Below are 115,343 nucleotides of genomic sequence, written 5' to 3' on the forward strand. Positions count from 1 at the left end.
CCGAGGCGGCCCGGCGGGTGGCCGACGCCGGGCTGCGGGTGTCGTCGCTGTGCCGGGGCGGGTTCATCACCGCGTTCCCCGGATCCGAGCGCGACGCCGCCCTGGACGACAACCGGCGGGCCATCGACGAGGCCGCCGCACTGGGTGCGGACTGCCTGGTCATGGTGGTCGGCGGGCTGCCGGACGGCTCGCGCGACCTCGCCGGCGCCCGCGCCCGAGTGGCCGACGGCATCGGCGCGCTGGTCCCCGACGCCGAGGCGGCGGGCGTCCAGCTGGCACTGGAGCCCATGCACCCGCTGTACTGCGCCGACCGCGGCGTCCTGTCGACGCTCGACCAGGCGCTGGAGCTGGCCGCCCCCTTCGCCCCCTCCTCCGTCGGCGTCGTCGTCGACACCTTCCACGTCTGGTGGGACCCCGGCGTCGAGGCGGCGATCGCGCGGTCGGCGGGCCGCATCGCCAGCTTCCAGGTGTGCGACTGGATCACCCCCTTCCCCGCCGACGCGCTGCTGTCCCGCGGCATGATGGGCGACGGCCACATCGACTTCCGGTACTTCCGCCGGCTGGTCGAAGCCGCCGGCTACGACGGCCCCATCGAGGTCGAGATCTTCAACGCCGACCTCTGGGCCGCCGACCCCGACGAGGTGGTCGCACTCATGCGCAAACGCTACGAAGAGCACGTCCTCGGCTGACCCCGAACCGATTGGGATCCGGGCCCCCTCGCCTGGTAAGGTTCAGCGTCGGCCGGAACGTTCGGTTTGCCGATCCCGCATAGCTCAATTGGCAGAGCATCTGACTGTTAATCAGAGGGTTCCTGGTTCGAGTCCAGGTGCGGGAGCCAACACCCAAGGTCACAGGCCAGAGGGCTATTCGGCTCCACACAGCGACCCATGGTTTGCCCATGGTTCTCGCCTTCCGCCGCATCGCGGAACTTCACGTCCAGCGCCTCAGCGGCGGCCGGGGGTGGCGACGCGCCGGCCCCGGTAGCTTGTCCTGCGTCAGCGACACGCCAGCTTGCCCGATCCGGTCGGCCACCTGCCGAGCGGAGAACCCGGCGTCATCCATGACGGTCGCTGTCGTCTTGCGGTAGCGGTGCGACGTCAGCCACTCCAAAGCGGCCGGTCCCATGGCCACACGAATGTCTCGACTGGTGTTCGACGGATCGCGGAACCCACCCAGGCTGTTCGCGAAGACCGGGCGGTCGAGCTGCATACCCGGCACGAACCGACGCCTGAGCATCGCGACGGCCACGAGCGGCAGCGGCAGCGCCCGATCGAAGCAGTTCTTGATCCACTTACGGATGAGGCCCTGGCCTGTGACACGGACGATGGTGTGTATGACGTCGACCGTTCCCCGCTGTCAGGTCCACCTGGTCCCACAGGACCGCCAGCGCCTCCCCGATGCGGCATCCCGTCGACAGATGAACAACGTCAGGTCGGGAAGATCCTTCCGCACCGCCTGCTTGTCGGCCCGGAGGGCGGCGAACCAGTCGACCAGCTCCTCACTGATCGAACGCGGCGGCTTCTTGGGCGACTCGATTGCCTCGACCTCGCGGACCGGGTTCACCATCAGGGCGCCACGACGTACGGCCAACGCCAGCACCCCGGAGATGACGGACCGGCAGGTCTTGGCAGTGGGTGCCCCGGCGTCAGAAGCAACCTTGCTGATGACCTTGTCCACGAGCGGCGTCGTTGCCTCGCCGAGCGCGGGTAGCACGTGCCGGCGGCTCTGGGTCTGCGATGTGACCTACGTCGCCACCTGGTCCGGGCTCGCCTACGTCGCGTTCGTCACCGACGTCTACTCTCGCCGCATCGTGGGCTGGAACGTCGCAGCCACGCTGCGGGTCGGAGATCCTGCCCATGCAGGCCTTGGACATGGCCGCGTGGGGTGCCGGCGGCCGGCTCGACGGGCTGATCCATCACGCCGATCACGGGTCGAACTACACCGCGATGATCTACACGGATCGGATCGTCCAGCTCGGTGCCGTCGCGTCGACGGGGACCGTCCGGGGACAGCTTCGACAACGCGATGGCCGAGGCGGTCAACAACCCCTACGACACCGAGCTGATCCGCCGGCGCGGACCCTGGCAGACGATCGAAAAGGTCGAGCTCGCGACCCTCGAGTGGGTGTGGTGGTGGAACAACTCCCGCCTCCACAGCAAGCTCGACATGCACACCCCGATCGAGGTCGAGGACGCGTACTACGCCGACCCCGGATCAGCCCAGCTGGCACCCGCCAGACAAGGCCCCCGATAGGAACAGAAGCCAGGCCGATTCACTTTGGGGCTGGTGTACATACCTGCGTCTTTGGCCCGGCGTTCGAAGTCGACGACGGACCGCCGACCCGGCCTGCCAGAGCACTTCCTTCGGGGTGAGCCGGGGCATCGGCCGGGCCATCGCGGTCGGGCTCACCGGCGGCGCACTGGACGACGTGCTGCCGGACGACGTCGACATCCTCGTCAACATCGCGAGTCTGCTCTCCTTCGAGGGCGGCCTCGGCGTCTCGGCGTACGCGGCGAGCAAGCACGCCGTCGCCGGCGTCACCCGCGCGCTGTCCAACGAGTGGGCGCCGCGCGGCGTGCAGGTCAACGCCATCGCGCCGGGCTACATCGGCACCGACAACACCGCCCGGCTGCGCACCGACCCGGCCCGCGCCGCGAGCATCGGCGAGCGCATCCCGGCCGGCCGGTGGGGCCGCCCGGCCGACCTCGTGGGCGCCGCGGTCTTCCTGTCCTCCCGTGCCTCGGCCTACGTGACGGGGCACGTCCTGCTCGTGGACGGAGGCTGGAGCGCCCGTTAGCGACCCGTCGTCACCGCACTCCGAAGGGAACTGATCCGTACGCCGAGCATCACCGTCCAGCTGCTGAGCGGGCGCACCGTCGAGCACAAGCGCGCCTTCGCCGTCGCCGTCACCGAGGCCGCCGTCACCGAGCTCGGGGCCCGGCCCGGCGACGTCCGCATCGCCTTCGAGCACATCGAGCCCGACGACGTCGCCAACGGCGGCGTGCTGGCGTCGGACGACTCCAGCCGGTCAGCCGTCCTGTCCGGCCTCGGCCACGTCGCGGGAGGCTCGCTCGGCTGACAGGTGCGGCAGCACCAGCGGGGTGCCCACCACGGGATCGATGATGACCTCGGCTCGCACGCCGAACACGTCGCGAACCGTCTGCGGCGTGACGACCTCCTCGGGAGCACCGTGGGTGACCACGCTCCCGTCCCGCATCGCCACCAGATGGTGGGCGTAGCGGCTGGCCAGGTTGAGGTCGTGCAGCACGAGCACGATGGTGCGGCCGAGCCGGCGGTTGAGTGAGACGAGGAGGTCGAGGACGTCGAGCTGGTGCGCGAGGTCGAGGTGGGTCGTCGGCTCGTCGAGCAGCATGATGCCGGGGTCCTGGGCCAGCGCCAGGGCGATCCACACCCGCTGTCGCTGACCGCCGGAGAGCTGGTCGATCGGGGTCTCCGCGAGTCGCCCGACCCCGGTCGCCGCCATCGCGCCGGCCACCGCCTCGTCGTCGTCGGCGCTCCACTGCCGGAACCATCGCTGGTGCGGGTGGCGGCCGCGGCCGATCAGGTCGGCGACCGTGATGCCGTCGGGAGCGACGGGTTGCTGCGGCAGCAGGCCGAGTCGCCGGGCGAGGACGCGGGTGGGCACCGTGGCGAGGTCGGCGCCGTCGAGGTGGACCCGGCCGTGCTGGGGGTCGAGCAGCCGGGCGAGCCCGCGCAGCAGCGTCGACTTGCCGCAGCCGTTGGGCCCGACGATCGCGGTGATCCGTCCCGGCGGGAGTGCGATGGTGACCCGGTCGACGATCACCGACGAGGCGTAGCCGAGGCTGAGCTCCTCGGCCGCGAGCGCGACCGGCTGAGGGGACGCGTCGGTCATCCGGCGGCTCCGATCCGTTGGGCGCGGGCGAGGAGGTAGAGCAGGACCGGCGCGCCGAGGACGGCGGTCAGCACGCCGACCGGCAGCTCGGACGGCGCGAAGAGCAGCCGGCCGGCGAGGTCGGCGCCGACGACCAGGAGGGCGCCGGCCGCGGCGGACGGGGCGAGGCCGGCCTGCCGCTCGGCGAGGGCACGGCGGACGATCTGCGGCGCCACGAGGGCGACGAAGCCGATCGGGCCGGCGGCCGCGGTCGCCAGCGCGGCGAGGACCACCGCCGCCAGCAGCAGCACCACCTTGCGACCCTGGCCGGCGCCGGTGAGCGTGCGGGTGAGGTCGTCGCCGAGCTCCAGCAGCCGCAGGTGCCGCGCCCCGACGATCAGCACCGGGGTGGTGGCGATCAGGGCGACGGCGACGATCGTCACGTGCAGGCCGCCGCGGTTGGCCAGACTGCCGGTCAGCCACGCGGCGGCGCTCATCGCCCGGTTGAGGTCCGAGCGGGTGAGCAGGTAGGAGATCGCCGACGAGAGCATCGCGGCGACACCGACCCCCACCAGGACCAGCCGGAACCCGTGCAGGCCGCGCTTGTAGGCGATGAGCAGGATCAGCACGGCCGTGAGGACGGCGCCGGCCAGTGCGCCGACGACGACCTGCACGCCGCTGCCGCCCAGGACGAGCAGCACGACCAGCGCGCCCATCGCGGCGCCGGAGTTGATCCCGAGGACGTCGGGGCTCACCAGCGGGTTGGCGGCGATCCGCTGCAGGACGGCGCCGGACAGCGCGAAGGCCGCGCCGGCGCCGAGCCCGGTGAGCGCCCGGGGCAGGCGGTCGTCGAGCACGACGTCGCGTTCGATGAGCGTTCCTCCGCCGCCGAGGATGCCGATGACGTCGCCGGCCCGGATCGGGAACACCCCGAGGGTGAGCGAGACGACGGCCACCGCGACGGCGGCCCCGCCCGCGAGCGTCGTGAACAGCACGGAGGAGCGGCTCACCCGGACCGACACCGGCCCCCGTCCCGGGGTCAGCACGACGGTGTCGCGGGTCGGCCCGCGCCGCACCAGCGCCGTCATACTCCGGTTACCTTCCGGTTGCGGACGAGGTAGAGGAAGAACGGCGCGCCGGCGAGGGCGGTGATGATCCCGACCTGGAGCTGTTCGGGCCGGACGACCACGCGCCCGGCCGTGTCGGCGATCAGCAGCAGCGTCGGCGCCAGCACCGACGTCCAGGCCAGCACCCAGCGGTAGTCCGGTCCGGCGATCATCCGGGCGATGTGCGGCACCACCAGGCCGATGAATCCCAGCGGACCGGCGATGGCCGTGGCGCCTCCGGCGAGCAGGACGACGGCGAGGGCCGCGGCGGCGCGGGCGGCCCACAGCCGGGTGCCCAGGCCGCGGGCTAGGTCGTCGCCCAGCGCGAGCGCGTTGAGCGTCCGGGTCAAGCTGGCGGCCAGGACGATTCCGGCGGCGACGAACGGCGCCACCGCGATCAGCGACGCGCCGTCGGACCGCGTGAGCGACCCGACGACCCAGAAGCGGAAGTCGTCCATGGTGGCGGCGTCCTGGAGGGTGATCATCGATGTGAGGGCCCCCAGCAGCGCGGTGAAGGCTGCGCCGGCCAGGGCCAGCTTCACGGGGGTGGCGCCGCCCAGGCCGAGCGAGCCGAGGGTGTAGACGACGACGGCGGCGATGGCGGCGCCGGCGAACGCGAACCACACGTAGCCGGCGGCGGTCGTGATGCCGAAGCCGGTCATCGCCAGTACTACCGCCAGGGCCGCGCCGGAGTTGACGCCCAGCAGACCCGGGCCGGCCAGGGGGTTGCGGGTGACCCCCTGCATCACCGCGCCGGCGATGCCAAGTGCCGCCCCGGCCAGCAGCCCGGTGACGACCCGCGGGATGCGCAGGTGCCGGACGACTCGCTCCACGTCATTCTCCGGCGGTCCGCTGACGGCGGCGGCCACGTCGGCGACGGTGACCGAGAACGTCCCGATCAGCACCGAGCCGAGCGCGACGAGCACCAGGACCACCGCGGCCAGGAGGAGGCCGAGCCCGCGACTGCGCCCGCAGCTGAGCAGCGCGGACCGGGCACGGAGCGGCGCCGCGACGGCCGTCGCCACGCTCTACTCCGTTCCGGATCCGACCTGACCGGGCTCGACGAGGTCGGGGTGCAGCAGCGAGGCGAGCAGCTCGATGGCGTGCGCGGCGCGGACGCCGGCGGCCCGGTCAGCGAAGAGGAAGGGGTAGACGGCGTCGTCGCGCACTGCGGCGACCCCCGCGAGGGCCGGGTTCTCGACGATGGAGCGCACCTCCTCGGCGCCGTCCTCGCGGGTGTAGGAGGCGTCGCAGCACGTGCTGGTGAGGATGACGTCCGGGTCGCGGCGCATCAGCTCCTCCAGGTCGATCTCGACGTGCCGCCGCTCGGTGAGATCCTCGAAGGCGTTCACGCCACCGGCGTGCTCGATGATCTGGGTGCCGAAGTCGACGCCGCCGGCGACCCGGATGCCGCCGCCCTCGTCGAGGAGGACGATGGCGACGCTGGGTCGCGGCGCCCCGGCGACGGCGGTGCCGACGGCCTCGATGCGAGTCCGCTGATCGGCGATGATCTCCTCGGCGCGCTCCTCGACGCCGAAGAGGGTGCCGAAGTCGCGCAGGTCGTCGAAGATGGTGTCGACGCGGACGGTGGCCGGGTCGATCGCCTCGTCCGAGAGTCCGTCGGCGCTCGGGCACAGCGGGCTGAGGATCCACGACTGGATGCCGACCTCGGCGAGGCCGGCCCGAGTGCCGAAGCTGGTGTCGCCCGCTCCGTCCTCGGTGAAGACGTTGTTGTAGCCGGAGAGCACGAAGTCCGGTCCCGTGGCCAGCAGCGCCTCGCGGCTGGGCAGTCGCTCGACGTAGGCCGCGTGGTCCTGCGCCTCGGCGTAATCCGGAAGCACCTGTGCGTCGAGAAACGCGGTCTCCACCAGGCGGTCGCTGATGCCGAGCGCATGGGCGATCTCGATGGCCGGCTGGTAGGCGGCGTAGACGCGCTCCGGCGGGCCGTCGACGGTGACGTCGATGCCGCAGTTGCTCACGGTGGTGCCGCCCGCGGCCACATCCTCGGAGCTGTCGCCGGCCGCACAGCCGGCCAGCACGAGGACCACGACGGCCACGATGGACGCGGAAGGGAAGGGAGAGAAGGAGTGCACGACTCGGCACAGCCTTTCTGGGGGTACGCCGCCCCGTGCTCGAAAGGTACGAGTGGGGCGAGTATCTGGCTCACGGACGCTTCACGAAGCGCCGCTCACAGTGGCGGTACCGCGCCGGAGTCGCACCGGCTTCCTCGGATCCCATCGCAACGGACGAAGCGAATGTAGCAGGACCGAACGGATGCCCAGTGCGTCAGCGCCACGCGACGCGCAGCGCGGTCGTCGCGGCGAACGGGTCGAGGCCGCGATGCGTGACGAGGATGCCCTCGCCCTCGGGCGTGGCGGTGCGCACGGGTTCGCCGCCCGCGCCGGGCGGCAACACGACCCACGCGCGGCGCCGGCCCGCCGCGAAGGCCGCGCCGAGGGCGTCGAGGGCGAGGCGCTGGTGCCGGCGGAACGGTCGCGGATAGCCGACGCCCGCCCACGGCACCTCGACGCGCATCGGCACATCATGCCCGACGCCGGCCGCCGCCCGCCGTCACCGCGCGTGGCGGACCGCCCTCAGAACTCCATCTTGCGTGTCGCTTGGAGGGCTTCCTCGCGGGTGTTGACGCTGAGCTTGCGGTAGAGGTTGCGCAGGTGGGTCTTGACGGTGTTCGGCGACAGGAACAGCTGCTGGGAAATGTCGCGCACCGACGTCTTGGTGCGCAGGGCGAGCAGGATCTCCAGCTCGCGGCGGGTGAGCTGGGGCGAGCGCTGGTACCGGTAGAGCGTGCGGGCGTCGGGCGGGTCGTCGACGAGGGCGGCGAGGCGCTCGCGCAGGCCCGCGGCGCACTCGGCGACGGCGAGGCGATCGCCGAGTTTCGTGATGCCGCCGGCCGCGGCGCCGAGCGCCTCGTCGGCTCGCTCGTCGTTCTGCAGCAGGTGGTAGGCGTTGGCGCGGATCAGGTGCCAGGACGCCCGGGTCGGGAGGAACGGCGTGCGCACGCCGTCGGTGCCGAGCAGGTCGAGGGCGGCGCGCGGGTTGCCGGTCAGGTTGTGCAGGCGTGCCCGCGACATCAGCGTCCAGGGTGCGTCGCCGGCGATGTCGGGCTGGTCGAGCAGGTTCATGGCGCGGTCGACCAGGCCGAGCGCCTGGTAGGTGTCGGCGAGGTCGCTGACCAGCAGCGTGCGTGCCATCGACCCGGCCGGCGCGAGCTGCCGGAAGGTGAGCAGCGAACGCTCGACCAGCGCGGCGGCCTCTTGCGGTTCGCCCCAGTGCAGCTGCCAGAGCGCCTGGGCGTGCACGCCGAGCCACCAGAACTCGTCGGTCTTCGCCGCCTCGTCGAGGTGGTCCAGCGCGGCCGCGGCCTGCTCGCGGTCGTGCGCGCCGAGGGCGATCAGGGCCGGTGCGAAGGCGCCTCCGCACTCGTAGAGGAAGGCGAGCGTGCCCGGTTCCGACTGGCGCACCGGCACCTGCGGATCGACGAGCTCGGCGGCCGCCCGGAAGTCGCCGGCCAGGGCCAGGGTGGTGGCGAGGTAGTTGCGGGCGTGGCGTTCGGCCGGGTGCGGCTGCCAGTGCTGGCTCCAGCGCAGCGCGGAGCTGAACGCGGCGATGCCCCCGGCGAGGTCGCCGGTCATCAGCCTGGTCGCCCCGACGGGGAAGAACATGCAGGCCACGAAGTCGTCGAAGTCGACGTAGTCGGTCGAGGTCTCGATCGCCTGCTCGATCTGGTCGGCTACCCGGAGGGCCTCGTCGAACTGCCCCATGAAGCGCCGGTACTGCAGCTGCGCGATCAGCAGGGTGACGGCGTCGCGGGTCAGCACCGGATCCTGTTCGCCCACCCAGGCGGTGAACACCTCGAGCGGCTCGGTCTCGAAGACCGAGAAGCGCTTGTTGATGGCCCGCAGTCCCGCGCGGGCGTAGTACTGCCGCGGATACCGCCGGATCCACTCCTCCGGTGCCGCCTCGAGAGCATCCTGCAGCTCCGCCGGGCAGATCAGGGACATCCGGAAGAAGCTGTTGTCGCACAGCGTCGCGAAATCGTCCCACCGACCGTCCGCGACGATCTCGGCGAGATCTCGAGCACTCACGTCGTACCTCACGATCGCATCGATGGGTTGAGCCGACTGTATCCGGATCCGCCGGGCCGGGCGGCCGGTCCGGCGCCGGAGCGGGGTGAGCACGGGGTGAGTGCGACACCCCGGCTCGACGCCGTGGTCAATGAGGTATCAGCTCCGGGCGTCCAAGGCGCCGAAGTCAGCCGAACGGATGAATGAACTCACCCATTTCTCACCCTCATTCACCCCGGTTCTCAACCCAGAAACACCCTGGTCCGACCGGTGTGATTACGCCGCATTCCTGCGCCACGGAGGAGCGGGCTGTAAAGCTGGGCGCCGTCGCTTCGGGCCGGTCGGAAATGCACGCCGGCGCGTTTCGATGTGTTGCCGGGGGGCAATTTGTTCGGCTTTTCGTAGTGGGTGGGGAGGCACCATGTCCGCAGGACCGATCAAGTCAGATACTCGTGGAAGAGGCGGTGCGCGGCGGCCACGCGTACGCCGTGGCCTCGCGGCCGCGCTGGTGATGGTGACGTCGTCGGCCGGGATGGCGATCGCGACCACCGGAGTGGCCGATGCCGCGCCGGTGTACGAGATCACCGGACGCTGGATCGACCCTCCGGACGTAGTCGCTTCGGGTACTCCGGTGGTCGCCGAATGGCGGGTGAATGTCAATGACGACCAGGAGGCGCCTGGCAATGAGGACGTCGACAACGTCAATTTCTCGGTCACTCTGGAGCACGGTTTCTTCGACGCCGTCCCCGAGGCCTGCCTGACGAACGACGTCGACCCGGTGTCAGAGATCTCGGCGGATCGTCGCACGTTGCTGTGCAATCTCGGCACCCATCGTGAGGGCACCGCGGTCGTCGTCCAGACGGGCATCGAGGCCGACGGCGAAACCGGCGACGAGGTGAGCGCGATCGGCACCATCGACGGGCTCACCGCCGAGGTGCCACCGATCCCGATCGACAACCCCTTCAGGATGGACATCGCCTGGAGCTCGTCCACCGCAGGTGTCGCCTACGACGACGAGGGCGACTTCGTCGACCTGGACCTGGAATGGACCTTGTTCCTCGGGGCGGGGAGCGACCCGGGCCCTGACTCCGTCACGTACACCCTCACGACCAGCACCGGCACGGGGGCGGCGTTGGCGGTCGGCCCGAACGCCTGCTCCGCCTTCGCCGGCGGCGCCGCCGGAAACCCGGCTGGAGCGATCGGGCACCCGTGGTCCGACGACACCCATGCCGCCGAGCAGACCGCGCCGTTCGTCGACAGCTGCACCTTGACGCAGACCGGGCCGAACACGTTCGCCCTGACGTTGGCCGGGATCGACTACTCGCGGGTCCAGGTGCCGACCCAGGACTCGACCGGCCGGCCGTTGCCGACCGACACCCAGGCCGTGGCCAGCGGCTCGGTCTGGTTCCGGGTCGCCGGCGTGCAGAACGACAGCATCACCCTGACGTCGGACGCCCCGGTCTACACGTCACCGGCCGGCGAGACGTCCGAGGACGACCCGGCGAACAACGTGTCGAGCAAGACCTGGACCCGGGGCGGCTGGAGCAACGCGTACCGGCCGGACTATTCAGGGATCGAGGTGCCGTCCTGGTGGAGCAACCAGTTCAAGGTCTCGCCCGGAACGGTGGTCGACGCCACGACGGTCCACGGCCTCGGCACGGGCGACCATGCGCCGACCGACGTCATCAGCCAGTGCGTCATCCTCGACTCGGCCCACGTGACCTTCACCGACTACGACCTGTGGACGAGTTGGGGCGGCCCGTCGGTGGTCGGGGCGACCGTCGAGTACTACGTGGGCACCGAGGCGTCGGTGACGCCTGGCAGCGGCGGCTACGACCCGAACGGCTTCACCTGCGCCACCGATCCCGGTGGCTGGACGACGACCGAGCCGGCCGACCTCTCCACCGTGAAGGCGGTGCGGGCGACCTACCCGTTCGCCGCGGTCGCCGGGGCGGCCAACGTCCCGCTCCAGGTGCACTTCGTCGTGAACGACGACACGCCGATCGGCCAGGACGTCTGGGAGTTCGGTGAGCTGGCGATCAACGGCGACTGGTCCCGGCCGAGCCGGACCCTCGACCCGACCGACGGCAGCGGCCCGCGCACGCCGGGGATGCGCTACCCCTACATCGGCTCCGGCCGCGACGTCCTCTACGTCATCGGCGCCACCCCGGCGGTGACGAAGACCGCGGAGCAGAGCGTCGTCACGCCCGGCGTGCCGGTCGACTTCACGCTGACCTACTCGGCCAACGGGACCGGCGCGATTCCGCCGACGGTCGACGGCTACCAACTCGTGGACACGCTGCCTCCCGGCATGACGTACGTCGAGGGATCGGCGGATCCCGAGCCCGTGGTGGCGCCTGACGGCTCCGGCCGGTACGTGCTGACCTGGAACCTCGACGGCGTGGCCACCAACGTGGCGAACGAGCTCACCTACCAGGCCGTCGCCGACTCCTCGGTCGAACCGGGAACGCGGCTCACCAACACGGTCGAGGCGACGTACGGGGACATCAGCGTCGACGACGACGCGCAGGTGGCCGTCTCGACCGACGGCTACACGACGATCCTCAAGACCTCGGACGTCGAGTACATCCCGAACGTCAACGGCTACGGCGTCGGCTCGGGGTCGTGGACGGTGACGATCGAGTCGGCCGATCCCTACCCGCAGGCGTTCACCGACACCATCGACATCCTCCCGTACAACGGCGACCAGCGCGGGACGTCGTTCTCCGGCGCCTACACGCTGGACGACGTCGTGCTGCCCGACGGCGGGACGCTGTACTACACCGACGCCGACCCGGCGACCCTGATCGACGATCCCGCCGACGCGTCCAACGGCGCCGCCGGCGACCCGTCGGGCAACACCGCCGGCTGGACCACGACCCGGCCGGCGGCTCCGACCGCGATCCGGGTGATCGGGCCGGAGCTGGCCTCGGGCGGGACGTTCTCGTTCCAGGTGCCGATCACCACCGACGGCGCGGAGGCCGGGGACGTGTACGTCAACCGGGCGCAGGCGCGGGCCGAGCACACCGAGCTGGTGATGCGCACGTCGGCCCCGCTGTACGTCTCGGACTACGCGGTCGCGAAGACGTCGGACCCGGCTCCGGGTTCGACGGTGCAGCCCGGTGACACGATCACCTACACCATCACCGTCGCGCAGGAGGGCCCGGTGCCCGCCTCGGCGGCCTGGACGGACTCGCTCGAGGACGTGCTCGACGACGCCGTCTACAACGACGATGCGGCCGCCGACATCGGCGCCGTCACCTACGCCGACGGGGTGCTCTCCTGGGAGGGCGTGGTCCCGGTGGGCGAGGTCGCGACCATCACCTACTCGGTGACGGTGAAGGACGTCGCGGGCCTCGAGGCCGACGGCGACACCGTCGTCGACAACAGCGTCTGGTCCCCCGGCTGCCCCGACGCGGCCGAGGGCGAAGAGAACCCGTGCGAGCCGCCGCCGATCCGCGTCGGCTGGTACGAGTACTCCAAGACGGCCGACCCGGCGCCAGGCTCGACGGTGCTGGTCGGCGAGATCGTCACCTACACCGTCCTGATCGAGCAGCACGGTGAGGGCGCCGTGGCGGGCGCGTTCGTGGAGGACGACCTGACGGCCGTGCTCGACGACGCCACCTGGAACGACGACGCCGCCGCCACCTCGGGGACGGTGTCCTACACCGAGCCGACGCTGCGCTGGGACGGCGACCTGGCCGTCGGCGACGTGGTCACGCTGACCTACTCGGTGACCACGACCGCGGTCGGCGAGGGCGACGACCAGCTGCACAACGTCGTCACGTCGGTCTGCGAGCCGGACGACCCGGACTGTCATCCGGGCGTGTGCGTGCCGGCGCCGGACGAGAACCCGAACTGCGAGACCGACCACGTCAAGGGCGACTACGTCGTCACGAAGACGTCGGACCCGGCGACCGGCTCGGAGGTCGAGGTGGGCGACGTCATCACCTACACCGTGACGGTGACGCAGAACGGGGCCGGCGCCGTGGCAGAGGCCGGGTTCACCGACGACATGACCCAGGTGCTCGACGACGCCACGTACAACGACGACGCGGCCGCCTCGTCCGGCCCGGAGCCGACGTACGACGAGCCCACGCTGGCCTGGTCGGGCCCGCTCGCGGTCGGTGAGGTCGTGACCGTCACGTACTCGGTGACCGTCACCGCCGAGGGCGACCGGTTCCTGAAGAACGTCGTCATGACGCCGGACCCCGAGCAGTGCGTGCCCCTGGAGGGGCAGGACGAGGCCTGCACCACCGAGCATGTCAACGGCGAGTTCACCTACTCGAAGACGTCGGACCCGGAACCGGGCGCGACGGTCGAGGAGGGCGACGTCGTCACCTACACGGTCGTCATCTCACAGGTCGGCGCGGCGCCGGTCGAGGGCGCCACGGTCGACGACGACCTGTCGGCGGTGCTCGATGACGCGACGTGGAACGACGACGCGACGGCCTCGGCGGGCGAGGTGTCGTTCGCCGACCCGACGCTCACCTGGACCGGCGACCTCGCCGTCGGCGACGTCGTCACGCTCACCTACTCGGTGACCGTCGGGCCGCTCGGCGAGGGCGACGACCAGCTGAAGAACGTCGTCACCTCACCGCACCCCGACGGGGTCTGCGTGCCGGCCGCGGACGAGAACCCGGACTGCACGACGACGCACGTCATGGGCGACTACGTGGTCGCCAAGACGTCGGACCCCGAGTCGGGCGCGACGGTCGAGGAGGGCGACGTCGTCACCTACACGGTGACGGTGACACACACCTTCGGCGCGCCGGTCGGGGCGAGCTTCGAGGACGACCTGGCCGACGTGCTCGACGACGCGACCTGGAACGACGACCTCGAGGCGTCGGGCGGTGAGGCCGCGTTCGACGGGACCACGCTGACGTGGGCCGGCGACCTCGCGGCCGGCGACGTCGTGACGGTGACCTACTCGGTGACCGTCACCTCCGACGGCGACCAGCACCTGAGGAACGTCGTCACCACGCCGGACCCGGAGCACTGCGTGCCCGCGGAGGGGCAGGACAAGGCCTGCACCACGGAGCACTTCAGCAGCGGGTACACGTACTCCAAGACCTCGGACCCGGCCCCCGGCTCCGACGTCGAGGAGGGCGACGTCATCACTTACACCGTGTTGGTCGAGCAGGACGGCCCGGTGCCCGTGATCGGCGCGACGGTGACCGACGACCTCTCCGGCGTGTCTCCGTACGCGGACTGGAACGACGACGCCGCGGCCACGTCGGGTGAGGTGTCGCTGGACGGGACCCAGCTCACCTGGACCGGTGACCTCGCCGTCGGGCAGATCGTCACCATCACCTACTCGGTGACGGTCGGCGACGCGGAGAACGCCACGATCCGCAACGTCGTCACCAGCCTGGACGACGACGCCACCTGCGTGCCGGCGCCGGACGGGAACCCGGACTGCCGGACCGAGCACTACACGCCGGGTGCGCAGCCGCCGGCTCCCGAGGAGCCCGGTGAGCCGGGCGAGCCCGACCTGCCGGACACCGGCGCCGACTCGATGTCCGTGGCTCTGACGGCGGGCGCCGTGCTCCTGCTCGCCGGCGCGGGCTTCGGGCTGGTCGCCCGGCGGCGTCGCGGATCGGCCACTGAGGGCGGCTCGACCGGCTGAGGCCGGCCGGGTCACGGGGGCCGGAGCGGGGCCTCGTCCATCGGGACGAGGCCCCGCTCCAGGCGTCTTGTGGACCCGCACCCGTTCTCCGAGCCAGCCGCGCCGCTCGGCCTCACGCCCCGCCTGGAAGCGGCTGGTGACCCCATCCCCCTTCATGCCTCGATGTCCGGCCTCCACGTCGCGAATCAAGGGCGCTTCGCGTCACGACGTGATCGGCTTCGTCGACCCTCGACACGGCTCGATCGGCCTGGGGCGGCAATTGAGGGAAGGGGAAGGAGCAGCGGGCTCTACTGGCCGGGCCCGGGGTAGATGGTGCGCAGATCACCAATCACTGACTGCATCTCCGTGAGCGAGTCGTGCGCGGCCGACATTGCTTCGACGACGCGGTCGACGCGTCCGCGGTGGGTCGCCGCCGTGAGCGCCTGGCCATCCTGCGGGTACAACCGGCCGGACGAAACGCAGCTCCAGACCGGCGTCACGTTCGGCGAGCCGGGTCAGCCGTTCGATGATCTCGGCGTCGGTAGCGCCGGGCAGGTAGTGCTCCCGCACGTCCGCCAGCAGCACGGGTGTCCACATTGCCTGTTGCGCAATGTCCACGAGCTGCAACAGCTCGGCGGCGGCCTGGCGAGCCTCGCGCAGGTTGAAGCCGACCTTCGCGTACTGCTGGCTCTCGGGCGGCTTGACTTCCAGATCGATCTGGGGCGTGCCGTGCCAGTGGTGCGCGACGAGTTCACCGACCATCTCGTCAACGAACGGCATGCGGGCGATGATGTCGCTTCTCGGGGTCCGGTGGGTTCACCACGGGTCTCTCCCTGCTTGATTCAGGTTGGGATCAAGTCCCCGGCCCGGTGTTGGTAGCACTGGCCGGGGCGACTGGGGATGAGATCGAACGCCGAGTGCCGGCGAACCCCGGACCGGTCCCAGAACCCATGGTTTGGCCCATGGAAATGAAGCGACGGCGGCGCGAACCGACGAGAACCTTCGAGGAAGCCGGATCGGCATCGCCGCTGGCCAGAGCTCCGAAAACAAGACGCTGAGGACCAATGAGAGAGCCCTGCCGCCAATCAGAGGGCTCCTGGTTCGAGTCCAGGTGCGGGAGCCAACACCCAAGGTCACAGGCCAGGGGGCTATTCGGCTCCACACAGCAGCCCATGGTTTCGCCTTCCGCCGCATTGCGGAACTTCACGTCCAGCGCCTCAGCGGCGGCCGGGGGTGGCGGCGCGCCGGCCCTGATAGCTGTCCTGCGTCATCGACACGCAAGCTTGCCCGATCTGGTCGGCCACCTGCCCGAGCGGCGAACCCGGCATTCATCCATGACGGTTGCCGTCGTCTTTGCGGTAGTTGTGCGAGGTCAGCCACGAATACCGGTGAGTCGAGCTGAGCGCCCGGCATGAACCGACACCTGAGCATCGCGACGGCCACGAGCGGCAGCGGCAGCGGCAGTGCCCGATCGAAGCAGTTCTTGATCCACTTGCGGATGAGGCCCTGGCCAGTGACGCGGACGATGGTGTGTTCCCGTCCGACCTGCTCGGCATCCACACCACGACCGCCGTCGCCCGACCCTCGCCTCCCGCGACTGTCCGGTTCGCACACGATCGCCTGCCCCGGCGCAGCACCCGCAGTCATGGCCCTGAAGGTGCTGCTCTGGCGATATAAACAGCGCCGTACCCATCACCACCGCCGACACCGCGGCGCGTGCTGGAGATCAATCGTCATCAACCGGTGGCGAGACCATGGTGTCGCCACCGGTTGATGATCACGGACGACGATGGTTGAGCAGAAGCCGGTCAGCGCATGGGACTCATGATCCCTGGGTCGTCCGTTCGAGTCCCACCCGCCCTACCAGCGAAGACGGCCACTCCGTCGCGTGGGATGGCTGACGTCGCGTGCCACCGGGTTGAGGCACGGTTCCCGCTACCCCGCCTGCGGGGCGGGCGGCCGGGTGGTGCCAGGCGGTACGGCGCAGACGGTGCCGTCGGCGGGGAGGGTCCGGTCGATGAGCGCCGCGTCGACCGCGTCGTCGACGCACGGGCCACTGGTGCGGTACGAGGTGTGGCCCACGCCTTCGCGGGTCAGCAGGACGGCGTCCTCCAGACGCGCGGTCATGGCCTCGGCCCAGTGGTGCGGCGAGACGTTGTCCAGGCGGCCGCCGACCACCAGGATCGGCGGGGCGCCGGCGCCGGTGAGCTCCTGCGTGAACCGGTCCTCGTTCTCGGCGGGCCACAGCGCACAGTTGAGGGCACTGTAGGCGGCCCGGCTGCCCAGCCGCTCGCCGCGTGCGTCGATCTTCTTCGCCGCGGCACGATGCTCGGGCAGTCTGCCCAGCTCCGGCCAGTCGGCGCACCGGACGCCGGTATGCGGCTCCTGGAGGGTCGCGAACGGACCGCCGAACGGCGTGACCGTGACGTTCGAGACCATGACATGCAGGAACGTGCCGTCGCCCTGCTGCGCGCCGAGCAGCCCCGCCGCGAGCACGGGCCAGAGCACCCGGTTGCCGGCGGCGGCTCGCACGCCCTCGAGCGCCATCGCGCCGTCGAGCGCGCCGCCGGGCGTGAGCCCCTCGACCGGCGGGACCTGCAGCGGCTCCGCCTCCAGGGCGGCGATCAGGTCGTCGAACGCGGCCTCAGGGTCAGCGTCGCCGAACGCGCACACCTCCGCGCCCTCGGCGCGGCAGGTCTCGAACCAGGCGTCGAGCGTCTCCTCGTTGGACACCGCGACCTCGTCGAGGAGCCGCAGCGGGTCGTGCTGCCAGAGTTCGGTGTCGACCGGGGCGTCGATGACCATCTGGCGGACGCGGTCAGGGAACAGCGTGGCGTACATGGGCCCCACCACCGTGCCGTAGGAGGCGCCGTAGAAGGTGATCTGTTCCTCACCGAGCGCGGCGCGCACCTGGTCCAGGTCTCGCGCCACGTTGTCGGTGGACAGGCTCGCCAGGAACGCGGGGCTCTGGTGGTCCAGGCAGCCCTTCGTGAAGGTGCGGGCGTCGAGAAGCAGCCGGCCGAACGGCTTCCCGCCGGGGATGGTCGGGTCGCGGTCCTCGGCCGCCTGCTCGGCCCGCTGCTCGTCGGTGAGGCAGCGCACGGCGCCGGACTCACCGACACCGCGCGGGTCCACGCCGACGACGTCGAACCGGGCGACGACGTCGGGCGAGTACGGGCCCGCGTCGTTGGCGGCGTCGATGGACGCCACCGTCTCGGTGGCGGGCACGCCCGGGCCGCCCGGGTTGATGAACAGGCTGCCGATGCGCCGGTCCGGATCGGTGGCGCGGTGCCGGGTCACGGCGAGCGGGATCTGCTCGCCGTCGGGGTCGGTGTACTCCAGCGGTACCTCGACGGTGGCGCAGTCCAGGCCGCTCCCGCATTCCTCCCAGTCGACCGGGTCGGGGACGGGCGCAGGCACGGACGGGCTGGAGGTGGCGGCCGGGTCGTCCGGCGACGCCGTGCTGGTCCCGCCGGCGAGGCCGGTCAGGGCCAGCGCGGCGACAGCCAGCACCGAGGCGATCCGTCGGGGTGCCTGGGACGCGCGGGCCGGTCGGGGTGGGAGTGGCATGGCATCGACGCTATGCGGGCCGTCCGGCGCCAGCATCCGCCGAAGGGTTCGGACCGGAAGACCAAAGTCGCAGTGCCGGCGCGGCCCGGCGGGTTGCGGTCCAGGCGCGGGACCCACCCTCCTCAGCGTCGGACCGGATAGCGCAGGTGCAGGGCCCGCCGGCCCTGCACGACCACCGGGTCCTCGAGCAGCTGGTGTCCGCCCTCGAGGGTCGAGAAGTACGCGATGCCCTCGCCGAACAGCACCGGAACGAGGCTCACGCAGACCTCGTCGAGCAGGCCGAGGGCGAGTGCCTGCTGGGTGATGTTCGCGCTCGCGATCGTGACGTCCTTGTCCCCGGCGATCCGCTTCGCCCGCTCGACCGCCGCCTCGACGCTGTCGACGAAGGTCGTGGTGGGCCACCTCTCGGCGGCGTCCGCGGGCGGGCGGTGCGTCACCACGACGACGGGTGAGCCGGCGGGGTGCTGGTCGTCCCAGCCGTCGGCGATGTCGAACAGGCGCCGGCCGGCGATCAGCGCGCCGACGTTCTCGGTCAGCTCCCGCAGCACCGTGGCGCTCGCCTCGTCGACGGCGAACCTGACGGTCTCGTTGGGATTCTCGACGGCGACGTCACCGGCTTCGTACCACTCGAACAGCTCGCCGATCCCGTCGTCGGGCTGGGCGATGTAGCCGTCCAGCGACATCGTCATGTGGCTCAGGACCTTGCCCATCGTGGACCTCCTTCGTCAGCCGTACCGACCTCCCGCGGCCGGTGAACTCATCGCGGCAGCGCCGACCACAGGTCGCAGCGGTGGCCGGCCGCGAACGGCGCCGGGCCGACGTGGTCCGCCGACAGGCCGAGCACGGTACCGGTCGCACCGAGCTCCGGCCAGGAGGTGCGGCCGGGACCGTTGGGGTCACCGGTGCGGGCGAACGCCGCCCAGTAGTCGATCATCGTCGCCGACAGGCGCTCCTGGTCCGGGCCCAGCGGCGGGTACGGGTCCCAGGCCAGGTCCAGGTCCCACAGGTACGGCAGCTCCAGGCCGTGGAACGCGCCCATCGGAAAGCCCTGCTCCACCACGCCGCTGTCCTCGGCGAACTCGTAGGCGTAGACCGGCTGGTGGACGGCGGCGGCCTCGGCCGTGCGCAGCACCGGGCAGGCGCCGATCCACGCGCCCCAGTCGCCCAGCACCGTCGCCAGCGCGACCGCCGGGTCGTCATCGCCCAGCGGGTATTCCGCCAGCACCGTCGCCGCGTCGGCGCCGAACGCGTCGGTGAGCAGCGTGGCGTAGTCGTCCGCCGTCACCGTCTCACCGACGACGAACGCCCGCATCTCGTCCCTGGTGGCGCCCGTCAGCAGCGGGACCCGAGCGGCCGAGCCGTCGCGCAGGGCGTCGGCCGGCTGACGGGGCAGCAGCGGCGTCCCCGCGACAGGGTTCCACGGCCGGTCCGCGACCCGGGCGGTCAGGTCGGTCCCGATTCCCGCGAGCGCGGCCACCAGCCGGTCCAGCGGAAGGTCGCGCAGGCACCCCGCCACGTCGGCGGCCTCGGCACACCCGAGCTCGGTCGTCGCCCGTTCGCCGAACGCCCGCGCCTCGGCCAGCGTCGGCACGGGGTTGTCGCAGGCGCCGCTCTGCACGATCGCCCGGTGGAACAGGCCGCGTGCCTCGGGCGAGGCGAGCTGGGCGCACACCGAGCGGGCGCCCGCGGACTGGCCGGCCAGCGTGACGTTGCCCGGGTCGCCGCCGAACCGCGCCGCGTTGCGACGGACCCAGCGCAGCGCCGCCGCCTGGTCCATCAGCCCGTAGTTGCCGCCCACGGCGTCGAGCGACGGTGCGGACAGGAAACCGAGCGCGCCGAGCCGGTAGTTCACGGTCACGACGACGACGTCGCCCGCGGTGGCGAGCCGGGCACCGTCGTACTCGCGCGCACCGCCGGTGGTGAAGCCGCCGCCGTGCAGCCAGACGAGCACCGGCAGCCGGTCGCCGCGCCCGGCGCCGGCCGGCACGGTGACGTCGAGGTACAGGCAGTCCTCCTGCCCGGCGACGACGTCCCGCCCCGCGCGATGCGGACAGAACGGGCTCGGCGTGGTGGCATCGCGGACGCCGCGCCACGGCCGGGTGCCGGCCGGCGGCTGCCACCGCCGCTCCCCCACCGGCGGCGCCGCGTAAGGGATGCCGGCGTAGGTGACGTGGTCGCCGGCCACGCTGCCGCGCAGCCAGCCCGAGTCGACCCGGACGACGCCCGGCTCCGGCGGACCCACGGCCGGTGCGGGCGCGGCGACGACGGCGGTGACGATGACGGTGGCGGCAACGGTGGACAGGACTCGGGCGAGGGCACGCATCGACATGCCGGTCAGTCTTCAGAGCCGGCCCCCGCGGCGCGTCCGCTCAGCAGACCGATCTCCCGTACGCCGAGCCGCGTACGCCCTACGTCGAGCCGCGTACGCCGGCTCAGGGCGGCGGCGCGAACGCGTCGGCGGCCGCCCGGACGCGGGCGAGGTAGGTACTCCACGTCGCGGCATCGCCCAACTCGTCGTGGTCGGCGCCGGCCTTGCCGTCGATGAGCTCGCGGACGATGTCGGCGTGGCCGGCGTGCCGGGCGGTCTCGGCCAGCATGCGGATGAGCAGCACCCCGAGCGTGGTGTCGGCGCGTTCGGCCGGCCAGTGCGGCACCCGGCCCGCAGTGTCGAGGCCGAGTTCCTCGATCGTCAGGTCGCCGTGCGCGCACGCCCGCCGGTACAGGCCGAGGATGTACTCGCTGGACTCCGACGGTGTCGCCCACATGTCGGCGCCCTCCCACACCGAGCCGTCCTCCTCCCACGCCAGGGTCTCGGGCGGTGTGCGGCCGAAGGACGTGCCGAGGTAGACGTACTCGCCCCCGGCCAGGTGCTTGGCCAGCCCGAGCAGGTTGGTGCCGGTGGGCGTCAGCGGCCGGCGCAGGTCGTACTCGCTCAGCCCGTCGAGCTTGGACATCAGCCCCTCGCGAGCCTCGTGCAGTTTGCGGTGCAGCTCAGCCTTCAGGTCCGCCATGGCCCCACCCAACCACCCGGCCCCGACAAGGTCGGCGAGAATCAGCGGGTGGGTGCATGGGACCAGGACGGCTACGGCGTGCGCGTCGACTGGGGCCCGGCCGGCGCGGGGCGGCTCGCCCCGCACGTCGCCTGCCTGGTCGTCGTCGACGTGCTGTCGTTCACGACGGCGGTGTCGGTGGCGGCCGACGCGGGCACAACGGTGTTTCCGTACGCCTGGCGCGACGAGTCGGCGGCGGCCTACGCGGACGCCGTCGGCGCCAGGCTCGCGGTCGGCCGGAAGGAGGCGAGCCCGCGGTCGCCGTGGTCGCTGTCGCCGGCGGCGCTGCGGGCCGCGCCGGTCACGCCGCGGCTGGTGCTGCCGTCGCCGAACGGGTCGGCCATCGCGGCCGCCGCGGGCGACGATCCCGCCGTCACCGTCGTCGCGGGTTGCCTGCGCAACGCGGCGGCCGTCGGGCGCTGGCTGACGGCCGCCGGCTACGGCACCGCTGACCGGCCGGTCGGCGTCATCCCGGCGGGCGAGCGCTGGCCGGACGGCACCCTGCGCCCGGCGCTGGAGGACCTGCTCGGAGCCGGCGCGATCGTCGCCGCGCTCGGCGCCGCGCACCTCTCTCCCGAGGCGATCGCCGCGCGCGCGGCCGCCGACGCCGCGCCCGACCTCGCCGCCACCCTGCGCGACTGCGCGTCCGGCCGCGAGCTGATCGCGTACGGCTATCCCGGCGACGTCGCCATCGCGGCCGAGCGCGACGCCGCCGACGTCGTCCCGGTGCTGACCGGCGGCGGGTTCAGCCCGGTGTGACCGCCCGGAACGCCGCCGCGAGCCGTTCCAGCCCGGCCGGCAGGTCCGCCGCCTCGATCGCGCCGTACCCGAGCACCAGGCCGGCCGGCCCGCCCGGCGCCGCCTGGTATCTGCCGAGCGTCTCGGCGCGCACACCGGCGGCCCGCGCCCGTGCGGCGACGGCCCGCACGACCGCGCCGTCGCCGGAGCGCAGCAGCGCGCACACGTGCAGACCGGCCGCCGACGGCACGACCTCCAGGTACGGCGCCAGCCCACCACCCTCGAGCCCGGCCAGCAACAGCGACCGCCGCTCGGCGTACACCTTCGCCGTCCGCCGGATGTGCCGCGCCAGCAGCCCCTCGTCCATGAACCGGGCCAGCGCGGCCTCCGTGGCCACCGGCCCGTGGCCGTCGGCCAGCCGGCGGGCGGTGCGCACCGCGTCACGCAGCGACGGCGGCACGACGGCGAAGCCGAGCCGCAGCCCGGGCAGCAGCGTCTTCGAGAACGTCCCGACGTAGACGACCCGTCCGCCACCGCCCAGGCCGTGCAACGGCTCCAGCGGCCGATCGGCGAACCGGTACTCGCTGTCGTAGTCGTCCTCGACGACGGCGGCGTCGTGAGCGCCGGCCCAGGCCAGCAGCTCGAGCCGGCGCGGCAGCGACATGGCGACGCCGAGCGGGAACTGGTGCGACGGCGTCACGTACACCAGCCGAGCCGAGCGCGGCAGCCGCGACACCACCAGCCCGTCGCCGTCGACCGGCACGCCGACCACCCGCGCGCCGTACGACTCGAAGGCCTCCCGCGCCGGCGGATACCCGGGCTCCTCGACGGCCACGACGTCGCCCGGCGCGAGCAGCACACGCGCGACGAGATCGAGGGCCTGCTGAGCACCGCTGGTCACGACGACGTCGTCGGCGCCGGCCCGCACCGATCGCGCGTAGCCGACGTACCGGGCGAGGGCGGCGCGCAGGTCCGGATGACCGGCCGGGCCGGCGTAGCCCACGGGCTCGCGGCCCTGCCGCCACTCGGCCGCGACCAGCCGCCGCCAGGTGTCGTACGGGAACAGCCGGGTGTCCGGGACGCCGACCTGGAAGTCGTATCGGGCGGCCGTATGCGGCCCGGGCGACCTCGGCGCGCCGTCCCAGCCCGGCCGCGGCCGTAGTCCGCCGGCCGGCATGGTTCGAGCGGCGACGCGGGACGCGCCGGCCGCCGCGCCCGGCGCGACGAAGGTCCCCGCCCCGACCCGGCCGACGAGGAAACCCTCGGCGCTCAGCCGCTCGTACGCCGTCGCCACCGTGCCGCGCGACACGTTCAGGGTCCGGGCCAGCTCGCGCGACGGCGGCAGCCGGTCGCCGGGGCGCAGCCGGCCGTCGCGGACGCCGTCGCGCAGGGATCGGTAGATCCGCGCGGCGAGGTCGCCCGCGCCGTCGAGGCTGACGTGGAACTCCAATGGACCAATCAATCAGACGGGAATTGTCACTGTGAAGAGACCAATGTAGCGCCGTACGGTGACGGCATGACGCGTATGGACATCGCCGCCCTCGCCCCCGCGGCGTACAGGGCACTCACCGCACTCGACAGCCGCGCCCACGAGGGCGATCTGCCGGCCGGCCTGCTCGACCTGGTGAAACTGCGGGTCAGCCAGGTCAACGGCTGCGCCTACTGCGTCGACTCGCACAGCCACGACGCCGTGAAGGGCGGCGAGGCCCCGGCCCGCGTCTACGCCGTCGCCGCCTGGGGCGAAGGCCCGTTCTTCGGCCCGGCCGAGCGGGCGGCGTTCGCGCTCGCGGAGTCGATGACCCGGCTCAGCGAGGGCGCGCCCCGGGTGCCGGACGACGTCTGGGAGCAGGCCCGCGCCCACTACGACGACCCGCAACTGGCCCAGCTGATCATGGTCATCACGACGATCAACGCCTGGAACCGGGTCTGCGTCACCGTCCGCATGGTCCCGGAGTCCTTCGCCTGATCGACGGCCGCACCGGACGGTAAATCACTCGCCCCGGGGCCGGTCCGGACGCGACCATGGCGTCATGGAGACGACCCGGCGACCCAACGTCGAGTACGGCGACCCCGACGTCGCGCTGCCCAACGAGATCCTGCGCTCGGTGGTCGGCTCGGGCGTGCACGGCATCGCCATCGCCGGCACCGACGACCACGACGAGATGGGCGTCTACATCGAGCCTCCCGAGTCGGTCGTCGGCCTGCTCCCCCGGCAGCCGCACTACGTCTGGCGCACCCAGCCCGAGGGCGTGCGGTCCGGCCACGGCGACACCGACCTCGTCCTCTACTCCCTGCGCAAGTACCTGAAGCTGGCGCTCAAGGGCAACCCGACGGTGCTGCTGCCGTTGTACGCGCCCGAGGCCGACCTCGTCGTCGTCAGCCCGCTCGGTACGGAGCTGCGGGCGCTCGCCGGCGCGTTCCTGTCGCGGCAGGCGGCCGAACGGTTCCTCGGCTACATGACGGCGCAGCACGAGCGGATGCTCGGCAGCGGCAGGCGCAACCGGGTGCCGAACCGGCCCGAACTGATCGAGCGCTACGGCTGGGACGTCAAGTACGGCAGCCACGCGCTGCGGCTGGCCTACCAGGGCCGAGAGATCGCGCTGGACGGACGACTCAGCCTGCCGCTGCGCCCGGACGAGCGCGAGCGGGTGCTCGCGGTCAAGCGCGGCGAGGTCGCCCGCGACGAGGTCTCGGTCGAGATCACGGCGGTCGAGGCGGAGGTACGGACGGCCCTCGACGGCGGCCGCTCGCCGCTGCCGCCCGAGGCCGACCGCCGCCGCATCTCCGCCTGGGCCGTCGACGCCCAGCGACGGCACTGGGGCTGGGCCGGCTGAGCCCGGCCCCGGCCGTCGGCTCAGGCGGGACTGCTCAGGGCACCGGTGTTCCCTTCGCGCCGGGTGACGTCAGAGGCACATGTCGGCGCTGACGTCACCCGGCGCGAAGACACTCCGCCACCAGGCGCGCTCATCGCGTGCATGAATCCACGCATCCGCGCGCGCTGACCCGCCCGCTCACTTCGCGAAAGCGGGTATTGACGGCCGTTTCCAGGTGAGCGATCCTGAGGGTTCTCCCATTCGTGTGAACGGCCCCCGATCCCTGCGGCTCCCTTTTTCCAGCCGCTTGAACCGCCGGCCGCTGGGCGGCCGGCAATTCGCGTCGGCGCCGCATAGGAATTCCCGGTCTGGGTCGAATGCGCCCGGCATCGACGTCGGTTCTCGCGCCGGCGAGGCGTGCCGGTCGCGGACTGGAGGGGTGCCGTGACTCCCAGCTTCACCGGACTGCGGTCGCTCGCCCGACTGCGCCGCTGGCTGCTCGGTCCGGAGCAGCCGAACCTCAGCCTGCGGCTGTCGGCCGGCCTGGTGGCCGTGCTGGCGCTGCTCGCGCTGGCCGGCACCCGCTGACGGTCGCCGAGCCGCGGGTCACCGCTGCGCCGGCCGACTGCGGTACGGCCGGCGACGCGACCCGCGTCCGACCCGGATCCGCACGCCCACCGGCGACGATGCAGCCGTCACACCCTCTGCGGACCGGCCCCTGCTGGGCCGGCGGTGAACGACTCGGCGGCGGGCGAGTGGCCGGAGCAGGGCCGGTCGATGTGACCCGGTAAGTGCCCCGGTGCATGGTGACCACCTCACCTCGGACGAACGACCTCGGCCCGGCGGCCATGCGGGGCCACCGGGTGCGCTCGTCCGCGGCGAGGTCACACAGGCTCCGGCCCTGCCCTGCGGTGACCCACACCACTGACGACTGGGACGGTACCTAGCGAGCGACCACCGACACAACCGTTACCTCCCGGTAACTTGCAAAAGTCCCCTGTCGCTCGACCTAAGTCGGCCAGGGACGGCCGCCCACCCACGCGCACGTGAGATTCCGGCCGGGACGAAGTTCACCAATGGCGATACCAGCGCCTTTTCGACCGAATCGGATCTGGAACGCAGTCGGCCCGAAGCGTTACCAAGGGAGCATTTGTCGACGAACGTGAAACTTTCTGTTGACGTGCATGCAAAAGCCCCTTTACTGTGCGGAGCCATGTACGGGTCGGTGCGAATCAGCGACCGTCGGGGGTCGTCCATGCCCTGCGGTGGTGGTGGTGCCGGCCCCACCCCCGGTCTCCGGTGCAGGCGCCCCGGGACTCACGGAATGGAGACCCCATGGCTGACAACCCCGTCCGACGCGGCTGGTTAGGGCACCTCTCCCGCCGGTCGGTGCTGGCCGGCGCGGTCGCGAGTGCGGCCTTCCCCGCCGTCGCCGCGAGCACGAGCGCGGCGCCGTCGAGCCCCAGCTCGGCCGCCGTACCCGGGCTGCGCACGGCCCGGGCCGCCGGCACGACCCAGCGGGTGACGATCTACGCCGAGGCGCTGTCCGGCGGCCGGTTCGGCTACGGGCTGGCACCCGGCGAGGCGACCATCCCCGGCCCGCTGCTGGAGATCGTCGAGGGCGACACCCTGGAGATCACGCTGGTCAACACGACGAGCCAGCGGCTCTCGATCCACCCGCACGGCGTCGACTACGACGTCTTCTCCGACGGGTCCCCGTTCAACGCCTCCTTCAACGAGCCCGGCGAGACGCGCACCTACGTGTGGCGCAGCAAGGAACGCACCTCGGCCGGCGGCCGGGGCTGGCTGCCGGGAACGGCCGGCTACTGGCACTACCACGACCACGCGCTGGGCGGCGACCACGGCACCCAGGGACTCCAGAAGGGCCTGTACGGCGGTCTCATCGTGCGCCGCAAGGGCGACCTGCTGCCGGACAAGACGTTCGTCGTCGTGTTCAACGACATGACGATCAACAACCTGATGGCGCCGATGACGCCGATGTTCGACGCCGTCCTGGGTGAGCGCGTGGAGTGGCTGTGCATCGGCCACGGAAGCATGGAACACACCTTCCACCTGCATGCTCACCGCTGGGCCGACAACCGGACCGGGTACCTCGACGGGCCGAACGACCTGACCCAGGCCGTCGACAACAAGGATCTCAACCCCGGCAGCTCGTTCGGGTTCCAGGTGATCGCCGGCGACGGCGTCGGCGCGGGCGCGTGGATGTACCACTGCCACGTGCAGTTCCACTCCGACGGCGGCATGGCCGGCGTCTTCCTGGTCCGCAACGAGGACGGCAGCATCCCCGACCACGCACAGGAGGCGATCGAGCGGTTCCACGGAGGACACGGGGGCCACCAGGGCCACGCGGGCTAGTCGCCGAGCGCCCGCACGACACCACCCACATCGATCAGGGCCGAGAACGCACAGGCACGAGCGCACATCGATTCGAAGGAGCAACGATGAGACGCACCAGCCTCGTCCGTCCGGAGGGAGGACCACCGGCGCGATCCGCACGGTGGCGCCGGACGTTCGTCCTGGCGAGTACGGCGGTCCTGGCGCTCAGCGTGAGCGCGCTGCCCGCGCAGGGGCAGCCCGAGCAGCCCGAACCGTCCGAGCCCTCGCCCAGCGCCTCGAGCGCGCCGGCCGCGAAGTCCCCCGACGCCGCGGACAACGCCAGCCCGGCCGCCCGCCAGGCCCTCAGCGCCGCCAAGGCGAACAACGCCGACGGCGCCGCCAAGGTGCTGGTCTTCCACGGCCCAGCCGACGAGCAGGACGATCCCGTCGCGACCGCAGTCGCGGCGGTCCAGGAGCTGGGCGCCGCGAGCGGCCTCGGCGTCGACGTGTCGACCGATCCGGCCAGCTTCTCCGCGGAGACGCTCGCCGCGTACCGGGGCGTCGTCTTCCTGTCCGCCATGGGCACCGAGCTGTCGCCGTCGCAGGAGGACGCGCTCGAGGCCTACATCGAGGACGGCGGCGGCTTCCTCGGCATCGGCGACGCGTCGCGCGCGCAGGAGCGGTCGGAGTGGTTCACCGGGCTGATCGGTACCCGGCCGGTCGGCGCGCTGCCGGACTCGCTCGACATCGCCGCGGTCAGCGCCACGGCGAACAACCCGCCCAACGAGGACGCGGCGAAGGTCGTCGACGGCAACGTCAACACCAAGTGGCTGGGGTTCGTGCGCACGGCGCAGATCACGGTCCGGCTGACCGAGCCGGCCGCGGTGAACCAGTACGCGCTGGCGTCGGCCAACGACTCCGCCGGCCGCGACCCGCAGGACTGGACGATCCAGGGCTCGAACGACGGGACGACGTGGGTCGACCTGGACCGCCGCACCAACGAGGACTTCCCGGAGCGGTTCCAGGTCAAGGCCTACGAGTTCGCCAACACCACGGAGTACCTGCACTACCGCCTCGACATCACCCGCAACTCCGGCGACACCATCACCCAGCTGGCCGAGTGGCAGCTGTTCGCCGGCGAGGTCGTCGAGCCGGAGCCGGTGCAGCCGCAGGAGGCCACCGTCAGCATCGTCGACCGGCAGCACCCGGCCAACGACGGCCTGCCGCTGACGCTGACCCGCACCGACCGGTGGACCAACTGGGCCCCGAACCCCGTCGGCACCGTGCATACCGTCGCACAGGTCCAGGAGCGCACCTACGAGCCCGGCGAGGGCGCCAACGGCGCGTTCCACCCGATCTCGTGGTGTCGTGACTACGACGGCGGCCGCTCCTTCTACACGGGCATGGGCGGCACGGCCGAGAGCTGGGACGAGGCGGAGTTCCGCAGCCACGTCACCGGCGCGCTGCAGTGGGCCACGGGCCTCGTCCGCGGCGACTGCCAGGCCACCATCGGCGCGAACTACGACGTCGAGCGGCTGTCCGCGGTGAACCAGACCGGGCAGCTGGACCAGAACGGCGAGCCGCACGGCCTCGACGTCGCCGCCGACGGCACCGTCTTCTACATCGGCAAGGCGGCCTGCGCCACCGGCCCCGTCGTCCCCTGGGAGAACGCGAACGTCGGCCGCGGCTGCGGCACCATCCACCAGTGGGACCCGGAGACGGGTGACGTGCAGCTGCTGACCACGCTGGACGTGTTCGGCAACCGCGGCAGCGGCGGCGAGCTGGTCAAGACCGAGGAGGGCCTGGTCGGCATCGCGCTGGACCCGGCGTTCGCCGAGAACGGCTGGATGTACGTCTACTGGATGCCGTACGAGTCGATCGACAAGGTCCGCCGCGTCGGCGACCGGACGGTGTCGCGGTTCACCTACGACCACCAGACCCAGCAGATCGACCTCGGCAGCCGCGAGGACCTGCTGTCGTGGGAGACGCAGATCCACAGCTGCTGCCACGCGGGCGGCGGCATGGACTTCGACTCCGAGGGCAACCTGTACATCGGCGTCGGCGACGCCAACTCGTCGGGCGGCTCGAGCGGGTACTCCGGCAACAACTGGACCCAGGAGTTCGCGGGCATCTCGTTCCAGGACGCCCGCCGCACGTCGGGCAACACGAACGACCTGAACGGCAAGATCCTGCGCATCCACCCGGAACCCGACGGCACCTACACCATCCCGGACGGGAACCTGTTCACCGGCCAGGAGGAGGGCGGCGGCAAGACCCGGGCCGAGATCTACGTCATGGGCGTGCGCAACATCTCGACCCTGTACGTGGACACGGTGACGGACTACCTGCACGCCGCCTGGGTCGGCCCCGACGCCGGCGGCCCGAACGCGGACCTCGGCCCGGCCAAGTACGAGACGGCGACGATCATCACGTCGGCGGGCAACCAGGGCTGGCCGTTCTGCATGGGCAACCGGCAGCCGTACCGCGACCGCAGCAACACCGACGCGACGGTGCTGACCGACTGGTACGACTGCAAGGGCAACCTGCTGAACACCTCGCCGCGCAACACCGGCCTGGTGGACATCCCCGACGCCCGCGACAACATGATCTGGTACTCCCCGCAGGGCGGCAACCCGGACTTCCCGGACCGCGGCGACGGCGTCCCGACGTACGACAACGACGACGCCACCTACGGGTTCCCGTACATGCGCAGCGGCGGCTGCCAGGCCGTCATGACCGGCCCGACGTTCCGCGAGTCGCTGGTCGACACCGGCAGCGGGGTCTCGTGGCCGTCGTACTGGGAGGGCAAGTGGATCCTCGGTGACAACTGCGGCTCGAGCAGCCGCATCGCCGTCACCGTGGACCCCGAAGGCATCGAGGAGCAGGCCCCGCCGCTGTTCGCGGAGAACCTGACCTCGATCATCCCGCACGGCGGCGCCAACGACCAGCTGCAGAGCTGGATGATGACGTCGCGGTTCGGCCCGGACGGCGCGCTCTACATGTCCGACTACAGCGGCGGGTTCTTCAGCCTCACCCCGAACCAGAAGCTGATCCGCGTGGTCTACAACGGCGGCCCGGCCACCCCGGTGGCGTCGGCGTCGGCGACGGCCGTGCAGAACAAGCCGCTGACCATCGCCTTCACCGGCGCCCGCTCCGGCGGCGTGTCCTACGCGTGGGACTTCGGCGACGGCGCCACGTCGGACGAGGCGAACCCGCGGCACACCTACGCCGCGGTGGGCTCGTACACCGCGACGCTCACCGTGACGTACGCGGACGGCGAGACCATGACCACCGAGGTCGAGGTCACCGTCGGCTGCGCCGTGCCGGACGACCGCGGCACCGTGTGGCTGCGCGACACCGACACCGGCGTGACCAACGACGTCGTCGGCGAGGGCTGCACCATCAACGACCTCATCGACGACGAGAGCAGCTGGCCGAACCACGGCCAGTTCGTCCGGCACGTCACGGACGTCGCGAACGGCCTGTCGGCCGACGGGATCATCACGGCCCGCGAGAAGGCCACGCTGACCCGGCTCGCGGCGCAGTCCGAGATCGGCAAGCCGGGTGACACCGGCTGGGACGCCATCTTCGACGGGACCGCCGAGTCCCTCGAGGGCTGGGCCCAGGCGCCGGGCGGCTTCTTCGAGCTGCAGGGCGACGGGACGATCATCAGCCGCGGCGGGCTGGGCATGCTCTGGTACGCCGAGCGGGAGTTCGCCGACTACTCGGTGCGGCTGCAGTTCCGCGACGTCTCGCCCGGCACCACCCGCGCCAACAGCGGTGTGTTCATCCGGTTCCCGAACCCGAACCAACCGCTGGCGGAGCGGCCGGAGTGCGGCCGCGTCGGTTCCGCGGCGAACTCGCCGGCCTGGGTCGCGATCTACTGCGGCCAGGAGATCCAGATCTACGACGGCGCCACCGGCGAGGTGCAGAAGACCGGGTCGGTCTACAACTTCGACCCGATCGCTCTGCCCGGTTCGGGCGCCACGCCGAAGGGCGAGTGGAACGACTACGAGATCCGGGTCGAGGGCCAGCACTACACGATCATCCGCAACGGCGCGGTGATCAACGAGTTCGACAACGTGCCTGGCATCGCGTCGTCGCGCGCGGGTGACCCGCCGACCGACCTGCGCCAGTTCCTCAGCGGATACATCGGGTTGCAGAACCACGGCAACAACGACCTGATCGAGTTCCGCAACATCCGGGTCCGGGAGCTCTAGCCCCCCGGCGGCCGGCCGGTGCGGGCGCGACCTACCCCCGGGTCGCGCCCGTCCCGGCGGGCCTCGGCCGCCGGGACGCTCGGCGTCTCGCGGATTCACGAAAGAGGTGCGGCACTTCATGCTTCAACGACTCTGGGCGGACCTCACCGGCCGCCATCCCTCGACGGGCCGGTCCGGCCGCCGGCGGGTGACGCCCCAGGGCGTCGTCGTCGCGGTGCTGACCATGGCCCTCATGGCCGTCGGCCTGGTACCGACGGCCGCCGCCCTGCGCGGCGCGCCGGCGGCCACGTCGACGTCGTCCGCCTCTGCCGGCGCGGCCGAGACCGCGGCGGCGCAGACACTCACCTGGACCGGCAACAACAGCGTGACGGCGTACGGGACGGCCCCGACGACGGCGGTGGCCGGGCCGACGACGATCGTCTTCGAGAACAGCGTGGCCACCGGCAACACCAGCGGCATGCCGCACACGCTGACGTTCGAGACCGGCGACCCGCAGTACAACCAGGACGTCGTCCTCGACATCACGGCGAACCCGTTCGACCCGAACGGCGGACGTCACGAGGTCGAGGTCGTCCTGACGCCGGGTGTCTACCGCTACTTCTGCGCGTTCCCCGGGCACGGCTCGATGACCGGTCTGCTGGTCGTCACCGACGGTCCCGAGGACACCACCCCGCCGGAGGTGTCCGCGCAGGTCACCGGCGACCAGAACGCCGACGGCGACTACGTCGGATCGGCCACCGTCACGGTGAGCGCGACGGACACCGGCTCGGGCGTCGACACCATCGAGTACGAGATCGACGACCTCGGATTCCAGCCCTACACCGCCCCGGTGGTGGTCGACGAGGTCGGCGACCACTCGGTGCAGTACCGCGCCACGGACAATGCCGGCAACACCTCCGAGGTCGAGTCGGTGCAGTTCACCGTCGCCGAGCCGGAGCCGGACGACACCACTCCGCCGGACGTCTCGGCAGCGGTCTCCGGCGAGCAGGACGACGACGGCAACTACGTCGGGTCGGCGACGGTCACCGTGACGGCGACCGACGCGGAGTCCGGCGTCGCGTCGGTCGAGTACGCGCTGGACGGCGGCGCCTTCCAGGCCTACACCGCGCCCGTCGTGGTCTCGGCCATCGGCGCGCACACGGTGCAGTACCGGGCGACCGACAACGCGGGCAACGTCGCGCCGGTCGAGTCGGCGGCGTTCACCGTCGTCGAACCGGAGCCGGACGACACCACCCCGCCGGACGTCTCGGCGGCCGTGTCCGGTGACCAGAACGCCGACGGCGACTACGTCGGGTCGGCGACCGTGACGATCACCGCGACGGACGCGCAGTCCGGCGTCGCGTCGGTCGAGTACAGCCTGAACGGCGCCGCGTTCGCCCCGTACACCGCGCCCGTCGTGGTCTCGTCGGTCGGCGACCACACGGTGCAGTACCGGGCGACCGACAACGCCGGCAACGTCGCGCCCGTCGAGGCCGTCCAGTTCACCGTCGTCGAACCGGAGCCGGACGACACCACCCCGCCGGACGTCTCGGCGACCGTGTCCGGCGAGCAGAACGACGAGGGCGACTACGTGGCGTCGGCGACCGTGACGGTCACGGCGACCGACGCCGAGTCGGGCGTCGCGTCGATCGCGTACGCGCTGGACGGCGGCTCGTTCCAGCCGTACACGACCCCGGTCGTCGTGACGGCGCTGGGCGAGCACACGGTGCAGTACCGCGCGACGGACAACGCCGGCAACACCTCGCCGGTCGAGTCCGTGACCTTCACCGTCGTCGAACCGGAGCCCGACGACACCACCCCGCCCGAGACGTCGGCCGCCGTCACCGGCGACCAGAACGCCGACGGCGACTACGTCGGGTCGGCCACGGTGACGATCACCGCGTCGGACGCGCAGTCGGGCGTCGCGTCGATCGAGTACAACCTCGACGGCGCCGGCTTCACCGCCTACACGACGCCACTGGTCGTCAGCGCGCTCGGCGACCACACCGTGCAGTACCGGGCGACCGACAACGCCGGCAACGTCGCGCCGGTCGGGTCGGTGGCCTTCACCGTCGTCGAGCCGGAGCCGGACGACACCAGGCCGCCGGACGTCTCGGCCGCTGTCGCGGGTGACCAGAACCCGGACGGCGAGTACGTCGGGTCGGCGACCGTGACGATCACCGCGACGGACGCGCAGTCCGGCGTCGCGTCGATCGCGTACGCGCTGGACGGCGGCTCGTTCCAGCCGTACACGACCCCGGTCACCGTCTCCGCCGTCGGCGACCACGTCGTCCAGTACCGGGCGACCGACAACGCCGGCAACACCTCGCCGGTCGAGTCCGTCGCGTTCACCGTCGTCGCGCCGGAACCGGACGACACCACCCCGCCCGAGACGTCGGCCGCCGTCACCGGCGACCGGAACGACGAGGGCGACTACATCGGGGCCGCGACGGTGACCGTCACCGCGACGGACGCGCAGTCCGGCGTCGCGTCGATCGAGTACAACCTCGACGGCGCCGGCTTCACCGCCTACACGGCGCCGGTCGTCGTCTCGTCGGTCGGCGACCACACCGTGCAGTACCGGGCGACCGACAACGCCGGCAACGTCGCGCCGGTCGAGTCCGTCGCGTTCACCGTCGTCGCGCCCGAGCCGGACGACACCACGCCGCCGACCGTGGCGGCGTCGGTGGCGGGCGAGCAGAACCCGGACGGCGCCTACGTCGACTCCGCGACCGTCACCGTCACCGCGACGGACGCCGAGTCCGGCGTCGCGTCGGTCGTCTACTCGCTCGACGACGGCGCGTTCGTGCCGTACACCGGGCCGGTCGTCGTCTCGTCGGTCGGCGAGCACACCGTCCGGTACCGGGCGACGGACCACGCGGGCAACGAGTCCGAGGCCGGGTCGGTGACGTTCACCGTCGTCGAGCGCGACGGGGACGCCTGCCCCGACTCGGACACCCGCCCGACGGTGGTCATCGGCGGCCTCGACTCGCTCGTGGCCAACGTCGACCGCGGCGACGGCTGCACCATCAACGACCTCATCGACGACGAGGGCGAGTGGGCCAACCACGGCCAGTTCGTCCGGCACGTCACCGAGGTCGCGAACCAGCTGGTCACCGCCGGCGTCATCACCGGCCGGGAGCGGGGCATGCTGACCCGCACCGCGGCCCAGTCCGAGGTCGGCAAGACGCCGCCGGCCGAGTCGGTACCGGCCGAGCCGGCCGCGGCGAAGGCCTCGGCCGCAGCCGCACCCGCCGAGCCGTCGATCGAGGAGGCGCTCGCGCACCACGCCGGACACCACTGATTCCCTTGTCCCTTGTGGGACTCATCGCCGCATCGGACCTCGCGGTCGGCCCTGACCCATGACGGATCGACCACGGACGCCCCGGGGACCGCAGCCCCGGGGCGTCCGCCTGTCATCCCCTGAGCCAGCGGCCCAGCTGACCGTCGTCCGTCACGACCACCCGGCCGATGACCGCCGTCACGAGAAAGCAGAGCGAGACCACGTACAGCCAGGCCAGATACGTGAACGCGACGCCGATGGAGCCGAACCGGTCCGCGCTGGAATCCAGCGCCCGCGGCAGCCAGACCGCCGACGCCGGGCGGACCGCGAGCATCGTGACCGCGAACAGCAGTGCGCCGGGCAGCAGCAGCCGCGGCCGGACGGCGCCGGCCAGCAGCACCCACGGCAGGAACAGCGTGACCGCCGTGTCCGCCGCGAACGCCGTCACCGACTGCCAGGCCCGCGGCTGCGGCAGTTCGCCGGCCAGCACCGCCAGCTGCCGCACGACGACGATCGACAACGCGAGTCCGACGACCGCGGCCAGCCAGCGCCAGGCCGAGCCGAGCCGGTTGCGCGGCCGCGGCAACGCCCACACCGCCGTGAACGCCCGCGTCACCGCGCGCGACAGGCTGGTCGCCGACACCAGCACGATCAGCACGCCGACCACCCCGAACGCCGTCCCCGCCGCGCCCTGCACCGCGTCGTCCATCACCGCCCGCGACTCGTCCGGGATCTGCAGCGCCTGCGCCGTCGCGTCCGTCGCGCTCGCACCGGACCACGTCGCGAACAGGATGAGGATCGGCAGCACCGAGCTGAACACCTGGGCCGCCACCGTCATCGCCCGATCGAACACGTCGATGCGCACACACGCGGCGGCGCCGCCGGCCGCGATCCGGCCAGGCCAGCGCCCGATGACCCACCTCAGCCTCCGCGGCACCCACTCCAGCTCGGCATCGGCGCCGTGTGCGTCGTCTGACACACGGCCCATCCCACCGTCCGGCCGACGGTCGAGCGCCACCCTCAGCGGGTGATGTCCGAGCGCGGACGGCGCTCGGCCGGTGTCATTGTGTCGAGCGGCAGCACCCGGCGACCCGGTCGGGCTCCCATCGGCGTCCGCGCCCGGTTGGAGGGCCGCTCCCCTGGCAATGATGTCCCCATGACGTTGTCGACGGCGTTCACGGACCTGTTCGGGTTGCGGCATCCGATCGCGCTCGCGCCGATGGGCGGGTCGGCCGGTGGCGCCCTGGCGTCGGCCGTGTCGCGCGCCGGCGGCTTCGGGATGCTGGGCGCCGCGTTGGGCGACCGGGCGTGGCTCGATCGCGAGGCGCCGATCGTCGCGTCCGACCCGGCGCTGCCGTGGGGCGTCGGGTTCCTCACCTGGGGCATCCAGGACGGCGCGGTCGAGCGTGCGCTGGAGTACGGTCCGCGGGCGGTCATGCTGTCCTTCGGCGACCCCGCTCCGTACGCCGCCCGGATCCGTCAGGCGGGTGCGGCGCTGATCCTGCAGGTCACCGACCTCGAGGAGGCCAGGCAGGCCGTCGACCTGGGCGCCGACGTCATCGTGGTCCAGGGGACCGAGGCCGGCGGGCACGGCGCCCGGAACGGCCGGTCGACGCTGCCGTTCGTGCCCGTCGTGGCCGACCTCGCGGCGCCCGTGCCGGTACTGGCGGCCGGCGGCATCGCCGACGGCCGCGGTGTGGCTGCCGCCCTGGCGCTGGGTGCGGCCGGGGCCCTGATCGGCACGCGGTTCCAGGCCACGACCGAGTCTCTGGCCGATCCCGCCATCGTCCGGGCGATCGTCGAAGGATCGGCCGCGGACACCGAGCGCAGCACCGTCCTCGACATCGCCCGCGGCTCCCCCTGGCCGTCGCGGTACCCGGCCCGCACCCTCGGCCATCCCTACCTCGACCGGTGGCGCGACCGCGAGACCGACCTCGCCGGCGACGCCCAGGCCCTGCGCGACTACCAGGACGACGTGGCGCGTGGCGCGATACCCCCGCTCCCCGTCTGGGCGGGCGAGGGGGTCGATCTCATCACCGACCTCCCCTCGGCCGGCGACCTCGTCGCCACCCTGATCGCCCAGGCCGAGGACGCCCTGGCCCGAGCGGGACGCCGCCCGCCGTCGTCGGGGTAAGGTTCTCGGGCGCGAGCGTTCACTCGCCGCTCCCGGGGCGGTAGCTCAGCCGGTTAGAGCAGGGGACTCATAATCCCTGGGTCGTGGGTTCGAGTCCCACCCGCCCTACCAGCAAGACAGCAACGACGCACCTTCACCACCGCGAGTCGATCCTCTCGAACACGCTCTCGGTCCGGAACGCGAGGACCGCCCGCGGACGCGGATCGCGCACCGATGAGGTTCTCGCGCCGCGCCCGGCGACGGCCCTCCCTCCGCGCCTTCCTCGCGTTCCGAGCGACCTGTCGGCCGACTCGCCGGAGATGAGGGCGACGGCGTCGTCGATCGTGACGATGTTCCTCGGGCAGGAAGAAGCCCCGCCGGCGACACCGGCGGTGCGGTGGTGTCCGGACCGGTGTGATCACAGCGTCGGGGGCAGGTCCAGCCATGGTTTGCCGGTGGCGTCGAATCCGGTCAGCTCGGCGATCTTCCCGTCGGCGATGTGCAGGACCGCGATGGCGAACAGCCGGTACTCCGGGTCGTCGGGGGTGCGCAGGTACAGCGCGGCGGCCGGCATGCGGTTGACCGTCGTGGTGATACCGCGCCAGTCGTCGTGGCCTCGCTGGAAGAGCCCACCGGAGACCCAGCCGTCCACCGCGTCCTTGGCCGTCGTGGTCGAGGTGCCCGCCTCGGGCAGCATCGCGAAGCGCAGGTCGTCGCGCAGCAGGGACATCAGCCCGTCGAGGTCGTTGCGCTCATGGGCGTCGATGTACGACTTCACCACGCCGCGCTCGTCATTCGACAACTCGGGGCTCCGCCAGCCGAGGCGGTCGGGCAGCTGCTCACGCATCGTCACGCGCGCCCGCTGCAGTGCGCTGGTCACCGATGCGACGGTCAGCTCGAGGGCGTCGGCCGCCTTCGACGCCGGCCAGCCGAGGACGTCGCGCAGGATGAACACCGCCCGCTGCCGCGGCGGCAGGTGCTGGACGGCGACGATGAACGCCAGCTCGATCGTCTCCCGCGCCACCACCGACTCCTGCGGGTCCTCGGGGAGCATCCGGTCGGGGTACGGCTGCAGGTACAGCACCTCGGAGCCGGGGTCCGGCAGCTCGGACGGTACGGGAGTGCGATCATTGCGCCTCCTCAGGAAGTCGAGGCAGACGTTCGTCGCGATCCGGTACAGCCAGGTCCGCAGCGAAGCGTGGCCCTGGAACGACTCGCGTTTGTTCCACGCCCGCAGGAACGTCTCCTGCGTCATGTCCTGGGCGTCCTCGTAGTTCGCGAGCATCCGGTAGCAGTGCACCTGCAGCTCACGCCGGTGACGTTCCGTGATGAGCGCGAACCGCGCCGTATCGCCTGAGCGAACCACCGCGATGAACGTGGCCTCGTCGGCGCCCATCGGTCTGGCGTCGGTCATGGTCAGCAATCCTTCCACCGGTGCGAGGGGTCTACCAGGACTGACGACGTGGCGGGGGATTTCTGATCGGTGGAAGCCGCTGACACCGAGCCGTCAGGACGAAACCAGTCCAGCCTCCTCATGCAGCTCGCGCACGATGGCATCGTGCGGTGTCTCCTCGCCGTCCGCTCCGCCTCCGAGCAGGCTTCCATGACCTGGCCATGCGATGTGGGCGAAGTCGTCAGGCAGGGTGCATGAGCACTTGCCCGTCGCTGTTGGTGATGATCGCCACAGCACCACCTGCTGTGGACATCGGCGCATTCCTCACGCTGTCGTGCAGTTCCGTGGACACGCTGGACCACCCGCTAGATGAGTGAGTCCGAAGGGGTTCTTCGGTGGTTCCGCGGTCTGATCGCGCCGGTGGCGTCGGCCGGTCCGGTGAGCGGTGTGGGATCGCCGCCCCTCAGCCCCCGGCCCACCCGGTTCGAGCATGATCACCTGCCCCCCGGGCACGGCAGTTCATGGCGCTGTCAATCGTCATCAACGACGAAGGGCCGGGTCACATCGTCACGCCGTGGCGCCGACGCGACAGCCACCCGTGCGGCGGACCCGTCCGTCCCGTCCTCGACTCCCGACCTGCCGTCCTCACCACCATTCGGACTCACTCATCTAGAGAGTGCGAGCGGCCGGATTCCAGGCGTCCGGCAGTACTGGGCTGGGCTCGACCGTCGAAAGGACACGCACGACGTTACCGGCGGCGATCGACTCCGCCGTGGCGTCCATGATGTCGAGGACGTGGAAGGCCAGCTCTGCTGGCGCCTGCTCGCGCACGCCCGCACGTATCGAGCGTGCGAGGTCGAGGATCCCGCAGCCGCGGCCGTACTCGAACCCGGACGGCGGCACGACTTCACCGTCCGGCGTGTCGGCGGTGAAGATCGTGCTCGGCCCGGTGAACGTGTTGGGATTGGGAGTCTGGATCGTACCCAGGGTCCCCATGACGTCGATGCCGCCTGCGCGCCGCAGATAGGAGTCGAAGCTCAGCACCGCGACCGCGGAGGCCCCTGATTCGAAGGTGATGAGGGCATGGACGTTCGTCGGCACGTCAACCGCGAACTCGGTCCCTTCGTTCGGGCCGGAACCGATGACGCGGACCGGCCGTGCTCGGGTTCCGGTCGCCATCACGCTCGCCACCGGGCCGAGGTTCTGCACGAGAGCCGTGAGGTAGTACGGCCCCATGTCGAACAACGGCCCACCACCCCGCGCGAACAAGAACTCGGGGCTCGGATGCCATAGGTCCGGGCCGGGCGTCTGGAAGAGCAACAGGGCGGACTGCGGATCCCCGATCCGCCCCGAGGCGATGAGTCGCCGCGCGGTCTGCAACCCGGCGCCGAGGAAGGTGTCCGGTGCGCAGGCAACGCGCAGTCCCGCCGCCTGAGCCGATTCCAGCACCTCCCGCCCGGAGGCCCGATCCAGGGCGAGCGGCTTCTCGCTCCAGATGTGTTTGCCACCGGCGATGATCTGCCGATCCACGTCCGCGTGCACGGCAGGGCTCGTCAGGTTCGCGACGATCTCGACCTGATCGTCCGCGAGTAGGTCCGCCACGGTCCCGGCGCGCGGTATGCCGAAGGAGTGCGCACGGTCCTGTGCGCGCGAGAGCTCGATGTCGGCGATGAAGCGGACGTCGAGATCAGGAAATGCCGTGAGGTTCTCGAGGTACCGCTGGCTGATGACCCCTGCGCCGATGATGCCGATGCCGACCGGCCCGGCGCCCCGACCCGCGGCCATCACCGGAGTCCCTGCGCACGGAGAAACGCGACCGACGCCGCGACGCCCTCGAGGCTGTCGCCCGCATACGCGTCGAACTCGACGACGCACAGTGCTGCGGGTGCTGCGGCAAGGATGTCGAGGACGGGCAGGCGTCCTTGCCCCGCGGGTACCTGCTTCCTGGTGTCTCGTGAGAGATCGCCGTCCTTGACGTGCAGGGCCACCACCCGGTTCCCCAGCCGTTCGATCAACTCGGCGGACCTCGCTCCGGCGGCCTCGGCCCAGTACGCGTCGATCTCGAGCACGATGCGATCGTCGAGGCGGGTGGCGAACGCCTCGAGTGCGGTGACCCCGTCCACTGTGGTCTCGATCTCCCACCAATGGTTGTGGTAGCCGACGCTGATCCCGTACCGGGCAGCTCTGGCAGCCGCGGCATTGAGGTCCGCGGACAGGCGGTCGAGTCCGCCGGTGTCGATCCAGCGTTCCTCGGGGCTGTTCGGAAGTATGAGGGTTCCGACACCCACCTCGGCTGCCGCGGCGAAGATCTCGTCCTGATCGCCGAGGTCGAGGAAGCCTGCGTGGGCAGTGGGTGCGGTGAGCCCGGCCTCGCCCAGCGCCCGGTCGTACGTCGGCGCCGAGTCGGACGTGAATCGGAAGAGCTCGACCTGCGACAGGCCGAGGTCGGCGAGCGCATGGAGGGTTCCCAGGAAGTCCTTCTCCAGCTGGTCTCGCACGGAGTACAGCTGAACGGACAGGGACGAAGGCGATGCAGACACAGAACTCCTCATCGAGGTGACCCGGGCGAACGGAGAGCTCGAGCGCGTCGTCAGGAGCCGGCCGCGAGCAGCGTGAACTCGAGGCTCGTCGAGCCTCCGCCGGCGTTGTGGACCACAAGGGTGTTCAGTCCGGCCACCGCCCCGAACCGACCGGGCTCGACGAAGTCGAGATCGGACCAGGTGTCGTTGATCAGATCCTTCGCGACACCGTTGAGAGACAAGCGGTCGATCCTCGCCCGGTCGTAGAGCTTGAAGCTGACTCGTTCATAGCCGCCTGGTGTGGCGACCGTGAAGCCGCTGCCGCTCTTGACCGTCACGGTTGGGCCGTTCGACAGGGCGAGGTCGAATGCGACCCAGTCGGTGGCGACGGCGGTGCCCAGCTGGTCCGAATCGGTGAGCGAGAGCGCCCCGGGTCGGCTGTCGTCGAGGTAGACGGCAGTACCGGTGGGTAGTCCGGTGGCATCCAGACCAGCGAGTTGGTGACGGCCGAGGATGCCGGTCCGCAGCACCCGGCCCTCTCGTCCCGGGGGAATCTGCTCCAGCGCGATTCCGTATGCGGCTCCGCTGTGCCGCACTCGCACTCCGCCGACGGCCTGCTCCACCACTGCCCAGCGCGGGATGCCGGCGCTTCCGGCGTTGGCTGAGACCTGCTCCTTGTCGCCGACGTTCGGGTAGGTCTCACCGGCGCCGACGTCGTACTCGTCGGCCGTTGCCAGCCCCGCCAATGCGGCGTCGATGATCGCGATGAGCTCGGCATTGGGTGCCGCGGTGTGATCCTGGTCGAAGGTGATCGTCACCTGCTCCTCGCCGACGGCGACCGTGAGTTCGGCCGGGCTGTGAGTACGGTCGCCCAGGCGGCGCCCGATGGTGTTGGCAACGGTGACGTCATTGCGGAGGCCCACGCCGATGCCGGAGATGTCCCAGGTGCCGTAGAGATAGCTCGGCACTCCCCCGCCACCGGCACGACGTACCGGTTCTCCGAAGAGCAGCGATGCGGCCGGCCCGGAGACACCGATCGGGAGATCGGTGTCGGCCCGCGAAGCCACGAGGCGCAGGGCGCGGCTACGAAGGTGGGGCAGGAACCCCAGTGGTGTGCTGCCCAGGAGCGAGATCTGGGTCTCGGCATGATCGCTGAGCTGGGTTGCGGCAGCTTCGGAGATCCAGGGGCGGTCGTCGTGACGAAGCACGACCCCGCCGTCGAAGGTGCAGCCGGTGAAGGTGACGGAATCGGCCCGGCCGGATCCGAGCGACTGGACGGTGACGGCCGGGGCCGTCTTGTCGCCGGTGTGGCGGAAGGTGCATCCCTGCAGCACGTTGATCGTCGGCGCCGAGAAGTCCTTGTTGGTGTGGATGTACCAGGCCTCCTTCACGCCGACGAGCTCGCAGTCGGTCATCTCCAGCCGCAGGCCGCTCGCGGATCCATATCCCCATGGCCGGTCCGAGGCCCACACCGTCTCGGGCGACATTCCAGCGGAGGGGTTCTCACGGCGCCACCGGCGCGCCCCCTCGTTGCCTGAGTGGACGATGGTGCAGTTGCGGATGGTGTGGACGGCGCCGACGTTGCTCCCGGACTTCTCGGAGTGCACGGCGTAGCGCATGTTGACGGCGCTGATCGTCAGGTTCTCCAGCGTGGCAGTGCCTTGGAGCCAGAGGGTGGACGTGACGCTGATCGCCGAGTCGGGGGCGTTGTCGGGTAGCGATCCCGCGAGGATGCAGGCGGCGCGGTCGTCACCTCGCAGCGTGACGTGGGGCGGGACGATCCACTCCGTCTCGGTGTAGGTGCCGGGCGCGATCGTGATCGTGTACTCCCGGTCAGGCCCGGAATCGGTGATCGCGCCGATCGCCTGGGCGGGTGAGAGGAAGTCGGCGCTGCCGTCGGGATTCACCCGCAGGTTCTGGCTCAGGGGTGCCACGTCGATCGAGAGGGTCTCGCTGGGCTCGTCCCAGGACCAGTCCAACTCCAGTGCCGTCGCGAGGTCGTCGATCGAGAGGCGGACGGTGCCGTCGGTGCCGGCATAGGGAGCCTTGGTCAGCGTGTGCTCGGTCCCGTTGCGCTGGGCGGCCGTCTGTCCGACCTGACACTCGAGCGTGATCCGTCCGACGACGACGGCGAACTCGTGTCCGTCCGCTGACCGTTCGGCTCGGCCGCCGAGCCCGCGTGCGACCGCTTCCAGCGGTACGTCGTAGCCGCCGGTTCCGTCGGCTGTGGCCGACGGAGTCCGTGACAAGACGCCCGCGATCATCAGCCTGGGTGCGGGGAGAGGCACCTTCATGAACCGTAGGTGGTCGATCTCGAAACTGCCCGGCACGTGATTGATCGGGTCGAAGCGCAGTTTGCGGATTTTGCCGGTCCAGGTGCCGCTGCGCCACAGCGGCAGTTCGACGGTCTGGAACTCGGTGGTGTCCGACTCCACGCGCACGGTGACGCAGCGGTTCGCGTGATAGTCGGCGTCGCCGTCGCGGATCCAGAACAACTGCGCTCCGACGGCCGGCTGCATCCGCAGCCGGACCTCAGCGTAGGGATACTCGGCGGCATGCAGGTCGAGCGTCGCCTCCTGCTCGATCACCGGGTCGCTGGTGGTGGAGCTGCCGATCAGAGCGCCGCCGCTGGCCTGGAGCCCGTCGATCTCCTTCAGGACGACCCACCCCTCGGTGTCGCCGTCGGTGTCGAACTCCCAGGCGGGCGTGTAGTCCGTGCTGCGCGCCGGCCCGGTGGTGGGGGCCTCGGCGAAGGTGCGGCCGGGAGGGTAGAGGTGTTGCAGGCGATCCAGTTGGGGCGCGTCGGGGGCGACGTTGGGTGAGCCCGTCTGTCCGAAGGTGTCGCGTACCGCGTTGAGGTACCCGAACCCGTGCAGCGTCGCAGGCATCAGGAAGTGGCCCTCGCCGTACTCGTTCCAGTTGTCGAGGATCAGCAACTTGCGGCCGAGGGCATCGTCGTCGAGGGTGTCCAGGTAGTCGTCGCGCAGCCACTCCAGCAGCTGCTGGTAATCGCTCGGGTCGACGAATGCCCCCGGGTTGCCTGTCCACGGCTCGCCGTCCAGGCCCATGCCGATGGTCGGCACCACGGGAACGGCGCCGCTGTCTCGCTGGCGCTCGAGGTCGAGCCGCTGTGTGGAGGGGTACACCGACGTGCTGTACCTGTGCTCCCCGGCCAAGCCCATCGCGGCCGCGTCCGCCGTCGCCATGGCGGTGATCACGTGCAGGCCGTCGAAGCCATGGTCACGGAGCACCTGGTCCAGGTAATCGATCTCGGCCCGCACGCCGGCCACCGTGCCGAAGGAACTGAGCAGCGCCGCCGCCCGGAAGACCGAGAGCACCGGCTTGTTGTCGATGACCAGGTACCGGGGATCGCTGAAGTAGTAGTCGAGCCAGAACGGCACGATGTTCGTGCGGAAGTCCGCACTGTTCGTGCGACCGCCGTTGACGTTCTCCCACATGATCGCGAACGACATCCGGTCGCTGTAGCGCGCGTTGAAGTAGCCGTCGTGCAATCCGTGGTGCAGCCGCGGCAGTTTGATGGCGGTGCCGGTGGCGTCGTGCGGGCGGAACCAGCAGGTCATACGGAAGGTGATGCCGTTCTCGACCATCCACTTGATCTCCCAGTCGGTCACCTCGACCGAGCCTTCGTCGTACCACCCGAGCAGGGGTCGGCGTTGACTGCGGAACGGGTTCAGGACGTCCCAGCCGAAGTGGTTCCCCTCTCGCCAACCGGCGAACTCGGTCACGCCGATGGCGAGCTGGGTCTCGTGGCTGACGGCCGGAGGTTCGGGGTAGTCCGCCGGCATCGACCCGGCCGACTTGATGATGACGTCGTCCACCAGGGCGCCCACGCCTCGAGGCACGGTGATGCTCACCCCCGTCGGCTCGGCAGTGCCGCCGGCCGTGCCCATCTCGAAGTCCTCGGCGGTCAGCTTGCCGTTGACGCGAAGGTCGGCGCGACCGGTGACGACGTCGACCTCGGCCCGGATATGCAACCAGACGTTGCGGGTGTACGGACGTAGGGCGGTGGCACTGCCGCCGGCGTCGAGAACGCGAACCGTGTCGGCGCTGACGTCCACCGTCAGGACGCGCTGGTCGTTCAGGCGGAACCGCACTGCCAGCCCGTCAGCGCTGCCGCCGACGAAGGTCCGGGCCTCACAGACAACGGTGCCGTCCACCGGAGGAGCGGGGACCTCCACCACCGCGGAGGTGGCAGACCCGGTGGTGTCGACCCGCAGCGAGTACGGATCGGCATAGCCCTGGCTGAGTCGGCGCACGAGGCCCGACGTCGCGCCGTCACCGGTCAGACTCCACCTGCCGGGCTGGACACCGGCCACACCCGCGACGAAGGTCTCGCGCAGGTGATAGCCCCGGTAGAGCCGGATCGGCCCCAGGTACATGTCGCTGGTCGGCGCACGTCCGGAGGTGATGTGCAGGGTGTCGACGGCGTCGACCTCCTGCACCGGCGCACGGTCGACGACGGCGGCACCGTCGATCTCGATCGAGACGCGCTGACCCGGGATGTCGTGGACGAGCCTGACGCCGACCTCGGTGCCGACCGAGCAGGTCGCGAGCTGAGCCGTGGTGCCGTCTGCCAGCAGCAATCGCAGCGCGTCGCCCTCGACCACCAGGGCGACAGCAGTGTCGTCCTCATGGCGCAACTCCCATCGCGTGCCGTCCATCGGCCCCAGCGGCGTGAACCTGAACTCGAGTGTCAGGTCCTGGCTGCTCTGGGGCGCGAATCGCCGAGTCATGCTCACCGGCAGGTGGACATTGCCGTCCGCGAAGCGGAACCACTTCCCGTAGGAGTAGCTGGTGGAGCCGCCGGCCTGGCGCACGTCCCAACCACTGGGGTTGATGCCGTTGCGGTCCAGGATGACGAAGAAGTTCTCGTCGATCAGGTCGCATGCCCGCGGCGGTAGGTCCGACCTCGGCGACGCGGGCGTGGCGTGCGCGGCGGACTCGGTCAGGCCGGCCGCCACCGCGGCGCAGAGCGCGCCGGCGACCTGCAGGAAGGTGCGACGTCGCATCACGTCGGGTCCATGACTCATCATCGAGCATCACCTTTCGGACGGAGGATTCGTGAGCGGTCGTGGCCGTCGTCGTCAGGAGGGGACGATGGCGCCGTTCCTGCGGAGAACGCGGCGCAGGTCCTCGAGGTCGACCTCGTCCACGCGAGCGGCGCGGGCTGCGGCGAGAGCCGCCATGGCCCCGGCGGCCTGCCCCGTGGCCATGGCGGTGGCCTGGACCCGGAAGGCCGAATGTGCGGCCTGGTCGCCGGCGATCGCCCGACCGGCCACGATCGCGTAGGCGTTGTCACGCGGGATCATGGCGCTGCGTGGGATCGTGGGGACTCTCCCCTGATCGAGGAACACCTTGTAGATGCCGTCGCCGTCGGGCCGGTGGATGTCGATCGGATAGAAGCTGTGGCACACGGCGTCGTCGAACCGCCTCGCGGCGAGGTAGTCCTCCGCCGTCACCTGGCGCTGCGCGACGATCGTCGTCGACTCGCGGATGCCGACCTCGGCACCGCAGTACGCCACCGTCACGCGTTCCAGCCCTGGTTGGCGGCGCAGGAAACGCAACACTCGCAACAGCGAGGCACGCCCGGCGGCCTCGGCGGCGGAACGCCCCCGGCCGGTGGCACCGTCGACGCCGGGCAGGTGCATGGCGGTGTCGCCGTACTTGCGAAGGAAGCCTCGCAGCGGCCGGTCGTGCGCGCCGAAGTCGCTGGGCACGAGGTCGCCCGCGGTGACGGCGGATTCATAGGCGCCGTCGAGGACGTCATAGTCCAGCGACCCGGGGTCGTACCCGCTCAGGCGGTAGACCAGAGTGCCGGGCTGGAGTTCGGGGTTGCGCACCCGCGCCAGCCCCGCCAGCCCGACGGCGTCCGCGTCTCCCGTGCAGTCGACCAGCCTGGCCGCACCGACCGATCGCAGACCCTCCTTGCTGCACACCAGCAGCTGCCAGGCGTTGCCGTCCCAGTGTGCGCCGGCGAGCATCGTGTGCAGAGCCGGGTGGACGCCCGCGGCAGCGACCGCCTCCATGAGCACGGCGCCGTACACATAGGGGTTGACCCGGACCTGCCGCAGGTAGTGCGGCCGCTCGTCGTCGGTGAAGTCCGGCAGCGTATCGCCGCCCAGCTCGACCGCCGCTGCGAGCAACTCCCACCCGATACCGGCGATGACCTGCTCACCCCAGGCGTGGAACAGGCCGGGCAGGTTCACCCCCACGGTCGTGGTGGTCCCGCCCAGTCCGCCGTTCTTCTCGATCAGCAGCACCCGGCTGCCCAGCCGCGCCGCCTGGATGGACGCGGGGACGCCGGCTGGCCCGCCGCCGACGACGACGACGTCATAGGTCTCCGGGACTCCCGGCCGGTCTGCGGGACTCACTGCGACTGCTCGTAGGCCTCGTTGTACTCGTCGAGGATGCTCTGCAGCCCTCCTGCGAGCACGGCCTCGATCTCGCTGGTCCACTCCGACACCGGCCGGCGGCCACCGATGATGTCGGCCTCCAACGCTTCGACGTCCTGGACGATCCCCGCGAAGCTGCGTGAGCCGGTCTCCGAGTACAGCCCGACCGTCGGGTCGGGAACCGCGTCGGGCAGCATCGAGCGCTGGTGGTCCTGCGGCTCGCGCGAGATCTCCGCCGAACCCGGGTAGTAGAACACCGTGGGGCTGGCCGCGAGATAGATGTGACCGAGTCCGTACTCGCCCTTGCGCTCGTCGAGCAGCACGGGGTTGCCGTCCTGGAGCTCGTGGTGGACACCCTCCTCTCCGTACTTGTTCAGCAGGTACTCCTGTGTGCCGAACGGCGCCGCCAGCCAGTCGGCGATCTTCAGGATGGTCTCGATCCGGTCCTCGCTGTCCGCGCTGATCGCGGACACCGCGATGTTCGGCGCGCCCAGCACCGGCTGTCCCTTGCCACCGTCGAACCCGGGTACCGGCAGCCCCTGGACACCGAACCCCTCGACGCCCGAGTAGACGTAGAAGCCGGTCCACGCGCTGTAGGTGTCCCATTTGAGCGCGGCCGTTCCAGCGTGGAACCACTCGTTGGTCTGCGACGGCGGCGCGGCGAGCACGTCGGGATTGAGATAGCCCGCCTCGTACAGTCCGCGAGCGGCCTCGAGCGCGTCCAGCTGCTCCTCACGCGTCCAGTTGGACACGATCGTTCCGCCCTCCAGAGTCCACGGACCGGCGATCGCCAGCATCGACCTGACGTAGTCCAGTGGCAGGTTCGCCAACGCCCACCGGTTGGACTGCGGTGCGCTGAGCTCGGCGCACAGACTCCGGAAATCGGCGAAGTCGGAGACCTGCGCATCCAGGCCTGCTGATTCGGCGATGTCGCGGCGCAGGTACATCAGCTTGGTCGTCTGCAGCCCGCGCTCGATGGGCAGGGCCCGGATCTTCCCCCCGAAGACGCATCCCTGCCAGCTCGCCGTCGGGATGTTGGCGAGCGAGGGATAGGCCGTGATCGCATCGCCGGCCAGGTAGGGCGTGAGGTCGACGGCCCTGGCCTGGAGCAGTTGCGGGATCGCGGGCAGCGTCGGCAGGATCGTGAACATGTCGGGCAGCGTGTTCCCCGCCGTGACCGTCGCGAACTTGCTGCCGTACTCCGCCGCCGGCACGACGGTGATCTGCAGGTCCGAGCCGATCGCGGTGTTCATCGCCTGCCAGTACAGGTTCCGGTCCAGATCGGGACGCAGCGACCCGTTGAAGTAGGACAGGCCGCTCAGCGGCTGCCCGTCGCCCGGTGCCGTGGCGTACGCCCGCACCGGCTCGCTCGGATACGTCGCGTACGCATCGGTCGAGAGTCCGGGCTGGCCCGGGAAGTCGGGCGTGATGCCGTCGTAAGGGAGATGGTCGGGGAGCATCGCCTTGTTGTTGGACGCGCCGTTGACGGCGTCGCCTGTCCCGGTGCCGGAGGAGGAACACCCCACCAGGGCGCCGAGCCCGAGCAGGGCGCTCCCGCCCAACGAGGCCTGGAGCAGTCCGCGGCGAGTGAAGGTCGATCCCATGGCGATGACTCCTTTGTCGAGTGATGGGACGAGCGTGGGGATACGGCGCGCAGTCCGAGCGCTCATCCCTTGACGGCGCCGGTGAGAACGCCCTTGGTGAAATGACGTTGGAGGAACGGATAGACCAGCAGGATCGGAACCATCGCCAGGATGAGGATGGCCATCTGAATCGACGGCTGGGCGGGCAGGTTCTCCGTCACTGCCAGGTCGGACTGGCCCAGTTGACCGTCGTTGACGACATACATGCGCAGCACCATCTGCAACGGCCACTTCGACGGGTCGTTGATGAAGAGCAGCGCGTTGAAGAAGGCGTTCCAGTAGGAGACGGCATAGAACAGCCCGATGACCGCCGTCACCGCTTTGGACAGCGGCAGCACGATGCGGGTGAAGATCTGCCACTCGCTCGCGCCGTCGATGCGTGCGGCGTCAGTGAGCTCGGACGGCAGGTTCATGAAGAATGCCCGCAGAACGATGACGTTGAAGCCGGAGACCATCGACGGCAGGATCAATGCCCAGATGGAGTCGAGCAGCCCGGCCTGTTTCACCACCAGGTACAGCGGAATCAGCCCAGGGGTGAAGAGCAGGCTGACCAGAACGAACACCACGAGGAACCGCTGTCCGATGAGGTTCGGCCGCGAGAGCCCGTAGGCCAGCAGCGTGCTGCTGATCAGGCTCAGCGCCGTGCCCACCACGGTGACGAGAACGCTGACTCGCAGCGCCGAGGCCACGACGCCGCCGGCAAGCACAGACCGATATGCCTCGAGCGTGAAGCTCTCCGGGATGAGCACGAAGCCACCCTCGGCCTGGACCTGGGCTCGCGGTGCGATGCTGGTCGAGACGATCCCCAGGAACGGCAGCACCACGAGTGCGCAGACCACGAGCAGGATCGCACCCTTCAGCAGCCTCATCGGCCACGCGGGCAGCGCCTGGCCGTTGTGCAGTCGCTGACGACTCATCGCCGGTACACCCCAGCCTCTCCGAACGCGTGTGCCAGCCGATTGGCGCCGAGCACCAGAGCGACGCCGACCACGCCCTTGACCAGCCCGACCGCCGCCGAGACACCCCAGTTCCCACCGACGACACCGTTGTTGTAGACGTAGGTGTCGAGCACCTCGGAGGCATGCCTGCCGACGGCGTTCTGCTGAAGCAGAATCTGCTCGAAGCCCACGGTGAGCGAGTCGCCGAGCTTGAGGATCAGCAGCAGGACGATGATCCCCCGCATGGCGGGCAGCGTGACGTGCCACAACTGCCGGGTCCGGGAGGCGCCATCCACACTCGAGGCCTCGTACAGCTCCGTGTCGATGGTCGACAGCACCGCCAGGAACAGGATCGTTGCCCAGCCGGTGTCCTTCCAGACCACCTGGGACGTGATGAGCGCGATGAAGGCGTCCGGGTTGGTGATCACGTCGAGCGTCTCGTGGCCGTGGGTGCGCAGCCAGTTGTTGATCATGCCGCTGCCACCCAGCACGTGCTGGAAGACGGCGACGACGACCACCCAGGACAGGAAATGCGGGAGGTACGTGATCGATTGCACGACCCGCTTGACCCGCTCCGACAGCAACGAGTTGAGCAGCAGCGCGAAAGCGATCGGAATCGGGAACACGAACACGGTCTGGACGGCCGTGATGATCAGTGTGTTGACGAGCGCGCGCACGAACGCCGGATCGCCGTTGACCAGGATCTCGAAGTTCTTCAGGCCTACCCATGGGCTATCCGCGATGCCCAGGAACGGCAGGTAGTCCTGGAAGGCGATGACATTCCCCAGCAATGGCAGGTACTGGAACACCAGCAGCGCCAGCACGCCCGGCAACACGAAGACCGTCAGAATGCCGTCGCGTCGGAGCCTGGCACGCCACCGCAACCGTCCGCGAGCGCCCCCTGGGCGCTTGCCGACCGGTTCAGCACGGCGAGTCTCACTTGCCGTCGTCTGCGCAGTCTTCGTGGTCGACTGGGTCACACCATCATCGGTCGTCGGCCGCCCCATCGCGTACCTCTCGTTCGTGATCTATCGGTTCACCAGTACTCCTGACCGGAGGTCCCGCTCGATGCAGCCGGTGCAGAGCGACCACCTTCTTGGACCGGTCCAAGTCTCATCTCGTGGTAATCTTGGACCGGTCCAAGAAGGATTGTCAACCATCGTGATTCGATTGGCCAGCACGTGTGCCACCGCCGATGCCGGCGCGAAAGGGAGAGAACGTGACCGCACCTACGATCCGCAGCGTGGCGGCCCGCGCCGGGGTGTCCCGCAGCACCGTGTCGAACGTCCTCAACAACCCGGACGTGGTGCGGCCCGCTCTGCGCGAACGCGTGCTGGTCGCCATCGATGAGCTCGGATTCGTGCCCGATCGCCGAGCCCGCGAGTTCAGTCTCGGCCGCAACCGTGTGATCGGCCTGATGTTCATCGACATCCACGAGCCGCTCTTCGTCAACGTCCTGGACGGTCTCAGCGCGGTCGCGGCCGATCACGACTACCTCATCACCATCGCGCCTCCCAGCGGTGACGTCACCGACCAGCAACGCTTCCTGGAGACGTTCGAGAGCTACCGCTACGCCGCGGTGGTGCTCTCCCCCGGCCGAAGCATCAGCCATCTGGCCGAGCACATCCGGCGCCTGCAACAGCGGGGCACGGCCGTGCTTCGGCTGGGCCACGAACCCGACTACCCGGGCATCAGCGCGGCACGCCTGGACGAGGCGGCGCTGGGCCACACTGCCGCCCGCCACCTCCTGGAAGCCGGGCATCGCGATCTCGCGATCATCTCCTCGAGCGCGATCAGAAGGAGCAACGAACGCAGCGAGGCCTTCCACGCGACGCTGGCGCAAGCGCCGGGCGTTCGCGTGGTCGAGGTCACGACCGACGATCTCACCCCGGCCGCCGGCGCGGCCGCCCTGACCAGCGTCCGCACGATGCAACCCGCCACCACGGCCGTCTTCTGCGTCCACGACCTCCTTGCCTACGGATGTCTCGACGCCGCGCGCCAGGCCGGGCTGGCCGTACCCGACGATCTGTCGGTGCTCGGCGCTGAGGATCTGCCCGCCTCACGTCTGATGAACCCGGAGCTGAGCTCGATCACGGCCATGGGCGCCGAGATCGGCAGAGCGGCCGCGTCGATGCTGATCGATCAGCTCGAGTCCGACGCCTCCGGCAGCACCCAGGACCTCCTGCTGCAAGGCGACCTCGTGGTGCGCGGCAGCACCTCGCAACCGCACCCCGGCCGACCTCGAGCCGGATCCGGGGCGACGTGAACGCGGTGCCGGTGACGGGTACGGAGACCGGATCGTCGTGACGTTGCGCATCGTCTCCGTGAACGGGCGTCGTCATCCGGTCGACGTCGATCCCGCACAGCCGCTGCTCGTGACCTTGGCCGGTGTGAGCGAGCCCGGCCCGGAGCTCACGCTGGCCGTCCACGTCCTGGGCGATGCCGAGCCCGTCTGGCAGGGAACGTTCCGGCCGGCCGGACACCACTGCGAGATCCCCGTCGGCCTGTCAGCCGAGCAGGCCTACGAGGTGCATGCATCGGTCGTGCCACCACACCAGCCGACGGCGACGCACGCCTTCAGAACCGCGCCGTCGGGGGCGTGGTCCGGGGCTACGCCGATCTGGGCGCCGGGAGGTCCGCAGCTGTGCCTGCTGCGCCGCGAGTTCGATCTGCCCAGCACACCGGTGGCGTGGGCGACGCTGTTCCTGACCGCGGCCTCGCCGGAGCCCTCCCGTCAGTACGTGCACGTCACATCGGTCAACGGGCAGGTCGTCGGATCCGGTCCGACACGCAGCATCGGCGGCGAGACCCGGTTCGACGGCTTCGACGTCACCGGACATCTCAGGTCCGGACCGAACGCGATCTCCGTCACCGCAGGCACGAGCGTGGGCCAGCAGTTCCTGGCCCGCCTCGTGATCGCCCTGGCCGACGGGCAGCGCATCGTGCACGGGACCGACCCCTCGTGGCGGTCGCTCCCGGTCGATCCCATGCTGCACACCGGCGGCGACCTGGGAACCGTCTGCTACCCGCTTCCCGCGGAGAATCTCGATCTGCGCCGCTATCCGTGGGGATTCGAGCATGCGGGCTTCGACGACGGCGCCTGGAGCGCTGCCGAACAGAGGCCGCCGTTACCCGATCTCGTGCCCACCCCCACCGCCAAGGTGCGGCATTCCGTCGTGATGCCGCAGGCGGTGCGCAGTACCGGCGACGGTCGCATCGTCGTCGACTACGGACGTTCGTGGCTGGGCGGAGTCCGGTTGCGCACCAAGGGCGCGCGGGGCGCCGTCACCGTCCGCTACGGCGAACGTCTCGACGACGACGGTGCGGTCCGGTACCGCACGCACAGCGGCAACACCTACTCCGAGACCCTGATCGGCGATGGCGAAGACCGCAGCGTCCAGCCGTGGGGGCTGCGCGTGTTCCGGTACGCCGAGATCTCCGGCCTGACCGCGCCGGTGGCTCCGTCCGACGTCGCCGCGGTCGCGCAGATCTACCCGATGCCGCCGACAGCGGCCTCGTTCGCGAGCTCGGACCCGGTTCTCGACCGTGTCTGGCACCTGTCGGCACACACGATTCGGGCCCTCAACGGCAACCTGTACGTCGACTCCTGGACGCGCGAGAGACTCGTCTACGAGGCCGACGTCTACCTGCAGCAGCGTGCGCACCTGTGCCTCGATCCGGACCCGTCGCTGGGGCGCTACAGCACCACCTATGCGGTACACAACCGCACCTGGCCCACCGAGTGGCCCTTCTACACCGTGCTCGCGGTGCACGACGCATGGATGCGCACCGGCGACAGCACCCACGCGCAGCAGGTGTTCGACTCGTTACTGGCGTTGCTCCCCGACCGCTATCTCGACCCGTCCACCGGGTTGATACGGAAGGCACCGGGCACCGACTCGACGCTCGACAGCGACCTGGTGGACTGGCCACCCGCCGAACGCCACGGCTACCGGTTCGGCCCCGTCAACACCGCCGTCAACGCGATCGCCGCGGCTGCCTACCAGGCTGCCGCGGAGATCGCCGCCGTGATCGGGCGCGACGTGGAGCAAGCGCGCCTCACGGGCATCGCGTCGCGGTTGCGGAACAGCATCAGCACGCTCCTCTTCGATGACGCACAGGGCGCGTTCGCGGACGGACTGGACGAGGACGGAGCGCTCCTCCCGCATGACAGCGTTCACGCCTCGGCGTTCTGCCTCTGGGCGGGCGTACCGACGCCCGAACAGGCCGACTCGGCGGCGCATCATGCCCATCGGCAGGGACTTCGGTGCAGCGTCTACGTGGCGGCCCTGCTCATCGATGGTCTCTTCGCCCAGGGTCACGGCGATCGCGCCGTCGCACTCCTCACCAGCAGGGGCACCCGGGGCTGGGCGGCCATGCTGGACCTCGGAGCGGGTTCGACCATGGAGGCATGGAACGAACGGATCAAGCCCAATCTCACCCACTCGCACCCGTGGGGAGCGGCTCCGGCATTTCTGGCACTCGAGGGTGTGCTGGGTATCCGCCCTCTTGACCCCGGATACCGCACCTTCGCCGTGCGGCCGCAGCTCGGGACTCTCGACCATGCGGCCGGCGCCCTTCCAACGGTCACCGGGACGATCGAGGTAGCGGCCCACCGCGTGGGACGTCACATCCAGCTGGACGTCACGGTCCCCACCGGGCTTCGAGCCGTGATTCTCCATGAGGACGGATCCGAGCACTGCCGCGTGCCAGCGGGCCGGCACCGCACACTCACCCGATCGGCCGAGCACCACCTCGATGTCCACGCCGGAGGACTCGGGTCGTTCCCGCGATAGCGACGACTCCCCTCCGGCGTCCGACTTCCGACGACGTCAGGGTCGTCCTGGATGGTGGAGGACATCCAGGAAGATCGGTGCGAGGAGGTCGGTCGACGTCCGTTGGCTGCCTCGCTGATCGTGACGAGGCACGAGCGCAGTTCGTACCCGTCGGTGTCGGTCCACGAGGCGTTCCGGCCACCGTCTCGCTCGTCCTCGGCGCCACCGAGGACGACCTGCAGCATGTCGTCCGGAAGGTCGGTCGAGGTGGTGTGGGCACTGATCCGCAAGGGCATCACTCCGCCGAACCAGGACGTCTCCCGGGTGGCCACCGGCTCCTCGATGGCCGGCAGCGCAGCCAGGTCAGGGTGGCGTTCGCCGAACCCCGGGCGATCCGAGACGGTCGTCATGGACGACATCGAATCAGACGGGACGGACGATGCGCCTGCGGATGAACCCCCTCGGAAGCCGAGGTGCGCTCAGGCGGGCCGGGCGAGGACGTTGACGGCGGCGCCGAAGACGCGCGGGAGGGCGCCGGCGAGTGGGACCAGTGCGCGGCGGCCGGGGGTCGTCGACGTGGCGCGGAGGAGGGTCCGGGTGAGCACCTCGTATCGCCAGGTGATCCGCCGCCACGCTGCCTCGTAGCGATCCGGCCGGCCGGCGGCGATCGCCGCGACGGCCGAGCGGGCCTGCGCCATGCCGAGTGCGACGCCTTCGCCGGTCAGTGCGTCGACGTAGCCGGCGGCGTCGCCGACCAGGAGGGTCCGCCCGGCCACCCGCCGGCGCGATCGCTGACGCAGCGGGCCGGCGCCGCGCACCGCGGTGGTCACGGCCCGGCCGGCGACCCGCTCGCGCAGCGCCGGGAACGCGGCCAGGTGCTCGTCGAAGGGCACGCGGGACGTGCTGAGGACGGCGATGCCGACCAGGTCCGGCCCGACCGGCGTCACGTAGGCCTCGGCCGACGGCGCCCAGTGCACCTCCACGTGGTCCGTCCAAGGAGCCACCATGACGTGGCGGCGCAGCCCGAACCGGCGGGCGCCGGTGACCGGGACGTCCAGGCCGAGCCGCCGCCGGGTCGGCGAGTGCAGCCCGTCGGCGGCGACGAGGTAGCGAGCGGCGACACCGTCGACCTCCACCCGGTCGGCGTACTGGACCAGCCCCTCGACCGCGGCCGGCACGACCGGCACGCCGGCCTCGGCGACCGCCTGGTGCAGCGCGGCGTGCAGAACGGTCCGCCGCACCCCGCGCCCCGGGCCGGCGCGGAAGTCCGCGACGGCCGACCGCTCGCCCGAGACGTAGCGGATCCCGCGCAGCGGGCATCCGCCGGGCCGCACGCCGAGGTCGTCGAGCGCCGCGACGGCGCCGGGCATGAGCCCTTCGCCGCACGCCTTGTCGATCGGCCCGGCACGCGGCTCGTAGACGACGACCTCCAGGCCGCTCCGCGCGGCGTGCAGCGCGGTCGTCAGGCCGGCCGGCCCGCCGCCGGCCACCAGGAGGTCGATCATGGCGCCGGGGCGCGGCCGAGCATCGCGATCGCGGCGTTCTCGGCGGCGATGCGCGTGGCGAGCAGGGCGCCGTTGAGCACGGAGAACACCACCGCGGTGATCCAGGCCGAGTGCACCAGCGGCAGCGCGAACCCCTCGATCACCACGGCGACGTAGTTGGGGTGGCGTAGCACCCGGTAGGGCCCGGTGCGGACGAGCTGGAGCCCGGGCACGACGATCACCCGCGTGTTCCACTGCCGTCCGAGCGTCGCGATGCACCACCAGCGCAGGCCCTGGCTCAGCACGACGAGCGCCAGCATCGTCCAGCCGAGAGCCGGAACGAAGGGCGGCCGCCGGATCCACACCTCGGCGAGCGCACCGGCCAGCAGCCCCGTGTGGAGCACGACCATGAACGGGTAGTGCGCGCGCCCGTACTCGACGCCGCCCCGGGCGAAGCTCCAGGCGGCGTTGCGTTTGGACACCACCAGCTCGGCCAGCCGCTCGAGGGCGACCAGCCCGACCAGCACGGTGAACAACACCTCGGACATCGGTCACGCTCGCAGCAGGACGAGTTCGAGGCAGAAGCCGGGCCCCATGGCCAGCATCATCCCGTACGACCCGGGCCGCGGCGGGCGCAGCTCGAGCGTGTCGGCGAGAACGTGCAGCACCGACGCCGACGACAGGTTGCCGATGCGCTCCAGCGAGTCCCAGGTCAGCGCCAGTGCGGCGCGACTCACCCCGAGCGCCTCCTGCATGGCCTCCAGCACCTTCGGCCCACCCGGGTGGCACACCCACCAGTCGATGTCGTCGCGGCGCAGCCCCTGGTCGGCCAGGAACCGGTCGACGTCACCGCCGACGTGGTCGCGCACCAGGGCCGGCACGTCGGCGCTCAGCACGATGCGCAGACCGGTCGCCCCGACGTCCCAGCCCATGGTCCGCTCGGTGCCCTCGTAGAGCCGGCTCCTGCTGGCGAGGACCGTGGGCGCTGTCGGCCCCGCGGACGGTTCGGGCGTGTGGACGCGGCCGGCGCCCGCGGCGACCACGGCGGCGGCGCCGTCGCCGAACAGCCCGCTGGCGACGAGGTTCGGGATCGACACGTCGCCGCGCTGCACGGTCAGCGAGCACAGCTCCACCGACAGCAGGACGGCGACGTCGGCGGGATGCCCGAGCAGATAGTCGTGCAGCCGGGCGATTCCCGCGGCGCCGGCCACGCAGCCGAGGCCGACGATCGGCACCCTCTTCACGTCCGGGCGCAGGCCGATGCGGCCGGCGAGCCGGGCGTCCAGGGACGGCACCGCGAGTCCGGTGATCGTCGTCGAGACGATCAGGTCGACGTCGGACGGCGCCAGCCCGGCGGCGTCGAGGGCGCCGGTCAGCGCCCGCGACCCCAGCTCGACCGCGGCGGCGATGAACGCGTCGTTGGCGTCACCGAAGTCGCGCAGCGTCGCGTAGCGCTCCTTCGGCAGGGCGAGGTGCCGCGTGCTCACGCCCGCGTTCGCATGAAAACGTTCCAGCAGCGCTCGGTCGAAACCACCGTCCGAGGCGATCATGCCGGCGAACTCGGCGGTCAGGTCGGCCTGCGCATACTTGTGATCCGGCAGTGCGCCGTGGACGGACAGGAGGCGCGTCATTGCCTACTTATACGCAGATCAGCGGATTTTAAACTCGGATGGTGGCGGTGGGTGAAGCGGCAACGGGACTGGCTCGGGCCTGCCACCCCGAGCCTGCCCTGGCGGTGACGGCGCTCGCCGGGCTCCTCGCGCTGCGATCGGGCCTCGACGCGAGCACGCTGGTCCTCGTGGTCGCGGCCGTTCTCACCGGCCAGCTGACCGTCGGCTGGTCGAACGACCTGATCGACGCCGGCCGCGACCGCGCGGTCGGCCGGGCGGACAAACCGCTGGCCACGGGCCGGGTCTCGGCGCGGACGGTCGGCGTCGCGGTGGCCGTCGCGGCGGTGGCCTGCGTAGCGCTCTCCCTGGCCCTCGGGCCGGCGGCCGGGTCGTTGCATCTGGCGCTGGTCGGCTGTGCGGTGGCCTACAACCTCGTGCTGAAACGGACGGCGCTGTCCTGGTTGCCCTACGCGGTCGCGTTCGGGCTGCTGCCCGCCGTCGTGAGCCTCGCCCACGATCCACCCACGTGGCCGCCCTGGTGGATCCTCACGGCCGGAGCCCTGCTCGGAGTCGGCGCACACCTGCTCAACGTGCTCCCGGACCTCGAGGACGATGCCGCGACCGGCGTGCGCGGGCTGCCGCACCGGCTGGGCCCGGCGCGGACGCGCCTGATCGCCGTGAGCCTGCTCGCGCTCGCGTCGGCGCTGGTCGTCCTCGGCCCGGGCCGGCCGCCGTCGTGGGCGTGGGCCACCCTGCTCGCCGTCGGGATCCTCGTCGTGACGGCCCTGCGCGGCAGCGGCCCGACGCCGTTCCGCGCCGTGATCGCCATCGCCCTGGCCGACGCGATACTGCTCGTGCTGCGCCGCTGAGCACGGCGCGTCTGGGTAGTGCACCCCGTATGGACGACCCGTGGGACCTCGTCGTCGTGGGCGGCGGACCGGCCGGCGCGGCCACGGCGCTCGGGGCGCTGTCGGCGGCGCCCCGGCTGCGGGTCCTGCTGCTCGACCGCGCCGGGTTCCCGCGCGACAAGGCGTGCGGCGACGGCGTCTCGCCGGAGGCGGCCGACGTGCTGGCCGCGCTGGGTGTCCCCGCCCTGCTGGACGACTGGGCGCCGGTGCGGCGGCTGGAGCTGGTCCACGGGAGCCGCCGGGTGTCCCGGCCGATGCAGCGCGCGGTCCGCGTGGTTCCGCGCGCCGTCCTGGACGACCGCCTGGTCACGGCGGCGGTCACCGCGGGAGCCCGGCTGGAGCGGCACCGGGTACGCGCCGTGCGGACGCTGCGCGACGTGGTGACCGTCGACGACGCGTTCACGGCCCGGGTGGTGGTCGGCGCCGACGGCGTCTACTCCGTCGTGCGCCGCGCCGCCGGAGTGCCCGACGTCCGCCGTCGCGCCATCGCGCTGCGCGGGTACGTCGCGACGCCGCAGCCATGGGCCGGGCGGCAGGTCATCGCGTTCGACCCCGGCCGCCGTCAGGCCTACGCCTGGTGTTTCGACCGCGGCGACGGCCTGGCCAACGTCGGCTACGGCGCCTTCGGCACCGACGGGCTGACGCGGGCGGTGCTGCTGCGGCGGCTGGGCGAGCTCCTCCCCGGCGCCGACGACGGCACCGGCTGGCGTGGCCACCACCTGCCGCTCTCGTCGTGGCGCTGGCCGCACCCGGACGGCAGGCTGCTGCTGGCCGGCGACGCCGCCGGGCTGGTCAACCCGATGACGGGTGAGGGCATCCACTACGCCGTCGCGACCGGGGCACTGGCCGGGCGGGCGGCAGCGGCGGCGGTGACGGCGCGGCGGCCGGAGGCTGCCGGCGAGCGCTACCGGACGGCCGTGCGCGCGCTGCTCGGCCCTCATCTGCGGCACAGCGCCCTGGCCGCACGGCTGTCGGCGGTGCCGGCGGTGCTGGCGGCCGGGATCGTGGCGTCGGAGGCGGACCAGCGGGTCTTCGACGATCTGGTGCGCCTCGGCCTGGGATCGGGACGGCTCACCCGGCGCGTGGTGGCCGGGCTGGCCCGCGCGCTCACCGTGCGCTGACGTCCGTGCCGCGCCCGTAGGTGCGCCACACGTACCTCCAGGGAATCACCACGAGGACGACGGCGACCAGGCAGCAGCTGACCGCGGTCCGCGCCGTGACCGCGTCGAGGCTCCCGTCGAGCGCCTTGGGGAGCGCGACCAGGCACAGCCAGCTGAGCTTCCAGACCGACTCGAACAGCAGCAGCGGAACGAGCCGGACCGGGTGGCGCAGCCCGAGGAAGGCCAGCAGCGACATCGCGGCGAGGAGGCACACCGTCACGCCCTCGTACAGCGGCAGGGTGTGCACCTCGGGCAGGAGCGGCCACTTCACGAGGGCGAGCCCGACCCCCATCAGGAGGTAGCCGGCGCGCAGCAGGCGCAGGCGCGTCCGGGACAGCTCGGCCGCGTGGGAGGTCGTGACGGAGATCAGGGTGGCGCCGAGATCGCGGACCCGGGTGAGCAGGCCGTGCAGCTCCGACTGGTCCGCCACGACGCCGCGAAGCGCTGTCGTGCCGTCGGCCTCGTGGGTGACGGCCATGCCGCCGAGCCAGCTCGACCAGTGCTGGTCGAGCCGGCCCTCGAGACGGAGCTCGTAACGCATGGAGGCGGTCATCGCACGCTCGCCGTGGCCGGCTGCGTCATGACGCCCCGGCGTGCGGTGCTCCACAGCGACCAGCCGAGTCCGATCATGGCGATGCCGTTCGGGAAGGCCAGCAGCCGGTAGAAGGCGTCCGGCAGCACGGACAGCGCGACGCTCACCACGCCACCGGCCGCCAGGAGCGCGGCCGGCCACCGCGCCAGGACCCGCGCCCGGAACAGGGCGATGCCGAAGACGAGGCCCCCGGCCAGGTAGCAGAGGCTCTGGAGCTGGAACACCGTGGCCATCGCACCGATGTCGCCCGTGACCGCGTCTCCGGTGAATACGGCGAGGACGTCGTCGACGTAGGACGGATCGGACGTCGCGACGGACGGCAGGACGTACCCGGCGACGAACGAGGTCGACAGGATCAGCAGGTAGCCGGTGCTGAGCAGCAGGTAGCCGACGAGTCCGAGGATCCCGTTGCGGCGGATCCGGCTCAGGTACATCCCGGTGATGCCGGCCAGTGCCAGCGCGGCCATCAGGACCTTCAGGGAACTCCGGACGACCACCTCGGTCGTGCCGACGGATGTGGCATCGAGATGGGGGTGACCGATCTGGACGCCGATGAAGATCAGGCCCGCGAGGAGCGCTGCGGAGCCGGCGGCGCGGGTGAGGGACGTAGCGGTGACGGTCATGGCGTTGCTCCTGGTCATGAGGCTGGGCGGGGTGCCCGGCGCTGGTCCATGACCGTAGGAAGCGACGTGGTGAGGCCACATCACCATGTGTGGTGATCGGGTGGGTGATTCGGGGTGCCGGGCTACAGGAGGCCGAGTTCGGTGCCGCGGCGCACGGCGGCGGCGCGGGTGCTCACGTCTAGCTTGGTGAAGATGTGCTTGGTGTGGGTCCGCAGTGTGTTGACGGACACGAAGAGCTGGCGCGCGATCTGGGGACCGGTCAGCTCCGTCGCGAGCAGCCGCAGCACCTGGAGTTCGCGGTGACTGAGCCCGTCGCCGGCCGGGTCACCGGTGACCGGCCGCTCGGCGGTGGCCCGGCGCAGGACCCGTACGTGGCCGGCCGCCACGCCGCGGCGCTCGGCCACGTCGAGCAGCGTCTCCATCCGCGCGCCCTCGTCGAGGAACAGCCGGGCGTAGCCGGCCGGCACCGCGGTCTCCAGCGCGTCGGCGAACGGGTTCATCGCGGCGTCGAGGTCACCAGCGGCCGCGTTGGCGAGGGCGCGGAGCATCAGGATCTCGGCCACGCTGCCCTGACGCCGGGCTCCGCGAGCTCCGTCGAGCAGCCGGGCCAGCAGCGGCAGGGCCTCGTCGAGCCGCTCCTCGGCCAGCAGGAGGCGGGCGAGCGTCAGGTGGTCGCACTCGGCGAGATACGACGGGTCGCCCGGCGCGGCCGCGTGCTCGCCGGCCCAGTCCCGGGCGAGGGCCAGGCGGCCACGGGCGATGTCGACCCTGGCCCGCAGCGCGGGGATCGGCCGCACGTCGGGGAAGAACCCGGGGAGGTAGCGCTCCTGTGCCTGCGCCAGGAGGCCGGCCGCGGCGTCGAGGTCGCCCTCTGCCCGGCGGAGTCCGGCCATGGCGAGGTACCAGCGGTGACGGTTCTCCGGCAGCGAGCCGGCATCGCCGATCTCCCGTGCGGTCCGCAGCTGCTCCGCGGCGGCGTCGAGGTCGCCGCGTTCACGCAGCGCGTCGGCGAGGCCGACGTGGAGGTCGCCGGTCACGGGAAGCGCGATGTCCGGGCGCTCACCCGCCGCGGTCAACGCGCGCTCGTAGAGGTGCCCGGCCTCGGCGGGCCGGCCACGGGCCCAGGACATCCCGGCCAGGACGACGGTGCTGCCGAGCTCGTCGGCCAGGTTCCCGGCGACATGCAGGCTGCGCACCGCCTGGGTGAAGGTCTCGACCGCGGCGTCGAGCTCTCCGCCGGCCCAGAGGGCCAGGCCGAGGAACCCGGCCCCGGCCCCGCGGGCGAGGTGGTCGTCCGGGCCGGCCAGGTCCAGCACCCGCCGCGCCTGCCGCGCCGTGCTCGCGGTGTCGCCGCGCGCCTGGGCCACCGCGGCACGGTACATCGCGATCGTCATCGGCAGCCGCCGGCGCTCGTCGTCGGGCGTGCGCTCACGAGGCGGCATCGCCGCCAGCAGGTCCTCCGCGTCGCGCAGCCAGGCGTCGGCGTCGTCCACGTCGCCGTCTCCGAGCCGGCTCCACGCGACGACGACGCCGAGGGCCGGGCGCTGTCGTAGGACGTCGTCGGGGAGGGCCCGCACCCAGCGCCGGATCGTGCGGTCCCGCCGCTGCCGGCTCGCCTCGGGCAGGGCCCGTTCGATGAGGTCTGCCGCGTACAGATCGTCGTGGGCGGCGATGGCGTGGGCGATCGCGTGGTCCGGGCGGCCGTGCTCGGCGGACCACCGGGCCGCCGCGCGATGCAGGGCCGGCTCCCGTCCGGGCTGCTCGGCGACCAGCCGAGCCCGCAGCGCGTCGGCGAACAAGTGGTGATAGCGGTACCACTGCCGGTGGTCGTCGAGGGGGACGAGGAACAGGTTGCCGCGCTCCAGCGCCTCGAGCAGGTCGTGGCCGTCCTGCCGTCCTGTGAGCGCGTCGCACAGCGGCCCGGTCAGCTCGTCGAGGACCGCGGTGTCGAGCAGGAAGTCGCGCACCTGCGGCGACTGAGCGTTCAAGACCTCGTCGACCAGGTAGTCGAGGACGAAGCGGTGGCTCCCGGCGAAGGCCGCGACGAAGTCCGCGACGTCGTCCCGATCGCGCAGCGACAGGCCGGCGAGCTGCAGGCCGGCGGCCCATCCCTCGGTGCGGCGCTCCAGGGCGTCGACGTGACCGGCGTCGAGGTCGAGGCCCATCACCTCGTTCAGGAGGGCCGCCGCCTCCGGTGGCCTGAACCGCAGGTCGGCGGCACGGACCTCGAACAGCTCGGCGCGAGTGCGCAACCGCGTCACCGGAAGCGGCGGGTCGGCGCGCGTGGTGATGGCGACGCCGACGTGCGCTGGGAGGTGATCGAGCAGAAACGTCAACGCGTCGTGGACGTCCTGGGACTCGATGGCCTGGTAGTCGTCGAGCGCGAGCACCAGCGGCGCGTCGAGGCCGTCGAGGTCGTTGGTCAGGCCCATCAGAAGGGCGGAGGTCCATGCGCCGCCGTCGTCGTGGAGGAGTGCGGCCGTGTCGGCGCCGACCTGCGGCGTGGTCGCCCGGATCGCGCCGAGCAGATCGGCCAGGAAGCGCCGCGGGTCGTTGTCATCGGCATCGAGGGAGATCCAGGCGACATGACGGGGCTGGGACGTCGGGTCCGCCCGCCACCGGGTGAGCCACTGGCTCAGGAGCGTGGTCTTGCCGAAGCCGGCCGGCGCGGAGACGAGGACCAGGCGAGGCAGCGGGTCGGCGCCCAGCGGCAGCCGGTCGACGAGCCGCGGGCGGGCGACGAGCCGGCGCCGCGGAGTCGGCATGCGCAGCTTGGTGCCCAGGAGCGCCACCTGGTCAGCGTAGGGCGCTCCACGCCGCGAACGCACGAGACGCGGGCGGCTACTTGAGCACGGCGCCGAGGAAGGTGGTGAGGTTGCGGCGGGCGCGGGCGACCTTCTCGTCGACCGTGATGGTCTCGTCGATCTCGATGCCGACGATGGACTTCTTGCGGCCGCGGACGTAGAGCGAGCAGGCGAGGTCGGAGCAGAGGTACTGACCGACGGTGTTGCCCTGGCGGCCGGCCTCGCCCGTGCGGCGGGCGGTCATGAGGGAGACGCCGCCGCTGGTGTGGGTGGTCAGGCAGAGCGAGCACATGCTGCGCGTGGTGAACCCGCGTGCCGCCTTCGAGGCCGCCCGGAGCGTGACGCCGACGAGGCCGTCGTCGCGTTCGGTGACGAGGTAGCCGCGGTCGGGCGCGCCGGGATCGCGCCAGCCGAGGAAGTCGAGGTCGTCCCAGGGCTGCTCGCCGAGGTCGCGCGGGACGGCCAGCCGCTGTGCCTCGCCCTTGGAGCAGTTGACGAAGGAGCGGCGGATGTCGTCCTCGGTGATCGGCCTCATGCTCACGACGCTAACCGCGGGCGACCGGCCCGGGCAAAGCAATTACCAGCGCGCCGCCGAAGCCGTTCCGAAGCGGGTGGCGGCGATCCTGGCAGGCCGCCCACGGGCGACCACGTCTTCGTCGACGACGTCGTCAGCGGCTGACCGGGAACGACCGGTCGCCGAACAGGATGCGGCGGGCGGCGGCCCGGCCCGGCGGCGTGCGCAGCACCGCGAACCCCGCCGCGGCCGCCGCGGGAGTCCGGACCCGGGCCAGCCCCTGCCGCAGCGCCAGCCGGCCCCGGAAGCGGGCTCGCAGCGCGGCGCCGTCGTAGTGCGCGAGCGGGTCGGGACGGCCCGCCCGCAGGGCGTCGTCCAGGACGGCGGCGGCGTGCTCGGACAACCGCAGGCACGGGTCGAGCCCGCCTGCCGTCAGCGGCGAGACCGCGCCCGCCGCGTCGCCGACGAGCAGGCCGTCGACGCAGCTGATGCGGCCCAGCACGCCGCCGACGGGGATCGGACCGCCGCGCCGTTCGACCTCGGCGCCGGCCGGACGCTGCACGCCGTCGAGCCCCGGCGCGGCCGCGCTGAACCGCGCCAGCGCCCGCCGCATGCCGTCCGGGAAACGGTCGGCGTACCCGGCCACGCCGACGTGGGCGTGCCGGCCGTCGTCGACCACCCAGGCGAGGTAGCCGGGCGCGAGTGCCGGGTCGAGCACGCAGTGGAACGTCGGCGGCCGGGCCGAGGCCTCGACCGCGAAGACCTCCTCGGCGCCGGTGAGCAGGTGCCGGTTGCGGTCCAGCGCGAGATCGCGGGCCACTCGCGAGCGCGCGCCGTCGGCCCCGACGACGAACCGCGCCCGCACCCGGATCGGCCCTTCCGGCCCGGCCAGCAGGAACCCCGAACGCCCCCGGCCTTCGTAGCGGGTGCCGAGCAGGACGCGCACGCCCGCCGCGGCCGCCGTCCGCGCGGCGTCGAGGTACAGCGCCCCCATGTCGCCGACGCGGTACTCGTCGCGCTCGCTGACCAGCGTCACCGGGCGGCGCCGGCTGGGCGGGTAGAGCACGACGCGGCGGATCGGCGGCCCCAGCGACCCGGGCGGCAGGGCGAAGTCGTCGAGTGTGCGGCGGACGAAGATCCCGGTCGTGCGGATGGCGCCGTCGAGCCGGGACCGCCGTTCGGCCAGCAGCACCTGGTGCCCCGCGCGAGCGAGCAGCGTCGCGGTGTGCAGCCCCGCCAGCCCGGCGCCCACCACGAGCACGTCGACGTTCACTCGTCGCCGTCCGGAACCCATTCGAGCAGGTCGCCGGGCTGGCAGTCGAGGACCCGGCACATCGCCTCGAGGGTGCTGAACCGGACCGCCTTCGCCCGGCCGTTCTTCAGCACGGCCACGTTGGCCGGCGTCAGCCCGACCTTCTCCGCGAACTCGCCGACACTGAGCTTCCGCTTCGCCAGCTCGACGTCGATGCGCACGACGATGGGCATCAGATCACCGCGTCCATGTCGGTGCGCAGCGTCGTGGCCTGGCGCAGCAGCACGCGCATGACGACCATCAGCAGCACCAGCGCTCCCCCGGCCAGCACCACGCCGAACAGCAGCACCGGTAGTCCCGGGCCGTCGACCACCGCGGTCACGGAGACGAACGCGGCCAACAGCAGCAGCCAGGCGGCGGACATCGTCGACACGATCGCGTCCACCCAGGCGAACGCGGCCTCGCTGAAGATGCGGCCGGCCTTGACCATGCCGAGCAAACGCCACGTGCAGACGATGACCACCTGGACGCACACCAGCTCGACGATGGAGAACACCAGCGCCGGCCACTGCAGGTAGGCGAGATCGGGCTCCTCGTCGGCGAGGTCCGCGAGCGTCACCGGCAGGATCGCCACCTGCGCGACCACCAGCCCGGCGAACAGCAGCACGAGCAGGATCCGGAGCGGGCCGACGGCCCGATGAGTGGACGGCATGCGCCGACTGTCGCTGGTTATCGATCGAAAGTCAATAGGTTTCGCTCGATATGCGCTCCGCCCCGGGTTGCTGTCGCGGGATGCTCCGCGCCGCGAACAGCGCGCCGAGCGCGATCAGGGCCAGCAGTGCGAGGGCGGAGCGCAGGCCGTCGATGCGGGCGGCGGCGTTGTCGTCGACGATGGCGTCGGCGGTGTCCGCGGGGACACCCGCGTCGTCGAGCGCCTGGGTCAGCTGGTCGTCGGAGACGAACGGCACGCCGCCGGAGAGCTCGGCCTCGGCCCGGGTGCTCAGCTCGGCGGGCACGGCGGGATCGTCGCGGACGTTGTCGAGGAACGACGTCGTCAGCGCCGCGATCAGCACGGCGCCCGCGAGCGCCGTCCCGATGGACGAGCCCAGGAACATGACGCTGTTCTGGATGCCGCCCACCTCGTCGCTTCGCTCGTCCGGTACCGACGACACCGTCACGCTGCCGAGCTGCGACGCGAGCGCACCGATGCCCAGTCCGATCAGCAGCATCGGCCAGGTCACGACCTCGGCGCCGACGCCGAGCTCGAGCGCCGCGGTCAGCCACACGAGACCCGCGCACATCGACAGGAAGCCGGCCCGCACCACCAGCCGCGGCGACACGTCGGGCAGCAGCTTCGGGATCCCGAGCGCCGTCGCGAGGAGGGCCAGCGAGAGCGGGAGGATGCGCACCCCGGTCTCGATGGCCGACAACCCGAGCGCGACCGACAGGAACAGCGGCACGGTGAAGAACGTCCCCGCCAGCACGACGTACTGGAAGAGGAACGCGATCAGCCCGCCGCGCAGGACGGCGTTGCGCAGCAGCGCCGGATCGAACAGGATCGACCGGCCGGTGTCGCGCCGCCACCGCTCCCACGCCGCGAACCCCAGCAGCACCAGGCCACCGGCGAGCACCAGCCAGATCACCGGCGACAGGCCGAGCCATTCCGGTGCGTCCGGCTTCGCGTTGACGAAGCCCCAGGTGCCGGACCGGATGATGCCGAACACGATGAGGCCGAGCCCCAGCGCCGACAGCGCGGTGCCCACGAGGTCCAGCCGCGTGGAGCGGTCCCCCGGGACGTCGGCCATGCGCCGCGTCAGCACCAGGATCACGCCGACGATCAGCACCTCTCCCGCGAACACCCACCGCCACGAGGCGTAGGTCGTCAGCGTCCCGCCGATCAACGGCCCCAGCGCGACGGCGATCGCCCCGGCGGCCGCCACCAGGCCGTAGGCCCGCGGACGCGCGCCGCGGTCGAAGTTCGACGCGATCAGCGCGACGATCGCCGGCATGATCAGCGCGGCGCCGACGCCCTCGAGCACCGACCAGCCGATCAGCAGCACCGTCAGGTTGGGCGACAGCGACGTCGTCAGGGATCCGGTCCCGTAGATGACGCAGCCGATGGCGAACGCCCGCTTGCGGCCCAGGATCTCCCCGATCTTCCCGCCGGTGATCATCAACGACGACATCACCAGCGTGTAGAACGTGATCGCGGACTGGATGCCGGTCACGGTCGTGCCCAGGTCGTCGGCGACGGTGGCGATGGACACGTTCATGACCGAACTGTCCAGCGCCATCAGGAACTGCCCCGACGCCAGCGTCAGCAGGATCAGGCCGGACGCGGCCGCAGCCGTCCGGTCTGGTGTGGCATCACCCGACTCCATGATCAGACACCCCCGTCCAGGACACCCAGCAGCGTGCACTGGACGGGGGCGCCCGTCATCACCCGTCGCGTGGGATGTCGGGCGGGCGCGACCTCAGCTCGCCGGACCGGTGCCGACGTTGAGGATGTTGCCGTCGGGATCCTTGAACCAGGCGCCCCGGAACGGCCCGAACTCGGCGATCCCGTGCTCGTCCGTCTTGAGCCCCGGCAGGTCGTACTGCTCGAACGTCACTCCCCTGCCGGCCAGTTCGGCCACCGTCGCGTCGACGTCGTCCACCATCCACGTCGCCACCGTCTGCGGTGGGCCGCCGGCGAACTCGCTCGCGTAGAGCAGGAACCGGCTGGCCCCCGACCGGTACAGGATGCCGGCGGTGGCGTCCTCCATCTCGGGACCGAAGCCCAGGGTCTGCTCGTAGAACGCCCGCGCACGCGCCAGGTCGCCCGTCGCGATGGTGGCGTAGACCGGATAGTCATTCAGCATGACCATCACCCCCATCTCGAACGTACGCGCCTCGTGAACCGATGGCCAGGGGGTACGCCGCGTCAGGACACGAGAGCGAAACCGCCGGTCCAGGTGATCTTCTCGGTGGCGGCCAGGCTGATCTGCAGGAAACCCAGCGCCTCCAGCTCGCGGGCCCGCTTCAGCGATCCGACGTCCACGGCCCGCAGGCCGCCGGCGCTCACCACGGCGGCGAGCGCCGACTTCGCGTCGCCGTCGTCACCGGCGATGAGCACGGTCGTGGTGACCGGGCCGACACTGCCGCCGGCGACGGCACCGGCGAACGTCGTGTTGAACGCCTTCAGCACGCGTGCGCCCGGCAGCCGGGCGGCGATTCGCGCCGCGGCCGACGAGTCCGGCGGCACCACCAGCCCGTCGAACGTCTCGACATCCACCGGGTTCGTGATGTCCACGACGATGCGTCCGTCCAGCTCGGCGCCCCGCCTGGTGAGGACGTCGTCGACGGAGGTATGCGGCACCGCCAGGACGACGATGTCGCCGGCCAGCGGCGTGCCGAGGGTCGTGGTGTCGAGCAGTTCGAACGTGTTGCCGCCCCTGCCCGCCAGGCCCGCGATCGCCTGGCCCATGTTTCCGGTGCCGATGATCGAGATGTGTGCCATGAGATCCACCTCCCAGGTGTTCCCTGCTTCGAGTACACACCCGCGGCCCACCCGAGTCAGCCGCGACCGTGGGTTCCGGCCCCTCACCCGCGAAACCGGGTGATACTCGCGAGACCGGCGAACCCGGCCCAGCCAAGACCCCCAACCGCCGGTTTCGCGAGTATCAACCTGCGTCCCGGGCATCAGCCGCGACGACGCGACCGGGGCGCCCTCGCACGAGCTTGTCTCGGCAGCGGCGACCCCCTTGGTGACGGGTGGCGTTGCCCCGTGAGCTTCGCCGGGCTGCCGTCTCTGGTTCCCTGGCGGGTCGTCGCCGACGAGCCGCCACTCGCCGTCAGCCGGCCGGGGCGTTCCCGAACGGCGGCTGCCCGGCCAGCAGGCCGCCGTCGACGGCGAGGGTGGCTCCGGTGACGAACGCGGACTGGTCGCCGCACAGCCAGAGCGCGGCGGCGGCCACCTCGTCCGGGGTGCCGAGCCGGTGGACGGGGACGGCCGCGGCGACCCGCTCGCGCGCCGCCTCGCCGGCGCGATCCAGCTGCTCGGTGTGCGTCGGCCCGGGCGCCAGCGCGTTGACGCGAACGCCGTCGGCGGCGTGGTCGAGCGCCGCGGTCTTGGTCAGCCCGATCAGCCCGTGCTTGGCGGCGACGTACGGGGCCAGCCCGGCCACCGCCTCCAGGCCGGTCGTCGACGCGACGTTGACGATCGCGCCGCCGCCGGCCGGCACCATCGCCGCGATCTCCGCGCGCAGCGACAGGAACGCGCCGCGCAGGCTGACCGCGATCGTCCGGTCCCACTCCTCGACGGCGAGCCGGGCCAGCGGGGTGGGCCGGCCACCGTGCGCCGCGGCGGCGTTGACGGCGGCGTCGAGCCGGGCGAACCGTCCGACCGCGGCGGCGACCATCTGCTCGGCCGCCGGCTCCTGAGCCAGGTCGGCGGCGACGACCAGTGCCGTCCCGCCGCCCGCCTCGATGTCGGCCCGCACCGCATCCAGAGCGTCGGCGTCGCGCGCCACCAGCACGACCGCCGCACCGGCCGCCGCGAACGCCCGCGCCGTCGCCGCCCCGATGCCGCGGCTCGCGCCCGTGACGAGCGCGACCTTCCCCTCGAAAGCATTCATTACAGTGACTGTAATCCAGCGTCTGGCCCATCGCACGGACGTCCGGCTGGCCCTGTCGCGGCTCGGGCGGCAGCGCGAGGATCGCCAGTATGCGGTTCCGCCACGCGCCCGGTATCTGGGCCGACCACCCCACCCTGGCCGCCGGGGCACTCGTCGTCGACGGGATCGACGACGAGGCCGCGCCCGATGACGCCGTCGGCCGGTACGTCGGCCGGGCCCGGGCGCTGCTCGAGGCCGGGCCGGCCAGCGCCCTGCCGCAGCTGCGGGCCTGGCGGCGCACGTTCGCCGCGATGGGCGTGAAGCCGACGCAGTACCGGTGCGCCGCCGAGTCGCTGCTGCGCCGGCTCGCCAAGGATGCCACGCTGCCGCGGATCCACCCGCTGGTCGACCTGTGCAACGCGGCGTCGGCAGCGGCCGCGATCCCGGTCGCCGCGCTGGACCGCGACCGCGTCAAGGGCGACCTCGAGGTCCGCCGCGCACGCGGCGACGAGACGTACGCGTCGTTCACCGGCGACGTGGAGCGGCCGGCGCCCGGCGAGGTGATCTTCGCCGACGAGGCCGGCGAGGCGCACGCGCGCCGCTGGACGTACAAGCAGAGCGGCACGTCGATCGTCCGGCCGGAGACCCGCGACGTGCTGATCGTCTCCGAGGCCCTGCACGCGGGCGCCGCCGCCGACGTCGAGGCGCTGCTGACGGCGCTCGCGGCCGATGTCACCCGGACCTGGCCGGGTGTGACGCCGCGGCTGACGATGCTGACGAGCGCTCAGCCGGCCGTGGAACTCACTGGCTGACGTCACCGCGGCTGTGATGGAGTGGCGCCGTGGACGCCGCAGCCATCGCCGACCGCTTCGACCTCGGCGCCCGCGCGACGCTGTCCGGCGGCCCGGTCGCTCGCGGCAAGCAGGGCGCGGTCTGGCGGCTCACCACCGCCGACGGACGGTGGGCGGTCAAGGTCCCGTTCCGCCACGAGGACGAGGAGGCGCTCGCCCCGGCCGCCGCGTTCCAGGAGGCCGCCGCGGCGTCGGGTGTCCCGGCCCCGCGGATCCGCCGTACCACCGACGGCGCCCTGTTCGCCGTCGTCGGCGGGATCCGGCTGCGGGTCTACGAGTGGGTCGACCTGGGCGAGCCCGATCCGATGCTCGATCCGGAGCTGGTCGGCGCCGCCGTCGCCGCGACGCACCGGGTGCCGGGCGCCGAGCACGCCGCGGCGTTCTCCGACCCCGACCGCTGGTACCTCGACCCGGTCGGCGCGACACGGTGGGACGCGCTGATCGCCGAGCTGGACGGAGCGGGCGCGCCGTTCACCGCCGACCTCGCCGCGCTGCGCGACGAACTGGTCGCGCTGGAGTCGTGGCTCGCTCCCCCGGCCGCGGCGCGGACCTGCCACCGCGACCTCGCCGCCGGCAACCTGGTCCCGGCGGTGGCCGGCGGCGTGTGCGTCATCGACTGGGAGAACAGCGGCCCGGCCGACCCGGCCCAGGAGTTGGGGGTCGTGTTGTTCGAGTACGCGCGCACCGATCCCGGCCGGGCCCGCGCGCTGGTCTCCGCGTACGAGGACGCCGGCGGCATCGCCCGGGTCACCGGCCACGGCGACTTCACCATGCTGATCGCGCAGCTCGGCCACATCACCGAGCTGGCGGCCGCCGACTGGCTCCGGCCGAACGACCGCTCGCCCGACCGGTCGCATGCGGAGGCGTGGATCCGCGAGGTGCTCGACGACCCGCACACCCGCGCACGGCTCGACACGCTGCTGGCCGGAATCACTCACCGCGGGTGAGGCCGGCGCCCCGCATCCGCTGCATGCTCGGAGGCCGGGACGAGAGGACGTGGTCGGCATGGGCCTGGGACGGCGGCGCGAACGCCGGGAAGAACGCCGCGAGGAGCGGCGCGGGGATGGCGGCGTCCACTACCGCATGCGGCAGCGGCTGGTCTCCATCGGGGACGACTTCTGGATCGAGACCGACGAGGGGCAGCGCGCGTACAAGGTGGACGGGAAGGCGCTGCGGCTGCGCAAGACGCTGATCCTCGAGGACGCGACGGGCCACGAGGTGGCGAAGATCCAGGAACGGGTCATGCGCGTGAAGGACTCGATGGAGGTCGAGGACGCCGACGGCAACCGGATCGCGATGGTCAAGAAGGCCCTGATCAGCCCTCTCCGCGACCGCTGGAGCGTCGAGATCGCCGATGGACCCGACCTCGACGTCCAGGGGAACGTCCTCGACCACGAGTACACGATCACCGACGGCCGGACCCCGGTCGCGACCATCTCGAAGAAGTGGTTCCGGGTGGCCGACACCTATGGCGTGGAGGTCGCGCCCGGCCAGGACCCGGTGCCGGTGCTCGCCGCCACCGTCGCCCTCGACCTCATGACCCACGACCACTGACCGACGCATCACCGCTGGTCCGGCCGCGCCCTGGCGGCGGTGTGCGTATCGGCCGCCGTCAGGCCAGCGGCTCGTAGTCGAGCTCGAGGAAGTCCTCCACCTCACCGGCCCACCGCTCGGCGACGAACGCCACGTGCACCGGGTGCTCGTTGTAGCCGTCGTAGGCCGTCTGGTCGGCGAACTCCATGGAGAAGCCGAAGGTGAACTCGTTCTTCGGGCTGGTCTGCCGCAGCTGCTCGAACCGCTGGACGCCGGGGATGTCCGCGAGCGCGAGCGCGGCGTGCAGGAAGTCGCGCTCCTGCTCCGAGCCGGCGGGGTGACGTAGGCGGAAGGCGACGGTGTGCCTGATCATGACCGGAGCGTATCGGTGCGCCGTTGCTGGCGAAACGTCCGGATGATGCCCGACGTCAACCGCAGTGGATGCGCGTGCGGGTGGCCGTCGTCCAGTCGACCACGCCCTTGATGTTGAGGCAGCGGTTCGACATGTTGACGCCGGCCGGCGTGTAGACCGGGCCGGCGTAGTAGCTGTACATGCCGCCGTCGCAGCCGACGCTCTTGGGGCACGAGGGCGGCGACGAGCCGTGCGGCCAGATGCTCGCCTCGGTGTACAGCTTGGTGCCGTAGGTGGCGGTGGCGTGGTTGACGACCATGCAGTTGCGCTTCGCCGTGCTGGACCAGTAGACGTCCATGTAGCCGAGCACCGGCGACGAGCCGATCGGGTAGTGCCCGATGTGGCGGTACGACGACCCGCACGGACCGGCAGCGGCGGCCATGCGCTCGTCGCCGCCGATGGTCGGATCTGATTCACCGCCGGCAGCCGCGGGGACGGCGAGACCGAGCAGTAGGAACAGGACGAAGGCAAGTGCTGAGACGGCACGTTTCATCCGGCGGATCCTCCTTGCCCTGCGACAACCGGATTGTCACGAATGACACTGTCGGACCGGCGGCCCGAGCGCAAGATCATTTCCACATCGATCTCACAACGGCGGCGAATTCGCCGCGTCCGGCGCCGGGCCGGACTGCCGCGGGATCGGCCGGTCCAGCGGGCCGATGACGACCCGCAGCCCGAGGTGCTCGGCGAGCAGGTGCTCGAGCTGCCCGCCGTCGATCAGCTGGATGCGCCCGTGCCGGGCCGCGAACTCGTGCGTCGCCCGGCCGAACCACGACGTCGTGACCAGGACGCCGCGCCCGGCCCGCTTGTCCTCCATCGCGCCGGCCAGGGCCCGGACGGCGTCCGGCGGGACGACCTTGCGGTAGCGCTTGGCCTGGACGACGCAGACGCCGCCCATGATCGGGTCGGTGTTGACGGCGACCGCGTCGACGCCGTCGTCGCCGGAGGCCCGCGTGGCCCAGGCGCGCATGCCCATCGCCTCGAACAGCTGGCGCACGAGGTGCTCGAACTCGACCGGCCGCAGCCGCAGCACCACGGGCCGGCCGTCCAGCACCGCGGCGGCGTCCTGCGGCTCGACCAGGCGGTACCGGGACAGGTCGGGGTCGAAGATCGGCGGGACGGCCTCCAGGTCCCACGGGTGCGGCGAGACGACGGCGTTGAGGTGGCGCAGGCACTCGCGCGGGTCGAGCCGGGTCAGCACCAGGTCGCCGAACTGCTCACGGGTGGCGGTCACGCTGACCAGGCACGGGCGCTCGGACCGGCCGGTCGCGCGATTGCGGGCCGACACGTGCGCGTTGACCGCGACCTCGTCGACCAGCCCGGGCGGCTGCGCCACGAACGCCGCCTGCAGCGTGCGCAGGACCAGCTGCGCGACCAGGCCGGAGTAGAGCCGGCGGATGTCCTTGGCACTGCGCAGCCGCGGCGCGACCTGGTCCAGTGAACGCACGTACTGGTACTCGCGGACCACGGGCACGATCTCGACCGTCGGCAGGTCGCGCACGACCAGCAACCGGCGCTCGTCCGGCCGGTACGCGACGTCGACGGCGACCGGCAGGCCGTCAGGCAGTGCAGCGGCCTCGATGAGCAGCTGGTAGTAGTCGCCGACGGCCCGGGCGTCGCCGGCCTCGACGCCCAGCTCGACCTGGTCGACCTGGGCGTTGTGGCGGTCGATCTGCTCGCGCCGGGAGGCCTCGGCGACGGCGTGCCGGCGCTCGGCCTCGGCGAGCGCGGCCCGCCGCAGCGCCTCGTGCTCGCGGTGTGCCCGGACGGCCCGGTCGTACCGCGCCCGGGCCTGCGCGACCGCCCGGCGGCGCCCGCCGGTCAGCAGCCGGGCGGCCCGGCCCATCGGCGGCGGCGCGTAGTCGTCCCAGGCCGGCGCCTCGGCGGCGGTGACCAGCGCGCGGTCGGGCACGAACGGCCACGGCCGGTAGCCGTGCCGGAGCTGGCCGAGGTGGACGGGGCCGCCAGCGGCGAGGCCGTCGACCAGGATCGACTCCAGCTCGGCGACCCGCGCCGCGATCGCGCTGGTCATGTCGGCGGCGTCGGCCTGGTGCCGGCGGACGTGCTCGGTCCGCTCGGCCGCGCGTTCGGCCCGTTCGGCTCGCTCGGCCGCGCGCGCGTCGTCGCCGTCGTGGCCGGCCGGCTGCCCGACGGCGGAACCGGGGAGCCGCCGGGTGATGCGGTGGGATGGTTCGTCGGTGGGATGGTTGCTCCGTCGCGTCATGATCCGCCCCAGACTCGACGCCCAACGGTAAGGACCATTATATGGCGGGAGAATGCCGCGAAAGATCGAGAAAGCCGCCACACGGGCGTTGTCGATGAAAACTCGGTGAACGCCCGGCGTCGCACGGAATACCGGCGATCAACGCCGCAACCTGCGGCGACTTGGCTGCTTTCTCGCGGATACAGGCGCTTGTGACGCCCGGGATCACACCGTCGGGTCGATTCCGTCCGGCAGCACGGCCACGCAGTCGATCTCGATCTGGATGAACGAGAAGTGGTTCCCGACGGTCGTGCGCGCCGGGTACGGCGGCTGGAAGGTCTGCGCGTACAACTCGTTGAACCGCGGCCGCGACTCCTCGTCCCGCAGGAACGCCCGCACCTGCACGACGTCGCGCAACGTGGCGCCCGCCGCGGCGAGGATCTGCTCGACGTTGCGGATCGTCCGGTGGAACTCGCCGTCGAACGTGTCGGCCACGATGCCGACGTCCGGCTCCGTCGACACCTGCCCGGACACGAACAGCAGCCGCCCGACCCGGACGGCCGACGACAGCGGCACGGGCGGCGGGTTCTGGGGGTCGGGCTCGATGTGCTCGATCACGCGTGTGCTCCTCGATGGGTGGGCGAACCTCGCTCACCCTCCGGTCGCCGCCGTTCCATGTCAAACTCGCCCGATTGCCGCGATAGCGGATAGGGTTCCGCCATGGAGGACGACCTGCCAGAGCGGCTGCGCACCCAGCTCAAGGCCCAGCGACACCGGCGCGAGCTGAGCCTCGAGGCACTGGCCGCGGCCAGCGGGGTGAGCCGGAGCATGATCTCCGACATCGAGCGCGGCGCGAAGATCCCCACGGTCCTCGTGCTGGCCAGGCTCGCGACGGCGCTGGGCGTCACCGTCGCGCGCCTGCTCGGCGAGGACCAGCCGGAGCGGGTGATCGTCCGGCGGGCGGCCGAGCAGCCGGCCATCACCGACGCCGGCGGGTGGCAGCGGCGCATCCTCTCCCCCACGCTGCCCGGCGTCGAGTTCGAGTTCATCCGCACGACCATCCCGGCCGGCGTCACGCTCGGCTCGTTCAGCGCGCACGCGGCCGGCTCGCGCGAGTACGTCGCCGTCGAGACCGGCGAGCTCACCGTCACGGTCGACGGCGTCCGGCACCGGCTGGCCGCCGGCGACGCGCTCTATTACGCGGGCGACGCCGTGCACGCGTTCGCCAATCCCGGCACCACCGAGTGCGTCTACTACACCGCCATGCACGTCGCGAAGGAGCCCGCATGACCCTCGAACGGCTCGACCCCGCCGCCCTGCCCGCGGCGACCGGCAACTACACCCACGGCACGCTGGTCACCGGCGCCCGCCGCACGGTGTACGTCAGCGGCCAGGTCCCCTGGGCCGGCGACGACGGCCGGGTGCCACCCGAGTTCGACGAGCAGTGCCGGCTCACCTGGCGCAACGTGCTCGCCGTCCTGGCCGAGGCCGGCATGGGCGTCGAGCACCTCGCCAAGGTCACCACCTACCTGTCCGACCGGCGCTATCGCGAGGCGAACAGCCGCATCCGCGAGGAGGTGCTGGGCGACCACACGCCGGCGCTCACGATCATCATCACCGGCATCTACTCCGAGGACTGGCTGCTCGAGATCGACGCCGTCGCGGTCGGCTGACCACCGTGAACAGCAGCTTGGAGACGTCGCGGCGGATAGAAGTGTCGCACGGATGCGATATTCGTGCGACACTCCTATCCATGGCTCGATCGGCGCGCGACCTGCCGAGTACCTTCACCACCCGCGATGCGCTCGCACGTGGGGTGCATCCGCGCGATCTGTACCGCTGGCGCGACGACGGCCGGGTCGTCGAGCTGTCCCGGGGGGTCTATCGCAGAGCCGACGCGCCGGCCGCCACCTACCCGGATCTCCTGGCGATCGCGTATCGGGCCCCGCGGGCCGTTGTCTGCTGCGTTTCGGCCGCCGCCGTGCACGACCTCACCGACGAGCTGCCCGGTGTGGTTCAGCTGGCGGTGCCGAACCGCGACCGCCCGCCCCGCATCGCCTACCCACCCACCGAGGCATTCCGGTTCGACACCACGACCTTCGAGCTCGGGTTGTCGACCGTCGAGGCGGCGCCCGGCGAACCGGTCCGGATCTACGACCCGACGCGCACCGTCGTCGACCTCATGCGCCTGCGCCATCGGCTGGGCGAGCCGCTCGCGCACGCCGCGCTCCACCGCTATCTGCGGCGCAGGGACGCCAGGCCCGCGGAGCTGCTGCGCACCGCCGCACGCTTGGACGTCCTCGGGCCGATGCGGACCGCCCTCGACGTGGCGAGCGCAGGGTGACCGCGCCTACGCGGGCCACCCCGGCCGGACGCGCCTACCTCGACCTTCAGAACCGCGCACGCAGGGAAGGCCGCGGCACGCAGGAGCTGCTGACGTTGTACGTGGTGGAGCGGTGGCTGGCGCGGCTGAGCACGTCGCCGTACGCCGGCAGCTTCGTCCTCAAGGGCGGCATGCTCCTGGCAGCGTTCGGAGCCCGCCGGCCGACGGTCGACGCGGACGCGCTCGCGCGGCACATCGCCAACGACGCCGACACCGTCACTCGAGTCGTCGCGGAGATCGCCGGGCAGCCCGGCGACGACGGCGTCGAGTTCCTCCCGCTGACGGCGCAGGCGCGAGTGATCCGCGACGACGCGCTCTACTCAGGGGTGCGCATCGCCATGCAAGCCAGGGTCGCCAGCGCGGCGGTGACGTTCCGACTCGACGTCAACTTCGGCGACCCGGTCACGCCGGCCCCGCGCGCCGTCGAGCTCCCGCCGATCCGCCCCGGCACCGAGCCGGTACGTGTGCTCGGCTACCCGATCGAGACCGTACTGGCCGAGAAGATCGCCACCGCAACGCTGCTGGGCGCCACCAACACCCGAGTCCGCGACTACGCCGACGTGTACACGCTGACCGGCCGTCACGACCTCGACCACGAGCCCATGCGAGCGGCATTGCTGGCGACCACTTCGTTCCGCGGCACGCCGGCCGGACCCCTCTCCGCGACCGTCGACGATCTGGTGGAGCAGCGCCGGACCACTTACACCGCGTACCGCACGTCCTTGCGAGCCGACGGCACGCACCTGCCGGGCGACTTCGGCGAGCTGGTCGGCGAGGTCATCGCCTTCGCAGACCCGCTCGTGGCCGAGAACCAGCAGCTCACCTGGTCGGCCGGTACGCGTCGATGGGACCACCACGCGCGCGGCTGAGCCACGGCGTTCATGGACGTTTCATCCGGCCGCCGGGACGTGTTCCCGCGGCGGATCCGGGCGGGCCGCAGGCTGCTGACCCACCGACCCCCACCCACCACCGGAGGGCCCCATGATCCGCCGCAGGAAGGCCGCCGCCGCGTTCGCCGTCGCGACGAGCGCCGCCGCGCTGGGAACGTTGCTGGTGTCGGCGCAGGCCGCACCGGCCGCACCCGACGCCGGCCAGGTCAAGACGGCCGCCGCGGGCGCCGACCAGGTGCTGCCGGGCACCGAGGTCGCCCGCTACGACGCGTTCGACGCGAACCAGGGCGTGGCCGTCGACGGGCGATACTTCTACGCCGTCGACAATCGGAGCATCACCAAGCACGACCGCCTCACCGGCGAGCCGCTGCTGCAGTTCGCCGGCGACGAGGACGGCCCGATCGAGCACCTCGACAGCGGCGTCGTCCACAACGGGCGGCTCTACGCGGCGCACTCGAACTACTCGGAGTACCCGATGGAGAGCTCCATCGAGATCTTCGACACCCGCACGATGCGCCACGTCGGCACGCACAGCTTCGGCATCTACCGCGGCTCGCTGACCTGGCTGGACCACCACGATGGCGCCTGGTGGGCGACGTTCGCGAACTACGACCGGCTGCGCAACGGGTCGGAACTCCCGTACGGCGAGACCTACAACACGCAGGTCGTGAAGCTCGACGACGACTTCCAGGTGGTCGAGTCGTGGACCATTCCGAAGGAGATCCTCGACCGCTTCGGCGACATGAGCAACAGCGGCGGCTCCTGGGGCCCGGACGGACGGCTCTGGCTGACCGGCCACGACCTGCCGGAGGCCTACGTCATGCGGCTGCCGCGGGCCGGCGGCGAGCTGGAGTGGGTCGCGACGATCACACTCCCGGGCATCCAGGGCCAGGGCATCGCGTGGGACGACGCGCGGCAGAACTCGACGCTGTGGGGCATCAGCCGCGGCAGCTCCGAGGTGCTCAGCTACCGCATCCCCGTGCACGACATCGTCGAGTCGGACGAGGACCCGTGGCGGGTGAACGGCCCGGGCGAGTTCGAGCAGTAGCCCGGGGAGGTTCAGGAGGGGCCGCTCGATACGCCCTTCCTGAACCGCCGCCGGCCGAGCAGGCTCCTCTGCGGGCTACGTCGCCGCTCACCGCGGCCGGCTGTAGCCTGCGGCGATGGAGCGATCCCGGATCGACGCCGCCATCGACGGCGCCCGCGAGCTGGCCGCCGAGGCGGGCATCGCGTTGCCCGGCTTCGCCGCGTGGGCGCGGTCGGACTGGCTCGCGGCGGCGCCGGCACCGGCCGCGCGACCGGCGCTGGAACGCGGCCTGGGCTGGGACGTCACCGACTTCGGCCGCGACGACTTCGACCGCGTCGGGCTGGTCCTGTGCACGCTGCGCAACGGCACCCTGGCCGAGCGCGACACCGGCGCCGGGCAGACGTACGCGGAGAAGTTCCTGGTCGCGCAGGACGGCCAGGAGACGCCGATGCACCTGCATCGACGCAAGACCGAGGACATCATCAACCGTGGCGGCGCTGCGCTGGTCGTCGAGTTGCGGCCGGAGACCGGCGACGGTGACGTCGTCACGCTGGTCGACGGGCTGGAGCGGGCGGTCCGTGCGGGGGCGCCGCTGCGGCTGGAACCGGGGCAGAGCGTGCAGGTGCCGGCCGGCGTGTTCCACCGGTTCTGGGCCGACGGCGGGGTGCTGCTGGCCGGCGAGGTGTCGGCCGTGAACGACGACGTCGACGACAACGTCTTCCACGACCCGTCGCCGCGCTACCCGTCCGTCTCCGAGGACGCGCCGGCGCGATACCTGCTGGTCAGCGAGTACGCGGAGGTCCTGGCCGGCTGAAAATGCGGTGCGCTCGCCGGGCCGGGCGGGCTAGCGTCCGATCATGAGCACCGACACCGCCGTCACCGTCGACGAGCTGGCGATCCCGGCTTCCATGGACGTGCCCGAGGCCGCCGACTTCGCCGAGATGGTCGACGTCCGCAACGCCATCGAAACCCAGCTCATGGGCACCGACGCGCTGAACTACTCCGCTCGCGAGCTGCTGCCGGTCTACCAGGTGCCTGAGGACGACCCGATGCGGCTGTTCGTCGCCCGGGTCGGCGGCCGCATCGTCGGGCGCGCCATCCTGTCGTGGCAACCCGAGGAGGACGCGATCGCGTCGTGGCTCGAGGTCGAGGTGCTGCCGGAGTTCCGCCGGCGCGGTGTCGGCACCGCCTTGTTCGACCGGCTGACGGAGCTCGCGCTGGCCTCCGGCCGGCCCACGCTGCAGGCCGAGACCATCCACACCCGGCCGTCCACGGGGCGGCGCATCGACTCGCCGACCGGCTACGGCTGGCTCTCCGACGACGACCCCGGCGTGCGGTTCCTGCTCGGCCACGGCTACCAGCTCGAGCAGGTGGCCCGCATCAGCGCACTGCCGCTGCCCGCCGACGCCGCCCGGCTCGCGGAGCAGCGCGCCGCCGCCCAGGCCGCCGCGGGCGACGACTACCGCGTCGTCGCCTGGGCCGGCCCGACACCGGCCGACCGGGTCGACGACCTCGTCACGCTGAAGACGCGCATGAGCACCGACGCGCCCAGCGCCGGCATGGACTTCACCGAGGAGAAGTGGGACGCCGGCCGTCTGGCCCGCTGGGACGGCCAGCTCGCCGGCAGCGGCCGCGAACGCCTCACCGTCGCCGCCGAGCACGTCCCGACCGGCCGGCTGGCCGGCTACAACGAGCTCTCCCTCCCGGCCGACCGCGGCCGGCCGGTGAGCCAGGAAGACACCCTGGTCCTCACCGAGCACCGCGGCCGCCGGCTCGGCATGCTGCTCAAGGTGGCCAACCTGCAGCGGCTGGCCGAGGTGAGCCCGTCCTCGCCGATGGTCACCACGTTCAACGCCGAAGAGAACCGGCACATGCTCGACGTCAACGAGGCGGTCGGCTTCGCCCCCATCGGCTACGAAGGCTGCTGGAAGCTCACGCGCTGAGGGCGGCGGCGATTCGCTCGGCGACGGCGCGGGGCTCGGCGCCCGCGGTGTCGACGACGGTGTCGGCCGCGGGCCGCAGCCACGGCAGCGCCTCCGCGTACGGCGCCAGGTGGTCCAGCCGCCACTGCCGGGCGCCGGCCTCGACGGTGTCTCCGTCGATGCGCCGCCGCAGGGTGTCGTCGTCGGCGTGCAGGAGAACGAGGTGCACCGGGAGCCCGGCCTTCTCCAGTCCCGTCCGCAGCTCCTGCCAGTACGCCTCGACCAGCACCGACTGCGGCACCACCAGCGTCCCGCCGACGTAGGCGTGCACCTGGGCGGCGGTCTCGACCACCAGCCCGCGCCACGGCGGCCAGTCCTGGAAGTCGTCGACCGGGACGGAGCCGAGGACGTGGCGGAGCATGAAACCGACGTACTCGGAGTCGAAGACACGGGCGTCGGGCAGCAGCGCGGACAGCTCCTTCGCCGTCGTCGTCTTCCCCGCCCCGAACGTCCCGTTCAGCCATACGATCATGGGTCCCGAAAATATCCGGTTCGCACCGGGTTCGGGCGGCTCGGACACGCCTAGACTCGTGCGAGTCTGGAACTCCGACGGGGGGTCGGCGCGTGCCGGCCGAGGAGTGATGGGTCATGGCCATGACCACACGCGACAGCGACGGCACACCGCCTGCGGCAAGCTCGCGACGCCGACTGGGCCCGCTCGTCTGCGGACGCCGCAGCAAGTGGATCGTCCTGGTGTTCTGGCTGGTGCTGCTCGTCGTGGCGTTCCCGCTGTCGGCGAAGCTGACCGGCGCGCAGGACAACGACACCGCGTCCTGGCTGCCCGGCTCGGCCGAGTCGACCAAGGTGTTCGAGGTCCAGCAGGACGCCTTCCAGACCGGCGAGGAGCTGCCGGCCATCATCGTCTACGAGCGGCCCGACGGCATCACGGCGGCGGACCAGCAGAAGGCGGCCGCCGACGCGCGGGCGTTCGCCGGCGTCGAGCACGTCAGCGGCGACGTCGTCGGGCCGGTCCCGTCGGAGGACGGCCAGGCGCTGGAGGTCATCGTGCCGGTCGATCCCGGCGACGGTGGCTGGTTCGCGCTGGGCGAGTCCGTCGACGAGATGAACGACATCATCGGGGGCGGACCCGACGGCCTGAACGCGTACGTCGCCGGGCCTGCGGGCGTGTCGGCCGACTTCGCCGACGCGTTCGAGGGCATCGACGGGACACTGCTGTACGCGGCGATGGGCGTCGTCATCGTCATCCTGCTGTTCTCGTACCGCAGCCCTGTGCTGTGGATCATCCCCGTCTTCTCGGCGTTCACCGCGCTCACCGCCGCCCAGGCCGTCGTCTACCTGCTGGCCGAGTACGCCGGCGTCACCGTCAACGGGCAGACCGCCGGCATCCTGCTGGTGCTGGTGTTCGGCGCGAGCACCGACTACGCGCTGCTGCTGATCGCGCGCTATCGCGAGGAACTGCGCCGCCACGAGGACCGGCACGAGGCCATGGCGTTCGCGCTGCACCGCGCCGGCCCCGCCATCGTGGCCAGCTCCGCCACCGTCGCCGTCGGCATGCTGTGCCTGATGGCCGCGGAGATGAACTCCACGCGCGGCATGGGCCCGGTCCTGGCGATCGGTGTGCTCATCGGCGTGACGGCGATGCTCTCGCTGCTGCCGGCGCTGCTCGTGGTGACCGGCCGCTGGGTGTTCTGGCCGCTCAAGCCGAAGTTCGGGTCGGTGGAGCCGACGGAGCGCGGCTTCTGGTCCCGGATCGGCCGGACCATCGCGCACCGTCCGCGCACGGTGTGGATCGGCACGTCGCTGGCGCTCGGCGCGATGGCTCTCGGGCTGCTCAGCCTGAACACCGGCGTCATCCAGAACAAGGACGCGTTCATCGACACGCCCGCCTCGATCACCGGCGAGGACGCGCTGGCCCGCCACTTCCCCGCCGGAACCGGCAGCCCGGTGATCGTCATCGCCAACGCGCCCGAGTCCGACGCGGTGCGGCAGGCGTTCGCCGACACCAACGGCATCTCCGACGTGACCGAGCCGACGCCCGTCGACAACGGCCTCGTCTACATGGAGGGCACCCTCCAGGCCGCGCCGGACAGCCCGGCTGCCCAGGACACCGTCGAGGCCGTCCGCGACAGCGTGCACGCCGTCCCGGACGCCGACGCGCAGGTCGGCGGCAACACGGCGATCAACCTCGACGCTCAGAACGCGGCCTCGCGGGACAGCGCCGTGATCATGCCGCTCGTCCTGGTCGCGGTGTTCATCATCCTGATGCTCCTGCTGCGGGCGTTCGTCGCGCCGCTCATCCTGATCGCGACGGTGGTGCTGTCCTTCGCCGCGGCGCTCGGGTTGAGCTCACTGATCTTCGAGCACGTGCTCGGCTTCGCCGGCGTCGACACCGGCTTCCCACTGTTCGTCTTCGTGTTCCTCGTCGCACTGGGGATCGACTACAACATCTTCCTCATGACGCGCGTCCACGAGGAGGCCAAGCAGCACGGCACCCGACGCGGCGCCCTGATCGGGCTGGCAGCGACAGGCGGCGTGATCACGTCCGCCGGGCTCGTGCTGGCGGGGACGTTCGCGGTGCTGGCGACGCTGCCGGTGGTGGCGTTCGCGGAGATCGGGATCGCGGTGGCGCTCGGGGTCCTGCTGGACACGCTGATCGTGCGGTCCGTCCTCGTGACGGCGCTCAACCTCGACATCGGGCGGTTCATCTGGTGGCCGAGCGCGCTCTCGCAACGGCACGAGCCGCCGGCCGCCGTGGTGGCGGAGGAGCCCGGTGAGGTGCCGGAGGTGCCACGGCCCGTCCGGTGAACCCGCTGGCGGTCCGGCGCGGCGGGCTGCCCTGGGTGACTGGTGCCTGACGCGGCCGAGGTCGCCCCGTCCGCCGGCCTACGAAGCGGCCCCGGCCCCGGCCCCGGCTCGCCGCCTGCCGCCGATCGCGGCGACGTCTGTCGCGGCGACTCTGTCTGGCGATGTCTGTCGCGGCACGTCGGTCTGGCTGCGTGACCCACGTGTCGGTTGATGGGTATCGGTACGAGTCCCGAGTTGCCGCGGGTCGGCTCGGGACTCGGTCAGCCCGGCTCGGCCAAACTTCGGCTCGGCCAAACTTCGGCTCGGTCGGCTCGGTTCGTGCCGCCCGCGTTGCGCTCAACACCGCTGGGCCAGCCCACGCGGCGGACTGGCCTGCTCGGTCGGCTCACCTCGTTGGCTCGGCCGGCCGCTCGGTTCGCTCAACTCGCTCGGTTCGCTCGGCCAGCTGTCAGCGCGGTGCGCTCGGTCGGCGCGGTCGGCTTGGTCTGCTGGTGGGCCGGCGTTTCGTGGGGCCGGGTGGACGTGTGTTGGGTTCGTGCCGTTCGCCGTCCCCCTTGCTGCCCATGTTCTCAGCCGCGCAACCGCGCCTCAAGCGGACTGACGGGCGCTTCGCGCCGGCGTGGACCGCTTGACCCGCGATTCCGCGGCCAAGAACCTGGCAGCTATCAGGGGGACGGGGCGAGTCTGGACACACCTCGGGCTCCGCTGGCGTGATCCAGGTCCACCCGCCGACCCCGACCCGTGGCCCCACACGACCGCCGTCCCGGCCCAACCCTCCCGGAAATGATCACGTTCAGCAGGTGTGCTCCCGCTCCACCAGGCATGCATGCCTCGCAGAGCGAACACAGTCCTAGGCATGGCCCCCGAATCGCCGGAAAATCTCACTCCGTGGACACCACACCTGCCACGACGGGCACCACGAGGCCCGGGAACCACAGCCAACCCAGCCGACACCCGAGCGACGGGCACCGTCGCGCCGACCTCCAGAACGAGATGCCCGCTCCACGCCCACCAACGACCGCCACACCCGACAACGGCTATCGAAGACCACCGACCGCGCAGCGAGCACCCGCCCACCGGACCACCGGCCCACCGTGCACCCGCCCACCGGACCACCCGCCGACTGACGCACCCGCCCACCGGCCCACCGATCACACGGCGCAGCGGCGCGCCGACCAAACGAGAAGCCCACGTCCCCAACGAGCCGGAGCCCCACCCTCGACCATGATCATCAACCGTCAGCGACGCCATGACGTCGCCAACGGTTGATGATCATCGAACGGCGGCCGCCCGGCTGACGGCCGCACCCCTCCGAGAGCAGCCGCAGCGCGAGCCCCGGCCCGCTACCGGGCCAACCACCACCCGACGTCATGCAAACTTCTTGCGCAATCCTGTCGTATGCTTTCGCACATGGCTGGACGACTGACTGAGGTAGCCGCGAAGGTCGGCGTGAGCGAGGCGACCGTGAGCCGGGTGCTCAACGGCCGCCCGGGGGTGTCGGAGGCGACCCGCGAGGCGGTGCTGACGGCGCTGGACGTGCTCGGGTACGAGCGGCCGACAAAGCTGCGGGGGGAACGGGCGCGGCTGGTCGGACTGGTCCTGCCTGAGCTGCAGAATCCCATTTTCCCCGCGTTCGCCGACGTCGTGGGCGGGTCGCTGGCACAGCAGGGCCTGACGCCGGTGCTGTGCACGCAGACCGTCGGCGGGGTGTCGGAGGCCGACTACATCGAGCTGCTGTTCCAGCAGCGGGTGTCGGGGGTGCTGTTCGCCGGCGGCCTGTACAGCGGACGCAACGGCGCGCACGGCCACTACGCCCGCCTGATCGAGCGCAAGCTGCCCACCGTCATGGTGAACGCGGGCATCGACGAGCTGCCTTTTCCTCGCGTGTCCTGCGACGATGCGGTGGCGACGGAGCAGGCCGTGGGGCATCTGCTGTCGCTCGGGCACACGAGGATCGGCCTGATCCTGGGCCCGCCCGACCACGTCCCGTCGCAGCGGAAGCTCGCCGCGGCGCACACCCGGCTGGCCACCGCGGGCGTCGAACTTCCGGACGACCACGTCGAGAACGCGATGCACTCCCTCGAGGGCGGCCAGGCCGCGGCCAGCCGCCTCCTCCGCCGCGGCGTCACCGCCGTCATCTGCGCCAGCGACCCCATGGCGCTCGGCGCCATCCGCGCCGCGAAGCGCGCCGGCCTGCGCGTTCCGCACGACCTCTCCGTCGTCGGCTACGACGACTCCGCCCTGATGAACTGCACCGAGCCGCCGCTGACGACGGTCCGCCAGCCGATCGAAGCCATGGGCAAGGCCTCGGTCGACCTCCTCGTCGGCCTGATCAACGGGCACCGGGTCGAGTCCGACGAGCTGCTCTTCGAGCCTGAGCTGGTGGTCCGCGGCTCGACGGCGCCACCACCGCGCGAGTGAGGCCATCCGTCGTGACCTAATCGTATTCCTTCAATTTCTTGTTCATCTCTTGCGTGCCGATGTCGCCGTCGTTAACGTGACCGCCATGGATCAGCGACGCGTCGACGACGACGACTGGTGGCGCAGCGCCGTCATCTACCAGGTCTACGTGCGCAGCTTCGCCGACGGGAACGGCGACGGCACCGGCGATCTGGCCGGCGTCCGGGCCAAGCTGCGCTACCTCGCCGACCTGGGCGTCGACGCGCTGTGGTTCAGCCCGTGGTACCCGTCGCCGATGGCGGACGGCGGCTACGACGTGGCCGACTACCGGGACATCGACCCGGCCTACGGCACGTTGCGGCAGGCCGAACAGCTCATCGCCGAGGCACGCGACCTGGGCCTGCGCACGATCGTCGACATCGTGCCGAACCACGTGTCCGACCAGCACGCGTGGTTCCAGGCCGCACTGGACTCCCCGCCCGGGTCGCCGGCCCGGCAGCGGTTCTGGTTCCGGCCCGGCCGCGGCGCGGACGGCGTGGAGCCGCCGAACGACTGGAGCTCGATCTTCGGCGGCTCCGCCTGGACCCGCACCAAGAACGCCGACGGCACGCCCGGCGAGTGGTACCTGCACCTGTTCGCGCCGGAACAGCCCGACCTCAACTGGACGCATCCGCTGGTGTGGCACGAGCACGAGCAGATCCTGCGGTTCTGGTTCGACCGCGGCGCCGCCGGCGTGCGCGTCGACTCCGCCGGGCTGCTGGCGAAGCACGCGGACCTGCCCGAGATCGACCCCGGCCACGCGCCGGGCCAGCACGTGCACACCGACCGCGACGAGGTGCACGACATCTACCGCAGCTGGCGGCGGCTGGCCGACGGCTACCCGGAACCGCGGGCGCTGATCGGCGAGATCTGGCTGCCCGACCTCGAGCGGCTGGCCCGCTACCTGCGTCCGGGCGAGCTGCACACCGTCTTCAACTTCGACTTCCTGGCCTGCCCGTGGGAGCCGGATCGGCTGCGCACCAGCATCGAGCAGAGCCTGCACTTCCACGAGCAGGTGAGCGCCCCGGCCACCTGGGTGCTGTCCAACCACGACGTCACCCGCCCGGTGACGCGGTACGGCCGCGCGGACACGTCGTTCGCGTTCGAGACGAAGCGGGCGGGCACCGCGTCGGACCTCGTCCTCGGCCTCCGCCGCGCACGGTCGGCCGCGCTGCTGATGTTCGCACTGCCCGGATCGGCCTACGTCTACCAGGGCGAGGAGCTGGGCCTGCCGGAGGTCGAGGACATCGAGCCGGACCGCATCCAGGACCCCATGTACTTCCGCTCCGGCGGCGTCGACCCCGGCCGCGACGGCTCCCGGGTGCCGGTCCCGTGGAGTGGCTCCGCGCCGCCGTACGGGTTCAGCCCGGCCGACGCGACCGGCGAGACCTGGCTGCCCCAGCCCACGACGTGGGCGGACCTCACCGTCGAGGCGCAGCAGCGTGACCCCGCCTCGACCCTGCGCCTCTATCGGGACGCGCTGCGGCTGCGCAAGGCCGAGCCCGCCCTCGGCGACGGCACGCTGACCTGGCTGGACGCCCCGGCCGACGTGCTCGCGTTCCGCCGCGGCGACGACGTCGCGTGCGTCGTCAACCTGTCGCCAAACCCCGTCGGCCTGCCCGCGCACGAGGAGGTCCTGCTCGCCAGCGCGGACCTCGAGGACGGCCGGCTCGGCTCCGACGCCGCCGTCTGGCTACGCCTGCCCACCACCGACACCCCCGAGCAGTGACCCCGACAACGCCGCAACGCAGCGGCACCAAGGGATGGAGCACGAGATGAGCAGCACACGCAGACACCTGGGCGTCGTCGCCGCGGCGGTGATGGCGCTGAGCCTGGTGGCCGCCTGCGGATCCGACGACGATCCCGCGGCCGACGGCGGCAACGGCCAGCAGGACGACGGTGACGGCGGCGGCGACGAGCAGGTCACCATCAGCGTGAGCAACCTGCCGCCTGCGACGGAGTCCGCCACCCGCGAGGCGTTCCTCGCCCGCGTCGAGGAGTTCGAGGCGGCCAACCCGAACATCACCATCGAACCCAGCGAGTACGAGTGGGACGTGACGACGTTCGCGGCCCAGCTCGCGGGCGGCACGCTGCCGACGACGTTCGAGTTCCCGTTCACGGACGGCCAGGCGATGATCGAACGCGGCCAGCTGGCCGACATCACCGCCGAGGTGCAGGAGCTCCCCTACGCCGATGCGTTCAACCCGAGCGTCCTGGAGGTCGCGCAGGACGACAGCGGCGCCGTCTTCGCCGTCCCGACCGCCGCGTACGGCATGGGGCTGCACTACAACCGGGCCATGTTCGAGCAGGCCGGACTCGACCCGGACGCGCCGCCGACCAGCTGGGCCGAGGTCCGCGAGTACGCCGACGCGATCGCCGAGGCGACCGGCCAGGCCGGCTTCTCGCAGATGAGCCAGAACAACACCGGCGGCTGGATCCTCACGACGCTCACCTACGCGCTGGGCGGCCGCATGGAGGAGGGCTCCGGCGACGACGTCACCGCCACGCTGGACAACGACGGCACCCGGCAGGCGCTGGAGCTGCTGCGCCAGATGCGCTGGGAGGACGACGCCATGGGCGACAACTTCCTGTTCGACTGGGGCACCATCAACCAGGCGTTCGCCGCGGGCCAGGTCGGCATGTACATCGGCGGCTCCGACGTCTACAACAGCCTCGTGACGGAGAACAGCATCGACCCGAACGCCTACGGACTCACGGTGCTCCCGCTGGAGGGCGACGATGCCGGCGTGCTGGGCGGCGGGACGATCGTCGGCGTGCGGCCGGACGCCAGCGAGGCCGAGCGCGACGCCGCGGTGAAGTGGATCGACTTCTTCTACATGAGCAAGCTGACCCAGCAGGACGCCGCGTTGGCCGACGCCGAGGCCCTGGTCGCGACGGACGCGCCGCTGGGCACGCCGGCACTGCCGATCTTCGGCGCCGAGCAGCTGGCGGAGTCCGACGCCTGGGTGGCCGACCTGGTCAACGTGCCGCTGGAGCAGATGATGCCGTTCAAGGAGAGCATCCTGGACCAGCCGCTGGTGCCGGAGCCGCCGGTGCGCGCCCAGGACCTCTACGCCGAGCTGGACGCCGTCGTGCAGGCCGTGTTGACCGACGAGAACGCCGACATCGACGCCCTGCTCGAGACCGCCAACGGCAACGTCAGCTCGCTGGTCGAGGCCGGCTGACGTCACACCATCCACAGCGCCGTCGATGGGAGAACCGAGGTGAACGCGACCATCCGCTGGGTCCGGGGTGGCGGGCTGAGCACGCTGCTGCTCCTGCTCCCGTTGCTGCTGGTGTTCAGCTACTTCGCCTGGTTCCCCATCGGCCGCGCCGTGGTGATGAGCTTCCAGGAAACCAACCTGGTCACCGACCCGGCGTGGGTCGGCCTGGACAACTTCCGGCGGGTCCTCGAGGATCCGCTGTTCTGGACGTCGGTGCGCAACACGCTGTACTTCACCGGGCTGGCGCTGCTGTTCGGCTACCCGGTGCCGCTGCTGCTCGCCGTCGTCATGAGCGAGCTGCGCCGCGGCAAGGGCCTGTACAGCGCGCTGGCCTACCTGCCCGTCGTCGTGCCGCCGGTGGTGGCGGTGCTGCTGTGGCGGTTCTTCTACGACGCCAGCCAGACCGGCGTCTTCAACACGATCTTCGGCTGGATCGGGCTGGGGCCGTTCGCCTGGATCCAGGACGCGTCGACGGCGATGCCGTCGCTCGTGCTGCAGGCGACGTGGGCGAACGCCGGCGCGACGGTGCTCATCTACCTCGCGGCGCTGACCGGTGTGCGCGGCGACCTGTACGACGCGGCCGAGGTGGACGGCGCGGGGCTGTGGCGCAAGATCTGGCACGTGACGCTGCCACAGCTGCGCGGCGTGCTGCTGATCACGTTGATCCTGCAGGTCATCGCCACGTTCCAGGTGTTCACCGAGCCGTACCTGATGACCAACGGCGGCCCGCAGAATGCCACCGTCACCGTCCTGCTGCAGATCTACAACTACGCGTTCCGGTTCGGCGACTTCGGCGCGGCGACGGCGCTGTCAGTGCTGCTGGCGCTGTTCCTGGCGGCCATGTCCGCCGTCTACTTCCGGCTCACCCGGTCCTGGAGCACGACATGAGCGACACCGTGAAGGACGACGTGCGGGTGACCGCGCCCGCGCCGGCCGCCCCGGCGCCGGCCGGTCCCGGACGGCCTCGACGACCCGCGGCCGACGCGGGCGCGGAGCGCGGCATCCTGTCCGGCTTCGACTGGGGCCGGGCCGGCACCCGCTGGGGCATGCGCGTCGCCCAGGGCCTGGTGCTGGTGTTGCTCGCCGTCGCCAGCCTCGGCCCGCTGCTCTGGCTGGCCCGGGCGTCGGTCAGCACCACGCAGGACACCCTGCGCACGCCGATGGCGTTCTGGCCCAGCGGCCTGGACTGGGCGAACCTGTCCACGGCCTGGAACCAGGCGCAGATCAGCCACTACTTCACCAACACCGTGTGGGTCGCGCTGGGCTCCTGGTGCGTCCAGCTGCTCATCGCGACGACCGGCGGCTACGTGCTCGCGGTGCTGCGGCCTCGGTATGCCCCGGTGGTGACGGCCGCCGTGCTGGCCACGCTGTTCATCCCCGGCGTGGTCGTCCTGGTGCCGCTGTTCCTGACGGTGCTCGACCTGCCGGTGGTGAACGCGTCGCTGCTGAACACGTACTGGGCGGTGTGGCTGCCGGCCGGCGCGAACGCGTTCAACGTCCTGCTGGTCAAGCGGTTCATGGACGGCCTGCCGCGCGACGTCTACGAGGCGGCTCGCATGGACGGCGCCGGCCCGTTCCGGATGCTGTGGTCGGTGGCGCTGCCGATGTCCAAGCCGATCCTCGGCGTCGTCTCGATCTTCGCGTTCCTCAACGCGTGGAAGGACTTCCTCTGGCCGCAGATCGTGCTGCCGGAACCGACGCTGCAGCCGCTGTCGGTGCGGCTGCCGCTGATCCGCGACACCGTCGAGCTGGACGTCTTCCTGGCCGCACTGCTCATCTCGATGGCGCTGCCGATCGTGATCTTCCTGGTGTTCCAGCGGCTGTTCCTGCGGGGTGCCGGGCTGGGTGGCGCCGTCAAGGGCTGACGGCGCCGCCCGGCCGCCCGGCTACGGGACGAGGCGCGCGGCCGACGCGTGCACGGCGCCGTCGCCGCCGAACGTCACCCGGGCGCCCAGCCAGTGGCCCACCGGCAGCGCGACGCAGCCGCCGCGGCCGGTCGTCACCTCCGCGGACTTCGTGCCGCGCTCGAACCGCACCGGCTTGCCCGGGAAGCCGAACCCGTTGTCGGCGTTGACCAGGCAGATCTCGTCGACGCGGCCGCGCTCACCGCGTTCGACCTCGATCGCCGAGTCGACGGCCTCGCCCGCCGCGGCCACGATGAGGGCCGGCTGGTTCGTCTGCACACCGTCGGCGCCGATCGCGCGGGCCTGCAGGAACTGCGCGACCTCCTGCTCCGGGCCGGCGTCGTAGGCGTGCGGCATGACGATCGCGCAGGCGTCGTGGGCGGCCGCGATCGACTCCGGCGTGTACTCGTCCAGGCGCGAGCCGAACACCTTGAAGATCCCGGCGATCTCGTAGACCAGGAAGTTGGGCTCCCAGCGGTCCCGGTTGTAGATCAGCCGCGCGGCCGGCTCGGCGACGAACACCCGCGGGTCAGCCGAGTTGAAGATCGACCCCTCGATCAGGCCGTACTCGCCGACCAGTTCGGCCAGCTCGCCCTCCTCGGTGACCGACCCCTTGATGTCCAGCTCGACGCCCTTGCCGGCCTGCTGTGCGAGCGCCAGCACCTCCTCCAGCGACGCGACCTGAGCGGGGTCGTAGGCGCTGCCCTTCCACGGCGCGTAGTCGGCGGCGTTGAGCGCTCGGACCTCGTCGAAGGTGAGCTCGGCGATGTTGCCGGTGCCGTCGGTGGTGCGGTCGACGGTGGAGTCGTGCAGCGCGACGAACCGGCCGTCCTGCGTCTGCTGGACGTCGACCTCGACCAGGTCGACGCCGTAGGCGAACGCGTACGCGTAGGAGTCGAGCGTGTTCTCCGGTGCCAGCGTCAGCGCGCCGCGATGCGCCGAGATGACGGCGTCGGCCGAGCCCCGGTCCGGCGTGCCGGCGTCGGCCCACCGGTCCGGCTCGGGCACCTGGTCGCAGGCGGGCGGGTCGGTCAGCGGCCGGAGCTGAGCGAGCGCCTGCCGGTACTGCTCGATCCGCGGGTCCTCCTCGCCCTCGGCGCCGGCCTGTGTCGCGGCCAGCCCGGTGAGCAGCGCGATCGTGCCGACGGCCGCCAACGTCCGGCGCAGCGTCCTCACGGCCATGTCTGATCCTCTCGACGAGCGTGCGGGGGGCTCGTCGAGTATTCGCGCCGCCGTCCGACCTGCCGGTGAACCGCGGACGACGTCGGCACGGCACCCGCACGACGTTTGGATGCCGCCGTCCGACCGACCACCGTTCCATGATCATCAACCGTTGGCGACGTCATGGCGTCGCTGACGGTTGATGATCATGGTCGAGGGTGGGGCTCCGGCTCGTTGGGGACGTGGGCTTCTCGTTTGGTCGGCGCGCCGCTGCGCCGTGTGATCGGTGGGCGGGCGCGACGGTGGGCGGGCGCGACGGTGGTCCGGTGGGCGGGTGCGTCAGTCGGCGGGTGCGTCAGTCGACGGGTGGGCCGGTGGGCGGGTGCACGGTGGGCGGGCGCGACGGTGGTCCGGTGGGCGGGTGCGTCAGTCGGCGGGTGCGTCAGTCGGCGGGTGGGCCGGTGGGCGGGCGCGCCGGTGGGCGGGTGCGTCAGTCGGCGGGTGCGTCAGTCGGCGGGTGGGCCGGTGGGCGGGTGCCCCAGTGCGCCGGCGCGACGGTGGGCCGGTGGGCCGGCGCGACGGTGGGCCGGTGGGCGGGTGCTCGCTGCGGTCGGTGGTCGTTGATCGCTGTTGTCGGGTGTGGCGGTCGTTGGTGGGCGTGGAGCGGACGTCTCGCTCTGGAGGTCGGCGCGCTGGCGTCCGTCGCTCGGGTGTCGGCTGGGTTGGCTGTGGTTCCCGGGCCTCGTGGTGCCCGGCGTGGCAGGTGTGGTGTCCACGGAGTGAGATTTTCCGGCGATTCGGGGGCCATGCCTAGGACTGTGTTCGCTCTGCGAGGCATGCATGCCTGGTGGAGCGTGAGCACACCTGCTGAACGTGATCATTTCCAGCTCGGTTGGCCAGGGGACGGCGGTTGTGTGGGGCCACGGGTCGGCGGGCGGGCCTGGATCACGCCAGCGGAGCCCGAGGTGTGTCCAGACTCGCCCCGTCCCCCTGATAGCTGCCAGGTTCTTGGCCGCGGAATCGCGGGTCAAGCGGTCATCGTCGGCGCGAAGCGCCCGTCAGTCCGCTGGAGGCGCGGTTGCGCGGCCAAGAACATGGGCAGCAGGGGGACGGCGAACGGCACGAACCCAACACACGTCCGCCTGGCCCACGAAACGCCGGCCCACCAGCAGGCCGAACCGACGGAGCGGATCGAGCCGACGGCCGATCGAGCGAGTTCAGCGAACCGAGGGGCCGACCGACCAGCCGACCCAGGTCGAGGCGCACCCCGACCACGCCGGCCGCGTTGACCGGGCGAACGCGCAGTCGGCAGGCAACGCGGCAGAGCCGGCACACGGATGCCCGGGAACCAGAAGCCGACCCAGGTCAGGGCGCACCCCGACCACTCCGATCGCGTTGACCAGACACACCCGACGCCGCCCGGCCAACACCAAGCCAGTCCGGCGAACGCGAAGCCGCCCGACGAACCCGACGCCGCCCCGGCAACACCGAGTCAGCCGAGCGGCCGCGCGCGCACCGACCGGCCGACCCCGGCCGGTGAGTACGCCCGCCAGGCCGAACGGGTCAGGGAGTGTCCGGGACCACGCCGGTCGGGGACTCTTCGGGCCCGATCTCGCGCGCCGTCCGCCGGTATTCCAGCGCCGACAGCGCACCGAGCACGACCAGCGCGAACGCCGACGTCGCCAGGCCGCTGGCGCCGGCCATGACGGGCACGCCGGCGAGCAGGACGACCACCGCGACGAGCCAGGGCCAGCCGATCCGGTGACCGACGCGGACGGCGCAGGCGATCAGCCCGACCAGGAACAGCGCGGGCCCGCCGAGCACGGCCAGCGCGCCGGTCACCTCCATCTCGTACCCCGGGTGCGCGACCACGAGCTCGTCGCCCACGGCCATGAGGACGATGCCGGCGACGATCGGGATGTGGAGGTAGGTGAAGATGTCGCGGCCGAGCGTGCCGACGTCGTCGCTGGTGCTGCGGCCGATGCGCCGGGTGATCACCGGTGAGGCGCCGGAGAAGTACAGCCACCACAGCGCGACCGAGCCGAGGAAGGCCAGGCCCAGCGCCACCCCGGTCCGGGCGTCCATCTCCGTGTCGGACGCCGTGACGCCGGTCAGCACGATGCTCTCGCCCAGCGCGATGATCACGAACAGCTGGAACCGCTCGGAGAAGTGGTGACCGTCGATCGCCCACTGACTCATCGGGGTACTGCCCACGACGGGCAGCCAGTACCGGGCCAGCGGCGCGGCGAAGTCGAGCGCCAGCGCGATCAGCCAGAGCGGCCAGCGCGCGTCCTCGACCAGGCCGCCGGCCACCCAGAACGGCGCGGACAGGACGGACCAGGCGAGGATCTGGCGGAAGTTCTGGTGGAACGCTCCCGGCGGTGTCGCGAGGACGACGAACAGGTTGCGGCCGATCTGCAGCACGGCGTAGCTGCACGCGAACAGCAGCGCCAGGTCGCCGAAGCCGCGCGGGACGGCCACCGCCATCAGCAGGCTGGCCAGCATGACGAAGGTCAGCACCAGCCGCACCGGCGCGGTCTCGGGGTCGAACCAGTTCGCCATCCAGGTCGTGTAGTTCCACGCCCAGTAGATCGCCAGGAGCATGAACGCCGTCTGGGCCGCGCCCTCCCAGCTCAGGTGGGTGGCCAGCAGGTGGTGCGAGAGCTGCGTGACGGCGAAGACGTACACCAGGTCGAAGAACAGCTCGAAGAAGGTGGCCCGCTGTTCCTGACCGGACCGCCGCATGATCCGCGACTGCGGGATGAGGGTGTCCCGGCCGTCGCGTGTCGCATCGGACATGTGCCGGAGCGTAGTACCGGCGGCGACCGGCCGCGACGGGAGTTCGCTCAGCGCGTCACCGCGCCGCGGTCGCGGATCGCCGCGATGGTCGCCGTGTCGGACCGTTGCCCGGCCACGTCCCCGGCCGCCGTGTCGATCGCCAGTTGCCGGGCGACGACGTCCAGCCGGGCGCCGTCGACCTCGGCCGGCGGGCGGTAGGCCAGGGTGAGGTCGAGGACCGCGGTCGCGGTGTCGACGGCCGCCTGCCTGACGGCTTCGGTGTCGCCGGCGCCGGCCGCGTCGGACAGCCCGCCGAGGGCGGCGTCCAGCTCGCCGGCCAGGGCGGGCGGCGCGGTGTCGTCGGGCCGGTCCCGCCAGGCGGCCGTCATCGCGTCGACCCGGCCACCGACGGCGGCACCGGTACCGGCGTCGGCGAAGACGCGTGCGGCGCCGTCGGCGAGCTCCGTCAGCACGGCCGGCACCGCACCGGGTGTCCCGTCGGTGGGCACGGCGATGGCGACCTGGACGCGCTCGTCGGAGGCCTCGGAGCGGAACTCCCCGTACCCGGGCGCGAAGACCTTGTGCTCGATGGAGTCGTCCTCCTGCCGTTCCTCGGTGCCGATCGCGCCGTGCACCGGGCCGCGCGGCCCGTCGGCCGTCACGTCGTCGTCCTGGACGGTGGTCTCCTCGAACACCAGGCCGGGGATGTTCTCGGACCGGTACACGTCGCCCGTTCGCGGATGGGCCGGCATGATCAGGCCACCCGGTCCGTCGCGGCCGGCCCGCCAGCTGCCCTCGTGGTCGGCGACGACGCCGTCCTGGTAGTTGTCGACGTCCTCGCCGAGGTACCAGACGCCGCCGCTGTCGTCCTGCGCGTAGTAGTCGTGGGTGACCTCCAGGATGCGCCCGTCCCGGTACGCGACGTACTGCGACACGACGGCCTCGATCCGGCGGCCGTCCCAGGTGATCGTCTGCGTCCGCGGCAAGGTGGTGACCTCGACGCGCAGCGGCTCGCCCTCCTCCTGGCCCAGCTGGAGCGCCTGGTCGCCCACCACGAGCGGGAACAGCGGGTTCGTGACGGCCGCCGGCCGGGAGAAGGACGGTGCCGCGGTGTCGACTCGCTGGGCGGCGGTGTCGCCGGTGTTCTGGCTCGCGTCGCAACCGGCGAGCACGAGGCCCACGGCCAGGACGGCGACACCCGGGCGCGCGTGCATGTCAGTCGCCGCCGGCTCCCTCGGACTCGCCGCCCGCGCCGTCGGACTCGTCGCTCAGCACGGCGAAGTCCTTGTCCAGGTGGACGTCGACCTGCGTGCCGTCGTCGAGCGTGACCTCGACCTCGTAGAAGCCCTCCTCGTCGCCGATCTCGGTGTCGGTGACGGTGCCGCCGCCGGTGTGCTCGAGAGCGGCCGCGCTGGCCCGCTGCAGTGCGTCGCCGGTGATGGGCTCCTCGCTGTCGTGGTTCGCGGCCGCGACGCCCATCGTGGCGACGGCCCCGGCCACCGCCACCGCGGCCGCACCGGCGCCGATCCACGCCTTCGTGTGCTTCATCGTCTCGTTCCTCTCCGGAATCCGTCGTGACGAGACGAGCCTGCACCCCGGTCGCTGAACCGGCGCTGAACGAGCGTCAGCCGGCCGGCAGGCGGACGACGACCCGGGCGCCGCCGCCCGCGGACTCCCCCACCTCCACCTCGCCGCCATGGGCCCGGACCAGCTCGTCGACGATGGCCAGTCCCAGGCCGGCGCCCCCGGCATCGCGGTCGCGGGCTTCGTCGAGACGGACGAAACGACGCAGGACGCGCTCACGGTCGGCCGGCGCGATGCCGGGGCCGTCGTCCTCGACGGCGAGGGTGACGGTGCCGTCGCGCGAGCCCACCGACAGGGCGACGGTGCCGCCGGCGTGACGGGCGGCGTTGTCGCCGAGGTTGCGCAGCACGCGCCGCAGCGCGGTCGCGTCGCCGGTCACCCGGGCCGCGGACACGCCGGTGGTGTCGACGGTGACGGCGCCGGCCGCGCGCAGCCGCGCCGCCTCCTCCAGCACGAGGTCGTCGAGGTCGACGGGGTGCTCGGCCGGCCGCAGCCGGTGCTCGTCGGCGCGGGCGAGCAGGAGCAGGTCCTCGACCAGGCGCTGCACCCGCAGGTCCTCGGCCAGCACGGTGCCGGCCAGGTCGGGCACGGTGATGCGGTCCGGGTGGGCGAGCGCGACCTCGGCGTGCTGACGGATCGACGCCACGGGCGAGCGCAGCTCGTGCGAGGCGTCGGAGACGAACTGGCGCTGCCGCGTCTGCGCCTCCTCCAGCCGGTCCAGCATGCGGTTCATGGTGCGCGCCAGCCGGGCGATCTCGTCCTGTCCGCGGGGGTCGGGAACCCGCCGGTGCAGCTCAGCGGCGGAGATCTCGTCGACCTCGGCCCGGACCGCCTCGACCGGCGCGAGCGCCCGGCCCGTCGTCCACCAGGTCGTCACCGCCACGATGCCGAGCAGCACCGGCAGGCCGAGGCCCAGCAGCCGGGTCACCACCCCGGTCGCGTCGGCGACGTCGTCGGTCGACTGGCCGGCCACGACCGTGCGATCGCCGGAGCGCACCGCGACGGCCAGCATGTCCTCGCCGGGGACGACGTCGACCCGCGTGGTGTCTCCGGGCCGCACGTCGACGGCGTCGGCGCCGGCCACGTTGGAGGTGGCCGCGACGACCCGCCCGCCGGCGTCGATCACCTGCACGAACCCGTCGTCGTCCTCGACCGGGTGCGGGTCGGCGGCATCGACCGACGCCGCCCGGGACCGGGCCGCGTCGGCCACCTGCTCGAGCAGCGCCGAGCGCATGACGACCACCAGGGCGACGCCACCGAGCAGCAGTGCCAGGCCGACGACGACCACCGCCCCGACCGTCGTGCGCAGCCGGACCGAACTCCGGCGGCCGGAGCGGGCCGGTCCGTGGTGACGTCCCGCCCGGATGGGGTGGGAGCCCACCCTACGGGCGGGCACCGACAGGCCCTCTCGACACGCCGCCGTCGGCGGCCATCCGGTAGCCGGCGCCCCGCACCGTCTCGATGCTCTGGCGACCGAACGGGCGGTCCAGCTTCGTGCGCAGGTGTCCGACGTAGACCTCGACGATGTTGGGGTCGCCGTCGAACGCCTCGTCCCACACGTGTCGCAGGATCTCCGTCTTCGACAGCACCTCGCCGCGCCGGCGCAGCAGGAGCTCCAGCACGGAGAACTCCCGAGCGGTCAGCTCCACCTCCTGGTCGCCGCGCCAGGCGCGCCGCGAGCCGGGGTCGGCCCGCAGGTCACCCGCCTCCAGGACGACCGGCCGTTCCCGCAGGTCGCGACGGAGCAGCGCATGCAGTCGCGCGACCAGCACGTGATGCGAGAACGGCTTGGTGAGGTAGTCGTCGGCGCCGGTGTCGAGGGCCTCGACCTCGTCCCATTCGCCGTCCTTGGCGGTGAGCACCAGGATCGGCGTCCAGACGCCGCGCTCCCGCAGCCGCGCGCAGACCTGGTAGCCGTTGAGACCGGGCAGCAGCAGGTCGAGCACGATCGCGTCGTACGGATGCTCGGCGGCGGACCAGAGCCCGTCGGTGCCGGAGTGGGCGACGTCGACGGCGAACCCCTCGGCCTCGAGGCCGGCCCGGATCCCGTCGGCCAGCCGCCGCTCGTCCTCGACCACCAGGACGCGCATCGCGTCACCTCCGGTCCCGACCCTGCGGCGACGCACCTGAACGCCCGCTGAACGCCGACGACGGCGACCCGCTCGCCGCCGCGGCGACCGCGGCCACCCGCACCGTCCGGCGCAGCCCCATACGCCCCATCTTGCGCTTCCCGCGACCCGGTCGCACCCCTGGAGCCGGGCAGTCGACGCCCTGTCGTAGCCGGTGCGAACCCTGGGCGAACAACGGGCGACGACCATTGCCGCCGGGAACTCCGGCGAATCAGGGTGATCCCGGCGGAATGCCGGATCCCCGGGACCGGAAGGTGCGCATGGCGACGAGTCGGGTGGTGCGCGCGGCCGTGGCCGGCGTCGTCGCGGTCCTCGCGCTGCTGCCGGCCGCCGCGCCCGCGCTCGCACACGTGCGCACCAGCGACGGCTGGTCGCAGATCCGCGCCGACGGCGACCGCGTCGGCTACCGGCTCGGCCTGGAGTACGAGATCCTCGCCCGCGCCATCGGCATGGGCGCCGACGCGATCGAGGCGCCCGACGACGGCGGCCGACGGGCCGAGCTGGACGAGCACCACGACCTGATCGAGACCTATCTGGCCGGCCGGGTCCTGGTCTTCGCCGACGAGGTCGAGTGCACGATGACGCTCGAGGAGTCCGGCGTCCAGCAGCAGCCGGCCACCGACGCCACCGCTGAGGACGTCCCCTACGCCGTGCTGTACCTGAGCTACGACTGCCACGGCACGGCGTCGGGGCGGTACGTCGTCGACTACTCCGTCTTCTCCGGGGCCGGCTCGGACGCCGTCGTCGACGACCACACGACGACGGTCGACTACGACCTCGGCGGCGAGCGCGGCCGGGTCGTGCTGGACGGCGCGCACCCCCGGTTCAGCGCCGGCGAACAGTCGTTCGGCGACTCCGCGCTGCGTTCCGTGGGCCTCGGCGCGGACCGGGTGCTCACCGGCCTGGATCATGCGCTGTTCGTGGCCGCGCTGGCGGTCGGCGCGACGAGCCTCGGCCGGCTGGCCCGCGGTGTCGCCGCGTACGCCGTCACCAGCAGCGCCGGCCTGCTGGCCGCCGTCGCCGGCTGGGTGAGCCCGCCGGAACAGGTGGTCGGCGCCCTGGTCGCGCTGTCCGTCGTCTACGTCGCCGCGACGAACGTCGTCGGCCCGGAGTCGCGCTGGCGACTGCCGGTGGTCGCCGCCGCCGGGCTGCTGCACGGGCTCGCGTTCGCCGGCGAGCTGCGCTTCGACGACGACCTCGGCTGGGACCTCGTGACGTCGTACGCGGGCTTCAACCTCGGCATCGAGCTCGGCACCGCCGCCTTGGCCGCCGGGCTGTTCGCGCTGGCCACCGCCGCCCGGCGGTACGCGTGGTTCTCGCTGGCCCACGTCGTCGCGGCCGCCGCGGCCGTCGTGACCGGGCTGGCGTGGTTCCTCCACCGGCTGCTGTGACCCCCTCAGTGAATGGAGACGAAGTGAGATCGCTCAGCGTCATTGCCCGCTGGCGCGCTCGGTCGCCCGATGCGCCCACGGCCGCTCGACTCTCCCCGGAGGCGCTCGGCCGCTACCGCCGGGCCGTCTACGCGTCGCTGGCCCTGCTGGCCGGGGTCGCCCTCATCGGCCCGGTCGCCACCGTGGTCGCGGAGACGATCGCCGCATCGGCCGCGCAGGTCAGCGGCGTGGTGTTCGACGACGCCAACGGCAACGGCCGGCAGGACGCCGGCGAGCCCGGCGTCGCGGGCGTGAGCGTGTCCGACGGCGCCGCCATGGTCGAGACCGACGAGCAGGGCCGCTACGAGTTGGAGGTGGACACCCAGCGGCGGCTCAGCGACATGGTGTTCATCACCCAGCCGTCGGGCTACGTGGTGGGCACCGACGAGTTCATGACGCCGCGGTTCTACCAGAACTTCGGCCAGGTCGCGGCGGGCGCGACCCGGACGGCGCACTTCGCGCTGCGGCGCGACCCGGGCAGTCGGGGCTCGACGTTCTCGTTCGCGAACATCGCCGACCCGCACGTCAACCCGCAGCTGCCGGAGCAGATCCACGAGATCAACTCCACCTCGAACGACATCCCGTTCATCGCCGTCAGCGGCGACCTCACGAACAACGCGACCGACGCGGAGTTCACCGCCTACAAGGCCGCGACCGCCGGCTCCGACGTCCCGGTGTGGCCCGCGGTGGGCAACCACGAGTACTTCTCCGGCGGCGGCACCGGCTACGCCGCCCGCATCGACAACTACCGGCGCCACGTCGGCCCCGAGTGGTACTCCTTCGACTACGGCAACCGGCACTTCCTGGTGCTCGAGAACAACGGCCAGGCGCCGTTCGACGAGCAGCTCAGCTGGATCCGCCGCGACCTCGAGGCCAACGTCGGCGACAAGGAGTTGATCGTCCTCGCGCACCAGCCGATGAACGTGCCGTTCGGCTCGCCGTCGCAGTACGACCGGTACGGCGACCTGTTCGACCAGTACGGGGCCGAGCTGATGCTGGTCGGCCACGAACACTCCAACGACGCCGAGCCGAACAGCGAGTTCGCGCCGTCGGCGAAGCACATCCAGACCGTCTCGATGTCGTACACGATCGACAACGCGCCGCGCGGCTTCCGGTTCATCCACCTGCGCGGCGAGACCTTCGAGAACCCGTTCCGGATGTTCGGTGTGGACCAGGCGCTGACGATCACCAGCCCGGCGCCGGGCAGCGAGGTCGGCGCCGACGGCAACCGCACCGGCTTCCCGGACATCCAGGTCAACGCGTACGACACCGCCGACGAGGTGGTCCGGGTCCGGTACCGCATCGACAACGGGTCGTGGCGCAGCCTGAAGCCGTCCGGCGAGCTGACCTGGCACACGGAGTTCGCCGGCCGTGCGCCGGCGCCGGGCGCGCACACCATCGAGGTGGAGGCCGTCAGCGAGGGCGGCGAGCGCTGGGCCGAGTCGGCCGACTTCACGATGACGACCGAGCCGCTGGTCACGCCGATCGCCGGCGCCGACTGGACGCAGCACCACGGCGACTCGGGCCACTCGGGCGTCGCGGCCGACGTCGTCGACGCCGGGCTGGAGCTGGCGTGGAGCTACCGGACGCCGGGAACGTTCCTCACCGGCTCCCCGGTCGTCGCGGACGGCGTCGTCTACGCCGGCACCCGCGACGAGAACGGCGACGGCAACGCCGCGCTGCACGCCGTCGACCTGGTCACCGGCGAGCAACTCTGGGAGTACCCGGTGCCGTCGTCGATCGTCGGCACCCCGGCGATCCTCGGCGACACGGTGTTCGTCGGCACGCTGCGAGCTCAGCTGTTCGCCGTCGACCGCTCGACCGGCGAGCTGGTCTGGCAGCGCGACACCGAGCCCGGCCAGGGCGAGTTCAACCAGCGCGCCTACGGCTACTACTCCCCCGCCGTCGCCGACGGCAAGGTCTACTGGGCCTACCAGACCCGCTACGGGGCGGCGAGCCAGGGCCTGCTCGTCGCGCTCGACCCGGCGGACGGCAGCCAGCTCTGGGCCTCGCCGATGGCCGGCGCGACGATGAGCGACGGCACCCCGGCGATCGCCGACGGACAGGTCTTCGTCGGCAGCCAGACCGCCGACCAGGTGCTCGCCTTCGACGCCGAGACCGGCGTGCGCCAGTGGCAGTCGTCGGCGGTGCTCGGCGGCTGGCAGGACGGCATCCCCGCGGCCGCCGACGGCCGGGTCTTCATCGGCTCGAACAACGGCATCATCGCCCGCGACGCCGCTACCGGCCGCGATCTGTGGAGCTACCGCAGCCCGCACGCGTCCCGGGTCTCCAGCGGCGCCACGCCGTCGGCTCCGGCCATCGACGGCGAGATCGTCTACATGGGCTTCCCGAGCGGTGCGGTGACGGCACTCGACGCCCGGACCGGCGCGGTGCTGTGGGACCGGCTGCTGCCGGGCGGCACCTACACCGGCGGAGTGCTGTCCTCGCCCGTGGTCAGCGGCGAGACCCTGTTCGTCGGCGCCAACAACGGCTTCTTCTACGCGCTGGACAGCGTGACGGGGCAGCCGCTGTGGCAGTACGAGATCGGCACCTGGGTCGGCTCCGGCCCGGCGGTCAGCGGCAACACCGTCGTCGCCGGCGCCTGGGACGGCAACCTCTACGCGTTCACGCCGGGCGGCGAGGCCGCGGCCCGCTGGGCCCGGGTGACCGGCACGGTGACGGACGACACGACCGGTGCGCCGATCGCCGACGCCCGGGTGGTCGCAACCAGCGGCGGCCAGTCGCTGTCCACGACCACCGACTCGGAGGGGCGCTACGTCCTCGGCCTCGCACCCGGCGACTACACGCTGTCGACGGCGAAGCGGGCGTTCCTGCCCACCGACGGCTCGAGCACCCCGGTCACCGTCGGCGCCACCGGCACGCAGACCGCGAACCTCGAGCTCGTCGAGGTGACCGGGCCGACGGCCGGCACGTCCACGGTCGTGCCGGACTACGGCTCGGGCAGCCCGCGCACCGACGCGGTCGCCGGCCAGCCGTACCACTTCACGATGAACGAGCGGATCCAGGCGACGATCTCGTCGCAAGCCTCCGCCAACAACCAGCCCGGCACGCTCGCCAAGGGCAGCCTCGGCGACCTCTTCCTGCTCGACGGCACCGCGCAGGAGACGCTGGACTGGAGCGAGATCATGCTGTCGCGGACGGCCGGCGGCCCCGGCACCCCGGACTGGAACCGTCCGAACGACTGGCTGAACATCACCGACATCGGCACCGACGGTGACGCCGTCGTCGCCTCCGGGTCGGCGAAGATCGACAGCAACCTCAGGACGACGCTGCGCTACCGCGCCCTCGGCGACGCGCCGGTCGTCAAGATCACGCTGGAGGTCGAGAACACCGGGTCGGCGGACTTCACCGGGTACTTCCAGTACCTGCTCGACCCCGACAGCGCGCAGGACGTCGCGTACGTGCCGGGCATCGGCCGCAACGACCCCGGCTACGTCACCTCCGGCTGGACCGGCAACTTCGCCTACGTCGGCTCCACCACCGTGCGGCAGGTCCCGGCGCACGGCCTGGCCTGGCTGGAGGACGAGCCGTACGCCATCAGCGGCTTCGGTTACGTCACCGGCACCTGGTTCGACGCGAGCGTCGGCGCCGGCGACACGAAGACGATCAGCTGGTACCACATCACCGACTACCCGGGAGCCGGGCACTTCTCCTCGAACATCGCCGCGTGGGCCGACCAGCTCGACCTGCTCGACGACGAGGTGGCCGACAGGTCCCGCGCGGGCGGCACGGTGACCCGGTCCGACACCGGCGCCCCGGCCGCGGGGGTGCTGGTCGAGGCGCTGAACGCCGGTGGCACCGTCGTCGGCTCGGCCCGGACGGCCGCCGACGGCAGCTACCTGATGGCGCTGGACCCGGGCGGCTACACGCTGCGGGTGGCGACGCTCGGCTACGCGACGGCGACGGTCGCCGCCGACGTCGTCGAGGGCGGGACGGCCACGGCGAACATCGCGCTGAGCCCGGTGAGCGTCCTGGCCCGTACCGGCCGGCAGATCTCCGGCGGAATCGTCGAGGGCGGCCCGCAGGACGTCGTCATGGAGAACGGCAAGCTCGCCATCACCATCGCCAAGGTGTTCGACGACGGCCAGCTGCCGGGTTCCACGGTCGGCAAGCCGGTCGACCTCGCCGTCAGCGGCCGGGCCGACCAGCTGGACTGGCTGAACCTGCCGTACATCGTCGACGACCAGCCCACCGGCACCGAGGCCTGGCAGCAGACCACGGTCCGCAACAGCGACGTCGAGATCGTCCAGGCGACCGGCGACTCGGCGATCGTCCGCACCACCGGGACGTCGTCGGCGCACCCCGGCGTGACCGTCGAGACGACGTACACGATCCGCCCCGGCGAGGAGTGGGTGCGGGCCTCGACCGTGTTCCGGAACACCGGGTCGTCGGACCTCGATGTGTGGGTCGGCGACGCGATGGACTGGGACGGCGCCGGGCAGCGGCACGGCGTGGCCGGGCACCCGGTCATCACGACGCCGTACGAGAGCCCCGCCGAGTACGTCCCGGCCGGGCGGTGGATCGGCGGGGCCGGCACCGACCCGCAGACGTACGGCCTGATCTACGCGGGCGACGACGAGTTCACCGCGTACGGCAACGGGAACTGGATCATGAGCCGGTTCCCGGTCGAGATCCCGGCCGGCGGGAGCTACACGCTGGACCGCCGGGTCGTCGCGGTCGCCAACGGCGGCGCGGCGAACCCGTTCGCGGTGCTCGACCAGCTGGCCGCGCGCTGACGGTCGCCCACTCGTCCCCGTCGTCCGGCTCCTCGCCGGGCGGCGGGGACGGCGTCGTTTCATGAGAGATCGCGGGCCGGCGATGAGGTCTTGATGAGAACGCTCTCAACAACGTCGTTCTGGCTGGAGTCCGGACGCTGACCAGGACAGATTGAGGTCGGGAAGTTCACCGACACGAAGGAGTCCAGCCATGCGTTCCAGCAGGATCAGCTTCGCCGCGGCGCTCGCCGCGGCCGCCGGACTGACCGGCGCCGGCGTCGCGCTCGCCACCCCGGCGACGGCGGCCGTCGACGCCGTGGCCGTCTCGGCCGACGACGACGCCGGAGACGACGACGGCGATGACGACGGGGGCGACGACGGCGATGACGACGGGGGCGACGACGGGGACGACGACGGCGGCCAGGCCCCGAGCGGCGGCGTGAACACCGGCGTCACCGCCGGTGACGACGACGGGGACGACGACGGCTCCGGCGACGACGGGGATGACGACGGCGGCCAGGCCCCGAGCGGTGGCGTCGACACGGGCGCGGGCGCCACGGCGGCCGGCGACACCGGCTGGCTGGCGCCGGGCGCGCTGGTCGGGCTGGCGACGGTCGGCGGCGCGGGTCTGCTGTGGCGCCGGTTCCGGACCGAGAGCTGACCGGCACCCCGGCCGATCGTGGTGGCCGCCGGCCCGGGCGGGCGGCGGCCACCGCGGCGCTGGCCGTCCTGCTGGCGGCCGCCTGCGGCGGTGACCGCGATCCGTCCGGTGCGGGTGCCGCCGACCCGCGCGGCGTCGTGTCCGGCACTCCGGCCGGCGACCCGGCCACCGACCCGGCCAGGACCCCGTCCGGGGACCCGCCCATCGACCCACCGCTGGGCGCGCCGGGCGGCACGTCCACCCCGTCCGTCACACCGCGACCCGCGCCGGCCGCGGCGCCGGAGCTGGCCGACCCGGTCGCGGTCGCGGTGCCGGCCGCCGGCATCGACACGAACGTCGTCGCGATCGCCGTCGACGGCGACAACGTCCTCGTCCCGCCCCCGTACGGCGACGCCGGCTGGTGGCAGGCGGGGCCGGAGCCGGGCGAGAACGGCGCGGCGGTGATCGCCGGCCATCTGGACAACCGCGACGGCCCGGACGTGTTCTTCCGGCTCCGCGAGGTCGCGCCGGGCGACGAGATCGTCGTCAGCCGCGCCGACGGCGGCACGTCCGTGTTCCGCGTGGTCGACGTCGGGCAGTACTCACAGGACGACTTCCCGACCGAGGCCGTCTACGGTGGCCCGGACGACCGGCAGCTGCTGCGGCTGATCACCTGCGGCGGCGAGTACGACCGCGAACTGGGCCGCTACCGCGACAACGTCGTGGTCTTCGCCGAGGCGGCGTGAGGCCGGGACCACTCGGCGGCCAGCACGGCGTAGAGCAGGGAGTCGCGCCAGGCGCCGTTGGTGAAGACGTTCTCGCGCATGCGGCCCTCGCGCACCAGCCCGAGCCGCTCGGCGACGGCGATCGAGGCGGCGTTGTCCGGCCCGATCGCCGCGCTGACGCGGTGCAGCCCGAGCGGTCCGAACGCGAGGTCCAGCAGCGCGGCGGCGGCCTCGGTGGCGTAGCCGTGGTTCCAGTGCTCGGCCGCGATCAGGTAGCCGAGCTTGCCCGCTCGCACGTCGGCCAGCCCCAGCCGCGCGAACCCGATCGGCACGTCGTCGCCGTCGCGCAGTGTGATGGCCAGGTAGTACTCGACCCGCGGCCGATCGGCGGCCTGCGCGACGACGGTGCGCAGCATGCCGGCCGCCCGAACGCGATCCAACGAGTCGAACGCCAGCGTCCGGGTCAGGCGATCGTCGCTGACCAACGCGTACAGCCCGTCGATGTCGTCGTCGCGGAAGTCACGCAGCCGCAGCCGCCGCGTGGTGAGCACCATCTCGTCGTCCGTCGTCACCGCCGGCCTCCTGGGGGTTTCGTCCCATTCTGACCGATCCGCGAACTTTCGGCGCACCGAACCTCACCCACCCCACCAACCCCACGAGAAGTTGATCTTGGAGTAATGGGGAATTGCTGCCCGATTTGCCCGATAGATACCCCCACAACTCCAAGATCAACTTCGCCGGGGCGGACGGGGCGGGGCGGGCACACGGGCCGGGGCGGGCACACGGGGCGGGGCGGGCGCACGGGCCGGGGCGGGCGAACGGCGGGGCGGGGTCAGCGGGGCGGCAGGGTCGCCGCGTACATGGCGACGAATCGCTCCATCGCGGCGTCGACACCGGCACGGTCGCCGGTGGCGAGGAGGTCCAGCAGCAGCCCGCGGGCGACCGCCACGCCGAGCCGGGCCTGCGGCCGGGCGACCTCCGGCGGAACGCCGGCCTGCTCCATGGACGCGCCCAGCGCCGTCACCCAGGTCTCGACGATGCCGTCGAGTAGCGGCAGCGCCGCCGGGTCGCCCTGCAGGGCGCGGCCGTACAGCTCGAAGAACAGCCGCTCGTGCGGCCACAGCTCCGGGTCGGCGAGCCGGGACCAGAACCGCCGCGCCGTGTCGATCGGGTCGTCCTCGGCGGCGGTCAGCTCGGCCAGCAGTTCCCGCTGCCGGTCCTCCATGCTCCGCACGACCTCGACGAACAGGCCTTCCTTGGAGCCGAAGTGGTAGATCAGCATGCGGTGGCTGGTGCCGAGCGCGGCGGCGATCTGCCGCAGGCTGCGCTCCCCCACCCCGTTCGCCGCGACGTACTCGACCGCCGCACGCAACAGCCGCTCGCGGCCGCCACCACCCGCCTCCGTCATGCCCCAGATCTTACCTGTACCATTTGGTACATGGGTGTTCAGCGCATCGACGTCACCACCACCACGACGGCGCCGGCCGGCGCCGTCTACGCCCTGCTGCGCGACGGCGCGAGCTGGCCGGTCTGGTCCCCGATCGGCTCGTTCGAGCTGGAGTCGCCCGGCGAGGACGGCGGCGAGAGCCTCGGCGCCGTCCGCGTGTTCCGCACCGGCCGCGTCGCCAGCCGCGAGCGCATCGTCGAACTGGTCCCCGACCGGCGGCTCGGCTACACGCTGCTGTCCGGCCTGGCCATCAAGGACTACCGCGCCGACATCGACCTCACCGAAGGGCCGGATGGCACGACCATCCGCTGGCACTCGTCGTTCCGGGCGAAGGTGCCCGGCATGGGCGGCGTCTACCGCCGCTCGCTGACGACGTTCATCCGGCGGTGCGTGGACGGCCTCGCGGCGCACGCCGCCCGGCAGGCCCAGCTGCCCTGACACCGGGCGACGCGAGCGGCTCGGCACGGGTCCGAGCCGGAGCGGCCGCGGTGGCGTGTTTCCGTCAGGTCCGGTTTGCGCCACCCGCGCACCGGTGACCGCGGCGCTGATGGACCGGACACTGGTCCGGACCCCTCCGGCACCGCGACACCCCCCGGGAGCCTGTGATGAGCCGCCGCCCGCCGCTTCCCGCCGTCCTCGCCGCCGTCGCACTGCTGCCCGGCCTCCTGGGACTGCTGCCCGCCGACGCCGCCGGAAGCGGGGCGGCGCACCGCGCACCCGGCGCCACGACCACCTCGGGCCCGGCGACCACGCGTTCCTCGAGCGCCGACGTCACCCTGCTCACCGGGCATGTGATCCGCGTCGGCCGGACGCCGGACGGCCGGCAGTCGGCGACCGTCCTGGAGGTTCCGGACGGCGCCGACGGCAACGTGCTCACGTTCACCGACGGCGGCGGCGACCTGCACGTGATCCCGCGCGCGGCCCTGCCGCTGCTGCACGCGGACCGGCTGGACGGACGGCTGTTCAACGTCACGGACCTCGTCGCCGACGGGTATGCCGACGCCGACCGGGACGGCATCCCGCTGCTGGTCGACGGCCACGCCGCGGCGAGGACCGCCGTCGGGGCCACCGACGTGCGCAGCTTCGGCAGTGCCGGCGTCACGGCCGTCACCGTCGGGAAGGACGACGCGGCCGGGTTCTGGGCCGCGACCAACGGCGGCCCGGACGCGTTGAGCGCCGGAGGCAAGATCTGGTTGGACGGCCCGGTGCAGGCGCGACTGGACCGCAGTGTCCCGCTGGTCGGCGCGCCGCAGGCGTGGGCGCAGGGGTATGACGGCGACGGCGTCACCGTCGCGGTGCTCGACACCGGGTACGACCCCGAGCATCCCGACCTCACCGGGCTGGTCACCGAGGCGCGCGACTTCGACGGCAGCGGGTCGGCCGTCGACGGGCACGGGCACGGCACCCATGTGGCGGCCACCGTCGCGGGCAGCGGCGCCGCGTCGGACGGCGCCCGCCGCGGCGTCGCACCGGGCGCGCGGCTGCTGGTCGGCAAGGTGCTCGACGACTCCGGCCAGGGGCAGGAGTCGTGGCTGCTGGCCGGCATGGAGTGGGCCGCGCACAGCGGCGCCGACATCGTCAACATGAGCCTCGGCGGGGGTCCGAGCGACGGCAGCGACCCACTCAGCCGGGCGGTCAACGAGCTCACCGAGCAGACCGGGACGCTGTTCGTCATCGCCGCCGGCAATTCCGGCCCGTCGGCGGGCACCGTCGACACGCCCGGTGCGGCCGACGCCGCGCTGACGGTCGGCAACACCGGCCTCGACGACGCCGTCAACGAGAGCTCCAGCCGCGGGCCCCGGCTGGGCGACCACGCGGTCAAGCCGGAGCTGGCCGCGCCGGGCACCGACATCGTCGCCGCGCGGGCGGCCGGCACGGCCATGGGCGTCCCGGTCGACGAGCACTACACGTCGGCCACCGGGACCTCGATGGCCACGCCCCACGTCGCGGGCGCGGCCGCCGTCCTGGCCCAGCGCCACCCGGACTGGACCGCCGCGCGGCTCAAGGCGGCGCTCGTCGGCCACGCCCACCCGCTCGCCGACGGCACCGTGTTCGACCGCGGGGCGGGGCGCCTGGACGTCGCCGACGCGCTCGCCGCCACCGTCGTCGCCGAGGAGAGCACGCTCGCGTTCGGGTTCCTGCCCTGGCCGAGCACGGGCGCGGAGCCGATCGGGCGCACCGTCACCTACCGCAACACGGGCACCGTGCCGGCGGCGCTCGACCTGAGCGTCGGCACCGACCCGGCGCTGCCCGGCGGCGCCGTCACCGTCGAGCCGGCCACCCTCACCGTGCCGCCGGGCGGCACGGCGGCAGCCGTCGTCACCGTCGTGCCGGAGCTGATCGACCCCGGTTCCACGAGCGGCATGGTGGTCGCCACCGCCGGCGACGGCGACGTCGTCCGCACGCCGTGGTCGTTCGGCGAGGAGACCGAGCACTACACCCTCACCCTCGACGCCACCGATCGCGACGGTGATCGTTCGGCCGGGTGGGCGATGGTGTGGAGCGCGGCGATGGGCTTCTACTACTACGGCGTCAGCCTCGACGGGACCGGGCCGGAGCAGGTCCGCCTCCCCCGCGACGACTACATGGTCATCGGCGCCTCGACGATCTACGCCGACGGCTACCGCGTCGTCGAGGAGACCGTCGGCGGCACGCCCGAGCTGGAGCTGACCGCCGACACCACCGTCACGTTCGATGCCCGCGACGGCGACGAACTGGTGTTCCGGACGCCGCGCCCGTCGACGCCGGCGCAGGTGCAGCTGGGCTGGACCCGCTGGTACGACGACGGCGCCGGGATGGACGGCTGGGCCCACTACGCCGACGGCTCGCCGAGGCTGGCCGTCGCCCCCAGCGAGCCGGTCCGCGAGGGCGAGTTCGAGTTCGTCGCCGGCGGCCGGCTGGTCGCGCCCGGCGTCCCGGCCGAGCGCACGCCGTACCTCTACGACCTGCTGCTGCCGACACCGCACCGATTGCCGGCCACCGGCACCCACGTCGTCGCCGACGACGACCTGGCGCGCATCGACACCACGGTCGTGGGCGCCGGCTCGGACGGCCGGACGTCGCTGGAGGTCCGGGAGGGCTTCTCGGCGCTGGCCACCAGCAGGGTCAAGGGCGTCGGCGCCGTCCACGTCGCCGGCCCGCGCACCGACTACGTGTCCGCCAACGGCACCGTCTGGCAGTCGATGGTGACGCTGCCGCACGACGGCGGGCTCGAGGTCCCGACGATGTGGGACAACTACCGCACCTACGCACCCGGCAGCCGGCAGAGCACCCGCTGGTGGGGCGCGCCGTACTCGGCCGGGACCGACTCGGACTACTCGATCACCGACGCCTACCGCAGTGGCGATGAGCTCAACGTGCTGCTGCGGGACTACCAGGACGGCGAACCGGACCACTGGGGCGACTCGTACCTCAACGAGGACGAGCTGGCCCGCGTGCGCAGCAGGCTCTACGTCGACGGCGAGCTCGTCGCCGACCAGCCGCGAGGCAGCTTCACGGTCGGCGGCCTCCCGCCGGAGGAGTCCACCTACCGGCTGGTGCACAGCGTGACCCGGACCGGCCCGACGTGGACCAGTTCGGCCCGCAGCGAGTCCGACTGGACGTTCCGGTCCGCCCACGAGCCGGGGACCGAGTGGCCGCCGGCCGGCATCGCGCTCCTGGACGTCAACTGGACGATCCCCACCGACGAGCTGAACCGGGCGCCGGGCGGGCAGCGGTTCACCGTCGACCTGACCGCCCGGCACGTGCGCGACCTGAGCGGCGGCCCGATCGACGACGTCCGTGTCTGGGTCTCCTACGACGACGGCGACCACTGGCGGCGGGTGCCCCTGCTCCCCCGCCGCGGCGAGCGCTACACCGCGGTTCTCGTCCACCCGCCGGCGTCGCGGACCAGCGGCTGGGTGTCCCTGCGGGCGGAGGTCGCCGACGCGAGCGGCGGCACCCTGCGCCAGACCACGATCCGGGCCTATGCCCTGGACTGACCCCCTGGGCGAAGTTCATCCAGGTCTGGCCGCCCTCGGGGGCATCGGTTAGGGTGCGCATCGGGCAGGCGAGCCCGCGACGGCTCGTCCGGTGTCGCGCTGGCGAAAGGTGAGTCCCGGTCGTGCCGCACCCGCCTCCAGGCGCCGATCCCGCCGACGTCTCCGCGCCGGCGTTCGTGGGCCGCGCACGCGAGTCCGCGATCCTCACCGGCGCCCTCGACCAGCCGCCGGCGATGGTGCTGCTCGAGGGCGAGGCCGGCATCGGCAAGAGCCGGCTCGTCCACGAGTTCGTCGCCGCCGGCCCGGGCGGCGCGCTCGTCGCGACCTGCCCGCCGTTCCAGGAGTCGCTCACGCTCGGGCCGATCGTCGACGCCGTGCGGCAGAGCCGGGCCGGCGAGGACCTGGCCGGCCTGGGGGTGAGCCCCCTGGTCGGGGTGCTGCGGCCGCTCTTCCCGGAGTGGGACGCCGTCCTGCCGGCCGTGCCGGAGCCGCTGGACGACCCGACGGCGGCCCGGCACCGCATCTTCAGCGCGCTGGCCGAGCTGATCGGCCGGCTGCGGGTGCGGGTGCTGGTCGTCGAGGACGTGCACTGGGCGGATCGCGCGACGCTGGAGTTCCTGCTCTTCCTGGTCGCCCGGCGCCGGCCACAGCTCGGCCTGCTGCTGAGCTACCGGCCCGAGGACGTCGCCGACGGCTCGCTGCTGCTGCGGCTGTCGTCCCGGCTGCCCGCCGGGTGGTCCCAGGTGCGGCTCACGCTGCCGCCGCTCGACGTGGCCGCGACGGCCGGGCTGGTCTCGTCGATGCTGGGCGGCGAGCGGGTCTCCGACGAGTTCGCGGCGTTCCTGCACGACCGCACCGACGGCGTCCCGCTCGCCATCGAGGAGTCGGTGCGGCTGCTGCGCCAGCGCGACGACGTGCTCCGCCACGACGGCGAGTGGATCAGGCGCAGCCTCGACGAGCTCGCCGTGCCGCCGACCGTCCGCGACTCGGTGCTGGAACGGGCGGGGCGGCTCGATCCGGCGGCCCGCCGCGTGCTCGACGCCGCCGCGGTGCTGGCCGGGCCGGCCGAGGAGGGGCTGATCGCCGAGGTCGCCGGGCTGGCCCCGGCCGAGTCGCGGGCCGCGCTGGCCGAGGCGGTGCGCAGCGGCCTGCTGGCCGACGACGACCGCGGCCGCCTGACGTTCCGCCACGTCCTGGTCGGCCGGGCCGTGTACGACGCGATGACCGGGGTCGACCAGCGCCGCCTGCACCGCCTCGCCGGCGAGGTCCTCGAGCGGCAGGAGCCGCGGCCGGTGGTACGGCTGAGCCGGCACTTCCAGGCCGCGCAGGAGACCGGGAAGTGGTGCACATACGCCGAGCAGGCGGCCGACCACGCCGGCGCCTCGGGCGACCACACGACCGCGGTGACGCTGCTCGTGCGGCTGCTGTCGGCCGCTCCGGTCCCCACCCCCGTCGCGGTCGAGCTGGCGGTGAAGCTCGCGACCGCGGCGACCGCCCGCCGCGAACCGGTCGACGACCTGCACCACGAGGTGATCCGGACGCTGCGCGACGTCCTCGGCCGCGACGACCTCGCACCGCGCGCGCAGGCCGAGATCCGCAACCCGCTCGGCCGGCTGCTGCTGCAGACCGGGGAGTTCGAACAGGCGCACACCGAGCTGTCCCGCGCGGTCCCCGACCTCACGCACGACCCGGTGGAGGCGGCCCGCGCGATGACCTACCTGGGCTACCCGCTGCAGGGTCCGTGGCCGGCCGCCGTCCATCTGCGCTGGCTGGAGCGAGCGGCCCGGGTGGCGCCCGGCATCGGCACGCCGGTCGACCGGCTGGCGCTGACCGCCGACCGTGCCGCGGCGCTGCTGGCCCTGGGCCAGGAGGCCGGCTGGACGGTGGCGGCCGAGCTGCCCGGCGCCGCCGCCGACGTCGACGAGAGCCGGCAGCTGGCCCGCGGCCTGGCCAACATCGCCTACGTCGCCACCGGCTGGGGCCGCTACTCCTACGCCGAGGCACGGCTGGCGACGGCGGCCGAGCTGGTCGGCCGGACCGGCTACGCCCGGCTGCGCGCGAGCGTGCTGGCGATCCAGGCGCAGTTGGACTGGCACACGGGACGGTGGGACGGCCTGGCCGGCCGCGTGGCCGCCCTGATCGCCGACAGCGGCCTGGAGGCGAGCGGCGGGCTCGAGCCGTTCCTGGTGGACGGGCTGCTCCAGGCGGCCAGCGGGTCGCGTCGCCGCGCCGAGCAGCGCTTCCGCACCCTGCTCGCCGAGACGCCGGCCGACAGCATCGCGGCGTTCCCGGTGACGCCGGCGGCCGCGCTCGCGGCCCTGCTGCTGGCGGCCGGCGATGTCGCCGGAGCCGCGGAGGTCACCGACGAGCCGATGCGGACGATCGGCACCAAGCAGATGTGGGTCTGGGCCAGCGACCTCGCGCGGATCCGCCTCGACGTGCTGCTCGCCGCCGGCCGTGCGGCCGAGGCGGCCGAGCTGGTGGCGGCCTTCGACGAGGGCCTCGGCGACGTCGACGCGCCGGCCTCGCGGGCGGCGCTGCTGACCTGCCGCGCCGCGCTGCTCGCCGCCGAGGGGGACGCGACGGGCGCCGCGGCCGGCTACGCGGCGGCGACCACGGCCTGGACGGCGCTGCCGCGCCCGTACGACGCCGCGCTGACCGTCGAACGGCAGGCTCGCTCTCTGTGCGACGCGGGCGACGCCGACGCCGGCACCGCGCTGCTGTCCGACGTCTTCCAGGTGCTCGCGGACCTGGGCGCCCGCACCGACGCCGCGCGGATCGGCACCGAACTGCGCGGGCTCGGCGTGGAGGCGCGCCGCACCTGGCGACGCGGCCGGCGTGGCTATGGCGACCAGCTGTCGCCGCGGGAGCTCGAGGTGGCCCGGCTGGTCGTCACCGGCCGGACCAACCGCGAGATCGCCGAGGCGCTGTCGCGGTCGCCGAAGACGGTGGCCTGGCAGCTCAACTCCGCGATGCGCAAGCTGGGCGTGACGTCTCGCACGGCGCTCGCGGTCAAGGCGATCGAGGCCGGCCTGCTGCCCGGCGATAAAGATTAGGTCGATAGCCCGGTTACAAATCGGGCGTACCCCCCGAGACTCTCCTGACGACTCCAGGTCGATCTACAGGAGAACACCCGGATGA

General features: G+C 72.2%; 91 protein-coding genes, 2 tRNA genes, 1 pseudogene and 1 riboswitch (2 of these 95 cut by a window edge). Of the genes and pseudogenes, 43 read left to right on the forward strand and 51 right to left on the reverse strand.

Going from position 1 to position 115,343, the window contains the following annotated elements:
- A protein-coding gene (locus DZA62_RS17620) for a sugar phosphate isomerase/epimerase family protein (protein ID WP_116950225.1) crosses the window boundary here: on the forward strand, positions 1-689 show its 3' portion. It extends 130 nt beyond the left edge of the window; the window shows 689 of its 819 coding nt (coding positions 131-819); its start codon lies off the left edge, out of view; the stop codon is at positions 687-689.
- A gap of 73 nt (positions 690-762) precedes the next feature.
- Positions 763-838, forward strand: a tRNA-Asn gene (locus DZA62_RS17625).
- 92 nt (positions 839-930) lie between these two features.
- Here the strand turns inward: DZA62_RS17625 and DZA62_RS17630 are convergent.
- Together DZA62_RS17630 and DZA62_RS17635 are read right to left on the reverse strand one after the other, a co-directional pair.
- Complete coding sequence (locus DZA62_RS17630) at positions 931-1,248, reverse strand: hypothetical protein (protein WP_116950226.1); 318 nt, start codon at positions 1,246-1,248, stop codon at positions 931-933.
- A 108-nt stretch (positions 1,249-1,356) separates the two neighbouring features.
- Positions 1,357-1,677 (reverse strand): hypothetical protein, encoded by a 321-nt coding sequence (locus DZA62_RS17635; protein ID WP_116950227.1) that lies wholly within the window; start codon positions 1,675-1,677, stop codon positions 1,357-1,359.
- 300 nt (positions 1,678-1,977) lie between these two features.
- On the opposite strand from DZA62_RS17635, the gene DZA62_RS17640 reads away from it, so the two are divergent.
- The 3 genes and pseudogenes from DZA62_RS17640 (at position 1,978) to DZA62_RS37625 (ending at position 3,079) form a co-directional block, all read left to right on the forward strand.
- Positions 1,978-2,253 (forward strand): integrase core domain-containing protein, encoded by a 276-nt coding sequence (locus DZA62_RS17640; protein ID WP_157987734.1) that lies wholly within the window; start codon positions 1,978-1,980, stop codon positions 2,251-2,253.
- Between the two features lie 199 nt (positions 2,254-2,452).
- A pseudogene (locus DZA62_RS17645) lies at positions 2,453-2,797 on the forward strand (SDR family oxidoreductase); the annotation flags it as partial.
- 48 nt (positions 2,798-2,845) lie between these two features.
- Positions 2,846-3,079, forward strand: coding sequence for a tautomerase family protein (locus tag DZA62_RS37625; RefSeq protein WP_408619078.1), 234 nt, complete (start codon positions 2,846-2,848; stop codon positions 3,077-3,079).
- On the opposite strand, the gene DZA62_RS17655 is transcribed toward DZA62_RS37625, so the two are convergent.
- The 6 genes from DZA62_RS17655 to DZA62_RS17680 all read right to left on the reverse strand — a co-directional run bounded on the left by DZA62_RS17655 (position 3,029) and on the right by DZA62_RS17680 (position 9,065).
- Positions 3,029-3,874 carry an ABC transporter ATP-binding protein gene (locus DZA62_RS17655; RefSeq protein WP_116950230.1) on the reverse strand — a complete coding sequence of 282 codons (846 nt, stop codon included), beginning with the start codon at positions 3,872-3,874 and terminating at the stop codon, positions 3,029-3,031. The two genes, DZA62_RS37625 and DZA62_RS17655, sit on opposite strands and share 51 nt — an antisense overlap.
- Complete coding sequence (locus DZA62_RS17660) at positions 3,871-4,941, reverse strand: FecCD family ABC transporter permease (RefSeq protein WP_116950231.1); 1,071 nt, start codon at positions 4,939-4,941, stop codon at positions 3,871-3,873. Before DZA62_RS17660 ends, DZA62_RS17655 begins: the two co-directional genes overlap by 4 nt.
- On the reverse strand, positions 4,938-5,984 hold the full coding sequence (locus DZA62_RS17665) for a FecCD family ABC transporter permease (RefSeq protein WP_116950232.1): 1,047 nt from the start codon (positions 5,982-5,984) through the stop codon (positions 4,938-4,940). The genes DZA62_RS17660 and DZA62_RS17665 overlap by 4 nt, the downstream gene beginning before the upstream one ends.
- Before the next feature lie 3 nt (positions 5,985-5,987).
- The gene (locus DZA62_RS17670) at positions 5,988-7,007 is read right to left on the reverse strand and encodes an ABC transporter substrate-binding protein (protein ID WP_198663889.1); all 1,020 of its coding nucleotides are present in this window, start codon (positions 7,005-7,007) and stop codon (positions 5,988-5,990) included.
- An 84-nt stretch (positions 7,008-7,091) separates the two neighbouring features.
- Positions 7,092-7,245, reverse strand: a riboswitch (cobalamin riboswitch).
- Entirely contained in the window at positions 7,246-7,494 is a 249-nt protein-coding gene (locus tag DZA62_RS17675; RefSeq protein WP_116950234.1) for a hypothetical protein, read from the reverse strand.
- Positions 7,495-7,553: 59 nt separating this feature from the next.
- Positions 7,554-9,065, reverse strand: a complete 1,512-nt coding sequence (locus DZA62_RS17680) for a LuxR C-terminal-related transcriptional regulator (RefSeq protein ID WP_157987735.1) — start codon at positions 9,063-9,065, stop codon at positions 7,554-7,556.
- Between the two features lie 511 nt (positions 9,066-9,576).
- On the opposite strand from DZA62_RS17680, the gene DZA62_RS17685 reads away from it, so the two are divergent.
- The gene (locus tag DZA62_RS17685; protein WP_198663890.1) at positions 9,577-14,673 is read left to right on the forward strand and encodes a DUF7927 domain-containing protein; all 5,097 of its coding nucleotides are present in this window, start codon (positions 9,577-9,579) and stop codon (positions 14,671-14,673) included.
- Positions 14,674-14,994: 321 nt separating this feature from the next.
- On the opposite strand, the gene DZA62_RS35775 is transcribed toward DZA62_RS17685, so the two are convergent.
- From DZA62_RS35775 to DZA62_RS17710, 5 genes are all read right to left on the reverse strand, one after another.
- Entirely contained in the window at positions 14,995-15,432 is a 438-nt protein-coding gene (locus DZA62_RS35775) for a hypothetical protein (protein ID WP_157987736.1), read from the reverse strand.
- Between the two features lie 1,155 nt (positions 15,433-16,587).
- Positions 16,588-18,222, reverse strand: coding sequence for an alpha/beta hydrolase (locus DZA62_RS17695; protein ID WP_116950238.1), 1,635 nt, complete (start codon positions 18,220-18,222; stop codon positions 16,588-16,590).
- Between the two features lie 122 nt (positions 18,223-18,344).
- Entirely contained in the window at positions 18,345-18,932 is a 588-nt protein-coding gene (locus tag DZA62_RS17700; RefSeq protein WP_116950239.1) for a dihydrofolate reductase family protein, read from the reverse strand.
- A gap of 47 nt (positions 18,933-18,979) precedes the next feature.
- Complete coding sequence (locus DZA62_RS17705) at positions 18,980-20,551, reverse strand: carboxylesterase/lipase family protein (protein ID WP_198663891.1); 1,572 nt, start codon at positions 20,549-20,551, stop codon at positions 18,980-18,982.
- 103 nt (positions 20,552-20,654) lie between these two features.
- Entirely contained in the window at positions 20,655-21,233 is a 579-nt protein-coding gene (locus DZA62_RS17710) for a DinB family protein (protein WP_116950240.1), read from the reverse strand.
- Between the two features lie 48 nt (positions 21,234-21,281).
- Between DZA62_RS17710 and DZA62_RS17715 the strand changes: the two genes are divergently transcribed.
- Positions 21,282-22,031: a 2-phosphosulfolactate phosphatase gene (locus DZA62_RS17715; RefSeq protein ID WP_116950241.1), complete on the forward strand. Its 750-nt coding sequence runs from the start codon at positions 21,282-21,284 to the stop codon at positions 22,029-22,031.
- On the opposite strand, the gene pdxR is transcribed toward DZA62_RS17715, so the two are convergent.
- Entirely contained in the window at positions 22,018-23,460 is a 1,443-nt protein-coding gene (pdxR, locus tag DZA62_RS17720; protein ID WP_116950242.1) for a MocR-like pyridoxine biosynthesis transcription factor PdxR, read from the reverse strand. The two genes, DZA62_RS17715 and pdxR, sit on opposite strands and share 14 nt — an antisense overlap.
- A 66-nt stretch (positions 23,461-23,526) precedes the next feature.
- On the opposite strand from pdxR, the gene DZA62_RS17725 reads away from it, so the two are divergent.
- The 6 genes from DZA62_RS17725 (at position 23,527) to DZA62_RS17745 (ending at position 34,663) form a co-directional block, all read left to right on the forward strand.
- Positions 23,527-23,976 (forward strand): carboxymuconolactone decarboxylase family protein, encoded by a 450-nt coding sequence (locus tag DZA62_RS17725; RefSeq protein ID WP_116950243.1) that lies wholly within the window; start codon positions 23,527-23,529, stop codon positions 23,974-23,976.
- A 64-nt stretch (positions 23,977-24,040) separates the two neighbouring features.
- The gene (locus tag DZA62_RS17730; protein ID WP_116950244.1) at positions 24,041-24,844 is read left to right on the forward strand and encodes a nucleotidyltransferase domain-containing protein; all 804 of its coding nucleotides are present in this window, start codon (positions 24,041-24,043) and stop codon (positions 24,842-24,844) included.
- 423 nt (positions 24,845-25,267) lie between these two features.
- Positions 25,268-25,411, forward strand: a complete 144-nt coding sequence (locus DZA62_RS35780) for a hypothetical protein (RefSeq protein WP_157987737.1) — start codon at positions 25,268-25,270, stop codon at positions 25,409-25,411.
- 747 nt (positions 25,412-26,158) lie between these two features.
- Complete coding sequence (locus tag DZA62_RS17735) at positions 26,159-27,199, forward strand: multicopper oxidase domain-containing protein (protein WP_116950245.1); 1,041 nt, start codon at positions 26,159-26,161, stop codon at positions 27,197-27,199.
- 86 nt (positions 27,200-27,285) lie between these two features.
- A complete protein-coding gene (locus tag DZA62_RS17740) occupies positions 27,286-31,380 on the forward strand; it encodes a ThuA domain-containing protein (protein WP_116950246.1) in 4,095 nt (1,364 codons plus the stop codon).
- A 232-nt stretch (positions 31,381-31,612) separates the two neighbouring features.
- On the forward strand, positions 31,613-34,663 hold the full coding sequence (locus tag DZA62_RS17745) for an OmpL47-type beta-barrel domain-containing protein (RefSeq protein WP_456298830.1): 3,051 nt from the start codon (positions 31,613-31,615) through the stop codon (positions 34,661-34,663).
- 112 nt (positions 34,664-34,775) lie between these two features.
- Here the strand turns inward: DZA62_RS17745 and DZA62_RS17750 are convergent, their stop codons facing one another.
- Positions 34,776-35,621, reverse strand: coding sequence for a YhjD/YihY/BrkB family envelope integrity protein (locus DZA62_RS17750; RefSeq protein ID WP_157987739.1), 846 nt, complete (start codon positions 35,619-35,621; stop codon positions 34,776-34,778).
- A gap of 177 nt (positions 35,622-35,798) precedes the next feature.
- Here DZA62_RS17750 and DZA62_RS17755 point away from each other — a divergent pair, with 177 nt between their 5' ends.
- Together DZA62_RS17755 and DZA62_RS17760 are read left to right on the forward strand one after the other, a co-directional pair.
- Positions 35,799-36,776: an NAD(P)H-dependent flavin oxidoreductase gene (locus DZA62_RS17755; protein WP_116950247.1), complete on the forward strand. Its 978-nt coding sequence runs from the start codon at positions 35,799-35,801 to the stop codon at positions 36,774-36,776.
- Positions 36,777-36,810: 34 nt separating this feature from the next.
- A tRNA-Ile gene (locus DZA62_RS17760) sits at positions 36,811-36,887 on the forward strand.
- A gap of 286 nt (positions 36,888-37,173) precedes the next feature.
- Here DZA62_RS17760 and DZA62_RS17765 read toward each other — a convergent pair.
- From DZA62_RS17765 to DZA62_RS17805, 9 genes are all read right to left on the reverse strand, one after another.
- Positions 37,174-38,169, reverse strand: coding sequence for an RNA polymerase subunit sigma-70 (locus tag DZA62_RS17765; RefSeq protein WP_116950248.1), 996 nt, complete (start codon positions 38,167-38,169; stop codon positions 37,174-37,176).
- A 93-nt stretch (positions 38,170-38,262) separates the two neighbouring features.
- On the reverse strand, positions 38,263-38,469 hold the full coding sequence (locus DZA62_RS37630) for an NUDIX domain-containing protein (protein WP_408619043.1): 207 nt from the start codon (positions 38,467-38,469) through the stop codon (positions 38,263-38,265).
- Between the two features lie 348 nt (positions 38,470-38,817).
- A complete protein-coding gene (locus DZA62_RS17775) occupies positions 38,818-39,933 on the reverse strand; it encodes a Gfo/Idh/MocA family protein (RefSeq protein WP_116950345.1) in 1,116 nt (371 codons plus the stop codon).
- The gene (locus DZA62_RS17780; RefSeq protein WP_198663894.1) at positions 39,933-40,646 is read right to left on the reverse strand and encodes a sugar phosphate isomerase/epimerase family protein; all 714 of its coding nucleotides are present in this window, start codon (positions 40,644-40,646) and stop codon (positions 39,933-39,935) included. The genes DZA62_RS17775 and DZA62_RS17780 overlap by 1 nt, the downstream gene beginning before the upstream one ends.
- A gap of 92 nt (positions 40,647-40,738) precedes the next feature.
- Positions 40,739-45,697, reverse strand: a complete 4,959-nt coding sequence (locus DZA62_RS17785) for a glycoside hydrolase family 99-like domain-containing protein (protein WP_116950249.1) — start codon at positions 45,695-45,697, stop codon at positions 40,739-40,741.
- A 75-nt stretch (positions 45,698-45,772) separates the two neighbouring features.
- Positions 45,773-47,059 (reverse strand): FAD-dependent oxidoreductase, encoded by a 1,287-nt coding sequence (locus DZA62_RS17790; RefSeq protein WP_116950250.1) that lies wholly within the window; start codon positions 47,057-47,059, stop codon positions 45,773-45,775.
- Positions 47,056-48,684, reverse strand: coding sequence for an extracellular solute-binding protein (locus DZA62_RS17795; protein ID WP_157987740.1), 1,629 nt, complete (start codon positions 48,682-48,684; stop codon positions 47,056-47,058). The genes DZA62_RS17790 and DZA62_RS17795 overlap by 4 nt, the downstream gene beginning before the upstream one ends.
- A 62-nt stretch (positions 48,685-48,746) precedes the next feature.
- Positions 48,747-49,640: a carbohydrate ABC transporter permease gene (locus tag DZA62_RS17800; RefSeq protein WP_116950252.1), complete on the reverse strand. Its 894-nt coding sequence runs from the start codon at positions 49,638-49,640 to the stop codon at positions 48,747-48,749.
- Positions 49,637-50,641, reverse strand: a complete 1,005-nt coding sequence (locus tag DZA62_RS17805) for an ABC transporter permease (protein WP_198663896.1) — start codon at positions 50,639-50,641, stop codon at positions 49,637-49,639. Before DZA62_RS17805 ends, DZA62_RS17800 begins: the two co-directional genes overlap by 4 nt.
- A gap of 263 nt (positions 50,642-50,904) precedes the next feature.
- Here DZA62_RS17805 and DZA62_RS17810 point away from each other — a divergent pair, with 263 nt between their 5' ends.
- Both DZA62_RS17810 and DZA62_RS17815 read left to right on the forward strand, forming a co-directional pair.
- The gene (locus tag DZA62_RS17810) at positions 50,905-51,927 is read left to right on the forward strand and encodes a LacI family DNA-binding transcriptional regulator (protein WP_198663897.1); all 1,023 of its coding nucleotides are present in this window, start codon (positions 50,905-50,907) and stop codon (positions 51,925-51,927) included.
- 721 nt (positions 51,928-52,648) lie between these two features.
- A complete protein-coding gene (locus tag DZA62_RS17815) occupies positions 52,649-54,457 on the forward strand; it encodes a family 78 glycoside hydrolase catalytic domain (RefSeq protein WP_157987742.1) in 1,809 nt (602 codons plus the stop codon).
- Between the two features lie 458 nt (positions 54,458-54,915).
- Here the strand turns inward: DZA62_RS17815 and DZA62_RS17820 are convergent, their stop codons facing one another.
- The 3 genes from DZA62_RS17820 to DZA62_RS17830 are packed head-to-tail and all read right to left on the reverse strand — an operon-like array spanning position 54,916 to position 57,551.
- Positions 54,916-55,941, reverse strand: coding sequence for an NAD(P)/FAD-dependent oxidoreductase (locus DZA62_RS17820; protein ID WP_116950256.1), 1,026 nt, complete (start codon positions 55,939-55,941; stop codon positions 54,916-54,918).
- Positions 55,938-56,468 (reverse strand): isoprenylcysteine carboxyl methyltransferase family protein, encoded by a 531-nt coding sequence (locus DZA62_RS17825; RefSeq protein WP_116950257.1) that lies wholly within the window; start codon positions 56,466-56,468, stop codon positions 55,938-55,940. The genes DZA62_RS17820 and DZA62_RS17825 overlap by 4 nt, the downstream gene beginning before the upstream one ends.
- Before the next feature lie 3 nt (positions 56,469-56,471).
- Entirely contained in the window at positions 56,472-57,551 is a 1,080-nt protein-coding gene (locus tag DZA62_RS17830) for a type III polyketide synthase (RefSeq protein ID WP_116950258.1), read from the reverse strand.
- A 38-nt stretch (positions 57,552-57,589) separates the two neighbouring features.
- Between DZA62_RS17830 and DZA62_RS17835 the strand changes: the two genes are divergently transcribed.
- Positions 57,590-58,399 carry a UbiA family prenyltransferase gene (locus DZA62_RS17835; RefSeq protein ID WP_116950259.1) on the forward strand — a complete coding sequence of 270 codons (810 nt, stop codon included), beginning with the start codon at positions 57,590-57,592 and terminating at the stop codon, positions 58,397-58,399.
- 29 nt (positions 58,400-58,428) lie between these two features.
- Complete coding sequence (locus DZA62_RS17840; protein ID WP_116950260.1) at positions 58,429-59,559, forward strand: NAD(P)/FAD-dependent oxidoreductase; 1,131 nt, start codon at positions 58,429-58,431, stop codon at positions 59,557-59,559.
- Here DZA62_RS17840 and DZA62_RS36410 read toward each other — a convergent pair.
- From DZA62_RS36410 to DZA62_RS17895, 11 genes are all read right to left on the reverse strand, one after another.
- On the reverse strand, positions 59,546-60,151 hold the full coding sequence (locus DZA62_RS36410) for a hypothetical protein (RefSeq protein ID WP_198663899.1): 606 nt from the start codon (positions 60,149-60,151) through the stop codon (positions 59,546-59,548). The genes DZA62_RS17840 and DZA62_RS36410 overlap by 14 nt on opposite strands.
- Entirely contained in the window at positions 60,148-60,813 is a 666-nt protein-coding gene (locus DZA62_RS17850) for a hypothetical protein (RefSeq protein WP_116950261.1), read from the reverse strand. The genes DZA62_RS36410 and DZA62_RS17850 overlap by 4 nt, the downstream gene beginning before the upstream one ends.
- A 122-nt stretch (positions 60,814-60,935) precedes the next feature.
- Positions 60,936-63,605: a LuxR C-terminal-related transcriptional regulator gene (locus DZA62_RS17855; RefSeq protein WP_116950262.1), complete on the reverse strand. Its 2,670-nt coding sequence runs from the start codon at positions 63,603-63,605 to the stop codon at positions 60,936-60,938.
- 49 nt (positions 63,606-63,654) lie between these two features.
- A complete protein-coding gene (locus tag DZA62_RS17860; protein ID WP_116950263.1) occupies positions 63,655-64,152 on the reverse strand; it encodes an FBP domain-containing protein in 498 nt (165 codons plus the stop codon).
- Positions 64,153-64,285: 133 nt separating this feature from the next.
- Positions 64,286-65,425 carry an FAD-dependent oxidoreductase gene (locus tag DZA62_RS17865; RefSeq protein WP_116950264.1) on the reverse strand — a complete coding sequence of 380 codons (1,140 nt, stop codon included), beginning with the start codon at positions 65,423-65,425 and terminating at the stop codon, positions 64,286-64,288.
- The gene (locus tag DZA62_RS17870) at positions 65,401-65,616 is read right to left on the reverse strand and encodes a helix-turn-helix domain-containing protein (protein ID WP_116950265.1); all 216 of its coding nucleotides are present in this window, start codon (positions 65,614-65,616) and stop codon (positions 65,401-65,403) included. The genes DZA62_RS17865 and DZA62_RS17870 overlap by 25 nt, the downstream gene beginning before the upstream one ends.
- Entirely contained in the window at positions 65,616-66,095 is a 480-nt protein-coding gene (locus tag DZA62_RS17875; RefSeq protein ID WP_116950266.1) for a DUF2975 domain-containing protein, read from the reverse strand. The genes DZA62_RS17870 and DZA62_RS17875 overlap by 1 nt, the downstream gene beginning before the upstream one ends.
- 31 nt (positions 66,096-66,126) lie before the next feature.
- On the reverse strand, positions 66,127-67,764 hold the full coding sequence (locus DZA62_RS17880; RefSeq protein ID WP_116950267.1) for an MFS transporter: 1,638 nt from the start codon (positions 67,762-67,764) through the stop codon (positions 66,127-66,129).
- A gap of 93 nt (positions 67,765-67,857) precedes the next feature.
- Positions 67,858-68,244 carry a VOC family protein gene (locus tag DZA62_RS17885; RefSeq protein ID WP_116950347.1) on the reverse strand — a complete coding sequence of 129 codons (387 nt, stop codon included), beginning with the start codon at positions 68,242-68,244 and terminating at the stop codon, positions 67,858-67,860.
- A 62-nt stretch (positions 68,245-68,306) separates the two neighbouring features.
- Positions 68,307-68,882 (reverse strand): NADPH-dependent F420 reductase, encoded by a 576-nt coding sequence (locus tag DZA62_RS17890; RefSeq protein ID WP_116950268.1) that lies wholly within the window; start codon positions 68,880-68,882, stop codon positions 68,307-68,309.
- A 334-nt stretch (positions 68,883-69,216) separates the two neighbouring features.
- Positions 69,217-69,999: an SDR family NAD(P)-dependent oxidoreductase gene (locus DZA62_RS17895; protein ID WP_116950269.1), complete on the reverse strand. Its 783-nt coding sequence runs from the start codon at positions 69,997-69,999 to the stop codon at positions 69,217-69,219.
- A gap of 89 nt (positions 70,000-70,088) precedes the next feature.
- Between DZA62_RS17895 and DZA62_RS17900 the strand changes: the two genes are divergently transcribed.
- The 3 genes from DZA62_RS17900 to DZA62_RS17910 are packed head-to-tail and all read left to right on the forward strand — an operon-like array spanning position 70,089 to position 72,383.
- Positions 70,089-70,790, forward strand: a complete 702-nt coding sequence (locus DZA62_RS17900) for a B3/B4 domain-containing protein (protein ID WP_116950270.1) — start codon at positions 70,089-70,091, stop codon at positions 70,788-70,790.
- A 29-nt stretch (positions 70,791-70,819) separates the two neighbouring features.
- Positions 70,820-71,776, forward strand: a complete 957-nt coding sequence (locus DZA62_RS17905) for a phosphotransferase enzyme family protein (protein WP_116950271.1) — start codon at positions 70,820-70,822, stop codon at positions 71,774-71,776.
- 58 nt (positions 71,777-71,834) lie between these two features.
- Complete coding sequence (locus tag DZA62_RS17910) at positions 71,835-72,383, forward strand: LURP-one-related/scramblase family protein (RefSeq protein ID WP_198663901.1); 549 nt, start codon at positions 71,835-71,837, stop codon at positions 72,381-72,383.
- Between the two features lie 58 nt (positions 72,384-72,441).
- Here the strand turns inward: DZA62_RS17910 and DZA62_RS17915 are convergent, their stop codons facing one another.
- The 4 genes from DZA62_RS17915 to DZA62_RS17930 form a co-directional block, all read right to left on the reverse strand.
- Positions 72,442-72,735, reverse strand: a complete 294-nt coding sequence (locus DZA62_RS17915; RefSeq protein WP_116950273.1) for a Dabb family protein — start codon at positions 72,733-72,735, stop codon at positions 72,442-72,444.
- Positions 72,736-72,790: 55 nt separating this feature from the next.
- Positions 72,791-73,267, reverse strand: a complete 477-nt coding sequence (locus DZA62_RS17920; protein WP_198663902.1) for a hypothetical protein — start codon at positions 73,265-73,267, stop codon at positions 72,791-72,793.
- Positions 73,268-73,360: 93 nt separating this feature from the next.
- Complete coding sequence (locus DZA62_RS36415; RefSeq protein ID WP_198663903.1) at positions 73,361-74,998, reverse strand: restriction endonuclease; 1,638 nt, start codon at positions 74,996-74,998, stop codon at positions 73,361-73,363.
- A gap of 204 nt (positions 74,999-75,202) precedes the next feature.
- Positions 75,203-75,595: a RidA family protein gene (locus DZA62_RS17930; protein WP_116950274.1), complete on the reverse strand. Its 393-nt coding sequence runs from the start codon at positions 75,593-75,595 to the stop codon at positions 75,203-75,205.
- A gap of 102 nt (positions 75,596-75,697) precedes the next feature.
- Between DZA62_RS17930 and DZA62_RS17935 the strand changes: the two genes are divergently transcribed.
- From DZA62_RS17935 to DZA62_RS17965, 7 genes are all read left to right on the forward strand, one after another.
- Positions 75,698-76,267 carry a helix-turn-helix domain-containing protein gene (locus DZA62_RS17935; protein WP_116950275.1) on the forward strand — a complete coding sequence of 190 codons (570 nt, stop codon included), beginning with the start codon at positions 75,698-75,700 and terminating at the stop codon, positions 76,265-76,267.
- Positions 76,264-76,650, forward strand: a complete 387-nt coding sequence (locus DZA62_RS17940) for a RidA family protein (protein WP_116950276.1) — start codon at positions 76,264-76,266, stop codon at positions 76,648-76,650. Before DZA62_RS17935 ends, DZA62_RS17940 begins: the two co-directional genes overlap by 4 nt.
- Before the next feature lie 80 nt (positions 76,651-76,730).
- Positions 76,731-77,321, forward strand: a complete 591-nt coding sequence (locus tag DZA62_RS17945) for a type IV toxin-antitoxin system AbiEi family antitoxin domain-containing protein (protein WP_116950277.1) — start codon at positions 76,731-76,733, stop codon at positions 77,319-77,321.
- Positions 77,318-78,229 (forward strand): nucleotidyl transferase AbiEii/AbiGii toxin family protein, encoded by a 912-nt coding sequence (locus DZA62_RS17950; protein WP_116950278.1) that lies wholly within the window; start codon positions 77,318-77,320, stop codon positions 78,227-78,229. The genes DZA62_RS17945 and DZA62_RS17950 overlap by 4 nt, the downstream gene beginning before the upstream one ends.
- A 112-nt stretch (positions 78,230-78,341) precedes the next feature.
- Positions 78,342-79,298 (forward strand): hypothetical protein, encoded by a 957-nt coding sequence (locus tag DZA62_RS17955; RefSeq protein ID WP_116950279.1) that lies wholly within the window; start codon positions 78,342-78,344, stop codon positions 79,296-79,298.
- A 115-nt stretch (positions 79,299-79,413) separates the two neighbouring features.
- A complete protein-coding gene (locus DZA62_RS17960; RefSeq protein WP_116950280.1) occupies positions 79,414-80,091 on the forward strand; it encodes a D-lyxose/D-mannose family sugar isomerase in 678 nt (225 codons plus the stop codon).
- Between the two features lie 43 nt (positions 80,092-80,134).
- The gene (locus tag DZA62_RS17965) at positions 80,135-81,220 is read left to right on the forward strand and encodes a GNAT family N-acetyltransferase (protein WP_116950281.1); all 1,086 of its coding nucleotides are present in this window, start codon (positions 80,135-80,137) and stop codon (positions 81,218-81,220) included.
- On the opposite strand, the gene DZA62_RS17970 is transcribed toward DZA62_RS17965, so the two are convergent.
- The gene (locus DZA62_RS17970; RefSeq protein WP_116950282.1) at positions 81,210-81,731 is read right to left on the reverse strand and encodes an AAA family ATPase; all 522 of its coding nucleotides are present in this window, start codon (positions 81,729-81,731) and stop codon (positions 81,210-81,212) included. The two genes, DZA62_RS17965 and DZA62_RS17970, sit on opposite strands and share 11 nt — an antisense overlap.
- Positions 81,732-81,853: 122 nt before the next feature.
- Between DZA62_RS17970 and DZA62_RS17975 the strand changes: the two genes are divergently transcribed.
- From DZA62_RS17975 to DZA62_RS18000, 6 genes are all read left to right on the forward strand, one after another.
- The gene (locus DZA62_RS17975) at positions 81,854-84,025 is read left to right on the forward strand and encodes an MMPL family transporter (protein WP_408619081.1); all 2,172 of its coding nucleotides are present in this window, start codon (positions 81,854-81,856) and stop codon (positions 84,023-84,025) included.
- 1,410 nt (positions 84,026-85,435) lie between these two features.
- Positions 85,436-86,446 carry a LacI family DNA-binding transcriptional regulator gene (locus DZA62_RS17980; RefSeq protein WP_116950284.1) on the forward strand — a complete coding sequence of 337 codons (1,011 nt, stop codon included), beginning with the start codon at positions 85,436-85,438 and terminating at the stop codon, positions 86,444-86,446.
- Positions 86,447-86,531: 85 nt separating this feature from the next.
- The gene (locus DZA62_RS17985; RefSeq protein ID WP_116950285.1) at positions 86,532-88,193 is read left to right on the forward strand and encodes a glycoside hydrolase family 13 protein; all 1,662 of its coding nucleotides are present in this window, start codon (positions 86,532-86,534) and stop codon (positions 88,191-88,193) included.
- Between the two features lie 46 nt (positions 88,194-88,239).
- The gene (locus DZA62_RS17990) at positions 88,240-89,649 is read left to right on the forward strand and encodes an ABC transporter substrate-binding protein (protein ID WP_116950350.1); all 1,410 of its coding nucleotides are present in this window, start codon (positions 88,240-88,242) and stop codon (positions 89,647-89,649) included.
- 39 nt (positions 89,650-89,688) lie between these two features.
- The gene (locus DZA62_RS17995) at positions 89,689-90,576 is read left to right on the forward strand and encodes a carbohydrate ABC transporter permease (protein ID WP_198663904.1); all 888 of its coding nucleotides are present in this window, start codon (positions 89,689-89,691) and stop codon (positions 90,574-90,576) included.
- Entirely contained in the window at positions 90,573-91,553 is a 981-nt protein-coding gene (locus DZA62_RS18000) for a carbohydrate ABC transporter permease (protein ID WP_198663905.1), read from the forward strand. Before DZA62_RS17995 ends, DZA62_RS18000 begins: the two co-directional genes overlap by 4 nt.
- 21 nt (positions 91,554-91,574) lie before the next feature.
- On the opposite strand, the gene DZA62_RS18005 is transcribed toward DZA62_RS18000, so the two are convergent.
- The 6 genes from DZA62_RS18005 to DZA62_RS18030 all read right to left on the reverse strand — a co-directional run bounded on the left by DZA62_RS18005 (position 91,575) and on the right by DZA62_RS18030 (position 99,205).
- Complete coding sequence (locus tag DZA62_RS18005) at positions 91,575-92,774, reverse strand: glycerophosphodiester phosphodiesterase (RefSeq protein WP_116950286.1); 1,200 nt, start codon at positions 92,772-92,774, stop codon at positions 91,575-91,577.
- A 1,542-nt stretch (positions 92,775-94,316) separates the two neighbouring features.
- Positions 94,317-95,552, reverse strand: coding sequence for a low temperature requirement protein A (locus tag DZA62_RS18010; protein WP_116950287.1), 1,236 nt, complete (start codon positions 95,550-95,552; stop codon positions 94,317-94,319).
- Between the two features lie 47 nt (positions 95,553-95,599).
- Positions 95,600-96,745, reverse strand: coding sequence for a hypothetical protein (locus tag DZA62_RS18015; RefSeq protein ID WP_116950288.1), 1,146 nt, complete (start codon positions 96,743-96,745; stop codon positions 95,600-95,602).
- 1 nt (position 96,746) lies between these two features.
- Positions 96,747-97,079: a PepSY domain-containing protein gene (locus DZA62_RS18020; protein ID WP_116950289.1), complete on the reverse strand. Its 333-nt coding sequence runs from the start codon at positions 97,077-97,079 to the stop codon at positions 96,747-96,749.
- Between the two features lie 76 nt (positions 97,080-97,155).
- Complete coding sequence (locus tag DZA62_RS18025; RefSeq protein ID WP_198663906.1) at positions 97,156-98,403, reverse strand: sensor histidine kinase; 1,248 nt, start codon at positions 98,401-98,403, stop codon at positions 97,156-97,158.
- Between the two features lie 94 nt (positions 98,404-98,497).
- The gene (locus DZA62_RS18030; RefSeq protein WP_116950290.1) at positions 98,498-99,205 is read right to left on the reverse strand and encodes a response regulator transcription factor; all 708 of its coding nucleotides are present in this window, start codon (positions 99,203-99,205) and stop codon (positions 98,498-98,500) included.
- A 299-nt stretch (positions 99,206-99,504) separates the two neighbouring features.
- Between DZA62_RS18030 and DZA62_RS18035 the strand changes: the two genes are divergently transcribed.
- The 4 genes from DZA62_RS18035 to DZA62_RS18050 all read left to right on the forward strand — a co-directional run bounded on the left by DZA62_RS18035 (position 99,505) and on the right by DZA62_RS18050 (position 106,796).
- Positions 99,505-100,635: a HupE/UreJ family protein gene (locus DZA62_RS18035; protein WP_157987743.1), complete on the forward strand. Its 1,131-nt coding sequence runs from the start codon at positions 99,505-99,507 to the stop codon at positions 100,633-100,635.
- Between the two features lie 23 nt (positions 100,636-100,658).
- Entirely contained in the window at positions 100,659-105,431 is a 4,773-nt protein-coding gene (locus DZA62_RS18040) for an outer membrane protein assembly factor BamB family protein (protein ID WP_157987744.1), read from the forward strand.
- A gap of 190 nt (positions 105,432-105,621) precedes the next feature.
- The gene (locus DZA62_RS35785; RefSeq protein WP_157987745.1) at positions 105,622-106,071 is read left to right on the forward strand and encodes a hypothetical protein; all 450 of its coding nucleotides are present in this window, start codon (positions 105,622-105,624) and stop codon (positions 106,069-106,071) included.
- The gene (locus DZA62_RS18050) at positions 106,044-106,796 is read left to right on the forward strand and encodes a sortase domain-containing protein (protein ID WP_157987746.1); all 753 of its coding nucleotides are present in this window, start codon (positions 106,044-106,046) and stop codon (positions 106,794-106,796) included. Before DZA62_RS35785 ends, DZA62_RS18050 begins: the two co-directional genes overlap by 28 nt.
- On the opposite strand, the gene DZA62_RS18055 is transcribed toward DZA62_RS18050, so the two are convergent.
- Together DZA62_RS18055 and DZA62_RS18060 are read right to left on the reverse strand one after the other, a co-directional pair.
- On the reverse strand, positions 106,757-107,347 hold the full coding sequence (locus DZA62_RS18055; protein ID WP_198663907.1) for a GNAT family N-acetyltransferase: 591 nt from the start codon (positions 107,345-107,347) through the stop codon (positions 106,757-106,759). The two genes, DZA62_RS18050 and DZA62_RS18055, sit on opposite strands and share 40 nt — an antisense overlap.
- A 260-nt stretch (positions 107,348-107,607) precedes the next feature.
- Positions 107,608-108,183: a TetR/AcrR family transcriptional regulator gene (locus tag DZA62_RS18060; protein ID WP_198663908.1), complete on the reverse strand. Its 576-nt coding sequence runs from the start codon at positions 108,181-108,183 to the stop codon at positions 107,608-107,610.
- A 30-nt stretch (positions 108,184-108,213) separates the two neighbouring features.
- On the opposite strand from DZA62_RS18060, the gene DZA62_RS18065 reads away from it, so the two are divergent.
- The 4 genes from DZA62_RS18065 to DZA62_RS37245 all read left to right on the forward strand — a co-directional run.
- On the forward strand, positions 108,214-108,660 hold the full coding sequence (locus DZA62_RS18065; protein WP_116950295.1) for an SRPBCC family protein: 447 nt from the start codon (positions 108,214-108,216) through the stop codon (positions 108,658-108,660).
- A gap of 167 nt (positions 108,661-108,827) precedes the next feature.
- Positions 108,828-112,202, forward strand: a complete 3,375-nt coding sequence (locus DZA62_RS18070) for a S8 family serine peptidase (RefSeq protein WP_116950296.1) — start codon at positions 108,828-108,830, stop codon at positions 112,200-112,202.
- Between the two features lie 122 nt (positions 112,203-112,324).
- Entirely contained in the window at positions 112,325-115,258 is a 2,934-nt protein-coding gene (locus tag DZA62_RS18075) for a helix-turn-helix transcriptional regulator (RefSeq protein ID WP_198663909.1), read from the forward strand.
- 81 nt (positions 115,259-115,339) lie between these two features.
- Positions 115,340-115,343, forward strand: partial view of a hypothetical protein gene (locus tag DZA62_RS37245; protein ID WP_269813896.1) — the 5' portion only. 125 nt of this gene lie beyond the right edge of the window; the window shows 4 of its 129 coding nt (coding positions 1-4); the start codon lies at positions 115,340-115,342; the stop codon falls past the right edge of the window.

The sequence above is a fragment of the Jiangella endophytica genome, from assembly GCF_003427025.1.
GTDB lineage: Bacteria > Actinomycetota > Actinomycetes > Jiangellales > Jiangellaceae > Jiangella > Jiangella endophytica.

Excerpts from the sequence above, each read along its gene's own strand:
- DZA62_RS17655 (WP_116950230.1), bottom strand. The coding sequence starts at position 3,874 with ATGACCGACGCGTCCCCTCAGCCGGTCGCGCTCGCGGCCGAGGAGCTC.
- DZA62_RS17660 (WP_116950231.1), bottom strand. The coding sequence starts at position 4,941 with ATGACGGCGCTGGTGCGGCGCGGGCCGACCCGCGACACCGTCGTGCTG.
- DZA62_RS17675 (WP_116950234.1), bottom strand. The coding sequence starts at position 7,494 with ATGCGCGTCGAGGTGCCGTGGGCGGGCGTCGGCTATCCGCGACCGTTC.
- DZA62_RS17685 (WP_198663890.1), top strand. The coding sequence starts at position 9,577 with ATGGCGATCGCGACCACCGGAGTGGCCGATGCCGCGCCGGTGTACGAG.
- DZA62_RS35775 (WP_157987736.1), bottom strand. The coding sequence starts at position 15,432 with ATGCCGTTCGTTGACGAGATGGTCGGTGAACTCGTCGCGCACCACTGG.
- DZA62_RS17695 (WP_116950238.1), bottom strand. The coding sequence starts at position 18,222 with ATGCCACTCCCACCCCGACCGGCCCGCGCGTCCCAGGCACCCCGACGG.
- DZA62_RS17700 (WP_116950239.1), bottom strand. The coding sequence starts at position 18,932 with ATGGGCAAGGTCCTGAGCCACATGACGATGTCGCTGGACGGCTACATC.
- DZA62_RS17705 (WP_198663891.1), bottom strand. The coding sequence starts at position 20,551 with ATGTCGATGCGTGCCCTCGCCCGAGTCCTGTCCACCGTTGCCGCCACC.
- DZA62_RS17710 (WP_116950240.1), bottom strand. The coding sequence starts at position 21,233 with ATGGCGGACCTGAAGGCTGAGCTGCACCGCAAACTGCACGAGGCTCGC.
- DZA62_RS17725 (WP_116950243.1), top strand. The coding sequence starts at position 23,527 with ATGACGCGTATGGACATCGCCGCCCTCGCCCCCGCGGCGTACAGGGCA.
- DZA62_RS17730 (WP_116950244.1), top strand. The coding sequence starts at position 24,041 with ATGGAGACGACCCGGCGACCCAACGTCGAGTACGGCGACCCCGACGTC.
- DZA62_RS17735 (WP_116950245.1), top strand. The coding sequence starts at position 26,159 with ATGGCTGACAACCCCGTCCGACGCGGCTGGTTAGGGCACCTCTCCCGC.
- DZA62_RS17740 (WP_116950246.1), top strand. The coding sequence starts at position 27,286 with ATGAGACGCACCAGCCTCGTCCGTCCGGAGGGAGGACCACCGGCGCGA.
- DZA62_RS17745 (WP_456298830.1), top strand. The coding sequence starts at position 31,613 with ATGGCCGTCGGCCTGGTACCGACGGCCGCCGCCCTGCGCGGCGCGCCG.
- DZA62_RS17755 (WP_116950247.1), top strand. The coding sequence starts at position 35,799 with ATGACGTTGTCGACGGCGTTCACGGACCTGTTCGGGTTGCGGCATCCG.
- DZA62_RS17765 (WP_116950248.1), bottom strand. The coding sequence starts at position 38,169 with ATGACCGACGCCAGACCGATGGGCGCCGACGAGGCCACGTTCATCGCG.
- DZA62_RS37630 (WP_408619043.1), bottom strand. The coding sequence starts at position 38,469 with ATGCGCCGATGTCCACAGCAGGTGGTGCTGTGGCGATCATCACCAACA.
- DZA62_RS17775 (WP_116950345.1), bottom strand. The coding sequence starts at position 39,933 with ATGGCCGCGGGTCGGGGCGCCGGGCCGGTCGGCATCGGCATCATCGGC.
- DZA62_RS17785 (WP_116950249.1), bottom strand. The coding sequence starts at position 45,697 with ATGCGACGTCGCACCTTCCTGCAGGTCGCCGGCGCGCTCTGCGCCGCG.
- DZA62_RS17795 (WP_157987740.1), bottom strand. The coding sequence starts at position 48,684 with ATGGGATCGACCTTCACTCGCCGCGGACTGCTCCAGGCCTCGTTGGGC.
- DZA62_RS17800 (WP_116950252.1), bottom strand. The coding sequence starts at position 49,640 with ATGAGTCGTCAGCGACTGCACAACGGCCAGGCGCTGCCCGCGTGGCCG.
- DZA62_RS17815 (WP_157987742.1), top strand. The coding sequence starts at position 52,649 with ATGCTGCACACCGGCGGCGACCTGGGAACCGTCTGCTACCCGCTTCCC.
- DZA62_RS17820 (WP_116950256.1), bottom strand. The coding sequence starts at position 55,941 with ATGATCGACCTCCTGGTGGCCGGCGGCGGGCCGGCCGGCCTGACGACC.
- DZA62_RS17825 (WP_116950257.1), bottom strand. The coding sequence starts at position 56,468 with ATGTCCGAGGTGTTGTTCACCGTGCTGGTCGGGCTGGTCGCCCTCGAG.
- DZA62_RS17830 (WP_116950258.1), bottom strand. The coding sequence starts at position 57,551 with ATGACGCGCCTCCTGTCCGTCCACGGCGCACTGCCGGATCACAAGTAT.
- DZA62_RS17835 (WP_116950259.1), top strand. The coding sequence starts at position 57,590 with ATGGTGGCGGTGGGTGAAGCGGCAACGGGACTGGCTCGGGCCTGCCAC.
- DZA62_RS17840 (WP_116950260.1), top strand. The coding sequence starts at position 58,429 with ATGGACGACCCGTGGGACCTCGTCGTCGTGGGCGGCGGACCGGCCGGC.
- DZA62_RS36410 (WP_198663899.1), bottom strand. The coding sequence starts at position 60,151 with ATGACCGCCTCCATGCGTTACGAGCTCCGTCTCGAGGGCCGGCTCGAC.
- DZA62_RS17850 (WP_116950261.1), bottom strand. The coding sequence starts at position 60,813 with ATGACCGTCACCGCTACGTCCCTCACCCGCGCCGCCGGCTCCGCAGCG.
- DZA62_RS17860 (WP_116950263.1), bottom strand. The coding sequence starts at position 64,152 with ATGAGGCCGATCACCGAGGACGACATCCGCCGCTCCTTCGTCAACTGC.
- DZA62_RS17865 (WP_116950264.1), bottom strand. The coding sequence starts at position 65,425 with ATGGGTTCCGGACGGCGACGAGTGAACGTCGACGTGCTCGTGGTGGGC.
- DZA62_RS17870 (WP_116950265.1), bottom strand. The coding sequence starts at position 65,616 with ATGCCCATCGTCGTGCGCATCGACGTCGAGCTGGCGAAGCGGAAGCTC.
- DZA62_RS17875 (WP_116950266.1), bottom strand. The coding sequence starts at position 66,095 with ATGCCGTCCACTCATCGGGCCGTCGGCCCGCTCCGGATCCTGCTCGTG.
- DZA62_RS17880 (WP_116950267.1), bottom strand. The coding sequence starts at position 67,764 with ATGGAGTCGGGTGATGCCACACCAGACCGGACGGCTGCGGCCGCGTCC.
- DZA62_RS17885 (WP_116950347.1), bottom strand. The coding sequence starts at position 68,244 with ATGCTGAATGACTATCCGGTCTACGCCACCATCGCGACGGGCGACCTG.
- DZA62_RS17890 (WP_116950268.1), bottom strand. The coding sequence starts at position 68,882 with ATGGCACACATCTCGATCATCGGCACCGGAAACATGGGCCAGGCGATC.
- DZA62_RS17895 (WP_116950269.1), bottom strand. The coding sequence starts at position 69,999 with ATGAATGCTTTCGAGGGGAAGGTCGCGCTCGTCACGGGCGCGAGCCGC.
- DZA62_RS17900 (WP_116950270.1), top strand. The coding sequence starts at position 70,089 with ATGCGGTTCCGCCACGCGCCCGGTATCTGGGCCGACCACCCCACCCTG.
- DZA62_RS17910 (WP_198663901.1), top strand. The coding sequence starts at position 71,835 with ATGGGCCTGGGACGGCGGCGCGAACGCCGGGAAGAACGCCGCGAGGAG.
- DZA62_RS17915 (WP_116950273.1), bottom strand. The coding sequence starts at position 72,735 with ATGATCAGGCACACCGTCGCCTTCCGCCTACGTCACCCCGCCGGCTCG.
- DZA62_RS17920 (WP_198663902.1), bottom strand. The coding sequence starts at position 73,267 with ATGAAACGTGCCGTCTCAGCACTTGCCTTCGTCCTGTTCCTACTGCTC.
- DZA62_RS36415 (WP_198663903.1), bottom strand. The coding sequence starts at position 74,998 with ATGACGCGACGGAGCAACCATCCCACCGACGAACCATCCCACCGCATC.
- DZA62_RS17935 (WP_116950275.1), top strand. The coding sequence starts at position 75,698 with ATGGAGGACGACCTGCCAGAGCGGCTGCGCACCCAGCTCAAGGCCCAG.
- DZA62_RS17940 (WP_116950276.1), top strand. The coding sequence starts at position 76,264 with ATGACCCTCGAACGGCTCGACCCCGCCGCCCTGCCCGCGGCGACCGGC.
- DZA62_RS17945 (WP_116950277.1), top strand. The coding sequence starts at position 76,731 with ATGGCTCGATCGGCGCGCGACCTGCCGAGTACCTTCACCACCCGCGAT.
- DZA62_RS17955 (WP_116950279.1), top strand. The coding sequence starts at position 78,342 with ATGATCCGCCGCAGGAAGGCCGCCGCCGCGTTCGCCGTCGCGACGAGC.
- DZA62_RS17960 (WP_116950280.1), top strand. The coding sequence starts at position 79,414 with ATGGAGCGATCCCGGATCGACGCCGCCATCGACGGCGCCCGCGAGCTG.
- DZA62_RS17965 (WP_116950281.1), top strand. The coding sequence starts at position 80,135 with ATGAGCACCGACACCGCCGTCACCGTCGACGAGCTGGCGATCCCGGCT.
- DZA62_RS17970 (WP_116950282.1), bottom strand. The coding sequence starts at position 81,731 with ATGATCGTATGGCTGAACGGGACGTTCGGGGCGGGGAAGACGACGACG.
- DZA62_RS17975 (WP_408619081.1), top strand. The coding sequence starts at position 81,854 with ATGACCACACGCGACAGCGACGGCACACCGCCTGCGGCAAGCTCGCGA.
- DZA62_RS17980 (WP_116950284.1), top strand. The coding sequence starts at position 85,436 with ATGGCTGGACGACTGACTGAGGTAGCCGCGAAGGTCGGCGTGAGCGAG.
- DZA62_RS17985 (WP_116950285.1), top strand. The coding sequence starts at position 86,532 with ATGGATCAGCGACGCGTCGACGACGACGACTGGTGGCGCAGCGCCGTC.
- DZA62_RS17990 (WP_116950350.1), top strand. The coding sequence starts at position 88,240 with ATGAGCAGCACACGCAGACACCTGGGCGTCGTCGCCGCGGCGGTGATG.
- DZA62_RS18000 (WP_198663905.1), top strand. The coding sequence starts at position 90,573 with ATGAGCGACACCGTGAAGGACGACGTGCGGGTGACCGCGCCCGCGCCG.
- DZA62_RS18005 (WP_116950286.1), bottom strand. The coding sequence starts at position 92,774 with ATGGCCGTGAGGACGCTGCGCCGGACGTTGGCGGCCGTCGGCACGATC.
- DZA62_RS18010 (WP_116950287.1), bottom strand. The coding sequence starts at position 95,552 with ATGTCCGATGCGACACGCGACGGCCGGGACACCCTCATCCCGCAGTCG.
- DZA62_RS18015 (WP_116950288.1), bottom strand. The coding sequence starts at position 96,745 with ATGCACGCGCGCCCGGGTGTCGCCGTCCTGGCCGTGGGCCTCGTGCTC.
- DZA62_RS18020 (WP_116950289.1), bottom strand. The coding sequence starts at position 97,079 with ATGAAGCACACGAAGGCGTGGATCGGCGCCGGTGCGGCCGCGGTGGCG.
- DZA62_RS18030 (WP_116950290.1), bottom strand. The coding sequence starts at position 99,205 with ATGCGCGTCCTGGTGGTCGAGGACGAGCGGCGGCTGGCCGACGGGATC.
- DZA62_RS18035 (WP_157987743.1), top strand. The coding sequence starts at position 99,505 with ATGGCGACGAGTCGGGTGGTGCGCGCGGCCGTGGCCGGCGTCGTCGCG.
- DZA62_RS35785 (WP_157987745.1), top strand. The coding sequence starts at position 105,622 with ATGCGTTCCAGCAGGATCAGCTTCGCCGCGGCGCTCGCCGCGGCCGCC.
- DZA62_RS18060 (WP_198663908.1), bottom strand. The coding sequence starts at position 108,183 with ATGACGGAGGCGGGTGGTGGCGGCCGCGAGCGGCTGTTGCGTGCGGCG.
- DZA62_RS18065 (WP_116950295.1), top strand. The coding sequence starts at position 108,214 with ATGGGTGTTCAGCGCATCGACGTCACCACCACCACGACGGCGCCGGCC.
- DZA62_RS18070 (WP_116950296.1), top strand. The coding sequence starts at position 108,828 with ATGAGCCGCCGCCCGCCGCTTCCCGCCGTCCTCGCCGCCGTCGCACTG.